The 115,004-nt window shown below is 67.9% G+C and carries 107 protein-coding genes, 1 tRNA gene, 2 pseudogenes and 1 riboswitch (2 of these 111 running past the window's edge); of the genes and pseudogenes, 60 read left to right on the top strand and 50 right to left on the bottom strand.

What is annotated here, in order from left to right; translation table 11 throughout:
• The 4 genes in view from FR943_RS02360 to FR943_RS02345 are tightly spaced (at most 42 nt apart) and all read left to right on the top strand, a layout consistent with a single transcriptional unit that may run on beyond the window.
• Positions 1-982: the 3' portion of a YibE/F family protein gene (locus FR943_RS02360; protein WP_217154661.1), read on the top strand. The gene continues 248 nt to the left of window position 1, outside the view; only the last 982 of its 1,230 coding nucleotides appear in the window; its start codon lies beyond the left edge, outside the window; it ends in the stop codon at positions 980-982.
• Positions 983-1,024: 42 nt separating this feature from the next.
• Positions 1,025-1,552, top strand: a complete 528-nt coding sequence (locus FR943_RS02355; RefSeq protein ID WP_217154660.1) for a 2Fe-2S iron-sulfur cluster-binding protein — start codon at positions 1,025-1,027, stop codon at positions 1,550-1,552.
• Positions 1,549-2,544 (top strand): FAD binding domain-containing protein, encoded by a 996-nt coding sequence (locus FR943_RS02350; RefSeq protein ID WP_217154659.1) that lies wholly within the window; start codon positions 1,549-1,551, stop codon positions 2,542-2,544. The genes FR943_RS02355 and FR943_RS02350 overlap by 4 nt, the downstream gene beginning before the upstream one ends.
• The gene (locus FR943_RS02345; protein WP_217154658.1) at positions 2,541-4,643 is read left to right on the top strand and encodes a xanthine dehydrogenase family protein molybdopterin-binding subunit; all 2,103 of its coding nucleotides are present in this window, start codon (positions 2,541-2,543) and stop codon (positions 4,641-4,643) included. Before FR943_RS02350 ends, FR943_RS02345 begins: the two co-directional genes overlap by 4 nt.
• 7 nt (positions 4,644-4,650) lie before the next feature.
• Here the strand turns inward: FR943_RS02345 and FR943_RS02340 are convergent, their stop codons facing one another.
• The 7 genes from FR943_RS02340 to FR943_RS02310 all read right to left on the bottom strand — a co-directional run bounded on the left by FR943_RS02340 (position 4,651) and on the right by FR943_RS02310 (position 11,875).
• Positions 4,651-5,019, bottom strand: coding sequence for a nuclear transport factor 2 family protein (locus FR943_RS02340; RefSeq protein ID WP_217154657.1), 369 nt, complete (start codon positions 5,017-5,019; stop codon positions 4,651-4,653).
• Positions 5,020-5,037: 18 nt separating this feature from the next.
• A complete protein-coding gene (locus FR943_RS02335) occupies positions 5,038-5,790 on the bottom strand; it encodes a maleylpyruvate isomerase family mycothiol-dependent enzyme (RefSeq protein ID WP_217154656.1) in 753 nt (250 codons plus the stop codon).
• A 1-nt stretch (position 5,791) separates the two neighbouring features.
• Positions 5,792-7,108, bottom strand: a complete 1,317-nt coding sequence (locus tag FR943_RS02330) for a cytochrome P450 (RefSeq protein ID WP_217154655.1) — start codon at positions 7,106-7,108, stop codon at positions 5,792-5,794.
• 39 nt (positions 7,109-7,147) lie between these two features.
• Positions 7,148-8,479, bottom strand: a complete 1,332-nt coding sequence (locus FR943_RS02325; protein WP_217154654.1) for a UDP-glucose dehydrogenase family protein — start codon at positions 8,477-8,479, stop codon at positions 7,148-7,150.
• Between the two features lie 76 nt (positions 8,480-8,555).
• Positions 8,556-10,181 (bottom strand): DUF7159 family protein, encoded by a 1,626-nt coding sequence (locus tag FR943_RS02320; RefSeq protein ID WP_217154653.1) that lies wholly within the window; start codon positions 10,179-10,181, stop codon positions 8,556-8,558.
• Positions 10,182-10,533: 352 nt separating this feature from the next.
• Positions 10,534-11,112 (bottom strand): dCTP deaminase, encoded by a 579-nt coding sequence (gene dcd / locus FR943_RS02315; RefSeq protein ID WP_217154652.1) that lies wholly within the window; start codon positions 11,110-11,112, stop codon positions 10,534-10,536.
• 16 nt (positions 11,113-11,128) lie between these two features.
• Positions 11,129-11,875, bottom strand: a complete 747-nt coding sequence (locus FR943_RS02310; protein ID WP_504970593.1) for a DUF7159 family protein — start codon at positions 11,873-11,875, stop codon at positions 11,129-11,131.
• 363 nt (positions 11,876-12,238) lie between these two features.
• Between FR943_RS02310 and FR943_RS02305 the strand changes: the two genes are divergently transcribed.
• The 5 genes from FR943_RS02305 to FR943_RS02285 all read left to right on the top strand — a co-directional run bounded on the left by FR943_RS02305 (position 12,239) and on the right by FR943_RS02285 (position 17,550).
• Positions 12,239-12,312: transfer RNA gene (locus FR943_RS02305), tRNA-Gly, on the top strand.
• 218 nt (positions 12,313-12,530) lie between these two features.
• Entirely contained in the window at positions 12,531-13,622 is a 1,092-nt protein-coding gene (locus FR943_RS02300) for a TIGR03857 family LLM class F420-dependent oxidoreductase (RefSeq protein WP_217154650.1), read from the top strand.
• 167 nt (positions 13,623-13,789) lie between these two features.
• Entirely contained in the window at positions 13,790-14,275 is a 486-nt protein-coding gene (locus FR943_RS02295; protein WP_217154649.1) for a MarR family winged helix-turn-helix transcriptional regulator, read from the top strand.
• 104 nt (positions 14,276-14,379) lie between these two features.
• A complete protein-coding gene (locus FR943_RS02290; protein WP_217154648.1) occupies positions 14,380-16,896 on the top strand; it encodes an arylsulfatase in 2,517 nt (838 codons plus the stop codon).
• Between the two features lie 36 nt (positions 16,897-16,932).
• Positions 16,933-17,550, top strand: coding sequence for a maleylpyruvate isomerase family mycothiol-dependent enzyme (locus tag FR943_RS02285; RefSeq protein ID WP_217154647.1), 618 nt, complete (start codon positions 16,933-16,935; stop codon positions 17,548-17,550).
• A gap of 1 nt (position 17,551) precedes the next feature.
• On the opposite strand, the gene FR943_RS02280 is transcribed toward FR943_RS02285, so the two are convergent.
• The 4 genes from FR943_RS02280 to FR943_RS02265 form a co-directional block, all read right to left on the bottom strand.
• Positions 17,552-18,580, bottom strand: a complete 1,029-nt coding sequence (locus FR943_RS02280; RefSeq protein WP_217154646.1) for a CopD family protein — start codon at positions 18,578-18,580, stop codon at positions 17,552-17,554.
• 11 nt (positions 18,581-18,591) lie between these two features.
• The gene (locus FR943_RS02275) at positions 18,592-19,476 is read right to left on the bottom strand and encodes a hypothetical protein (protein WP_217154765.1); all 885 of its coding nucleotides are present in this window, start codon (positions 19,474-19,476) and stop codon (positions 18,592-18,594) included.
• Between the two features lie 73 nt (positions 19,477-19,549).
• Positions 19,550-20,230 carry a VldE C-terminal domain-containing protein gene (locus tag FR943_RS02270; protein ID WP_217154645.1) on the bottom strand — a complete coding sequence of 227 codons (681 nt, stop codon included), beginning with the start codon at positions 20,228-20,230 and terminating at the stop codon, positions 19,550-19,552.
• A gap of 157 nt (positions 20,231-20,387) precedes the next feature.
• Positions 20,388-21,113: a GntR family transcriptional regulator gene (locus FR943_RS02265; protein WP_217154644.1), complete on the bottom strand. Its 726-nt coding sequence runs from the start codon at positions 21,111-21,113 to the stop codon at positions 20,388-20,390.
• Between the two features lie 178 nt (positions 21,114-21,291).
• On the opposite strand from FR943_RS02265, the gene FR943_RS02260 reads away from it, so the two are divergent.
• The 4 genes from FR943_RS02260 to FR943_RS02245 are packed head-to-tail and all read left to right on the top strand — an operon-like array spanning position 21,292 to position 25,660.
• On the top strand, positions 21,292-22,263 hold the full coding sequence (locus FR943_RS02260; protein WP_372448058.1) for a phosphate/phosphite/phosphonate ABC transporter substrate-binding protein: 972 nt from the start codon (positions 21,292-21,294) through the stop codon (positions 22,261-22,263).
• A gap of 6 nt (positions 22,264-22,269) precedes the next feature.
• A complete protein-coding gene (gene phnC, locus FR943_RS02255; RefSeq protein WP_217154642.1) occupies positions 22,270-23,082 on the top strand; it encodes a phosphonate ABC transporter ATP-binding protein in 813 nt (270 codons plus the stop codon).
• Positions 23,079-24,671, top strand: coding sequence for a phosphonate ABC transporter, permease protein PhnE (phnE, locus tag FR943_RS02250; protein WP_217154641.1), 1,593 nt, complete (start codon positions 23,079-23,081; stop codon positions 24,669-24,671). Before phnC ends, phnE begins: the two co-directional genes overlap by 4 nt.
• Positions 24,647-25,660 (top strand): zinc-binding dehydrogenase, encoded by a 1,014-nt coding sequence (locus tag FR943_RS02245; RefSeq protein ID WP_217154640.1) that lies wholly within the window; start codon positions 24,647-24,649, stop codon positions 25,658-25,660. Before phnE ends, FR943_RS02245 begins: the two co-directional genes overlap by 25 nt.
• 18 nt (positions 25,661-25,678) lie before the next feature.
• Here FR943_RS02245 and FR943_RS02240 read toward each other — a convergent pair whose 3' ends face one another.
• The 3 genes from FR943_RS02240 to FR943_RS02230 form a co-directional block, all read right to left on the bottom strand.
• Positions 25,679-26,395 carry a hypothetical protein gene (locus tag FR943_RS02240; RefSeq protein ID WP_217154639.1) on the bottom strand — a complete coding sequence of 239 codons (717 nt, stop codon included), beginning with the start codon at positions 26,393-26,395 and terminating at the stop codon, positions 25,679-25,681.
• Between the two features lie 33 nt (positions 26,396-26,428).
• Positions 26,429-27,319 (bottom strand): glycoside hydrolase family 16 protein, encoded by an 891-nt coding sequence (locus FR943_RS02235; RefSeq protein WP_217154764.1) that lies wholly within the window; start codon positions 27,317-27,319, stop codon positions 26,429-26,431.
• A gap of 145 nt (positions 27,320-27,464) precedes the next feature.
• Complete coding sequence (locus tag FR943_RS02230; RefSeq protein ID WP_217154638.1) at positions 27,465-29,318, bottom strand: Hsp70 family protein; 1,854 nt, start codon at positions 29,316-29,318, stop codon at positions 27,465-27,467.
• A gap of 124 nt (positions 29,319-29,442) precedes the next feature.
• Between FR943_RS02230 and FR943_RS02225 the strand changes: the two genes are divergently transcribed.
• Positions 29,443-30,948, top strand: coding sequence for an FAD-dependent oxidoreductase (locus FR943_RS02225; RefSeq protein WP_217154637.1), 1,506 nt, complete (start codon positions 29,443-29,445; stop codon positions 30,946-30,948).
• A gap of 39 nt (positions 30,949-30,987) precedes the next feature.
• On the top strand, positions 30,988-31,446 hold the full coding sequence (locus FR943_RS02220; RefSeq protein ID WP_217154636.1) for a nuclear transport factor 2 family protein: 459 nt from the start codon (positions 30,988-30,990) through the stop codon (positions 31,444-31,446).
• Between the two features lie 3 nt (positions 31,447-31,449).
• Here the strand turns inward: FR943_RS02220 and FR943_RS02215 are convergent, their stop codons facing one another.
• Entirely contained in the window at positions 31,450-32,103 is a 654-nt protein-coding gene (locus tag FR943_RS02215; protein WP_217154635.1) for a L,D-transpeptidase family protein, read from the bottom strand.
• Between the two features lie 78 nt (positions 32,104-32,181).
• Between FR943_RS02215 and FR943_RS02210 the strand changes: the two genes are divergently transcribed.
• A complete protein-coding gene (locus tag FR943_RS02210; protein ID WP_217154634.1) occupies positions 32,182-33,645 on the top strand; it encodes a bifunctional phosphatase PAP2/diacylglycerol kinase family protein in 1,464 nt (487 codons plus the stop codon).
• Here FR943_RS02210 and FR943_RS02205 read toward each other — a convergent pair.
• Positions 33,599-34,276: a phosphatase PAP2 family protein gene (locus tag FR943_RS02205; protein WP_308170422.1), complete on the bottom strand. Its 678-nt coding sequence runs from the start codon at positions 34,274-34,276 to the stop codon at positions 33,599-33,601. The genes FR943_RS02210 and FR943_RS02205 overlap by 47 nt on opposite strands.
• Before the next feature lie 58 nt (positions 34,277-34,334).
• Between FR943_RS02205 and FR943_RS02200 the strand changes: the two genes are divergently transcribed.
• The 3 genes from FR943_RS02200 to stf0 all read left to right on the top strand — a co-directional run bounded on the left by FR943_RS02200 (position 34,335) and on the right by stf0 (position 37,168).
• Entirely contained in the window at positions 34,335-34,817 is a 483-nt protein-coding gene (locus tag FR943_RS02200; protein ID WP_217154632.1) for a hypothetical protein, read from the top strand.
• Between the two features lie 87 nt (positions 34,818-34,904).
• Positions 34,905-36,287 (top strand): sulfatase family protein, encoded by a 1,383-nt coding sequence (locus tag FR943_RS02195; protein ID WP_217154631.1) that lies wholly within the window; start codon positions 34,905-34,907, stop codon positions 36,285-36,287.
• Between the two features lie 77 nt (positions 36,288-36,364).
• Entirely contained in the window at positions 36,365-37,168 is an 804-nt protein-coding gene (stf0, locus tag FR943_RS02190) for a trehalose 2-sulfotransferase (protein ID WP_217154630.1), read from the top strand.
• Between the two features lie 74 nt (positions 37,169-37,242).
• On the opposite strand, the gene FR943_RS02185 is transcribed toward stf0, so the two are convergent.
• A complete protein-coding gene (locus FR943_RS02185; RefSeq protein ID WP_217154629.1) occupies positions 37,243-38,007 on the bottom strand; it encodes a trans-aconitate 2-methyltransferase in 765 nt (254 codons plus the stop codon).
• A gap of 45 nt (positions 38,008-38,052) precedes the next feature.
• On the opposite strand from FR943_RS02185, the gene FR943_RS02180 reads away from it, so the two are divergent.
• A complete protein-coding gene (locus FR943_RS02180) occupies positions 38,053-38,931 on the top strand; it encodes an amidohydrolase family protein (RefSeq protein WP_217154628.1) in 879 nt (292 codons plus the stop codon).
• A 23-nt stretch (positions 38,932-38,954) separates the two neighbouring features.
• Positions 38,955-40,157, top strand: coding sequence for an alpha/beta hydrolase family protein (locus tag FR943_RS02175; RefSeq protein ID WP_217154627.1), 1,203 nt, complete (start codon positions 38,955-38,957; stop codon positions 40,155-40,157).
• On the opposite strand, the gene eccE is transcribed toward FR943_RS02175, so the two are convergent.
• The 12 genes from eccE to FR943_RS02115 form a co-directional block, all read right to left on the bottom strand.
• Positions 40,113-41,036, bottom strand: a complete 924-nt coding sequence (gene eccE / locus FR943_RS02170; RefSeq protein WP_217154626.1) for a type VII secretion protein EccE — start codon at positions 41,034-41,036, stop codon at positions 40,113-40,115. The two genes, FR943_RS02175 and eccE, sit on opposite strands and share 45 nt — an antisense overlap.
• On the bottom strand, positions 41,033-42,409 hold the full coding sequence (gene mycP / locus FR943_RS02165; RefSeq protein WP_217154625.1) for a type VII secretion-associated serine protease mycosin: 1,377 nt from the start codon (positions 42,407-42,409) through the stop codon (positions 41,033-41,035). Before mycP ends, eccE begins: the two co-directional genes overlap by 4 nt.
• 7 nt (positions 42,410-42,416) lie before the next feature.
• Entirely contained in the window at positions 42,417-43,841 is a 1,425-nt protein-coding gene (eccD, locus tag FR943_RS02160) for a type VII secretion integral membrane protein EccD (RefSeq protein ID WP_217154624.1), read from the bottom strand.
• A 2-nt stretch (positions 43,842-43,843) separates the two neighbouring features.
• Positions 43,844-44,785, bottom strand: coding sequence for an ESX secretion-associated protein EspG (locus FR943_RS02155; protein ID WP_217154623.1), 942 nt, complete (start codon positions 44,783-44,785; stop codon positions 43,844-43,846).
• Complete coding sequence (locus FR943_RS02150) at positions 44,757-45,044, bottom strand: WXG100 family type VII secretion target (RefSeq protein ID WP_217154622.1); 288 nt, start codon at positions 45,042-45,044, stop codon at positions 44,757-44,759. Before FR943_RS02150 ends, FR943_RS02155 begins: the two co-directional genes overlap by 29 nt.
• A 30-nt stretch (positions 45,045-45,074) precedes the next feature.
• Entirely contained in the window at positions 45,075-45,368 is a 294-nt protein-coding gene (gene esxG, locus FR943_RS02145) for a type VII secretion system protein EsxG (RefSeq protein WP_217154621.1), read from the bottom strand.
• A gap of 61 nt (positions 45,369-45,429) precedes the next feature.
• Positions 45,430-47,010, bottom strand: a complete 1,581-nt coding sequence (locus FR943_RS02140; RefSeq protein ID WP_217154620.1) for a PPE domain-containing protein — start codon at positions 47,008-47,010, stop codon at positions 45,430-45,432.
• 1 nt (position 47,011) lies between these two features.
• Positions 47,012-47,323 carry a PE family protein gene (locus tag FR943_RS02135; RefSeq protein ID WP_217154619.1) on the bottom strand — a complete coding sequence of 104 codons (312 nt, stop codon included), beginning with the start codon at positions 47,321-47,323 and terminating at the stop codon, positions 47,012-47,014.
• The gene (eccCa, locus tag FR943_RS02130) at positions 47,323-51,300 is read right to left on the bottom strand and encodes a type VII secretion protein EccCa (RefSeq protein ID WP_217154618.1); all 3,978 of its coding nucleotides are present in this window, start codon (positions 51,298-51,300) and stop codon (positions 47,323-47,325) included. The genes FR943_RS02135 and eccCa overlap by 1 nt, the downstream gene beginning before the upstream one ends.
• Positions 51,301-51,331: 31 nt before the next feature.
• The gene (gene eccB / locus FR943_RS02125) at positions 51,332-52,873 is read right to left on the bottom strand and encodes a type VII secretion protein EccB (protein WP_217154617.1); all 1,542 of its coding nucleotides are present in this window, start codon (positions 52,871-52,873) and stop codon (positions 51,332-51,334) included.
• Entirely contained in the window at positions 52,870-54,639 is a 1,770-nt protein-coding gene (eccA, locus tag FR943_RS02120; RefSeq protein WP_308170420.1) for a type VII secretion AAA-ATPase EccA, read from the bottom strand. Before eccA ends, eccB begins: the two co-directional genes overlap by 4 nt.
• 184 nt (positions 54,640-54,823) lie before the next feature.
• Positions 54,824-55,717, bottom strand: coding sequence for a class I SAM-dependent methyltransferase (locus FR943_RS02115; RefSeq protein ID WP_217154615.1), 894 nt, complete (start codon positions 55,715-55,717; stop codon positions 54,824-54,826).
• 92 nt (positions 55,718-55,809) lie between these two features.
• Here FR943_RS02115 and FR943_RS02110 point away from each other — a divergent pair, with 92 nt between their 5' ends.
• The gene (locus FR943_RS02110) at positions 55,810-56,067 is read left to right on the top strand and encodes an antitoxin (RefSeq protein WP_217154614.1); all 258 of its coding nucleotides are present in this window, start codon (positions 55,810-55,812) and stop codon (positions 56,065-56,067) included.
• A gap of 6 nt (positions 56,068-56,073) precedes the next feature.
• A complete protein-coding gene (locus tag FR943_RS02105; protein ID WP_217154613.1) occupies positions 56,074-56,499 on the top strand; it encodes a type II toxin-antitoxin system VapC family toxin in 426 nt (141 codons plus the stop codon).
• Here the strand turns inward: FR943_RS02105 and FR943_RS02100 are convergent.
• A complete protein-coding gene (locus tag FR943_RS02100) occupies positions 56,496-57,398 on the bottom strand; it encodes an oxygenase MpaB family protein (RefSeq protein WP_217154612.1) in 903 nt (300 codons plus the stop codon). The genes FR943_RS02105 and FR943_RS02100 overlap by 4 nt on opposite strands.
• A gap of 76 nt (positions 57,399-57,474) precedes the next feature.
• On the opposite strand from FR943_RS02100, the gene FR943_RS02095 reads away from it, so the two are divergent.
• A complete protein-coding gene (locus FR943_RS02095) occupies positions 57,475-58,089 on the top strand; it encodes a TetR/AcrR family transcriptional regulator (protein WP_308170417.1) in 615 nt (204 codons plus the stop codon).
• Positions 58,090-58,122: 33 nt separating this feature from the next.
• Positions 58,123-58,952, top strand: a pseudogene (locus tag FR943_RS02090) (SAM-dependent methyltransferase).
• A 103-nt stretch (positions 58,953-59,055) separates the two neighbouring features.
• Here the strand turns inward: FR943_RS02090 and FR943_RS02085 are convergent.
• Entirely contained in the window at positions 59,056-59,637 is a 582-nt protein-coding gene (locus tag FR943_RS02085) for a VOC family protein (protein ID WP_217154610.1), read from the bottom strand.
• A 118-nt stretch (positions 59,638-59,755) separates the two neighbouring features.
• Here FR943_RS02085 and FR943_RS02080 point away from each other — a divergent pair, with 118 nt between their 5' ends.
• From FR943_RS02080 to FR943_RS02055, 6 genes are all read left to right on the top strand, one after another.
• Positions 59,756-60,385 carry a TetR/AcrR family transcriptional regulator gene (locus FR943_RS02080; RefSeq protein ID WP_217154609.1) on the top strand — a complete coding sequence of 210 codons (630 nt, stop codon included), beginning with the start codon at positions 59,756-59,758 and terminating at the stop codon, positions 60,383-60,385.
• Positions 60,382-61,506, top strand: a complete 1,125-nt coding sequence (locus FR943_RS02075) for an alpha/beta hydrolase (protein ID WP_217154608.1) — start codon at positions 60,382-60,384, stop codon at positions 61,504-61,506. Before FR943_RS02080 ends, FR943_RS02075 begins: the two co-directional genes overlap by 4 nt.
• Entirely contained in the window at positions 61,485-62,471 is a 987-nt protein-coding gene (locus FR943_RS02070; RefSeq protein WP_217154607.1) for a 2-hydroxyacid dehydrogenase, read from the top strand. Before FR943_RS02075 ends, FR943_RS02070 begins: the two co-directional genes overlap by 22 nt.
• 86 nt (positions 62,472-62,557) lie before the next feature.
• Positions 62,558-64,753, top strand: coding sequence for an acyl-CoA dehydrogenase family protein (locus FR943_RS02065; RefSeq protein ID WP_217154606.1), 2,196 nt, complete (start codon positions 62,558-62,560; stop codon positions 64,751-64,753).
• Positions 64,754-64,881: 128 nt separating this feature from the next.
• Positions 64,882-65,136: a hypothetical protein gene (locus FR943_RS02060; RefSeq protein WP_308170415.1), complete on the top strand. Its 255-nt coding sequence runs from the start codon at positions 64,882-64,884 to the stop codon at positions 65,134-65,136.
• A 17-nt stretch (positions 65,137-65,153) separates the two neighbouring features.
• A complete protein-coding gene (locus tag FR943_RS02055) occupies positions 65,154-65,465 on the top strand; it encodes a hypothetical protein (protein WP_217154604.1) in 312 nt (103 codons plus the stop codon).
• A 32-nt stretch (positions 65,466-65,497) separates the two neighbouring features.
• On the opposite strand, the gene fadD2 is transcribed toward FR943_RS02055, so the two are convergent.
• A complete protein-coding gene (gene fadD2 / locus FR943_RS02050; RefSeq protein WP_217154603.1) occupies positions 65,498-67,171 on the bottom strand; it encodes a long-chain-fatty-acid--CoA ligase FadD2 in 1,674 nt (557 codons plus the stop codon).
• A gap of 54 nt (positions 67,172-67,225) precedes the next feature.
• On the opposite strand from fadD2, the gene ligD reads away from it, so the two are divergent.
• From ligD to FR943_RS02030, 4 genes are all read left to right on the top strand, one after another.
• Entirely contained in the window at positions 67,226-68,455 is a 1,230-nt protein-coding gene (gene ligD / locus FR943_RS02045) for a non-homologous end-joining DNA ligase (RefSeq protein WP_217154602.1), read from the top strand.
• A 177-nt stretch (positions 68,456-68,632) separates the two neighbouring features.
• Entirely contained in the window at positions 68,633-69,082 is a 450-nt protein-coding gene (locus tag FR943_RS02040; RefSeq protein ID WP_217154601.1) for an STAS domain-containing protein, read from the top strand.
• Between the two features lie 326 nt (positions 69,083-69,408).
• Positions 69,409-69,774: a heme-binding protein gene (locus FR943_RS02035; RefSeq protein ID WP_217154763.1), complete on the top strand. Its 366-nt coding sequence runs from the start codon at positions 69,409-69,411 to the stop codon at positions 69,772-69,774.
• Between the two features lie 4 nt (positions 69,775-69,778).
• Entirely contained in the window at positions 69,779-70,105 is a 327-nt protein-coding gene (locus FR943_RS02030) for a hypothetical protein (protein ID WP_217154600.1), read from the top strand.
• A 7-nt stretch (positions 70,106-70,112) separates the two neighbouring features.
• On the opposite strand, the gene FR943_RS02025 is transcribed toward FR943_RS02030, so the two are convergent.
• On the bottom strand, positions 70,113-71,324 hold the full coding sequence (locus tag FR943_RS02025; RefSeq protein WP_217154762.1) for a CaiB/BaiF CoA transferase family protein: 1,212 nt from the start codon (positions 71,322-71,324) through the stop codon (positions 70,113-70,115).
• Positions 71,325-71,467: 143 nt separating this feature from the next.
• On the opposite strand from FR943_RS02025, the gene FR943_RS02020 reads away from it, so the two are divergent.
• Complete coding sequence (locus FR943_RS02020; RefSeq protein WP_217154599.1) at positions 71,468-71,848, top strand: hypothetical protein; 381 nt, start codon at positions 71,468-71,470, stop codon at positions 71,846-71,848.
• Positions 71,849-71,855: 7 nt separating this feature from the next.
• Here the strand turns inward: FR943_RS02020 and FR943_RS02015 are convergent, their stop codons facing one another.
• Positions 71,856-73,310, bottom strand: a complete 1,455-nt coding sequence (locus FR943_RS02015; protein ID WP_217154761.1) for an NAD-dependent succinate-semialdehyde dehydrogenase — start codon at positions 73,308-73,310, stop codon at positions 71,856-71,858.
• A gap of 20 nt (positions 73,311-73,330) precedes the next feature.
• Complete coding sequence (gabT, locus tag FR943_RS02010; protein WP_217154760.1) at positions 73,331-74,677, bottom strand: 4-aminobutyrate--2-oxoglutarate transaminase; 1,347 nt, start codon at positions 74,675-74,677, stop codon at positions 73,331-73,333.
• A gap of 113 nt (positions 74,678-74,790) precedes the next feature.
• Here gabT and FR943_RS02005 point away from each other — a divergent pair, with 113 nt between their 5' ends.
• Positions 74,791-76,269, top strand: a complete 1,479-nt coding sequence (locus FR943_RS02005; protein WP_217154598.1) for a helix-turn-helix domain-containing protein — start codon at positions 74,791-74,793, stop codon at positions 76,267-76,269.
• A gap of 3 nt (positions 76,270-76,272) precedes the next feature.
• On the opposite strand, the gene FR943_RS02000 is transcribed toward FR943_RS02005, so the two are convergent.
• Genes FR943_RS02000 through FR943_RS01990 form a run of 3 tightly spaced genes read right to left on the bottom strand, consistent with a single transcriptional unit; the run spans position 76,273 to position 79,487 of the window.
• Positions 76,273-77,079 (bottom strand): acyl-CoA thioesterase, encoded by an 807-nt coding sequence (locus FR943_RS02000; protein ID WP_217154597.1) that lies wholly within the window; start codon positions 77,077-77,079, stop codon positions 76,273-76,275.
• 27 nt (positions 77,080-77,106) lie between these two features.
• On the bottom strand, positions 77,107-78,264 hold the full coding sequence (locus FR943_RS01995; protein ID WP_217154596.1) for an acyl-CoA dehydrogenase family protein: 1,158 nt from the start codon (positions 78,262-78,264) through the stop codon (positions 77,107-77,109).
• Positions 78,264-79,487, bottom strand: a complete 1,224-nt coding sequence (locus tag FR943_RS01990; RefSeq protein ID WP_217154595.1) for an MFS transporter — start codon at positions 79,485-79,487, stop codon at positions 78,264-78,266. The genes FR943_RS01995 and FR943_RS01990 overlap by 1 nt, the downstream gene beginning before the upstream one ends.
• Positions 79,488-79,568: 81 nt before the next feature.
• A riboswitch (cobalamin riboswitch) is annotated at positions 79,569-79,757 on the top strand.
• Positions 79,758-79,774: 17 nt separating this feature from the next.
• Between FR943_RS01990 and FR943_RS01985 the strand changes: the two genes are divergently transcribed.
• Genes FR943_RS01985 through FR943_RS01965 form a run of 5 tightly spaced genes read left to right on the top strand, consistent with a single transcriptional unit; the run spans position 79,775 to position 85,274 of the window.
• The gene (locus tag FR943_RS01985; protein ID WP_217154594.1) at positions 79,775-81,325 is read left to right on the top strand and encodes an ABC transporter substrate-binding protein; all 1,551 of its coding nucleotides are present in this window, start codon (positions 79,775-79,777) and stop codon (positions 81,323-81,325) included.
• A 17-nt stretch (positions 81,326-81,342) separates the two neighbouring features.
• Positions 81,343-82,101, top strand: a complete 759-nt coding sequence (locus tag FR943_RS01980) for a class I SAM-dependent methyltransferase (protein WP_217154593.1) — start codon at positions 81,343-81,345, stop codon at positions 82,099-82,101.
• A 5-nt stretch (positions 82,102-82,106) separates the two neighbouring features.
• On the top strand, positions 82,107-83,069 hold the full coding sequence (locus FR943_RS01975) for an ABC transporter permease (protein ID WP_217154592.1): 963 nt from the start codon (positions 82,107-82,109) through the stop codon (positions 83,067-83,069).
• 47 nt (positions 83,070-83,116) lie between these two features.
• Positions 83,117-83,896 (top strand): ABC transporter permease, encoded by a 780-nt coding sequence (locus FR943_RS01970; RefSeq protein ID WP_308170414.1) that lies wholly within the window; start codon positions 83,117-83,119, stop codon positions 83,894-83,896.
• Positions 83,889-85,274 carry an ABC transporter ATP-binding protein gene (locus tag FR943_RS01965; RefSeq protein ID WP_217154591.1) on the top strand — a complete coding sequence of 462 codons (1,386 nt, stop codon included), beginning with the start codon at positions 83,889-83,891 and terminating at the stop codon, positions 85,272-85,274. The genes FR943_RS01970 and FR943_RS01965 overlap by 8 nt, the downstream gene beginning before the upstream one ends.
• Here the strand turns inward: FR943_RS01965 and FR943_RS01960 are convergent.
• From FR943_RS01960 to FR943_RS01950, 3 genes are all read right to left on the bottom strand, one after another.
• Entirely contained in the window at positions 85,271-88,162 is a 2,892-nt protein-coding gene (locus tag FR943_RS01960; protein WP_217154590.1) for an MMPL/RND family transporter, read from the bottom strand. The genes FR943_RS01965 and FR943_RS01960 overlap by 4 nt on opposite strands.
• Entirely contained in the window at positions 88,159-88,575 is a 417-nt protein-coding gene (locus FR943_RS01955; protein ID WP_217154589.1) for an MmpS family transport accessory protein, read from the bottom strand. Before FR943_RS01955 ends, FR943_RS01960 begins: the two co-directional genes overlap by 4 nt.
• Positions 88,576-88,799: 224 nt before the next feature.
• The gene (locus FR943_RS01950) at positions 88,800-89,390 is read right to left on the bottom strand and encodes a sigma-70 family RNA polymerase sigma factor (RefSeq protein WP_217154588.1); all 591 of its coding nucleotides are present in this window, start codon (positions 89,388-89,390) and stop codon (positions 88,800-88,802) included.
• Positions 89,391-89,472: 82 nt separating this feature from the next.
• Between FR943_RS01950 and FR943_RS01945 the strand changes: the two genes are divergently transcribed.
• The 5 genes and pseudogenes from FR943_RS01945 (at position 89,473) to FR943_RS01925 (ending at position 94,470) form a co-directional block, all read left to right on the top strand.
• A complete protein-coding gene (locus FR943_RS01945; protein ID WP_217154587.1) occupies positions 89,473-90,885 on the top strand; it encodes an NCS2 family permease in 1,413 nt (470 codons plus the stop codon).
• Between the two features lie 68 nt (positions 90,886-90,953).
• Positions 90,954-91,538 (top strand): annotated as a pseudogene (locus FR943_RS01940) (IS607 family transposase).
• Positions 91,531-92,994: an IS607 family element RNA-guided endonuclease TnpB gene (tnpB, locus tag FR943_RS01935; RefSeq protein WP_217154586.1), complete on the top strand. Its 1,464-nt coding sequence runs from the start codon at positions 91,531-91,533 to the stop codon at positions 92,992-92,994. The pseudogene FR943_RS01940 and the gene tnpB overlap by 8 nt, the downstream one beginning before the upstream one ends.
• 105 nt (positions 92,995-93,099) lie before the next feature.
• Positions 93,100-94,080 carry a DUF808 domain-containing protein gene (locus FR943_RS01930; RefSeq protein ID WP_217154585.1) on the top strand — a complete coding sequence of 327 codons (981 nt, stop codon included), beginning with the start codon at positions 93,100-93,102 and terminating at the stop codon, positions 94,078-94,080.
• Positions 94,081-94,266: 186 nt separating this feature from the next.
• A complete protein-coding gene (locus FR943_RS01925) occupies positions 94,267-94,470 on the top strand; it encodes a cold-shock protein (protein ID WP_217154584.1) in 204 nt (67 codons plus the stop codon).
• Between the two features lie 60 nt (positions 94,471-94,530).
• On the opposite strand, the gene FR943_RS01920 is transcribed toward FR943_RS01925, so the two are convergent.
• Positions 94,531-95,049 carry a DUF5994 family protein gene (locus FR943_RS01920; protein WP_217154758.1) on the bottom strand — a complete coding sequence of 173 codons (519 nt, stop codon included), beginning with the start codon at positions 95,047-95,049 and terminating at the stop codon, positions 94,531-94,533.
• A gap of 514 nt (positions 95,050-95,563) precedes the next feature.
• Here FR943_RS01920 and FR943_RS01915 point away from each other — a divergent pair.
• Complete coding sequence (locus FR943_RS01915; RefSeq protein ID WP_308170413.1) at positions 95,564-96,496, top strand: 2-hydroxyacid dehydrogenase; 933 nt, start codon at positions 95,564-95,566, stop codon at positions 96,494-96,496.
• Between the two features lie 7 nt (positions 96,497-96,503).
• Here FR943_RS01915 and FR943_RS01910 read toward each other — a convergent pair whose 3' ends face one another.
• Genes FR943_RS01910 through FR943_RS01900 form a run of 3 tightly spaced genes read right to left on the bottom strand, consistent with a single transcriptional unit; the run spans position 96,504 to position 100,473 of the window.
• A complete protein-coding gene (locus tag FR943_RS01910; protein ID WP_217154582.1) occupies positions 96,504-97,133 on the bottom strand; it encodes a TetR/AcrR family transcriptional regulator in 630 nt (209 codons plus the stop codon).
• A gap of 5 nt (positions 97,134-97,138) precedes the next feature.
• A complete protein-coding gene (locus FR943_RS01905) occupies positions 97,139-100,045 on the bottom strand; it encodes an MMPL/RND family transporter (protein WP_217154581.1) in 2,907 nt (968 codons plus the stop codon).
• Positions 100,042-100,473 (bottom strand): MmpS family transport accessory protein, encoded by a 432-nt coding sequence (locus tag FR943_RS01900; RefSeq protein WP_372448066.1) that lies wholly within the window; start codon positions 100,471-100,473, stop codon positions 100,042-100,044. The genes FR943_RS01905 and FR943_RS01900 overlap by 4 nt, the downstream gene beginning before the upstream one ends.
• A 164-nt stretch (positions 100,474-100,637) precedes the next feature.
• Here FR943_RS01900 and FR943_RS01895 point away from each other — a divergent pair, with 164 nt between their 5' ends.
• On the top strand, positions 100,638-101,255 hold the full coding sequence (locus tag FR943_RS01895) for an MliC family protein (protein WP_217154580.1): 618 nt from the start codon (positions 100,638-100,640) through the stop codon (positions 101,253-101,255).
• Between the two features lie 10 nt (positions 101,256-101,265).
• Here the strand turns inward: FR943_RS01895 and FR943_RS01890 are convergent, their stop codons facing one another.
• Positions 101,266-101,940 (bottom strand): TetR/AcrR family transcriptional regulator C-terminal domain-containing protein, encoded by a 675-nt coding sequence (locus FR943_RS01890; protein ID WP_217154579.1) that lies wholly within the window; start codon positions 101,938-101,940, stop codon positions 101,266-101,268.
• 100 nt (positions 101,941-102,040) lie between these two features.
• Here FR943_RS01890 and FR943_RS01885 point away from each other — a divergent pair, with 100 nt between their 5' ends.
• Both FR943_RS01885 and FR943_RS01880 read left to right on the top strand, forming a co-directional pair.
• A complete protein-coding gene (locus tag FR943_RS01885; protein ID WP_217154578.1) occupies positions 102,041-103,117 on the top strand; it encodes an NAD(P)H-dependent amine dehydrogenase family protein in 1,077 nt (358 codons plus the stop codon).
• A gap of 79 nt (positions 103,118-103,196) precedes the next feature.
• Positions 103,197-104,840 (top strand): alpha/beta hydrolase, encoded by a 1,644-nt coding sequence (locus FR943_RS01880; protein ID WP_217154577.1) that lies wholly within the window; start codon positions 103,197-103,199, stop codon positions 104,838-104,840.
• Here FR943_RS01880 and FR943_RS01875 read toward each other — a convergent pair.
• The 3 genes from FR943_RS01875 to FR943_RS01865 are packed head-to-tail and all read right to left on the bottom strand — an operon-like array spanning position 104,806 to position 106,818.
• Positions 104,806-105,291, bottom strand: coding sequence for an OsmC family protein (locus tag FR943_RS01875; RefSeq protein WP_217154576.1), 486 nt, complete (start codon positions 105,289-105,291; stop codon positions 104,806-104,808). The two genes, FR943_RS01880 and FR943_RS01875, sit on opposite strands and share 35 nt — an antisense overlap.
• A gap of 6 nt (positions 105,292-105,297) precedes the next feature.
• Positions 105,298-106,155: a LysR family transcriptional regulator ArgP gene (locus FR943_RS01870; RefSeq protein ID WP_217154575.1), complete on the bottom strand. Its 858-nt coding sequence runs from the start codon at positions 106,153-106,155 to the stop codon at positions 105,298-105,300.
• A 9-nt stretch (positions 106,156-106,164) separates the two neighbouring features.
• On the bottom strand, positions 106,165-106,818 hold the full coding sequence (locus FR943_RS01865) for a TetR/AcrR family transcriptional regulator (protein WP_217154574.1): 654 nt from the start codon (positions 106,816-106,818) through the stop codon (positions 106,165-106,167).
• Between the two features lie 126 nt (positions 106,819-106,944).
• Between FR943_RS01865 and FR943_RS01860 the strand changes: the two genes are divergently transcribed.
• From FR943_RS01860 to FR943_RS01825, 8 genes are all read left to right on the top strand, one after another.
• Entirely contained in the window at positions 106,945-107,187 is a 243-nt protein-coding gene (locus FR943_RS01860) for a hypothetical protein (protein ID WP_217154573.1), read from the top strand.
• 94 nt (positions 107,188-107,281) lie between these two features.
• Positions 107,282-108,502 (top strand): sensor histidine kinase, encoded by a 1,221-nt coding sequence (locus tag FR943_RS01855; protein ID WP_217154572.1) that lies wholly within the window; start codon positions 107,282-107,284, stop codon positions 108,500-108,502.
• Positions 108,499-109,161 (top strand): response regulator transcription factor, encoded by a 663-nt coding sequence (locus FR943_RS01850; protein WP_217154756.1) that lies wholly within the window; start codon positions 108,499-108,501, stop codon positions 109,159-109,161. The genes FR943_RS01855 and FR943_RS01850 overlap by 4 nt, the downstream gene beginning before the upstream one ends.
• Before the next feature lie 132 nt (positions 109,162-109,293).
• Positions 109,294-109,968 carry a cAMP-activated global transcriptional regulator CRP gene (gene crp, locus FR943_RS01845; protein ID WP_217154571.1) on the top strand — a complete coding sequence of 225 codons (675 nt, stop codon included), beginning with the start codon at positions 109,294-109,296 and terminating at the stop codon, positions 109,966-109,968.
• A 55-nt stretch (positions 109,969-110,023) separates the two neighbouring features.
• A complete protein-coding gene (locus FR943_RS01840) occupies positions 110,024-110,506 on the top strand; it encodes a MarR family winged helix-turn-helix transcriptional regulator (protein ID WP_217154570.1) in 483 nt (160 codons plus the stop codon).
• Between the two features lie 14 nt (positions 110,507-110,520).
• Positions 110,521-110,949 (top strand): DUF5313 domain-containing protein, encoded by a 429-nt coding sequence (locus FR943_RS01835; RefSeq protein WP_217154569.1) that lies wholly within the window; start codon positions 110,521-110,523, stop codon positions 110,947-110,949.
• A 64-nt stretch (positions 110,950-111,013) separates the two neighbouring features.
• Positions 111,014-111,658 carry a GntR family transcriptional regulator gene (locus FR943_RS01830; RefSeq protein WP_308170412.1) on the top strand — a complete coding sequence of 215 codons (645 nt, stop codon included), beginning with the start codon at positions 111,014-111,016 and terminating at the stop codon, positions 111,656-111,658.
• Positions 111,655-112,923 (top strand): MFS transporter, encoded by a 1,269-nt coding sequence (locus tag FR943_RS01825; protein WP_217154567.1) that lies wholly within the window; start codon positions 111,655-111,657, stop codon positions 112,921-112,923. Before FR943_RS01830 ends, FR943_RS01825 begins: the two co-directional genes overlap by 4 nt.
• 17 nt (positions 112,924-112,940) lie before the next feature.
• Here FR943_RS01825 and FR943_RS01820 read toward each other — a convergent pair whose 3' ends face one another.
• A complete protein-coding gene (locus FR943_RS01820) occupies positions 112,941-113,936 on the bottom strand; it encodes an oxygenase MpaB family protein (protein WP_217154755.1) in 996 nt (331 codons plus the stop codon).
• 226 nt (positions 113,937-114,162) lie between these two features.
• On the opposite strand from FR943_RS01820, the gene FR943_RS01815 reads away from it, so the two are divergent.
• Positions 114,163-115,004 carry the 5' portion of a serine hydrolase gene (locus FR943_RS01815; protein ID WP_218045189.1) on the top strand. Its footprint extends 37 nt past the window's final position, so the window shows 842 of its 879 coding nt (coding positions 1-842); the start codon lies at positions 114,163-114,165; its stop codon lies beyond the right edge, outside the window.

Here is a 115,004-nt window from a genome sequence, read left to right as displayed (position 1 = left end):
AGCGGGCGGCGTGTTGACGGCCGCACCGAGGCCGGCTGAACCGGGCGGGGGCACGTGTGTGCAGAACCTGATATCCATCGATTCCGGCCCGAACAAGGGCGCCAAGACGCTGCTGGAGTTCACCACCGGACCGGGCCAGCCGAATCTCGCTACCGGAGACGACATCCGCATCAGCCGGCAGGTCGATGAGGCCGGGACGACGAGCTACGCCTTCTTCGACTACGAGCGCACCTGGCCGCTGGCTCTGCTCGCGCTCGCGTTCGCGATCGTGATCGTGGCGGTGGCACGCTGGCGCGGGCTGCGAGCACTGGTCGGAATCGTGGTGGCGTTCGCGGTGTTGATGATCTTCCTGCTGCCCGCACTGCGCGACGGCGCCCCGGCGATACCGGTGGCACTGGTGGCCTCGGCGGCAATCCTCTACGCGGTGATCTACCTGGCCCACGGCGTCAGCCTGCGCACCAGCGCCGCCCTGCTGGGCACCCTGACCTCCCTGCTGCTGGCAGCGGTACTGTCCTGGGCGGCAATCGAATTGGCCCATCTGACCGGGCTGTCCGAAGACCAGAACAACGAGGTCGCGGCCTACATGGGCGACGTGTCGATCACCGGGTTGTTGTTGGCCGGGTTCATCATCGGCTCGCTGGGGGTGCTGAACGACGTCACCATCACGCAGGCCTCGACGGTGTTCGAGCTCGCCGAGCACGGCGGGACACGGCGGTCGATCTTCGTCGGCGCCATGCGGGTCGGCAGTGACCACATCGCCAGCACCGTCTACACCCTGGTGTTGGCCTACGCAGGCAGCGCGCTGCCGCTGCTGTTGCTGTTCAGCGTGGCCAACCGGGCCCTGGCCGACGTGCTGACCGGTGAGAGCGTGGCCATCGAGATTGCCCGCTCCGCGGTGGGTGGCATCGCCCTGGCCCTGTCCGTCCCGTTGACGACCGGGATCGCCGCGGTGCTGGCGACCCCGCAAACCAGCAGGCACTGAGCGCGCACGTTTGACCGTCGGCGGCTGGGGTATTCGGCGACGGTGAGCCAACCCGATCACCGGCACCACAGCGAGGTCGCCCTCGAGGTCGACGGAACCCGGCGGTACCTGACCGTCGACAACCGGATGACCCTGCTCGACGCGCTGCGGGAACGGCTCGGCGTCACCGCCCCAAAGAAGGGCTGCGACCACGGCCAGTGCGGTTCGTGCACCGTGCTGCTCGACGGTCGCCGGGTGACCACATGCCTGACGTTCGCCGTCGCCGCCGACGGGGCGCAGATCACCACGGCCACCGGACTGGAGCAGGGCGGTGAGCTGCACCCGGTGGCGCAGGCATTCTGCGACGAGGACGGCTTTCAATGCGGCTACTGCACACCCGGCCAGATCTGTTCGGCGGTAGGGATGTTGGACGAGGCCAAGGCCGGTGCACCCAGCTTCGTCACCGACGACCTCGAGCTGACCCCGGTGCTCACCGACGACGAGATCCGGGAACGGATGAGCGGCAACCTGTGCCGTTGCGCGGCCTATCCGAACATCATCGCCGCGATCGGGCGGGCCGCCACCCGATGAAACCGTTCGACTACCACCGGGCCACCAGCACCGCCGATGCCGTGACGATGCTGACGCAGCATCCGCACGCCGCCTACCTCGCCGGCGGCACCAACCTCGCCGACCATATGAAACTCGGTGTGGCAGAACCGGATCTGCTGGTCGACGTCGGCCATCTGGAGCTGTCCGAGACGGTGCTCACCGGCGACGGGGGCGTGCGGATCGGTGCGAACGTCCGCAACAGCGACCTGGCCGCCGACCCGGTGATCCGCTCGCACTACCCGATGCTGGCCCGGGCCCTGCTGTCCGGCGCGTCCGGCCAGTTGCGCAACGTGGCCACCACAGCCGGAAACCTGCTGCAGCGCACCAGATGTGTGTATTTCCAGGATGTCACCACACCGTGTAACAAACGGACTCCCGGCAGCGGCTGCTCGGCGCTGGGCGGCTATGTCCGCTACCACGCTATCCTCGGGGCATCCCCGCACTGCGTGGCCGTGCACCCGTCGGACATGGCGGTGGCGATGTGCGCCTTGGACGCCCGGGTGGTGGTGCAGGGCCGCGACGGCGAACGCCGGATCCCGGTCGACGAGTTCTATCGGCTCCCCGGCGACACACCGGAGCGCGACACGGTGCTGCAGCACGGCGAGTTGATCACCGCAGTCGAACTCCCCAGGCCACCGGCCGGGGCTGTGTCGGACTACCGCAAGGTACGCGACCGCGAGTCCTACGCGTTCGCCCTGGTGTCGGTGGCCGCCGAGCTCAGCTTCACCTCGACGTTCCAGATCGGCTCGGCGCGAATCGCATTGGGCGGCGTGGCACACAAACCGTGGCGGGCCCGGCGTGCCGAACAGATTCTGACCGGCGACCAACCCTCGACCGAAACCTTCGCCGCGGCGGCCGAGGCCGAGCTCAGGCAGGCCGACCCGCTGCCGGGCAACGAGTTCAAGGTGGAGCTGGCCCGCCGCACCTTGATCGCGCAGTTGCGGATGCTGACCGAACGGAGACGGCCATGACCCTCGTCGAACCGCACGCCATCGGACAACCGATGGCCCGCACCGATGGGCGCGCGAAGGTCACCGGCACAGCCCGCTACGCGTTCGAGCAACAGGTCGAACACCCGGTCTACCTGCACCCGATCCAGGCCACCATCGCCCGTGGCCGGGTGACGGCCATGGACACCACCGCGGCCGTCGCCCTCGACGGGGTGCTCGACGTGCTGACGGTGTTCGACGCCCCGACGCTGGCCGATACGTCTGACGGCGAGCTGACGATCCTCCAGGACGACCAGGTGCATTTTCGCGGGCAGCTCATCGGTGGCGTGGTCGCCGAGACCGCCGAGATCGCCAGGGAGGCAAGTGCGCTGGTGCGGGTCGACTACCACGAGAGACGGTATGACACGGAGCTGACCGCGGATCACCCCGGCCTTTACACCCCCGAATCGGTGAACGCGTCGTTCCCGTCCGACACCGAGGAGGGCGACGTACAGGCGGCGCTGGCCACCGCCGACGTGACCATCGATGCCACCTACCGCACACCGATCGAGCACAACAACCCGATGGAGCCGCACGCGTGCATCGCGCACTGGGCGTGGCGCGACGGCCGGCCCGCGGTGACCCTGTATGACTCGACGCAGGGCGTACATGTCGTCCGCAAGACGCTGGCGCCGCTGTTCGACCTGCAACCCGAACAACTGCGGGTGGTCGCGCCGCATGTCGGCGGCGGGTTCGGCTCCAAGGGCGCACCGCACGCGCACGATGTACTCGCCCTGCTGGCCGCCCAGCGCGCCGACGGCCGGGCGGTGAAACTGGCGCTGACCCGCCAGCAGATGTTCGCCCTCGTCGGGTACCGGACGCCGACCATCCAGCGGCTGCGGCTCGGCGCCGACAAGGACGGCCGATTGCTCGCCCTGGCTCACGACGTGATCGAACAGACCTCTGCCGTCAAGGAATTCGCCGAGCAGACCGCCGTCACCTCCCGCTCGATGTACGCCTGCGCGAACCGGCGCACGTCGCACCGGCTGGCCGCCCTCGATGTGGCCGTCCCGTTCTGGATGCGGGCGCCGGGCGAGTGCCCGGGCACGTTCGCCGCCGAGGTCGCGATGGACGAGCTCGCGGTGGCCTGCAAACTCGACCCGATCGAGCTGCGCACCCGCAACGAACCCGAGGTCGATCCCGAGTCGGGCAAACCGTGGTCCGGGCGGCGCCTCATCGAATGCCTACGGGTCGGCGCGGAGCGCTTCGATTGGTTTCCGCGGGATCCCCGGCCCGCCAAATACCTTGCCGGAAACTGGTTCATCGGCACCGGGGTGGCGGCCGCCACCTATCCGGGTTCGGCGATGAAAGGCAATTCGGCCCGGATCAGCCACACCGGGCAGGGGCGCTACACGGTGCAGATCGGCGCCGCCGACATCGGTACCGGAACCTGGACCGCACTGGCCCAGATAGCCGCCGACGCCCTGGAATGCGATATGGCGGCGGTGGATCTGCAGATCGGTGACAGCGATCTGCCGTCGGCCTCGGTGGCCGGTGGCTCGTCGGGCATTACGTCGTGGGGATCGGCAATCGTGGCCGCTGCCAGGAAGTTTCGTCAGGAGCACGGGGCGCACCCGCACGTCGGTGTGACCACGCTGGCCGAGGCGCCACAGAACCCGGACAAAGAGAAATTCGCCGTGCGCTCGTTCGGCGCCCATTTCGTCGAGGCGCACGTCAACCGCGACACCGCCGAGATCCGGATTCCGCGAATGCTCGGTGTCTTCTCGGTGGGACGTGCCATCAACACCCGCACCCTGCGTTCGCAGCTGATCGGCGGGATGACCATGGGGATGTCGATGGCGCTGCACGAAGAGAGTGTCCGCGACCCACGCTTCGGCCACGTCGTCACCCAGGATCTCGCGTCGTACCACATCAGCACCCACGCCGACGTCCGTCACGTCGACGCGATCTGGCTCGACGACGTCGAGGAACACCTCAACCCCATGGGTTCTCGCGGGGCGGGTGAGATCGGCATCGTCGGCGCCGCCGCCGCAGTGGTCAACGCGATTCACCACGCCACCGGGGTGCGGGTGCGAGAGCTGCCGGTGACCCTCGACAAGGTGCTGGCCGGCTTGCCCTGAGGCCGCGTCAGCCGGCCAGGTCGTCCTCGGTGAGCTCGGTGGCGGCCAGGGCGGCAGCCAGGGTGTCGTGGCGGAACACCGAGGTCACGTGGTCGTGCACCACCCGGAACGCGGCCGCACCGGCGTGCGCGGTCCCGTCGGCGGCCCGGATGGTCTGTTCCACGACCACGACGCCGTCGTGCACGTACATCCGCCCCGGCGTGACGGTGGCCCCGGCGGTGGCCGCCCAATCACGCAGTGCGGTGTGCCCCTGGGCGGCCCCGTTGGCATCGCCCACCTCGATGTCGTCGCTGGACAGCTGGATCAGGGTGTCGATGTCCTTGTCGTTCAGCGCGTCATGCCAGGCCAGAACCGTGGCGATCTCGGATGTGGTCATGAACGAAACGTACGCCACTCAGTACGGTGTGCGGTCCAGCCAGGCGTCCCAGACCGCAGTGTCGCCGAACACCTCAAGACCGACATCGGCTGCGCTGCGCCGCCGGGTGACCGCCAGCAGCAGGTCTTTTGCCGGGCCGCGGAGTGCGACGCTGCCCTTGCCGTGGCTGTGCGACCAGCCAAGGCCATCCTCGTCGTGGGCCACGGTCCATTCCCCCGACGGGCCCAGCCCGTCGTCGGTGGCATGCAGGTGCATGCTGACTCCGGCGGCCAGCGGTTCCGCGTGCCGTTTCTTGGCCATGGCCGTCGCGATCTCAAGCCACTCGCTGACGGCGTCGGCGGCGAGTTCGGCCGGCAGGTCGTAGTCCGCTCCGACGGCGAGTGCCGCGTCCGCGCGGTGCACCGTCGCTTCGTGGAGCCGGCGCCGGACCCACCAGCCCCCGGGCTTGGGGCCGAGGAATGTCCACACCCTGGTGTCGGTCCCGACTTGGTCGACGGACTTGAGAACTTGGGCGGCGCCTTCGTTGAGCCAGGCGAGGGCGGCGTCGGGATCATCGGGCGGCTTGCCGTCGTGCACCTCCCGCGGATCCAGCGGTGAGACCCGGCGCTCGGAGATAATCTGTGCCGCCCAACGGTTTCCACGGCCGACATGGCGGAACAGTTGCTTGAGCGTCCAGTCCGGGCACGTCGGCACCGGCGTCTCGGGATCGTTGGCGGCGATCAGCTCCCCGAAGATTCGGGTCTGGTCGAGCAGTACAGCCCGGAAGTCCACGTCATGAACCTACCGCTGTGCGTGCCTTTCCGAGCGTTATCGGCAGAGTCGACCAGCCGCGCAGGATTCGGGTGTCGCGGCGGCTGCCCGCACCGGCAGCACGCGCGTCGGGGAACCGGTCGAAGAAGGTTTGCAGGCCCACCTGGCCTTCGGCCCGGGCCAGCGCGGCGCCGAGGCAGAAATGCCGGCCCCCGGAAAACGACAGGTGCCGCCCGGCGTTCTCGCGTTCGATGTCGAAGCGGTGCGGATCGGTGAACACCGCGGGGTCACGGTTGGCGCCGGCCAGATGCAGGATCACCAGCTCGCCGGCCTGGACCGGCATGCCGGCCACCTCGGTGTCGATCCGGGCCACCCGTGCGCTCATCAGCACCGGGGAGTCCAGCCGCAGGATCTCCTCCACCGCGTTGGGCCACAGTTCGGGGCGGGCGGACAGGGTGTGCAGGTGATCGGGACGGCCGAGCAGCATCCGAATCCCGTTGCCCAGCAGGTTGACCGTCGTCTCGAACCCGGCCGCCAGCACCAGCCCGGCCAGCGCCCGCAGCTCAGGATCGGTCAGCGGTTCGCCGGCCGCACCGGCATCCGAGGCCGCGATGATCTGGCTGAGCAGGTCGTCGCCGGGAGTGCGGCGCAGCTGACGCAGATGACGGGTCAGCCAGTCCTCGAAACCGGCGATGCCCTCGTTGACCTTGCGGTACTGCCGCCAGGACAGTCCGATGTCCAGGCTGGGCGCACCGAGTTCGCCGAAGCGCAGGATCTGCGACCGGTCGGCGTCCGGCACCCCGAGGATGTCGCTGATCACCGCGACCGGCAGCTGCGCGCAGTACCGGTCCACGATGTCGACGACACCGTCGTCGCTTTCCATCGCGTCCAGCAATTCGTTGGCGGTCTGCTGGACGCGCTCGCGCAGCCGGGCCACCGCGCGGGTGGTGAACACCGAGGAGACCAGCTTGCGGTAGCGGGTGTGATCGGGCGGTTCCACCGCCAGCAGTGAGGGCGGCAGCAGTGGGTGCAGCCCGCCGGTGTCGGTCTTGTCGGCGATCCAGCGCAACGGACGGGGCAGGTTGCCGCCGAGCCGGGACACCCGGAAATCGTCAGAACGCAGCAGGTCGGCGGCCACACCGTAGTCGAAGGTCATGAGCAGGGCGCGGCCGCGGATCACCGGACCTTTGGCCCGCATCTCGTCGGCGAACGGGGCCGGGTCGGCCCGCACCTGTGGGTCCGCGATCAGCCGCGCCTGCACGTCGCCGCGACGCACACCCACCACCGAGATGCCGCGAACCACGCCGTGCAGGGCCAGCCATCGGATGTGTTGGCGCATGACCCGAGCCTACGACCGCGGTTTTTATTCGACAACGCCTCAAACAGTGCTCAGCGGACGGCCCAATGCATAGACGCGCCAGCCGGCCTCTCGCCACCGCTCGGTATCCAGGCAATTACGGCCGTCGACAACAACTTTGACCCGCACCGTGTCGGCCAGCTCGGCCGGGTCGAGGGTGACGAACTCGGCCCACTCGGTGAGTACCAGCACCGCATCCGCCCGATCACAGGCCTCGATGACCGATGTGGAGTAGTTCAGGGTGGGAAAGACCCGCTGCGAGTTGTCCATCGCCTTGGGGTCGTACACGTTGACGGCGGCCCCGTTCAGTTGCAGCATCCCGGCGACGTTGAGCGCCGGGGAATCTCGTACGTCGTCGGATTCGGGTTTGAACGCCGCGCCGAGGACGGCGATGTTGGCGCCCAGCAGCGATCCTCCGCAACTGCGGGTGGTCAGCTCCACCATCGCGGTACGGCGACGCATGTTGATGCTGTCGACCTCGCGCAGGAAGGTCAGTGCGTGGTTGGCGCCGAGTTCACCGGCGCGGGCCATGAACGCCCGGATGTCCTTGGGCAGGCAGCCGCCACCGAAACCCAAGCCCGCGTTGAGGAATCGCCGCCCGATGCGCGGGTCGTAGCCCAGCGCGTCGGCCAGCAGCGTGACGTCGGCACCGGCCGCCTCGCACACCTCGGAGATCGCGTTGATGAACGAGATCTTGGTGGCCAGAAAGGCGTTGGCCGACACCTTGACCAGCTCGGCGGTCTGCAAGTCGGTGACCAGGAACGGCACCCCCTCGGCGATCATCGGGGCGTAGAGTTCGCGCACCGCGGCCTCTGAGCGAGCGGAATCATGCTGCACCCCAATCACAATGCGATCGGGGTGCAAGGTGTCGTGTACGGCGTAGCCCTCGCGCAGGAACTCCGGATTCCAGGCCACCTCGACGTCCACGTCGGCGGGTGCGAGGGCCCGGGCCCGCGCGGCCAGGTCAGCGGCGGTTCCGACCGGGACGGTCGACTTGCCGACGATGACCGCGTTGCGGCGCAGGCGCGGCACCAGGGTGTCGATGACGGCGTGCACGTGGCGCAGGTCGGCGCTGTAGTCGCCCTTCTTCTGCGGGGTGCCGACGCCGAGGAAATGCACGTCGGCGAAGTCGGCGGCCTCGTCATAGTCGGTGGTGAACCGCAGCCGCCCGGCCGACAGGTTGTCGTTGAGCACCTTGCGCAGGCCGGGCTCGTAGAACGGGATGTCGCCGGCGGCCAGTTTGGCCACCTTGCCCGGGTCGATGTCGACCCCGATCACCTCGTGGCCGAGCTCGGCCATCCCCGCGGCATGAGTCGCGCCCAGATAGCCGGTACCGAATACGGTGCATCGCATACTGCCTGGATAGGCGGTGCGGATGAGCTGGCCGCTACGTGACACTGAGCGGCAGGCCAACGGCAGGTGACAGTTGTCAGTGCCCGCCGAAGGGGAACGGGAACAGCGAGCCGCCGTCACCGCCGCCGTGCCCGCCGTGCGAACCACCGGACCGGCCCGGGTTCCAGTCACCGGAGCCACCCGAGCGGCCTGGGTTCCAATCGCCCGAGCCGCCGGAACGGCCGGGGTTCCAGCCCGAGCTGGGCCCCCAGTCGTCGGAGCCGCGGCGAGAATCCGACCCCGGCCAGCGCGGGGTGTCGGGGACATCGCGCGACGGCGGATCCCACGATGGCGCCTGCGGTTCGACGCGTGACGGCCGTTGCGGCTCCCACGGCGGACGGAAGATCGACGGCAGGCGCGGCGCCGGCAGCGTGATCAGCGGCGGGATGTACGGCGCCGGCGGGGTGTAGACCGGTGCCGGAGCCGGGGCCACCGGGACCGGTGCGGGCGGCGGAGCCTCGGGGGCCGGCGCAGGCGCTTCCGGCGCAGGTGGTGGCGCCGCGGCGGGCTGCTCGACGTAGACCGTGCGCGGCGGGGCCTGCGGGGCGGGCGCCGGGGCTTCCTGGACCACCGGGATCGGCGCCTTGATGGTCTCGGGCGGCGGGGCCGGTGGCGGTGCTTCCTGGACCGGCTGAGCTTCGGGCACCGGCGGGGGCGCTGCGGGTGCGGGGAGTTTCGCCGGAGCCGTGGGCATCACCGCTCCCTGGGCCGGGGAGGGTCGCTGATCGACCGTCGGCCGGATGCTCACTGCGAGTGAAATAACCAGCGCCACAACACCAACCACGAATACCGATGTCAGAGCACTACCGACGAGCAGGAATGGTTTGCGTTCCTCCTCCAGCGGCATCTCGTCGGCGGCGAAGTCCAGGGCGTCGATCGGATCCTCGCCCAGCGGAGCCATCTCGGTGGCCAGTCCGGCCAGCGCGTAGGCGCTGCCCGCGGTGGTGCCGTCAGGATCCTGCGAGTAGGCCAGGCCGACGGTGGAAGCCTCGAAGGCGGGCGCGTTGGCCGAGGCCAGCGCGGCGCCGCGGGCCAACGCCATCTCCGGCTCGTCCGGGGCGCTGACCGGAAGCGACACCAGGTGTTCCAGATGCGACTTCACCGAGGCGACATCCACGCCGGCGCCCACCACGAACATGCCCTGGGGCGCCGAGTCGGCGGCGTCGACGGCCGCGGCCATTTCGGTGAGCACGGCCATGGCGTCGGCGCTGTGCAGGGACCGGCCCAGCACCTTGACCACCGAGCCGTCGTCGGTCTGCACCACCGACAGCGTCGCGGCGTCCCGGTCGATGAACAGCAGCGCGGTGGTGTCGTAGCCGACCGCGCGGCCCACCGCTTGGGCCAGCGCCGCGGCGGCATGACCTTCGGAGACCAGCATGACGTCGTCGATGCCGTGCGCGGCCAGCGCGTCGCGCAGCGCGGCGGCGTCGGAATGATCCGTCCACGTGACACCCACGGATTTCAGGTGGTGCCCGCCGGCAGTGGCGCTCTCCTGGGTCCCAAGGATGGCCGCCAGCACCTGGTCGGCGGCAGTTGCCGAACCGTCCTCGGCGGTGACGTCGAAGACGTCGTGATCGACGGTGACCCCGTCGGCTTTCTCCCCCTCGACCAGCACCATGCGGACTGTCGTAGGTGCCATCGTCACACCCAGTACGATGTCCACCAAGCCCTCCAATGTGTTTGCTGCACTGCACTTGTCGCCATTGCGCACACATTCCGCACGAACCGACATCTAGAACCTTCATCGGGGTAACCAGGTCGATCGTTACACCCATGCGCATTAGCTACAGCGCCGAGATTCTGGTCGGACCGCGACGGCATGCTGCGCGCCGGCGCCGGTTAGTTAGACCCTACTCGGTATTACGACAAAGAGAACCGTCCGGTTCATCCCGCGGGTATCCGCGCAGGTGCCCGCGCGGCCTCCCCGCCGGTTTTCGCGCCGCTTTCCACACCAGGGCTGCAGGTCGCGAATTTCCACAACCCACAGGTAGAAAATGGCGACGCGCGACTGGCGCTTAACTACTGATGCTGTTGATGAAGTTGAGGTAGGAGCGCGACGGCGTCGGCCCGCGCTGGCCCTGGTATTTCGAGCCCACCTTGTCGCTGCCGTACGGATGCTCGGCCGGGCTGGTCAGCCGCAGCAGGCACAGCTGACCGATCTTCATCCCCGGCCACAACGTGATGGGCAGGTTCGCGACGTTGGACAGCTCCAGCGTGATGTGGCCGGAAAAGCCCGGGTCGATGAACCCGGCCGTGGAGTGCGTCAACAAGCCAAGACGGCCCAGCGAGGACTTGCCTTCCAGCCGGCCGGCCAGGTCGTCGGGCAGCGTGCACACCTCCAGGGTCGAGCCGAGCACGAACTCGCCGGGGTGCAACACGAACGGCTCCCCCTTGGCGGGCTCGACCAGGGTGGTCAGCTCGTCCTGCTGCTTGGCCGGGTCGATATGGGTGTAGCGGGTGTTGTTGAACACCCGAAACAGCGTGTCCAGGCGGACGTCGACACTCGACGGCTGCACCAGGGCATCGTCGAACGGCTCAATGGCCAGGCGTTTCGCGGAAATTTCGGCCCGGATGTCTCGATCGGAGAGCAGCACCCGACGAGCGTATCGGTTAGCGACGGACCACCCCTGTCGATGGCGGCATCGAGGTGTCGGCGTAGGGCGCCGACAAGGATTGCGCAGCCGCCCGCCCGGCCATCGGCACCACCTTGCGCACGACGGTGTGGATCGGCGGCTCGGCCGGCGCGGCGGGCGGGGCCGGCACCGTGTGTTCCACCGGCGCTGACGCCTGCTGTGGGACGCCGCCGTCGTTCCCGTGCACGGTGATGGCCACGAACACCGAACCCGCCACGATCAGCGCCGCCGTCGTCATGATCTTGGCGAGGGTGCGCCGCACCGGGTCGCGCATGGGCGCCGAGGCGGCCTCGTCCCGAATGTCGGCGCTGGCGAGCAGGGCGCCGCGGGCCAGTAAGGCGGCGTCGTCGTCGCGCACGACCGAACGCGCCTCCACTGAATTCGCCGCCCCGGCATAGCTTTCCGCGTCGGCCGTGGAGACCACGGCCACCTTGTCGACGCCCTGCTCCGCGAGGGCATCGAGTACCAGTTTGGCGTCAGCGTCCACCTCGTCGGTCCAGGTCAATGCGACGCGGGCGACGGTGTATCCGTTCGCGGGCGCGTCGGCGTAGGTGTCGAGCACCGCGTTGACGACGTACTCGCGAAAGCCCGGGTCCTCGACGCCGACGCGGGTGTCCGCGGCAAGCGAGTCATGGTCGATCACCGCGCCGTCACCGTCCGTGCCCTCAACCAGGACAAGCCGGGCGTCACGCGCGGTCATGGCAATACCGATTACGACATCCATTGGTTGAGATCCCTCAGTTGATTCGGCCCGCCGTGCGGGCCCGTTCGCTCCATTCAGCACCGGATGGAGCCCCACAGGAACGACGGTAGAGAGCGCACCTGAGAACTATCGGCCCGAGGTTTTACGGCGCTCTCAGGGGCACGCGTGAACGACAATCATGTTCTGTGGTCGTCAGTTTCGCCACGCCATCGCGGACTCCGGGTCCGCACTGGGCAACGGGGTGTCCACTGGATCGGCGCCCTTCGCCAGTCGGCCGCCGGCGCCGCACGGGTCGGCCGGCGTCAATTTCTTAGACTCGCCGGGACGATATCCGCCCGGCTGAGCCACGAGCCGGGCCGGGTTGCTATCCTTCCTCAGCACCATGCCGATGTAGTTCAATGGCAGAACATCAGCTTCCCAAGCTGAATACGCGGGTTCGATTCCCGTCATCGGCTCCACTATCCGACCTGGTAGATCCACATCGATGCCGAGGCAGAAGCGTTCTACCTGCATTTTGGCTTCTCCCCGGTGAAGAACCGCGAAGGCCGCCTGGTGATGAAGGTTTCGACAGCCGCCGCACCCCTTGGCGTCGCGCCCCACGCCGTCAGCATTCATTGACAAGGCCGTCACGCTGCCCGACAGTGCTAGGCGTCCACGGGGGCACGAAAGGCGCGCATTGAGCACTGACACTCAGCTGAACGAACTCGGCTATTACGCCGTGACCCGTCACCCCGCGGACGTCCGCGTCGTGCTCCCCGAGGCCCGGGCGGCCGAGGCGCTCGGTTTGGGCTCGTGCCACATCGGTGAGCGGTTCACGGTGAAGGACCCGGCGGTGCTGTCCGGCGCGCTGGCCGGTGCCAGCACGACGCTGGGGATCGCGCCGTCGACCAACCACCACACCCGCCACCCCACCGTCACCGCCACGGTGGGATCGACCATGCACGCGTTGACCGAGGGCCGCTTCGCCATGGCCTTCGGTCGCGGGATGGCGGGCTACTGGCAGGCGATGGGCCTGCCGGTGGTGACCGAGGCGCGGCTGCGGGACTTCTTCGGCATCCTGCGCCGACTCTGGGCCGGGGAGATGATCCTGGACCACGACGGCCCGGCTGGGAAATTTCCGTTCCTGCGGCACGCCAACGGCCTGGGTGAGGGACCGCCCATCGGACTGGTGGCGGTCGGCCCCAGGACGATGGCACTCGCCGGAGAGATCGCCGACTTCGTTGTGCTGCATACCTTCTTCTCCGATGAGGCGACGGAGAAGTCGGTTGCCGCGGTGCGCCGGGGTGCGGAACGAGCGGGCCGGGATCCGGACAGCGTGCGCATCTGGGCGTGTCTGGCGACGGTGCCCGACGCGTTGTCGCCCGAGGATCAGCTGCGTCGCGGCGTGGGCCGGCTGGCCACGTACCTGCAGGCGTACGCGGACGTTCTCGTCTCAGCCAACGGCTGGGATCCCGCCGCGTGGGAGCGGATCAAGCAGAGCGACCTGTTCACCGAGGCCGCCGCGGCCGGCCCGATCGACGCCAGTGCATCGGTCGAGACGCTGCAACAGATCGCCGAGCTGATTCCGGCCGACTGGCTGTCCGCCGTAGCCTCGGGATCACGTCGCAGTTGCGCGAAAACGATTGCCCGACAATATGATCTGGGCACTCATTCGGTTATCATGCACGGGGCCAGCCCACAGGAACTGGAGCCCGTCGTGCAGGCATACCGGGCCGACCGGCCGATATTGCGCAGAGCCGTCGCGGCCAACCCTGGGAGATTCGCCTGACCCGCCATCCGGCACTCCGCCGGTGCTGGGACGACGACGTACCAGAATTACTTTGGCGAACAACATTTTTGACCCACGCTCGGCGACGGCGCGACCGCCCACGACCGGAACCTGAGACCTACCTGAGGGTCACAGCACCAGTGCCGTGCGCGTGGAATACTCAATAGATGGTCCGCGCGCGGCAGCACGAGATGACCCGAACTCCGGTCGATGAACTGTCGGCGTTCGAAGTGGCAACCCGAGACCTGGTGGGTGTGGCACTACGCAGTGTGGACCAGTTGGAGATCTCACTGCCCCAGTTCCGGTTGCTGCTGGTGCTGCAGGAGCGCGGCACGTCGACCTCGACGGAATGCGCTCAGGCGCTCGGCGTGGTGGGTTCGACGGTCACCAGGCTGGCTGACCGACTGGATGCCTCCGGCCATCTGGCCCGCGGCTCGGAACCGACCAACCGCAGCATCGTCACCCTGAAGCTGACCGATCGCGGACGCAAGCTGGTGCGGCAGGTGTCGACCCGCCGCCGGCGCGAATTGAGCAAGGTTCTCGATCGTCTCGATCCGGCCGAACGCGCCGCCTGCGCTTCGGTTTTGCGCCGTTTCCATGACCTACTGGCCGACGACGACGCCGACGATCTGAATCGGCCGATCCCGCTGTAGGCGTGCACACCGGAAGCGGTGGCGCGCAGCGAGTCTCAACCGTTGCCAAGCCGTGCCGTGATTTGCCGGGACAGTCGGTCTGAGCTGGCCTAATGTGATCCAGCATGGAATCGAACACCGATGACACGGCCCCGAACGACCATGAGAAGCGCGGCCAACTGTCGAGACGTTCGATGTTGGGTGGCATCGCAGCGGCCGGCGTGGGGGCGACCGCAGTGGGTGCACTGGCCTCCGGTTGTGACGATTCGGGAAAGCCCGGCGCAGCCCCCGACGCCGGGCCACCCGACTACGGAACCGGCATCAACGAGGGCTTCGACGGCAAGATCGAGCTCGATGTTCGTGACTCGAAGCCGGACTGGAAGCCGTTCGAGCTCAAGCACGCCCCGGAGGGCGCGCCCAACGTCCTGGTGGTGCTGTTCGACGACACCGGTATGGCCTCATGGTCGCCCTATGGCGGCCGGATCAACATGCCGACCCTACAAAAGTTGGCCGACAACGGACTGACCTATTCGCAGTGGCACACCACCGCACTGTGCTCGCCCACCCGGTCTTGCCTGTTGACCGGCCGCAACCACCATGTGAACCGGTTCGCGAGCATCACCGAAGGGTCCGATGGCTTCCCGGGCGCGGCGGCCCGGCTGCCCGCGCAATGCGCGACGGTGGGCCAGGTGCTGCAAGACAACGGCTACAGCACCTTCTGGGTCGGCAAGGACCACAACGTCCCCGAAGAAGATGTCTCCAGCGGTGGTAGCAAGTCGGAGTGGCCGCTGCAGAAGGGTTTCGACCGGTTCTACGGCTTCCTCGGCGGCGAGACCAACCAGTGGTATCCCGACCTGTCTGAGGACAACCGGTTCATCGATCAGCCGTATCCTCCGGATCAGGGTTATCACCTGTCGAAAGACCTTGCCGATCAAGCGATTCGGATGCTGCGCGACCAGCGCTCCAGCAACCCGTCCAAGCCCTGGTACATGTGGTTCTGCCCGGGCGCGAACCACGCACCACACCACAGCCCCGAGGAGTACTCGGCAAAGTACAAGGGCAAGTTCGACGACGGCTACGAGGCTTACCGCGAGTGGGTGCTCAAGCGGATGATCGACAAGGGCATCATGCCCAAGGGCACCGAGCTGACCCCGATCAACCCGCTACCGGAGGACGTGGCGTTGGAGGCCGACGCGGTGCGGCCGTGGGCTTCGCTGAGCCCGGACGAGAAGAAGTTGTTCTCCCGGATGGCGGAGGTGTTCGCCGGGTTCTCGGAGTACACCGATGCCCAGGTGGGGCGGGTCGTCGACTACCTGGAACAGACGGGCCAGCTGGACAACACCGTCATCTTCTACTGCGCCGACAACGGCGCCTCCGGCGAGGGATCACCGAACGGGTCGGTCAACGAGAACAAATTCTTCAACGGCTACCCCGATGACTTGGCCGAGAACATGAAGATGCTCGACAAGCTGGGCACTCCCGATACCTACAACCACTATCCGACGGGCTGGGCGGTCGCGTTCTCCACACCGTTCCAGATGTTCAAGCGCTACTCGCAGTTCTCGGGCGGCACCTGCGATCCGATGGTGATCCACTGGCCCAAGGGCATCAAGGCCAAAGGTGAAGTGCGCCATCAGTACCACCACGCCACCGACGTGGTCCCCACGATCCTCGACGTCGCGGGAATCGAGATGCCCGAGGAGTATCGCGGCATCAAGCAGTACCCGCTGAACGGGGTGTCGATGCGATACAGCTTCGACGGCGCCGACGCCGCCACCACCAAGAAGCGCCAGTACTACGCGATGCTCGGCACCCGCGGGATCTGGCAGGACGGTTGGAAGGCGTCGGCGCTGCACGCGCCCATCAGCGGCAAGGGCCATTTCGATCAGGACAAGTGGGAGCTATTCCACGTCGACGAGGATCGCTCCGAGGCCAAGAACGTCGCCGACCAGCATCCGGAGAAGCTCAAGGAGCTGATCGACGCGTGGAACGAGGAGGCGAAGAACAACTACGTTCTGCCCCTCGACGATCGTGTTCCGGTCGAACTACTCACCATCGAGCGGCCGCAGTTCGAACCTCCCCGCACGCGGTACCTCTATTACCCGGACACCGCGCCGGTGCCAGAGGGTGTGGCGGCCAACATCCGCGGCCGGTCCTACAAGATCATCGCCGACGTCGACATGACCAAGGACGCCCAAGGCGTCCTGTTCGCCCACGGTTCACGCTTCGGCGGGCACGCCTTGTTCATCAAGGACAACAAGCTGCACTACGTCTACAACTTCCTGGGCATCAAACCCGAGCAGGTGTTCGCCTCCGGCCCGCTGCCGGAAGGCAAGCATGCGCTGGGTATGGAATTCATCCGGGAGGGCAAGGGCGAACACGGCGAATCAACCGGCACCACAATCCTTTACGTGGACGGCAAGGAGACCGCGCGGGGTCCGATGCGGGCGCAGATCGGCAAGTTCACCCTTGCCGGCGACGGGTTGTGTGTCGGATTCGACAGCGGCGACAACGTGTCGTCGCTCTACCAGAATCCAGGCCGGTTCACCGGAGGCACCATCAGGGGTGTCGCGGTCGACGTGAGCGAGGAGAAATACGTCGACCTCGACAGGGAGGCGCAGGCCGCGTTCGCGACCGACTGAGCGCGACTAGGTTGTCAGGTGACGATGGGAGCGGGCATGGACACCGACACAATCTGGCGCACCGTCGATGAGCAGCGGGCACAGCTCGCCGACCTTCTCGACACCCTTCGGCCCGATCAGTGGTCGACGCCGTCGCTGTGCGCCGGTTGGACGGTGCGCGAGGTCGCGATCCACATCACCCAGGCCCACGCCGGCCTCGGTGAGTTTGTCCGGGCGGCACTCAAATCCGGTTTCCGGTTCAACGCCATGGTCCGCCGGGCGGCACAGGACGACACCGCCGATCCGGCGGCCATCACGACGCGGCTGCGCGCCATGGTGGGGTCACGCAAGCGGCCGCCGATGACCAAGGAACTCGATCCGCTGATGGACATCCTCATCCATACGCAGGACATCTGTGTTCCGCTGGCCATCGACCGCCCGATGCCCACCGATGCCGCCGTCGCGGTGGCACAACACCTGTGGCACATGAAATTTCCGTTCGCCCCACAGCGCGACCTGCCGGGCTACCGCTTCGTGGCCACCGACGCCGATTTCGCCGTCGGCCCGTCCTGGGGCGCAGTCCGTGAGGCACCGATCGGCGACATCGTGATGATGTTCGCGCGACGGCGCGACGTACCGGCCGCCGAACCCGAGGGCGAACCCGAGGACGAGTAGGTCAGCTGCGATCGGGTGTGCGGGTGCCGGCCCACAACGCGAACGCGACCAGCGCGGTCAACAACACCCCGGTGCCGAACACGGTCAGGTCGAACGAGCGGGCACCTGGCCAGCCCGCCTCGGTCCGGGCCGAGCCGCGCAGGAACGGGACCACGACCAGGATTCCGATGGCTACCACCGCCTCGGCGAGGACGACGCGCGGAAAGTGCTTGGCGGCCAGGTGAAATGCATGACCGGTTTCTCCGTCGGCCCGCGCCGCGAGGATCTTCGGGATGAGGATCCGCATGTTGTAGGCGCCGGCGATCAGCAGCGCAATGACAAGGACGAGCTTGATCGCGAGGTAGCGGCCGTAGGCCGTGGTGAACAACTGCCCGAACGTGCCGACGTGTATCCACGACAGCCAGGCGCCGCTGACGATCAGGACGCCCACCGAGTACAACGCCGCCACCCCGAACCGCTCCCAGATCTGAATCCAATCGCGCGTCGCCAAATCCTTGGCCGCGCCGTCGGCGATCCGTGCGCTCGATGCGATCCCGGCCACGGACAACACCACCAGGCCACCCACCCAGACCAGGGCGCCGATCACGTGGCCCGCAGTCGAGACGTTGTGGGCCAACCCGTTGAGCGAGGGGACGGACCGCGGAATGTTCGGCAGCACGGCCGTCAGCACGGCCACCGCGACGACGCCACCGGCGAGCCGCCGCGACGATCTGCCGTGCAGCAGCACCAGTCCGAGCGCCACCACCAACGCACCACCGAGCTGGATCAGCGGCAGCACATGCACCGCGAATCCGTCCCCGCGTCCTGGTGGGGCAACGAAATACTGCGCGAGCGCGGCGAGCGCGACGAACACCGCCGCCGGAACCGACAAGGCCCGAACCTTCTCGGCCACCACCCCGCCCCGGTCCGGCGGGATGGCGAGCACGGCAATCGTCAGCCCGATCCCCACCGGCACCGAAAGACTCGCCCAGTGCAGGGCTTCGGTGACAACTGCGACCAAATTCGGTGCGGGCGGTGCCGATCCGGCCATGGTGCGTCCTCTCAGCCCGGCGCGGCGGCGGGCGCATCGTCGGAAAAGAACGTCCGGATGGCGACGAACCCGCCACGCCGGTACGCCTCATAGGCCCAGATCGCCGCGATGATCGGCAGCGGGCCGAACGCCACCCACCATCGCGCCGACGGAGGGACCAACTCGGCGATCACCTGCGAGCTGGGCTGACCGTCGACGATGGCGGGTAGCCATTCGTGCAACAGGATAGTCAGCATCCGGGTCGCCTCGAACGGGCCCGCGACGGTGGCCAGTACCCAGCTCACCCACGCGATGACCAGCGCCCAGGGCCAGGCCAACAGCAGTGACTGGTCGTCGACGATGTCGGCGGACGAGCGGATCGACTCGGCGATGAACGCGAAACCCAGCGCCACCAGCAGCACCCCGATCTGCGCGGCCAGCAGGTCGTCGAGCACCGAGTTCGCCAGCTCGTCCCCGGTCCGCGTCGGCAGACCGAACGCCAGTGACAGCAGACCGGCCAGCAGGGCCAGCAGCATCAGCGCCGAGGTTGAGTCGTCGATGCGCATGAACGAGTCGGTGAGGATGCGCATCACCAGACGTGAGGAGGACGACGGCCGGGTCCGGTAGAGGATCATCACCACCAGCCCGGAGATGACGATAGAGATCAGCCAGGCCACCACGGCCGCACAGATGATCACCAGGGCGAGCGACCCGATGACGGGTACCAGCTGTTCGTTCGCGGTGTCGCCGTTGCGGACCACCAGTAGGGGCACCACGCCGATGGCCACCACGCCGAGCGCACGCAGCAGGATCGGCAGGGTGAAGCCGGCCAGGTCGCCGGCGTCGAGTTCGGGATCGCTGCGGCGGATCGCGGCGATCTCGGCGCTCATCACCGACCGTGCCCGGCGGAATGACATTTTGCGCGCCACGCTGCGAATCTAAGCGGCGCGGCCAGTCCGGATCATGGGACACGCTGGGCGGACGTCGGCCTCAGCGCAGGTACAGTTCGCCGCCGGTCGGGTAGCCGCCACCTTTGGTGGTCAGGTGCACGTGGTCGTAGTGGCCGTAGCTGCCGGATTTCGCGCCGCCGTCGGGTGTGTAATAGGTGCCCCGCCAGATGGCGTCCTGCAGGGCGAACCGCTCGGCGTTCTTCAGTGCGTAGGCGACGATCCGGTTGCCGAGCGCGATGCCGCCCGAGCTACTGGCGTTGGGGATCATCACGTCGATGGCCAGACCGTCGGGGTGCCAGCGCAGGGCGTCCGGACGGACACCGCCGATGTCCTGGATCTCGGGGAACGCGGCGCTGACGGCGCGGGCGGCCAGGATGGTCTTGACTTGCAGGCCGCGCTCCGGCGCGTCGCCGACGGGCAGCAGTTGCGGGATGTTGATGACGCGCCACCGGGAGGCGGTAGACGGTTGCGCCTGGGCCGCGCTCAGGCCGACGGTCTGGATGGCGGCGGTCGAGCCGCCGCCGGGCGCTGCCACGATCTCCATGCAGCACGGCGGTCCCTGCTCGGCCGGGGGCTCCGCGGCGGGTTTGGCGGTTTCCTCAGCGGGGTATGGATGGAAATCACCACCGACCGCGAAGAACACAGCGGCCGGAGCGATGAGGCCAGCCGCTACCGCCGGCAGTTTGCGCCGGCGGGGGCTGGCTAATGCGTGTCGGCCCACACGGGCACCATACGGATAGTTCCCCGAGGTCGCAGCAACCGCTCCCCGGTTCTGCGAGTTTCCTCAGAAACGTGTCAAGCACATTTTCGGCGTGTTTTCCGAGGTCAAAGGTCACAAATTGGTCACGGGAATAAGAGATTCCTAAGGGAGGCTCCCGCTATCCCGTCACCGGTGCGGTCATCACCGCGGTGAACGTCATCCGGTCCCCCCGATACAGCGAGCGTCGCTGTTCGATCGGGATCCCGTCCTGGTCGTAGGACACCCGGTTGAGCAGGAACATCGGGGTGCGACTGTCCACGGTGAGCAGCGCGGATTCGCGCGAGTCCGGTAACGCGGTGTCGATGGTGTCGACGGTGCGTGCGAAATGAATCCCGCGGCTGCGGATCTCGGCGTACAGCGAATCGCGGTAATCGAAGACCTCGCGCAGTCCCGGATATCGTGCCGCGGGCAGCTTCGTGGTCTCCAGGCCGACACGGATGCCGTCGGTGGTCAGCACCCGCTCCAACTGCAGGACCGGCGCGCCCACCTCGATCTCCAGACGCCCGGCCAAAATGTCGTCGGCAATCAGGTCGCTCCAGCCGACCAGAATGCGCCCGCCGCTGCGGCCCTGCTCTTTGGCCGCCTCGGTATACGAGCCCATCGACAGGGGCTGCAGGATCTTTGGCTTGGCGACGACGGTGGCGCGGCCCCGGCGCTCGATCCGCCCGGCCAGCAACAACTCTCGCAATGCCTGACGCACAGTTTCGCGAGCGACGTCGAAACGTTCGGCGATCTCCCGCTCGGCCGGAAACGAGTCGCCGACCTCGAGATCCTCGAGCAGTCGCTCCAGTTGCGCGCGAACGACCTGGTGCTTGAGCACCCGGGGTTCTGCGGTGGCGGACACCCGACCACCGTAGCAAGTCTTGGTATAGACCAAAGACGTCCAGAGTTGTTAACCTCCCCGTCTCCTCGCATGCACCCGCTGGTATAGACCAACCCACAGGGTGTGGGGCATGGCAGTCGCGGGCTCCCGTCGGCGCGCTGCCCGTCAACCGCTCCGTCCCCGAAAGGTTCAGCGCGCCATGAAGTTCGGTACTCTTTGCACCGCCGCTGCGATGGCAGCCGCCAGCGCCGCCCTGGTATTGTCCGGCTGTTCGAGCTCCGGCTCGGACTCCGATGCGCTGACCGCCCAGGGCTTTCCGCAGACCCTCACCCTGGCCGCCATCCCGGCCGAGAACTCCACCGACCTGAAGGCCAGCTACGAGCCGCTGATCAAGCTGCTGGAAAAGGAGACCGGCGCCAAGGTCGAGTTCGTCCAGGCCTCCGACTACGCCGGGGTGGTCGAAGGCATCATCGCCAACAACGTCGACCTCGCATTCTTCGGACCGTTCGCCTATGTGGTCGCCGGTGTCAACGGCGCCAAGATCACCCCGGTGGGTGCGGTGATCCAGGACCAGGGCGCTCAGCCCGGCTACCAGTCCTACGGCCTGGCCCGCGCCGACGAGGCGAACATCAACGGGCTCAACGACTTTGCCGGCAAGAAGGTGTGCTTCGTCGACCCCAGCTCGACATCGGGTTTCCTCTACCCGACCGCCGGGCTGATCGAGGCCGGCGTGATCAAATCCGGCGCCGAAGGTGACATCTCGGCGGCGATGTCACCGATCTACGCCGGTGGCCACGATTCCTCGGCCCTGGCCATCGCCAACGGCGACTGTGACGCCGGCTTCGCGTTCGACACCATGGTCGACAAGACCATGATCGCCAAGGGCGATCTCAAACCCGGTCAGCTCAAGACGGTATGGAAGTCCGAGATGATCGCCGGGTCGGTGTTCGCCGCCAACGACGCCCTGGGCGAGGACGCCGTGGGCAAGCTCAAGACCATCTTCGCCGACAAGGTCAACGTGCCCAACCTCGAGGCCGAGGGCTTCTGCCAGGGCGACGCCTGCCGGGTCACGGACGAACGCGCCTGGGGATTCGTCCCCGTCGACGATTCCGACTACAGCGGGGTGCGCCATGTCTGCGACGTCACCGGTTCCGAGAAGTGCAAGGGCTGAAACCCGATGAGCGCAGCCGGACCTCACCATCCCGTCGCGGGCGACGACCTCGTCGTCATCGCCCGCGACGTCACCAAACGTTTCGGTGACACCCTGGCCCTGGACCAGGTCAGCCTCGACGTCCGGCGCAGCGAGATGCTGGTGCTGCTCGGCCTGTCCGGTTCGGGCAAGTCCACCCTGCTGCGCTGTCTCAACGGGTTGCACCGGGTCACCTCCGGCACCGTCGAGGTCGGCGGCACCCACGTCGACCGGGCCGCACCCAAACAGCTACGCGCCCTGCGCCGCAACGTCGGCTTCGTGTTCCAGCACTTCAATCTGGTCGGGCGGTTGAGCTGCCTGGAAAATGTGCTGATCGGTGGGCTCGGGCAGCTCCGGTTGCCCCGCTACGGTGCGCTGACCTACCCGAAGATCATGCGCGCGGAAGCCCTGGCCTATCTGGACCGGGTCGGCCTGGCCGGTTACGCGGACCGGCGGGCCGACACGCTTTCCGGCGGACAGCAGCAGCGGGTCGCGATCGCGCGCACCCTGATGCAGAAGCCCGGCCTGCTGCTGGCCGACGAGCCCGTGGCCTCACTCGATCCCGAAAACGCCGGTGTGGTCATGGATCTGCTGTTCCGAGTGTGCATCGAGGAGAAACTGACCGTGGTGTGCACACTGCACCAGGTGGACCTCGCGCTGGGCTGGGCACACCGGCTGGTCGGCCTGCGCAACGGCCAGAAGATCCTGGACCGGCCCGCGGTCGGGATGACCCGCGACGACGTCATGGAGATCTACCAGCGCGTCGACCCCGCCGCCCGTTCGGTGGCTCACCCCTCGTGAGCACCGACCTCGCCGAACGCCCCACCCCGTCCGCGCCGGCGCCCGAGCGCAGACCGCTGCCCGGCCTCGTGCATCTGGTCGGCGTGGGGGCGATCCTGGCCACCGTCGTCGCGGCCTGGTCGATCGACTTCGCCCCGGGCACCCTGCTGAACGGAGTCGACGAAGTCGTCGCGCTGCTGGAGCGGATGATCCCGCCCCGGCTGGACGATCCGGGCCGCATCGCGCACCTAGCCGTCGAGACGCTGTTGATGGCAGTGCTGGGCACGGTGCTCGCCGCGATCGCCTCTGTGCCATTGGCTTTCCTGGCCGCCCGCAACACCACCCCGCATCCGGCGGTACAGGCCGTGGCCCGGGCGGTCATCACGTGCTGCCGGGCCATGCCCGATCTGCTGTTCGCGGTGCTGTTCGTCCGCGCCCTCGGCATCGGGGTACTCCCGGGCATCCTCGCGTTGGCGCTGCACTCCATCGGCATGCTCGGCAAGGTGTTCGCCGATGCCATCGAGCAGACGGACCCCGGCCCTCGGGAAGCGGTGCGCAGCACCGGCGTCGGCTACTTCCGCGAGATGCTCAACGCCGTCGTCCCCCAGGCGGTGCCGTCCTGGATCGCCACCTTCATCTACCGCATCGACATCAACCTGCGCATGTCGGTGGTGCTCGGCTTCGTGGGCGCCGGCGGCATCGGCTTTGCCCTGCAGGATGCCCTGCGCGGCCTGATCTATCCGCGGGCTCTGGGCATCGCTTGCGTGATCCTGGCGATCATCGCGGCGATGGAACTGCTGTCCATCGTGATCCGGCGGATGCTGCTGGAATCCGCACAGTCGAACCCGGCCCGGGAGCGCGCCGCCCGGTTCGTCTTCGGTGGAGCGCTGGTGGCGGTGTGCCTGGCGGCGTTGGCGATGTTGCAGCTCAATCCGCTGTCGCTGGTCACCTGGGTCGGTCCGGCCATCGATGTGTTCACCCGGATGATCCCGCCCAACTTCTCGGCGCTGGGTACCGAATTGTTCGCCGCCGCAGCACAAACCGTTGCGATCGGCGTGGTGTCCACCGCCATCGGCATCGTGTTGTCGATCCCGGTCGGCATCCTGGCGGCCCGCAACGTCACTCCGCATCCGGTGGTCTACTGGCTGGCGCGGGGCTGGATTCTGGTGGTACGCGCGGTCCCTGAGCTGATTCTGGCCGTGGTGTTCGTCGCGGCACTCGGGCTCGGGCCGATCGCCGGCACCTGCGCGCTGGCCATCGGATCGATCGGCTTTCTGGCCAAACTGGTGGCTGATGCGGTCGAAGAGATCGCGCCGGGGCCGCTGGAGGCGGTGCGCTCGGTGGGTGGCGGCTGGTGGAAGACGTTGTTCTCCGCGGTGATTCCGCAAGCCATGCCGGCGATGGTCGGATCCAGCCTGTACCTGTTCGACGTCAATGTGCGGACCTCGACCATCCTGGGCATCGTCGGCGCGGGCGGCGTCGGCTATCTGCTGTTCGAGTCGATCCGCACGCTGAACTTCGACGTGGCCGGCGCCATCGTGATCGTCATCTTCGTCATCGTCTACGCCATCGAGAGATTGTCCGGATGGATCCGCTCCCGCCTCGCGTGACAACGGCCGCGGTCTGGACCGGCACCGGGGTCGACCTGCAGGCGGTACCAATACCCGCACTCGGTGACGGTGATGCGCTGGTAGGGGTGCGGTTGGCCACGGTGTGCGGCAGTGACCTGCACACCGTCACGGGCCGGCGCCCCTCGGCCTGCCCGTCGGTCCTCGGCCACGAGGCCGTAGGCGAGGTCGTGGCCACCGGCCCGGGCGCCGACGTGCGGGTGGGCCAACGCGTCATCTGGTCGGTGACGGTGGCCTGTGGCCGGTGTGGGCGCTGCCGGTCGGGGCGCAGCGCCAAGTGCGTCGCGGTACGCAAGGTCGGTCACGAGCCGTTCGACGGGGACTGGCCGTTGTCGGGTTCCTATGCCGCACATGTGGTTCTGCCGCGCGGGACGGCGATCGCCGTGGTCCCCGAGACGCTGCCGGATGCCGTCGCCGCACCGGCGGCGTGCGCGACAGCCACCGTGATGGCCACCCTGGAGGCCGCGGGAGACGTGGCGGGCCGGCGGGTACTGATCGGCGGTGCCGGCATGCTGGGTCTCACGGCAGTGGCGGCGTGCGCCGAGGCCGGCGCCGATGTCCAGGTTGTCGACCTCGACGCCCACCGGATGGCGTTGGTGCCGGGCTTCGGCGGCCGCGCGTCCAGCGGATGCCCGGTCGATGTGGCGATCGACTACACCGGTTCTTCCGTAGCCGTCGCAGATGCGTTGGGCCGCATCGACATCGGTGGCATCCTGGTACTTGCCGGATCGGTGACGCCCGGTCCGCCACTGGCGATCGATCCGGAACGCATTGTGCGGCAATGGCTCACCATCACCGGGGTGCACAACTACGAACCCCGCCACCTGCACCGGGCGGTGGAATTCCTCGACCGCACCCGGGACCGCTATCCGTGGGAAACCCTCGTCACAGCTCCGGTCGCACTCGAAGACCTGGCGTCGGCGCTGCGCCCGCCGCCACCGGGAAAACTGCGCGCGGCTGTCGTTCCATGACGGCGCAACTCCGCGAGATCACTGTGCACGCAGCCCGGTGACGGCGAAGCGTTCGACGTTCGCGACGTGCCCACCCGTCGACACCACCAGCGTGAGAGCGCCCGGTTGCGGTGGCGTCGTCATCGTCACCCGCGCCGACCACGGCCGCGCCTGCCCGCCCGCGGGCAGACAACAATCCTCACCCAACACCTCGGGCTGGGTGAGCTGCCGGACCTGCAGGTGCAGGCTTTCGTCCACGCCCGTGATGGTGCCGCCGGCGTCGATCACCGGGCCCACGGTGCTGCCATATGGCGGGGCGTCGAGGGTGAGCACCGCATCGCGGGTGCCGACGACCTCCCATGGCGCCTCCGGCCGCGGGCCGAAACGTGCGAGGTGGATCGTTGCGGCGGTCGCCGAGTTGACCTCGGGTATCGAGTATCCGACCCCGATCCAGGCCTCGCGGGCCTGCTCGTCGACAGTGGTGGCCTGGTCGATCTCCGCGAAACCCAGGTAGTTCTGGGTGAAGAACAACGCGGTCGCCTTGGCGTCGGCGTGCCAAGGCGAATGTCCCGCTGGGGCACCGTCGTTCAGCCAATCGTCGGCCTCGTGCTGAGCGGCAAACGGCCACAGCGGCTGGAACGCAAAGGCTTCGGAGGCCGGCGGCGGTGAGGACACCGGAACCGCGGCGGTCGATCCGCAGCCGGTGAGCATCACCGCAGTCACGGCTGCGGCCGCTCGGCGCCACCAGGCCCACATGGGCCCGAGTCTACTGAAACGCGCCGAGAAAACTCAGCCCTGGAAGACCCGGATCCAGTCGACCAGCATCTCGGCGGGATAGTTGCCCCCGCTCGGATCGCGGCCGCCCGAACCGCCGACGGCGATGTTGAACACCGGCACCATCGTGTAGCCCGGATCGTTGAAAGGCCAGTCCTGCAACGAGTTTGCCGGAACCTCGAAGAAAGGTTCCATGCCCGGGGCGTAGTCCTTCCAGAAGTACATGCCCTGCGGCGTCCACGACATCCGCCAGGTGTGCCACCCGCTGTCGATCGGGTGCGGGTCGGTGGCGAACGATTCCCCGTCCAGCCGGGCGTGCACCGTGGTGCCCGACGGCCAGTCCCGGTTGCCGTACCACTCCACCAAGTCGACCTCGCCACCGCGGACGGGATCGTCATTGAGGAGCCAGAACGCCGGCCAGGCACCGTCGGTCAGGCAGTTGAGCTTGACCCGGGCCTCCCAGGTGGTACCGATGCCGCCCCGCCAGTTGCCCACCACCTTGGCGCTGGCGTACTTCTCCTGGACGGTGGTTCCCGGGCCACGCGTCGCGCGGATCACCAGGTTGCCCTTGCCGTCCTGGAAAGCGTGGTCGGTGTCGGTGACGTAGCGGCCCATGTTGAACGGCTTGTCCCACTCGACCGGGTTCTTGATGGTTTCGCGCTCCGGCACGAGATGCCACCAGGCCGGGTCCGGCGGAGCCCCGGCCGGGCCGTTGAACTCATCCTGGAACAGGAAGCTCGGTGTGGGCGCGGCGGCGGCCGGCGTGGGCGTCCCGGGCGCCGGGGCAGACGGCCCCGGACCAGGCGGGTTGTCACCAATGGCCGGGTCGGCGTTGGCCATCCCGGCCGGCAGCGCAGCGGCTGCCACCCCCAGACCCATCATGAACATCACACTGCGACGATCCATCTCAGGCACAGCAGAACCTTAACCGAACTCTTACCCACATTTCCCACGCCTACCCAAAGTTTCGCGGCACCAGGCACATTTCCCCAGTTGGTGGCGCCGCGACCGGCACTCGGCACGACCGCGCGTCGATACGCGGCGCAACCCGTCACGGATAGGGCTGAAAAGGATTCTGCGGCTGCTGCTGGTACGGGTACTGCGGTTGCTGCGGGTAGGGGTTCTGCGTCTCACCGCGGTTGGGCACCTGGATCGGGATGGGCACCGGCACGAACGGCACCGTGACGTACGTCGTCGTCATCGGGTTGGTGGTCGTCGTCGTAGTGGTGGGCACCGTGGTCGTGGTCGTGGGCGGCGTCGTGGTGGTGGTGGTGGTGGGCGGTGTCGTTGTCGTCGTCGTTGTGGTGGTCGTGGGCGGCGGCGTGGTCGTCTGTGTCACGACATGCGTTTCCGTCACCGGCGGCGGCGGAGCCTGCGTGACCGTGACCGGCGGCGGCGGGGGCGTCTCGATCACCGGTTCAGGTGCCGGCGGCGGTTCCACCGGGGGCGGCGCGATGGCACTGGGGGCCGGCTCCTGCGGCAACGGCTTGGGTTCGGCGGTCTTGACCGGCGAACTGGGCACCGTGCCCGTCGCGCTGGTCAATGCGTACGTCACCCCACCGATGGCGACCACGACCAGCGCCGCGGCCACCGCGAACACCGCGAACGGCAACCGTTGCCAGCCACTGGCGGGCTGCTCGATCGGCCCGGTCGGCGGTACGTACTGCACGGCCGGGCGTGCCGCCGTCTCACTGCCGTAGGAGTCCACCAGGTCCGGCCCGGTGTAGGGCACCACGTCGTCGTCGGATTCGTCTTCGGACCAGGCCAATGCCCGGAACGTCGACGACCCCTCGCCGGCGGGACCTGCTGGCGCAGAAGGGATTCCCGCAGTCGGCACCGCCGCGGCCACACCCAGGGTCGGCGCCATGCCGGTTTGGGCATCGGCCTCGGCGACATAGGCGGCCGCCAGCGCGGCGCCGATCGCCGCATCCAGCGCGGGTTGCGGCGTGGTCACCACGGCTGCCTGCGAATGCTCCGAAAGCTGTTGGGTGACAAGAGGAATGTTCGCACCGCCACCGATGGTCACCACCGCCGAGATGGCCGGCCACCCGATCCCGTTGCGTTCCAACGCGGTTTCCAGCGCCTCCAGCACACCGGCCAGCGGTGCGTGCATCAGGGCTTCCAGTTCCGGTCGGGTCACCCGGACGGTGGCCGAATATCCGGGCAGCTCGACGGCCAGATCGGTTGCCGTGTCGGCCGACAACCGTTCCTTGGCCTGTCGGCATTCCTCCCGCAACCGGGCCAGTGACCCGACCGCGGCGGTGCCGGCGGGATCCAGGCCACCGGACTGGGCCGCCCCGTCGAGGATGTGGGTCAGCAGCGCCTGGTCGATCTGGTCGCCGGAGAAATCCGGATGGCGGGTGGTCTCATCGAGCGGTTCGAAGGCGGCCGCGGCGTCGGCCAGCGTGATGCTGGTGCCGCCACCGCCGAAGTCCAGCAACGCCACCACACCCTGGGTCGGCAGACCCGGATTGGCCCGCAGGGCGGTCAGGGAAGCCACCGAATCCGGGACGAGCCGGGCCGGCAACCCGCCGCGGGACAGGCTGGGATTGGTGCGCAGCGCGTTGCGCAGCGCGCGCATGGTGGGCGCTGTCCAGTGCGCGGGCACGGCGATGGCCAGCTGCTCAGAAGGGCCGCCGGCGAGCTCCACCATTGCATCGAGGGCTTCGACCAGCAGGGTGTCCGCGGGGTACGACGCACCGTCGGGCGCCACCAGCGGCACCGGGTCACCGACCCGCTCCACGAACCCGCTCAAGGTGACACCGTGGCCGGATTCGTGCAGGCCGACCTGCGGCGTCCGGTCGGTCGACAGGGTCAACACCGAACGCCGGCTGACAGGTTGGTTGCCGACGCGCACCGCAACCAAGTTGGTGGTCCCGATCGACAACCCCAACGGGCCGCTCATAACGCCCGCCACCTTAGCCGCCGTGCCCTGTAGACAGCTGTCCGACACTCCGCCGCGACGCTCGCAGCCCGGTCACGGGCCGAAAACGCGTTTGAATTCGAGGTCCGCGGGTACTGCGAGAGCCATGACCTCGCTGTGGCTTGCGGACCGGCCGCACCACTTGATGGCGCCCACGCTCGCCGACGAATCTTCGCGCAGCGCCGACGTCGTCGTGGTCGGGGCCGGGATCACCGGCCTGGTCACCGCGGTACTGCTGGCCCGGGCCGGCAAGGACGTCCTGGTGCTGGAGGCCCGTACCGCCGGCGCCGGGGCGACCGGCAACACCACCGCCAAGATCAGCCTGCTGCAGGGCACCCGGATGGCCGATATCGTCGCCAAACACTCGGTCGCAGTGGCCCGGCAGTACGCCGAGGGAAACCGTGCGGCCCAACAGTGGTTGATCGATTACTGCGCGGCCCGCGGGATCGGCGTGCAACGCGAAGATGCCTACACCTATGCGCAATCGCCCGACGGTGTGGCGCGGGCCGAGGCCGAGCTGGCGGCCGGTCAGAGCGCCGGCCTCGAGGTCGAGTGGGTCGACGACGCCGATGTGCCGTTTCCGTTCCACGGCGGTGTGCGATTGGCCGATCAAGCCCAGTTCGATCCGATGCCGTTGCTGGACAACCTGATCGCCGAGCTGAGCGAGCACGACGGACGCCTGGCCGAGGGTGCCAGGGTGCAGCGGGTCAGCCACTGCGGCACCGGGCTGAAGCTGCACGTGCAGACCCACACCGGTCTGCAGGTCGACGTGCACGCCGCCCGGTGTGTGCTGGCCACCGGCATCCCGATCCTCGATCGGGGCGGGTTCTTCGCCCGGCTCACGCCGCACCGCTCGTACTGCATGGCCTTCCGAGTGCCCGGCAACATCACCCCCGGGATGTACATATCGGCCGACTCCCCCACCCGCTCAACACGTTCGGCGCCCACCGCGGCCGGGGACCTGCTGCTCGTCGGCGGCGCGGGACACCCGGTGGGCCGCAGCAGCGACCCCGACGCGGCGGTCCAGGAGCTGGCCGGCTGGGCCCGGGTGCACTGGCCCGGTGCAGTCCAGACACATTTCTGGTCGGCGCAGGACTACACGCCGATCGGCGCGCTGCCCTACGTCGGCCCCATCCTGCCGGGCCACGACAAGATCCAGGTGGCAACGGGTTTCGACAAGTGGGGCATGACCAATGGGGTCGCGGCAGCGCTGGTGCTGGCCGGCCGGATCCTCGGCGACCCGATCGACTGGGCCGACGCCTTCGCCAGCTGGAGCCCGCACGACCTGTCCGGCCTCGCCACCGCGGTCCAGGCCAACCTGACGGTCGGATTCAACCTGGCCAAGGGCTGGGTCACGCCGGCGACCCGCATCGGCGCCGTCCCCGGCGAGGACTGCGGCGTCGTCAGCGGTCCACCCTGGCGCCTGGCGGCCCACAGTGTGGTCGACGGGGTCCACCGCACGGTGTCACCGGTGTGCCCGCACCTCGGCGGCATCGTCGCTTGGAACGACGCCGACAAGGCCTGGGAGTGCCCGCTGCACGGATCGCGCTTCGCTCCCGACGGCACGTTGCTCGAAGGGCCGGCCACCCGCGGCCTCACACCTGCCGGATAGCCCGTCGCCGGCCACGGTGCGTGTGCTCCAATGTCGGGCATGGGTGACATCGACGACATCAAGCAGGTCAAATACCGGTACCTCCGCGCGCTGGACACCAAGCACTGGGACGACTTCGCCGCCACCCTGACCGAGGATGTCGTGGGCGATTACGGGCAGTCGATGGGCCAGAAGCTGCACTTCACCGAGCGTGGCGCCCTGGTCGACTACATGAAGAGCTCGCTCGGCGCGGAGGTCATCACCGAGCACCGCGTCGCGCACCCGGAGATCGAGGTCGACGGCGACGAGGCCACCGGCACCTGGTACCTGCAGGACCGGGTGATCGTGCCCAGCCTCAACTTCATGTTGTTCGGGTCGGCTTTCTACCACGACCGCTACCGCCGCACCGCGGACGGCTGGAAGATCAGCGGCACCGGCTATGACCGCACCTACGATGCCACCCTCTCGTTGGAGGGATTGAACTTCAAGCTGGAACCTGGTGCCGCCCTGAACATCTGAGGGCTACTTCGCGACCGCGATCACTGCCCCCGGCCGCAGCCACTGCATGATCTTGACCAGGGTGGCATCGTCGATCGCCACGCAGCCGGCCGTGGGCCCGCCGTCGGTGGTGTGCACGAAGAACGCGCCACCGTTGCCGGGCACCCGGGCCTTGTTGACCCCCATCACCACGGCGTGTTTGTACTGCGGAATCTGCAGGTTCTCGGTCCCGCTGCTCGGGTCGGTGTCGAACGGGCACTGCGCCTTCTTGCACACCTGCATGGTGTTGTAGGTCGGGCTCTTCATGTCGCCGTCCCACCAGTGATCGGGGCCGACCTGGACGTACTGCAGCCCGCCGCCCGGGTTCGGGGCGGTGCCGAAGGCGAAGTCCAGCGAGAACACCCCCATCGGCGTCTTCATCTCGCCGTCATGGGTTTGCGGGGCCATTCCGTTGGCGCCGACATTGGCGTCGATCCCCGCCGCGACCGGCTGCCACCCGGCCGGTCCGCGCTGCCACACGTCCATCTTGGCTTTCGAACCGCCCACTCCGACAACCGAAATCACCTGGGTCGCCGATCCCACCGAGGACGCGAACCAGGGCGGACCGTCGGCCGCAGCGGTGGGCGCGCACACCAGCGCCAGCACCCCGGCGCAGCACAGGGCGAGGAGTCGGCGCATCCGTCCATCGTCGTCGGCCGCGCTTTCGGCCGGATAAAGCTTGGAGCACGATCAGGTCGCGACCGTTACGTTGGCGGCATGGATGTGCGCGCGATCGGCAAGGGCCTGGGCACGCTCGACCGTGAAGTCTTCGACGCGGTGGCGGAATCACCGAGCCCGCTGCTGGACACCGTGATGCCCGGGCTGACCAGGGCCGCAGACCATTCCAAGCTGTGGCTGGCCATCGCGGTTGCCATGGGTGCGCTGGGCGGCACGTCGTTGCGCCGCGGCGCGGCCCGCGGGGTGGTCAGCCTGGCCGTCACCAGCCTGGTGACCAATCAGGTGGCCAAGCGGATCTGGCGGCGCCCCCGGCCGGACCGCAGCCGGATACCGCTGGCGCGGCGTACCCGGCGGGTGCCGACGTCGCCGTCGCTGCCGTCGGGCCACTCCGCGAGCGCCGCGGCGTTCGCGGTGGGTGTCGGCCTGGAGTCGGCCCCGGCCGGGCTGCCGCTGGCCCTGCTGGCCGGTCTGGTCGGGCTGTCGCGGGTGGCCACGGGTGCGCACTATCCCGGCGACGTGTTCGCCGGGTTCGGGATCGGCGCGGCGATCGCGATCCTGGGTGCCCGCGTCGTGCCCACCATCCCGGCCGCTGCGCTGCCCGGTTCCGATCCGTTGCGATTCCACACCGAGCCCCGGCCCGACGGCGCCGGGGTGACACTGGTGATCAACCCGGCCTCCGGCGACGGGACCGGTGCGCGGATCGTCGACGAGGTGCGAAAGGCCCTGCCGCGCACCGAGATCGTCGAGCTGGGTGACGACGACGACATCGAGCAGGTACTGCAGCAGGCCGCGGCCCGAACCGAGGTGCTTGCCATCGGCGGCGGCGACGGCACCGTGGCCTGCGCGGCCGGCGTCGCCGTCGAGGCGGCCGTTCCCCTCGCCGTGTTTCCCGGCGGCACGTTCAATCATTTCGCCAAGGACATCGGCTGCGATTCGGTGGGCCGGACCGTCACGGCGATCAAGGAGGGCACCGCCGCCTACGTCGACCTGGTACGCCTCAACGAGGAGCGCCTGGTGATCAACACCGCCAGCATCGGCGCCTACCCGAAGTACGTGCGGACCCGCGAGCGGCTCGAGCACCGGATGGGCAAGCGGCTGGCCGGGATCTACGCGCTGTACCTGACGTTGCGCCGGGAAGCCCCGGTGCGGATCCGCTACGACGACAAAACCCTGGAGACCGAGTTGTTCTTCCTCGGCAACTCGACGTACTTCCCGTCGGGGTTCGCCCCGTCGCACCGCCCACGCCTGGACGACGGCCTGATCGATGTGCGGATCCTGGAGACCGGGCGGCGGTTCGGCCGGCTGCGCATCGCGGTGGCGGTGGCGCTGGGCCGGCTGGAACGCAGCCCGCTCTACCACGAGTTGCAGGTGCCGGAGTTCCGGTTCGTCGCGGTCGACGGGCCCACCACCCTGGCACACGACGGTGAAGTCGGCGAGGCGCTGAGCGAGGCCAGTTTCAGCGTGCAGTACCGGGCGCTACCGGTGTTTCGTCCGCTGCCCTGACCACCGGGTACGGCGGGTACAGCAGGAACACCGCCACGAACCAGGCGTAGCCCAACGCCCAGCCGGCCACCACGTCGGAGGGATGGTGGACGTTGAGCACCACCCGCCCCACCCCGATCGCGACCACCAGCAGCACCCCGGCGGCCACCCACCAACTCCGCGCCCGTGGTGACAGCGTCGGTGCGACCACCGCGAGCAGCGCCAGCACCGCGACCAGCACGCCCAACGCGTGGCCGGACGGGAACGACGTGCCCATCGCGTGCACCAGTGCGGTGGCCGGGCGTGGACGGTCGGCCAGAAACTTGGCGAACTCGGTCGTCAGCGCACTGAGCTCGACCGTCAACACCAGGAACAACGCGATCCGACCGCTTCCGCGGCGTCGGATCGCCGCCACCACGATCAGCACCAGGACCAGCAACCGGAAGGCGAACGATCCGAACACCGTGCAGAACACGTCCCACCCGGTCACCCACCCCGGATGCGCCGCGCCGTAGCGGTACGGACCGGCCAGCCCGGCGGCGTCGAGATCGGCCAGCCAGACCCAGCCCGCGCCGTAGCCGATCCACAGCGCCGCATAGACCGCGAGAGCCGCCACTGCGGTGCCGAGCAGCCATGTCGTCCGGGTTCCCACCAGACAATCTCTACCAGCTCCAATGGTTTTGCCATCTTTGCGCGCTACCGTCGAACGTATGGCGGTAATCCTGCGAAAGCTGATGCACATCGGCGGACTGCCGGACGGTCTGCGGGCCGAAGCCGAGGCCGAAGGCATCCTGTTCTTGGCCGAGTATGTCCCGGTGACCAGGCGATTCGCCGGATCGATCCCGGGGACGCGATCGGCCGGCAGCATCGCCAGCTACGCCGGTTCGGTGGTTCTGACGAACTACCGCGCGTTGGCCACCATGTCGACCCTGCCCAAGCTTGCCGGCCGCTGCGTCGACCAGCCGTGGTCCGCGCCGCAACTGGGTGCGGCGCAGGCCGAGTTCAGCGCGACCGGACTGACCGTGCAGGCCGATCTGGCGGGAATCGATCGGCGCTGTCACGGGCAGCTGTCGCTGCACTACAAGACGTCGATACCGGCCGAGGTGCTGATGCGGCTGCCGCGCCGGACCCTGGCCTTCGACGTCGGGCTGGACTACGTGTCCCGCGCGGTCGGCGTGCCGTATCACCCGTAGCAAATCACGGACTCGTGGTGAGCCGAACGGTTGCCAGCTTGCGGTTCAGGCAGTTCGGTCGTCGTGTGGACAGAAGGGACTTATGACGTGACCGGGGACGGGACCGAACCGCAACGGCAGAACCTGCTGATCGTGCACTGGCATGATCTCGGGCGGTATCTGGGTGCCTACGGGCACACGGATGTGGACAGCCCGCACCTCGATGCGCTCGCCGCCGAGGGGATCGTGTTCACCCGTGCGCACGCCACCGCGCCGCTGTGCTCACCGTCGCGCGGTTCGCTGTTCACCGGACGGTACCCGCAGAGCAACGGCCTGGTCGGCCTGGCCCACCACGGCTGGGAGTACCGCGCCGGCGTCCGCACCCTGCCCCATCTGCTGGCCGAATCAGGTTGGCACACCGCGCTGTTCGGCATGCAGCACGAGACGTCCTATCCGGCCAAATTGGGCTACGACGTGTACGACGTGTCGAACTCGTTCTGCGAGTATGTCGTCGAGCAGGCCGCCGCTTGGCTGGCCGATGCACCGCGGCAACCGTTCCTGCTGACTGCCGGGTTCTTCGAAACCCACCGGCCCTACCCGCGTGAGCGATACGAACCGGCCGACTCCGACGACGTCGCCGTGCCCGATTACCTTCCCGACACCGAGCAGGTGCGCGACGATCTCGCCGAGTTCTACGGTTCGATCGCGGTGGCCGACGCGAAGGTCGGCGAGCTGCTCGACGCCCTGACCGCGGCCGGTCTCGATGAGAACACCTGGGTGGTCTTCCTGACCGATCACGGGCCGGCGCTGCCCCGGGCCAAATCGACCCTGTACGACGCGGGCACCGGCATCGCGCTGATCGTCCGCCCGCCCCGGGGGTCGGGCATCCCGCCCTGCCGCTACGACGAACTGTTCAGCGGCGTCGATCTGCTGCCCACCTTGTTGGACCTTCTCGGCGTGGAGATCCCCGGCGACGTCGACGGGCTGTCGCATGCCGGCAACCTGTCTGCCGGGACGCCGGAGCCCAAAGAGATTCGCTCGGAGGTGTACACCACGAAGACGTATCACGATTCTTTCGATCCCATTCGCGCCATTCGCACAAAGGAATACAGCTACATCGAGAACTACGCGGCGCGGCCATTGTTGGACCTGCCGTGGGATATCGCCGACAGCCCGTCCGGCCGCGCACTCGGCGACGACATTCTCGACGCCAGGCCCAGCCGCGAGTTGTACGACCTCGTCGCCGACCCGACCGAACGCAACAACCTGCTCGGCGCGGAGCCGACCGACAAGGCCGAGGCGATCGCCGCCGATCTGGCGCTGCTACTGAACGATTGGCGAGAAAAGACGCTCGACGTCATCCCATCCGATTTCGCCGGAACCAGAATATCGGAGCGCTACACCGAAACATATCTGCGCATCCTCGGCCGTCCGGCGAGCAGCAGATCCGCCATCGCCGACGAGCGTGGCATCACCGATACCCATCAATAGTTTTCCTCACGATGAACGAAAACTCTTGACGGTCAGTTGAATAGGCGCCGCAAACCAATCATGGTTAGAGTCTCGCCATGCCCGATCATCCGACCGCCTACCTGGTGCTCGCATCCCAGCGCAGTGGCAGCACGTTGCTGGTGGAATCCCTGCGCGCCACCGGCATGGCCGGCGAGCCCCAGGAGTTCTTCCAGTACCTGCCGACCACCAGCATGTCGCCGCAACCGCGGCAATGGTTCGCCGGCGTGGAGGACGAGTCGATCCTGCGCCTGCTCGACCCGCTCGATGAGGGCAAGCCGGACCTGGCCCCGTCGGAGATCTGGCGCGACTACATCCGCACCGTCGGCCGCACCCCCAACGGGGTCTGGGGCGGCAAACTGATGTGGAACCAGACACCGCTGCTGTTGGATCGGGTAGAAGGCCTGCCCGAACGCTCCGGGCCCGGCCTGCTCGCCGCGATCCGCGACGTCACCGGGACCGACCCGGTACTGATCCACGTCTACCGGCCCGACGTTGTGTCCCAGGCGGTTTCGTTCTGGCGGGCGGTGCAGACCAGGGTATGGCGCGGGCGGGCCGACCCGGTGCGCGACGCCCGCGCCGAATACCACGCCGGCGCGATTGCCCATGTGGTCAGGATCCTGCGGGCCCAGGAGGAGGGCTGGCGGACCTGGTTTGGCGAGGAGAACGTCTCCCCCATCGACGTGTCCTACCCGTACTTGTGGCGCAACCTCACGACCGTGGTGGCCACCGTGCTGGAGGCGCTCGGCCTGGACCCGCGACTGGCACCGCAGCCGGTTCTGGAGCGTCAGGCTGATCAGCGATCCGACGAGTGGGTGGACCGCTATCGCCGCGATGCCGAGAAAGAGGGGTGGCCGCAATGACGCCGCCGATAGTCGGTGATTTGTGCACCTCTGGCGGCGGCAAGCGCCGGTGAAGGTGCACAAATCGCGGCGACTCAACCGACTTGGGCCACCACGAACACCCGGCGGAACGGAAAGAACGTCGTACCGTCAGCGCGGCGGGGGTAGGCCTCGGCCAGCATCGGGATGATCGCCTGGCGGTATCGCTGCCACAGCTCTTCGGTCAGCCGCGCTTTCACCTGGGTCAACGCCGTCCCGGTGATCCAGTCCAGAACCGGTGTCTCACCGGTCAATTGATGTATATACGTGGTCTCCCACGCGTCCACCGCACAGCCCGCGTCGGTCAACAGCTCGGCGTATTGCGCCGGGTCGTCCACCTGCCCGACATCACGCCAGGGCATATCCCGCAGCGGCTCGACGAACGGCTCACGACGCGCCAACGCCCGCACCGCGTGGTGCGACGGGGCGTCGAAGTTGCCCGGAACCTGGAACGCGATCCAGGCACCGGCCGGCAGTTGCCCGGCCCAGCGCACCACGAGCTCACGATGAGTGGGCACCCACTGCAACGCCGCGTTGGAGAGCACCACGTCGGTGTCGGGTTGCGGTGTCCAGTCCTCGATCGCGCCGACGTGTGCCGGCAACCCCCTGCGCTGCGCGGCCGCCACCATCTCCGGCGAAAAGTCCCAGGCCTCCAGTACCGCACCCGGCCAGCGCTGCGTGAGCGTCCCGGTCAGATTGCCCGGCCCACAACCCAGGTCGACCACGCGGCGCGGCGCGTCGGGCGCCACCCGCGACAGCAGGTCAAAGAACGGGCGCCCGCGGTGATCGGCAAAGCTGAGATAGGTGTCCGGGTTCCACATACCCAGATCATGCCCGGTATCGAGGGCCGATATCGTCTGGGAACGATGGACGAACCCGAGAAGGTACGTGCGATCTGGACGCAGCTCGGACTGCCCGGCATCATCGACGTGCACACCCACTTCATGCCCAAGAACGTGATGGACAAGGTGTGGCAGTACTTCGACAGTCAGGGTCCGCTGATCGGCCGGGAGTGGCCCATCACCTACCGCGCCGACGAGGCCCAGCGCGTGGCCACCCTGCGCGAGTTCGGTGTGCGCAGGTTCTCCTCCCTGGTCTACGCGCACAAGCCGGACATGGCGGCCTGGCTGAACCAGTGGGCACGAGGCTTCGCCAACGACACCCCCGACTGCCTGGCCACCGCCACCTTCTTCCCCGAACCCTCAGCCGCCGGTTACGTCGCCGAGGCGATCGCCACCGGTACCCAGGTGTTCAAAGCACACATCCAGGTGGGCAACTACGATCCGAACGATCCGTTGCTGGACGAGGTCTGGGGGCTGATCGAGGACGCCGGCGTCCCGGTGGTCATCCACTGCGGATCCGGCCCGGTACCCGGCCCCCACACCGGCCCGGACCCGATCGCCCGACTGTTGGGCCGCTATCCGCGCCTGGCCCTGATCGTCGCGCACATGGGCATGCCCGAGTACGCCCCGTTCCTGGACCTCGCCGAACGCTACGAGCAGGTCCGGCTGGACACCACAATGGCGTTCACCCCGTTCGTCGAAGCCTTGATGCCGTTCCCGGCCGCCGAGATCGACCGGCTGAAAGCGATGGGGGAACGCATCCTGTTCGGCAGCGACTTCCCCAACATCCCCTACACCTACGCCGAGGCGGTGCATCATCTCATCGACCTGCCCGGCGTCGACGACACCTGGCGCCGCAACGTCCTGCACGACAACGCCGCGCGGCTGTTCGGCCTGAGCTGAGCGGTTGGTTAGCATCGGGAATCGTGGACCCGGACCCGGTCGATCCCCCGATCCCAGTTCCCGACGTCCCCGGCGGTGACGCCGGTGCGCGCGGGTTGCCGCGCCGCGACGACCTGACGCTGCGGCAGCGGGCCATCGTCGACGCGTCGGCCGCCGCCGACGTCGTCCTGCGTACCGGGGTCGCGTCGATCGTGGCCACCTCGATGGTCCCCACCACGCTGGCCTCGATGCTGGCGTCGGTTCGGGACCCGTCCACCTCCCGGACCGAGCACGACCACATGCGGTTCTACGCTGATCTGGCCGGCGCCCACGATCCCGCGGTCTCGTTTCCGGCGCCCACCGAGCCGCCGCGAGTTTCGACCCGGCAGGCCAACCCGGTGGCCGAGATCATCGCGCACGGGCGGGTGGAGAACCTGCGGTTCGAGAGTGGCTTCACCGCGGTGAACCCGGCCATGCGTGCCCTGTGCGGCGGATTCACCCGCAACAACGTTGTGCGGGCCCAGCATTGGCGGCACGACGACGGTCCGCACCCCACGCTGTGCGTGATCCACGGCTTCATGGGTTCGCCGTACCTGGCGAACGGACTGTTCCTGTCGCTGCCGTGGTTCTACCGGTCCGGCTACGACGTGTTGTTGTACACCTTGCCGTTTCACGGCCGCCGGGCCGAACGCTTCTCGCCGTTCAGCGGATACGGCTTCTTCGCGCACGGATTCGCCGGGTTCTGCGAGGGCATGGCCCAGGCGGTGTACGACTTCCGTTCGGTGCTCGACTATTTGGAGTTCACCGGGGTGGACCGGATCGCCCTGACCGGCATCTCTCTGGGCGGGTTCACCTCGGCACTACTGGCCAGTGTGGAGGACCGGATCCAGGCCGTGGTACCGAATGTGCCGGTGGTGACCCCGGATCGCACGGTCGACGAGTGGTTCCCGGCCAACAAGCTGGTGGCGCTGCAGCGCCGGTTCGCCCGAACCGATCCGGCGTTGACCGAGGCGGCGGCCCGGTATGCCTCGCCGCTGAACTACCAACCCCTGGTACCCAAGCAACGCCGGTTGATCATCACGGGTCTCGGTGACCGGCTGGCCCCGCCGCAGCAGGCCGAGATGCTGTGGGAACACTGGGATCGCTGTGCGTTCCACTGGTTCCCCGGCAATCATCTGCTGCACGTGAGCCAGCCGGACTACCTACGCCGGATGACCCGCTTCCTGCGGGAGTTCATGTTCGACTGACCGCTGCTTGAGCACCACCTGTGGCACGAGCGCCGGAGCGCCGTCCAACCGGTTCGTGGACAACGGGTTCAGTGCCGCCAGCGCGGGACGCTGCCGGCCACCCACCAGGTTCAGGCCGGCCAGCGGAGCCTTGCGGGACGGGCGGTCCGGCGTCCGGATGGCAGCCGCCACCGTCAGCAGCGGCTCGGCGGGCGATCCGGTGAACTCCAGCGCGGTCCAGGTTTCCTGGGCCGGCAGCGCACCGACACCGGCCAGCACGGCCTCCACCTTGTCGTTGACGTTGACCCGGTACGCCGCAACGTATCCGGAGTCGTCCTTCACGCCACGCCAGGTTTCCTTTCCGGGATCAGGCAGCGGAGAATCCACCCCGTCGACGATGGTCACCGTCCAACCCTGTTCGCGGAGATGGTCGGCGAGTCGGCGCCCGACGATTTCGGTGGTGTCCCGCAACGGGATTCGCGACGACCGGGCCCGCAGGGCATCGAGGTTGTCGGTAGCGGCCACCGTCAGGCTGATCCAGCTGCGCCGGGCGCCACCGGCGTCGCGATGGGTGATGCGCACCTTGTCGCAGCGGATGCCGTAGCGGTCCAGGTAGCCGATCACGACCGGCAGCTGGGCCGGGTCCGCCGGATCGACGCGCAGCACCACGGTTTCCGCGTCAGTCGGTGCGGCCGGCCCACTCTTGGCCAGGTTGCGCCGCAGCAGGGCGAAACGCCGGGCCACCCGGGTCGTCAGGAACAGCCCACCCCACCAGGCCAGCAGCACGACGACCGCCGCGACGGAGACGCCGAGCACCCAACGCTCGGTGGTGGTCTGCCACGGCCGGGCCAGCACCGCCGCGACGATGAACAGTGACGCCAGCGCGAGTCGGGCGGTCATGAGGTGAGGTCCTTCCGTCGGTATGCGCTGAACGCGACCGCGATGGCCGCCAGCGCAAGTACTCCGGTGCCGGCGAACGCGACGATGCGGCCGGTGTTGTCACGCGGAGCGGGTTCTGGTGGTGCAGCGATCGGTTTGCCTTCCGGCGCGGTCGGCCCGTCCAGCGGCAGGTCGGCGACGTCCCAAGTGAGGGCGGCCACCGGATCCACGCCGCCGGCGCCGTTGATGTTGGACGGTGAGCGGGCGGCGCCTCGGGCCGTCGCGGTCAGCCGGTGCACCACCTGGCGGGCGTTCAGATCGGGAAATTTGCTGCGTACCAGTGCAGCGACGCCGGACACGTAGGCCGTGGCGTAGCTGGTGCCGTTGAGCGGCACGATCTTGCCCTGGTCGGTGGGCAGCCCGTTGGCCAGCCCGCCGCCGGGTGCGTTGCTCAGCGAGGAGATGTTCTCGCCCGGTGCGGAGATTCCGACCCACGGACCGGCCATGCTGAATCGCGACGGCTGGCCGGTGGCGTTCAGTGCGCCGACCGACAGCACGTACGGCTGCCACCACGACGGGATGGAGACCGAGGAGACCCCACCCCAGTTCCGCGGATCGTCGGGGGTGCCCGACAGCGGGTTGGATTCGCACGCCGAACCGGTGCTGACACCGCCCTGGGTGTTGCCGGCCGCCGCGATGATGACCGCGTCCTTCTCGACGGCGGCATAGCGCAGCGCCGCACCGAGTTCGGACTGGTCGATCTGTTTGTCGGCGGGCAGGCAGGTCACCACGGAGATGTTGATGACGCGCGCGCCCATGTCGGCGGCGCGCACCACCGCCCGGGCCAGGCTGGCCACGTCGGCCGCGGCGCGGGCTTCCGGAGCGTTGGCGTTGGGGACGCGCGGTGCGAATCGCGGCGAGTTCTGCCGGATGGAGATCAGCTGGGCTTCCGGCGCCACCCCGGAGAACCCGTCGGGCCCCGGTTGGCCGGCGATCAGCCCGGCCACCGACGTGCCGTGCCCATCGCAGTCGGTCAGGCCGTCACTGGACTCGATGAAGTCACCGCCGCCCTGCAGATTGGGCAGCCGCGGCCCCGGCTGGACACCGGTGTCGATGACCGCGACGGTCTGGCCCTGTCCGCGGCTCTGCTTCCAGGCATCGGACAGGTTGAGCGCCACCTGGTTCGGGTTCACCGCACCGGGATCGGTGCCCGGCATCGCCGTGGTGGTGACGCACTCCGAGCGTTTCGCCATCGCCTCCACCGGGCCGGCACTGCCGGCCGGTGGCGCGATCTGCGGGTCGACCTCGGGCGGGACGACGGCGCCCGCCTGCGGGGAGCCGACCAACAGCACCAGACCGGCGGTGGCCAGAACTCCCAGGCTCTTGTGGATCACCGATTCATCACCTGTCGAGAACGAGGCTGAACAGCCCGACGAGGAAGGCCATCACCGGGATCAGCGAAGCGTCGAGTCCGGTGGCCAGGAAGCCCACCAGCCGCCGCATGGGCAGCGAGTAGGTGTCCGGGGAGGCCATCCGCGGGTTCAGTGCGGCCACTGCCCACACCACGACCAGGCCGGCCAGCGCGGCCAGCGCCCACCACGCCGCCTGGTAGCGGCCGTCGATCGCGAACGCCACCAGCAGCACCACCGTCAGCAGGTAGGGATGCCCCAGCAGCCACGCCTTGCACGAGGCCGAGTCCCACACCCGGGCCCGCAGCGCGGCACCGAGCGCGGCGGCCACCACCACGTACCAGGCCCACGGCGACGCGGTCGACGAGGCGACCAAGGCCAGCGACCCGGCCACACCGAGCACCACGCCCGCGGCGATCACGCCGGTCTGGTGCGACTGGCTCACCCGGACCCGGCGCGGCAGGTCGGCCAACACCGACAGCGGGTGGGCCGACGGGGACGGGTCTCCCGGCGCCGGGATGACCGGCAGCGGGAAGCGGGCCCACATCGCCGACAGCTGAGCTGCCTGCACCGTGACCACCAGGGCGATCAGGATCAACGCACAGCCGATCACCGTCGCGGAGATCTGCCACAGCGCGGCGGCGCCGGCGACCAGCAGCACACCGACACCGGTGACGGTGGTCGCGGTGAACACCGCGATACCGCGGTCGTCAGGCGAACTGGCCATGCTGATCAGGGACCAGGCGGCCACGCCGGCGGCGGCCAACAGCACACTGGGCGCACCGAACTCGCCCGGGACGCCGAGGGCGAACACCGCGGCCACGGGCGCCAGCGCGGTGACGGCCAGCGCGGTGGCCAGCGCCGGGGAACGGCCCCGGGTGGACAGCGCGGCCAATACCGAAGCGATGGCGATGCCGCCGACGACGAACAGGCCGAGGAGTTCGCCGGTGATCACCCGGTGTGCCACGGCCAGGCCGGTGCCCACCAGGATCAGTCCGATCAGGGCCAGCGCCGCGGCCCGCGCGACATGTGCAGCGCCCCAGGGCCGCCGGCGGGCGGCCGAGAAGATCACGGCGGCGTCGGCAATGTCCTCGACGATGCGCGGGGCGGCCGGACCGGCGGGGACGGCTTGCAGCGCAAGCAGGTCTCCGTCCACGACACCGACCGTGTCGAGGGTGGCGTCCAGGCTGAAGGGCGCTCCCCCGACCGGGGCCAGGCTGAGCCGCACCGGGTCGCCGGCGCCGTTGTCGCCGCTATCGGCACCGCCCCCGGAGGGAACGACGATGCGCTGAACCGCGGGCAGTATCTCGCGCAGCGGCAACTCGGACGGCAGGGCCATTTCGGTCAGCCGGCCACCGTCGTCTCCAGCGGCCAGTACGGCCACCCGGACGATCGGCATCACAGTGTTGTCGGACATTCCTATGCTTTCTGGGTTCTTCTCATGGGGCGTGGATCTCGATGGGATACAGCGGCATCCGCGGCCGTCTCGAAGTCGCGGATGAGCGGTTGGTCGGGGAACCAGGAGCCGCTGGGCAAAGAAGCGGTGAGCCGTTCGACCGCCATGGCGATCGCGTCGGCCGTGCCCGCCGTGAAGGTCGAAACCCATTCCCCGTCAAAAGCTTTTGACGGGGAGACCAGAATTCTTCCCTCGGGGGTGTCGATGATGCTGACACCGACTTGGGTGGTGACCCGGTGGCCGTCGCGATGTTCACCGGCGACGATCTCCACGTAGGTGCGGCGTCCTTCGAACGCCGATTCCACGATGGGTCGGGCCGAGGCCGGGATTCCGAGGAATCCCAGCACCTCGACCAGCGGGGTGCCGTTGCGGATCTGTTCGTCCGCCCGGGCCCCGGCCGCGGCCGGTAGGGCGAACTCCTCGAACCGGGCCGGCCGCCGTTGCGACAGACCGGCGGTCAGCACCGGTACCAGCGCGTGGGGATGGTCGATGTCCATCTCGGTGAACGTCACCAACTGCGCGTTGCGCAGCACCACAACCGTCCGGTCCTTGGCCCGGGCCACGATCCCGCGCAACAGGTCGCCCGGACCCGAGACAAACCGCAGGTCCAACCATTGGTTTGCCCGACAGGCCAGTCGAATCCATTGCGCGACACGCGGATTGACCACACCACTGGCATCGAGCACACCCAGCCTGGTCAGGGCAGCGGCCTGTTCGGCGATGAAGCCGGGCCGCTGCGCCGGATCGCTGTAGGCCGGCGTGATGGCCAGCACCCACGGAAACGCCCCGGCCTCCAGTACCTCGGCGAGGTACCAGGCCTGATCGGTGGTCAGCTCGACAGCGTTGGCTCCGGTGCTCAATTCGGAGCCTCCGGCATCAGCCCCACTTGGCCCCTTCGGCGGCATCGCGCGCGCTCATCGACATGGTGTTCATCTCGTGCGTGGACGCCATCGCGCGGTAGGCCCGGACCAGCTCTTCCATGGCCTGGTTCCACTGGGCCTGCCACGCCTGGTAGGTCATACCGGTGTCACCTTGCCAGGCGCTGCTCAAAGCGGCCTGCTCGGCGGCGATGTCGGCACCGACCGCGTGCAGGGCACCCGAGTAGGTGGTCATCTCACCGGCGTGCGCCAGCATGGCCGGGTAGTTGTACATGATCTGAGACATGAAAACTCCTGTATCCCTAGATGGTTCCGGTTAGACCGAGGTGTAGGTGCTGGCGGCGGCGGCATCCTGGGCGACGTAGGTGCTCGCGGCGTCGCCGAGGTTGACCTGCGCGATGTCCAGCAGCGCGTTGACCTTGGCCGACACCTCGACGAATCGGGCGTGCGCGGCCTGGAACGCGGCCGAGGCCTCACCCATGTGGAAGGCCTGCGAGGACATGGCGGCCTGCTCGGCCTGCGAGATGGTGCTGCGCATCAGCGCGGCCTTGGCGCTGAAGGCGGCCTCGGAGGCGATCAGCTGCGGGATGTGAGCGTCCAACATGCTCATGGTTTTTCCTTTCGGGTCGTTGTCGATCGGTCATGCAATCCAGAAGTACGAAGTGATCTGGTCAGCTGCGCGAACCCCCTCCCGAATCGCTGGGTCCCTCATGGGGATCCCACGTTCCCGGAAGCATCGGTGATACCGGTTGCTCGTCGAAACTCTCCCCGGCCAAGGTGGTGAGCCCGGCCGCGGTGGTATCGGATTTGGTTGTGGTGCCGGTGAACCCCATGTCGCCGGCGCCCTGCTCGGAGGCTCGCACCCGCGGTTCCGGCTGCGGCGCCGGATCCGGATCGGGCTCTTCGTAGTCCATGTAGGCATCGGCGTAGGCGTGGTCCTGCAGTTCGGCACCGCGCTTGCGCCGGCGCTTGCGCCGCGCCGCCAGGGAAGCGGCCACACCCGAAGCCGCCGCGGGGATTCCGGACGCCGGGGCCGACGCACTGGACTTGCCGCCGACGGTCGGGCTGAAACCCTCGTCGGGGTCACTACCCATCGCCGCGTACGGTGCGAACGCGGCCGGTGCCGCCGGGGCGGCCGGCGCCGCCGCTCCCGAGGCGGGTGCTCCGGCGGGCGCCGGTGCGGCTGCCGCGCCGCCGCCCACACCGGCCGGCGCCAGACCTGCCAGGGGCAGGCCCTGGTCGGACCGCACGGGCGCCACCGCAGCGTCGCCTTCGGCGGGCACTTCCGCCGGCGCATCAGTGGGCAGCAACCCGAGGAAGCCCAGGCCGGCGAGGCCGATGCCGAGCAGCGGTATCAGGAACGGCGAGAGCGCGATACCGATCCAGGTGCCCCAGCCCACCGGCTGGAAGATCGCCTGGTAGAGGACGCCGGCCAGGAACGGGCCCCACTCCGTCAGGAACCCGGCCGGGTTCGTGAGCAGCGAGGTGAGCATGTTCTGGATGGTGCCGACGGGGTCACGCAACAGCTGGGCCACGTACTCCCCGCCGATCAGGTTGTTGTTCGGATCGGCAAAATAGTCCGCCAGCGATTTGATCAGCTGGTTCTCCGACCACCAGTCCGGGGTGCTCAGCGCCTGCCCTGATTCCGCGGCCTGCGTCTGGGCACCGGCCTGCATCAGGTTCGCCGAAGCGGCTCCCGCCTCCCCGGTACCGGGCTGGAGCAGCAGCGGCGCCGGGGTGGACTGCGGCGCCGCCATCACCGCTGCCCCCGAGACCGCCTGGTAGGTGGACATCGTGGTGGCGGCCTGGATCCACATCCGGACGTAGTCGGCCTCGTTGACCGCGATCGGGATCGTGTTGAGGCCGAAGAAGTTCGTCGCCAACAGCACGCCGTGCACCACGTGGTTGAGCGCCAGTTCGGGCAGGGTCGGCATGGCGGCCAACGCGCTGGTGTAGGCCGCGGCCGCGGTCTCGTGCTGTGCTGCCACCGCGGCGCTGTTGGCCGACTGCTGGGCCAGCCAGGTCAGATACGGCCCGTGGGCGGCGACGTACTGCTCGGAGCTGGGCCCCTCCCACGATCCGGCCTGTACCTGCCCGAGCACCCCGGTGAGTTCGGCTGCCGCCGAGGCATATTCGGTGCTCAGCGACTGCCACGCCCCCGCGGCGGCCAACAACGGCCCGGGGCCCGGGCCGCTGGACAGCAGCGTCGAGTGCACCTCGGGTGGTAGGGCCATCCAGATGGGGGCAGTCATCTCAGACGCCGCGCGCAGTCATGTAGGACGAGGCGGCCATCGCGTCACCGGTGACGTAGCTGGCACCCGACTCGCCGACGCCGACGCCGGACCGGCCGAGCTCCTCGACACCCTGCGCGGCCACGGCCGAGTGCTGGGCGCCGTGGGCGCTGAAGCCGGTGGCGGTCTGCAACGACACCGCGTCGGCCGCAGGTGGGATCACCGCCGTGACCAGGGGTGCCGCGGCGGCGTGCGCGGCGGCCAGACGTGCGGTGAGCGCCTCGACAGCCGCGCTGGCGGCGGTCAGTCCTTCCGGAACTACTCGCAATGTCATCAGAATTCCTTTCTCCCGTTGTTCACGGACAGAGCCGCGTCATCGATGAGTGGGTTGACGAGTTGAACGAACTCGGGCGCGTCGCCGTCGCCGAGCAACATGCCGCGTCCCGCCGGGAATCGGGCGAACCGATGCCCGCGGAGCTTGCCACTGTCTGCCGGGTTGCCCGACAGCATCAACGTGGTCGCCTGCAGATCGTTGAGGCGGCGCAGCAGCGGCGCCGTCATCACCGCATGTGCCGATCCGGTGGCCCGGGCCGTCACGATGACCCGCAGCCCCAGATCGCCCGCCTCGGCCAGCAGACCCACGATGTTGGTCCACGGGCGCTGCCCGGCGAACGGTCCGCTCACCGCGGGGCCGTCGGGGATCTGGTCGACGTCGTCGATGATCAGGTAGTGCGTGTGGCCGCCGGTGCCGGACTGCTGACGCCAGGCGCTGAGCTCCTGCGGGCTCAAACCGGCGGGCGGACGACGCTTCTCGATGAGTGCCGAGAGGCCCAGCATGGCCGGCAGCACCCGGTCGATGTTGGCGGTGTACTCGTTGTCCGGGAACAACGGCTCCTCGACCAGGTGCAACCGCCGGTCGATCACCGTGAAGGCCACCTCGTCCGGCCGGGAGTTCTCCCGGACGGTGCGGATGATGTGCCGCAGCAACGTGGTCTTGCCCGAGCGCGCATCGCCGAACACCGCCAGCAGCGGGTTGTCCTTGAAGTCGAGCACCACCGGTGCCAGATCCTCTTCGCGCTGGCCGATGACCACCTGCTCCGGCGCCGGGTACAGCGGCGCCAGCGCGGCCGGGGCCAACGCGGTGGGCAGCAGCCGTACCGGCGGTGCGGACTGTCCCGGGTAGCGGGTGTTGATGACCTCGATGTCGCTCAGCTGCGGCTCGGCGAACAGGAAGTGCTCGGCGGCCATGGTCAAGCCGCGCCCCGGCTGGTCGGCAGGCACGGACTCGGCGGGGCGACGCAACGCGCCCACCACCCGCACGATGCTGTCGTGACTGTCGTGGAGCTTGAGCTCCAACCGCAGCCCCAGCCCGTCACGCATGGCCAGCGGCACCTCCAGCCAGTTCGGCGTGGTGATCACGACGTGGATGCCGTAGGCCAGGCCACTGTTGGCCAGCTCGGTCACCTTGGCCAGCAACGGGTTACGGGTGTTGAACGTGTCGGTGTTGTCCCGGCTGAATGCGTACAGGTTGTCGATGACCAGGAAAACCTGGCCGTACCCGTCGTCGAACCTGCCGGCGGACACCGCATCCCGGTTCACCGCGCCCTGCTGCTGGCGAGCCCGCAGCAGCTGCTCGAGTTCACCGAAGGTGCGCCGGATGCGTTCGGGTTCCAGCGGGGTGGCCACGCTACCGACGTGCGCCAGGTCCGCCAGGCCGGCCAGCTTTCCGCCGCCGTAGTCCAGGCAGTAGAAGCTCACTTCGCCCGGGGCGTGCAGCGCGGCCGCCGACAGGATGAACGTCTGCAGCGCGGTGGACTTGCCCGAGCGCGGACCACCGTGGATCAACACGTTGGCCGCCGACGAGTTCGCGTCGAACACCAAGGCGTCACGGCGCATTTCGAACGGCTTGTCGATCTCGCCCAGCGGCCAGCGCAGCTGACCGGGCTCCACCGCGGTGCGGGCCAGCACGTCGTCGAGCGCGATGGCCTCGTCCAGCGGCGGCAACCACAGCTTCGGGGCCTGCGGGCCGTAGGCGGTCAACTGGTCGCCGATGGTGGCGATCAGCTTGCGCGGCGGCGCCGCCGGGATCTCCGGTTCGCCGGTGACGATCACGGTGTCGGGCTCGGGCTCGACCCGCGAGGCGGTGAACAGCTGCGGCTGCGGCAGGGCCCGCACCACGATCGACTTCTCGGCCCGCGGCGGGTCGTAGATGCCGTCGACGTAGGTGCTGCGGAACTTGATCGGCACCGCGCCCGGGGCGGGCACCAGAAAGCCCTCGCCCTTGTGCTCGCGGCCCGATTCGATGTGGTAGGCGTCCTCCACCCCGATGATCTGACGAGAGATGCTGGGGCTGGCCACTTTCAGGCCGATCCGGTACGACGTGTTCTTGTCGATGTCCTTGATCCGGCCGACATCCAGTGTCTGCGATGCGAACAGGATGTGGATCCGGAACGAACGACCCTTGCGGGCAACGTAATCGAACAGATCCGCGTACTCGGGGTACTCGGCGAGCATCAGGGTGAACTCGTCGGCGACCACGAACAGCGTCGGCATCGGTGGCAGGTCGTGGCCTGCGGCCCTGGCTGCCTCGTATTCGGTGACCGAGTTGAACGCACTGCCCTGCACGCGGCGGCCGGCCTCCTTGAGAAGTTGCTCGCGGCGGGCCACCTCACCGCGCAGGGTGTCGGCGAACCGATCGGCCAGCGATTTCTTCTCGGCCATGTTCGAGATGACCGCGACCACCTGGGGGAAGTTGCGGAAGATGTCGGCTCCGGCCTCACCCTTGAAGTCCGCGTAGATCACGATGAGCCGCTCGGCGGAGTGCGTGGTCAACAGCGACAACAGGATCGACATCAGGGTCTGGGATTTACCCGAGCCGGTCATACCGATCATCAGACCGTGCGGACCCATGCCGCCCTCGGCCTCGTCCTTCAGGTCGAAGTACAGCGGCTCGCCGGTGGCGGTGACGCCGATCGGCACGCGCAGTTCGTCGTCACGGTTACGCGGCGCCCACAGGCCGGCCACATCGAGTGCCGCGGCGTCGGGGATGTCGAGCAGCGTGGTGAAGGTGGCCCCGCCGGTGGCGGTGGACCGCACGTAGCCCGGGTTGGAGTCCCAGCGCGACAGCCGGCGCGCGATGTGGGCGGCCTCGGCGGCCGACATCGCGTCGGCCTGATCGACATAGGGCTGCCAGCCGCTGCTCTGCCACCGCTCGATCCGGCCGTCGACCACCCGCAGGATGGGGCGCTCGGGGTCGGGGTATTGCTCACGGTTGGGCAGCGCGTCGCTGCGGTGGATCACGGTCACCCCGGTCAGTCCGGGCTTGCGCGCGATGTCGTCGGGGTCGGCCTGCGGGTCGTCGAGAACCACCAGCAGGTGCTTGAGCGCCTGGTCCGGTTCGGCGGGGAACGCCGGACGACCGGCCAGCGCCGAATCCAGTTGGGCACGCAGCTCGTTCACACCGGAGGTCAGGTACCGGGCCGGGCCGACACCGTCGGCCTGTGCCGGAATGTCCACGTGCGGCAGCCATTTCAGCCACGACCAGGCATCGGCGTCGACGTCGGGCGAGGCCAGGGCCACCCCGAGCATGGTCGGGTCGTGCCAGGTGACCGCCTGGGCGATCCAGGCCCGCACTGCGTCGCGCACCTCGTCGGCCTCACCGATCACGGTGATCCGGGCGAGCTTGGTGACGTCGATGCCGGTGGGGGCGTCGCGCACGGTGCGCTGTACATCGAGCAGACCGCGAAGGGTGCTGTGCGACACCGGTTCCAGATCGATCTCGTCGGCGGTGTCCTTGACCTTGAGTGCGGCGTCCAGCGGCACATCGTGCAGACCGGCCCGCAGCACCAGGAAGTCACGGTCGCGCGGGTCGCGTTCCCACTGCCTGCGGGTGCCCGGAATCGTGGCCAGCACTTCGGGTTCCGGGTGGGACCACTCCAGCGCCTTGCGCTGCTCGGCGGCGTGGGCCCGGACGTTGTCGCGGACCACCGACAGGTAGCGCAGGTAGTCGGCGCGCTCGGCGTCCACCTCCTCGGTGCGCATCTTGTTACCGCCGCGGTAGAGCGCGGTGGCCGCCAACAGCAACACGAACGGGAAGAACAGCATGGTCGGCGAGATCATCCGCATGCCGGTGGCGAACAGCGCCACGATCATGCCCACGATCAGAATGACGATCAGGTACGGCAGCACCCGGCGCAGCAGCGACGGCGGGACGATCCGCTCCAACTGCGGCGGGGGTTCGATCGTGATGGTGCCCTTGCGGGTGGTCGGCGGAGCCAGCCTGCGCTGGTGCTCGAAAATCAGCCGGCTCATCGTTGTTCTCTCCTCTTCGCGCAAGCACTCATCAGCGAGTCGCCTCTACGCGGGCAGCATTTACGTTCGGCGACAAGGCGTCATGCGCGATGAGTGCGTCGCCGCGGGACAGGGTCGGGCCGGCCGCGAACTGGCTCAGGATCGACCACGGGATGGGCAGGGCCGGCGCGGTGAGACCGAGGGCACTCACCACTTTGTCGTCGCCGGCGGTCTCGATGCCGTAGCGCACACCGGTGTCGCTCACCCAGAACAACGAACCGGCGACCGGCGATCCGGGCTCGGCCCCCACGGTCTGGACGAAGTATCCGCTGCCCGGGGTCAGCGCCACCCGGTTGGCGGCGCCGTTGCTGCCCGCGCCGACCAGGTCCACGGTGTGCACACCGTCGGCCACCGGCAGCGCGGCACCCGAGAGCACCGACAGCTTGCTCTCGGTGGCCCCTTCTGGCTTGATCCACTGGGCACAGGTCACCGGGGCCGCCGACGGCGCGACGAGCGTGACGGGAGCGTTCGGGTAGGCGGAGGTGTCGATGGCCCGCGACACGGGCATCCGCGACACCTCGTCGGGACCGATCTGCGGAGCCTGGTCCAGGCCATAGGAGTTGGTGTTGCGCAGGATCGAGGCCAGCACCGGCGAGACCGGCTGCAGACCGTCGGCGAGCACCGCGTAATGGTGAGCGGTGTTGTCCGCGTCGTGGGCGGTCACCACGCCACCGACCGGCACCGGCGTCGACAGTTCGTAGCTCGTCGGCGCGCCGGCCTCGGCGATGGGCGGTGCGGTCAGGGCCGGAGCCTCCGGGATGGCGTTGAACAACCCGGCCGCGATCGGCCGCGGCGACGGGATCTGCGCCCCGAGCCCAAGCGCATCGGTGACGGCACGGTTGGCCAGATCGATCGGGCTGCGCTTGCCGTCCCACAGCAGCCAGTCGCCCGGGGTGGGGCCGGCGCTGTTGTGCACCAGCACGGCGCGGTCCGACGTCAGCGGCAGCGCCCGCTCACCGCCGGACGCGGGCGCCCCGGCGATCAGGGTCACTCCGGCATTGGTACCCGAAACCGCTTCGCACACAGTCCAATCCGCGTCGTGCGCGGCGCTCTGCACCATGCGCTCGGGCGCACCGGGGATCCCCAGCAGGTTGCCGCGCGGGAACTTGTCGATCTCGCTGGTCTTCACGGTGCTCGGGTTGTCCGGCTTGCCGCTGATCAGCCGGGCCGAGGTCAGGTTGAGCACCGGATGCACCTGCTCCCCGACCCGCACATACAGCGCCGCGGTCGACCGATCGGCGAGGATCGCGTCGTTGCCCGCCGACCCACCCGGCCGGAACAGCGAGAACAGGAAGCAACCGATCAGACCGGTGACGAGGATGAGCGCACCGGTCAGCACCGCCCGGCTCTGCGTGCGCAACGGGTCGACCAGCATCCGGGTGTCGTGCAATGCCACGCCGGAAGCGATGCGGCGCATGACGAATCGCCAGCCGGTGACCTGGTTCTTGGTGACAAAGCCGCGCCGGTACTGCACACCGTCGGGGTTCTCGTTCGCCGGGGTGCGGGAGGAAAAGGAACGACGCTCGTCGGTCATGCCGGCACCGTCAATCCCAGGCCACGCAGCAGCGGGGCAGCCGAGTTGTTCACGTCACCGGCGGTGATCGTCATCATCTCCTCGTCGGTGAAGTCGTCGTTGTCGGAATGGTCGAGGCGGTACTCACGCTCCTCTTCGGAACGCTCGACCAGGTTGCGGACGAAGCGGCCGTTACCAGCGATGTCCAGGCTGCGCCGCGACACCCCGTTGGCGTCCGGCATGGTCGCCTCGGCCAGGTAGCCGAACAGCCGCTCCATCTCGTCGTGGGCAGCCTTCTCGAATGTGCTGTCCCGTTTTTCGGCCATCCGCTCGGCGATCTCGACGAGTTCGGAGGACGAGTAGGACGGGAAGTCGATGCTGCGGGTGAAGCGCGAACGCAGACCTTCGTTGGTGTCCAGGAACATGTCCAGGTCCTTGCGGTAGCCCGCGACGATCACCACGAGCCGGTCACGGTCGTTCTCCATCCGGGCCAGCAGCGTGTCGATGGCGACCAGACCGAAGTCGTTCTTGGCGCCGGTGGACACCAGCGCGTAGGCCTCGTCGAGGAACAGCACGCCGTCCAGTGCGCTGTCGATGATGGCGTTGGTCTTGGCCTCGGTCTCGCCGATGTGCTGGCCGATCAGGTCGGCGCGGTGCACCTCGCGCACGGTCTCCTTCTTGAGGAGCCCGAGGCCGCAGTAGATCTTGGCGACGACGCGGGCGATGGTGGTCTTACCCGTTCCGGGCGGACCGGCGAACACCAGGTGGTTGGTGCGCTGCGCGACGGCCAGGCCACGTTCCTGACGGCGGATCGACATGGCCACCGAGCTCTTGAGCCGGGCGACCTGGTACTTCACTTCCTCCAAGCCGATGAACTCGGCCAGTTCGGCTTCGGCCTGAACGAGCAGGTGCGCCTTGCGTTCCTTGGCGCCCGGGTCGACGAAGTCCTCTTCCGTGGGCTCGCTGTCGGGGTCCCACGGATCGGACCTGGCCTCGATGCGTGCGGCCGTGGTGGTGAGCAGGCCGAACGTCGGGTCCGACAGTGCCTCCTCGACCTGCTTGTTCTCCGGGTGCGCGGCGAACAGGTCTTGCAGCACCTCGTTGGCGTCTTCCTCCTCACCCTGACCGCGCAGGGTGAGCGCCTTGGCCAGGCCGCCGTCGAGAGCTGCGACCGTGATCGGGCCCGACGGATCTTCCAGGTAGGACAGCGCCGGCGCGAACATGCCGAGCCGGGCCAGGGCGATGCCCAGGGAGATCCGGGCGGCGTGCGAACTGACCTCGTCCAACGCCGGGTTGGTGACGACCGGGGTGAGCAACCGCACCACATCCGACCAGCGCTGGGCCCGGTGGTTGAGCGCGACGCGCAGCCAGGTGGCGTTCAGCCAGCCGGGACGACGCTCCAGGAGCTCGGCCACCAGGGCATCGGCTTCGGCGAGCTTCCCCTCGGCCCCCAGCCGCGCGGCGTAGGCGAGCTGGAAATCGTCCACATCGGCGGCCCGGAACTGCAGGTACAACCCGCTGTCGTAGGTGAAACCGAGCTGACCGGCGGCCAGATCGATTTCGCGCTGCAGCAGACCGGCGCTGGCGCGGGTCCGCCACACGGCGTCGATCACCGGACCCGACACGTCACCCGCGGCGGCCAGACCGGTCCAGGCGTCGCAGTGGTCATGCGCGATGTGTGCCAATCCAGCAAAGCCAGACCGGGCTGCGGCGAGATCGGCCGGGCGTTGCCGGTCGTTCACCGTCAGGCCCAGCGCACGGCAGCATGTGGCGAAACGGCTGATCACATCTCGATCCAGCCGGGGCGCTCCCTGTGTCGGAGCCGCGAGCGTGTCACTACCCATATGCGTGCACGGGAGCAAGAGCCCCCGATTCTCTCCCTAATGTATGGCTAAGCTAACTTTTGCTGAAGTTAGCATTGCATAACTTTAGTGTCGAGAGGCACGTGCCCCCGGCCGAACGTGAATCAAGTCACCCTTTGATGGCGGACACCAGAGTGATAGTGGACGTCATCAGCGCAGCTTCGGAGTCCGGCGGGGGCACAGACCGTCCCGCACCGGCCAAATAGTCGTGCAGCGGGGTGGCTTCCGCAGCCCAGTTGCGCGAGCCGAACCACTGCGCGGCGGGAGCGTGCTGCTCGTTGTACACCAGGTTGAAGAACGCGTTCTCGTCACCGGAGGCGGCGGCCTCGGCCCGCTTGGCCTCGAACGCCTCGGCGGGGATCGGGCGGGCTTCCTCGATGCCGACAAAGCTTCCGGATGCGGCCAGCTCGTCGATTCCAGCAAACAGCCGTTCCTGTGCTGCGGCCGGCAGATAGATCAACAGCCCCTCGACGATCCAGGCCGACGGCTGCGCGGGATCGAAGCCGGCGGCACGCAAGGCCTGCGGCCAGTCCTCCCGGAGATCGATGGGCACCTCGCACCGCCGGGCCGTCGGCGCCTGGGCCAGCCGCTCCATGGTCTCGCGTTTGAACTCCAGCACCCGCGGCTGGTCCAGCTCGTAGACCACGGTGCCGTCGGCCCACGGCAACCGATAGGCCCGCGAGTCCAGCCCCGCCGCCAACATCACGATCTGCCGCACCCCGGCGTCGATCGCCCGGGCGAAGTACTCGTCGAAATACTTGGTCCTGGCGCCCTGGAAGCTGACGAAGTCACGGCCGAACTCGGTGTGCAGCGCATGCTCGGGGTCGGTGTCTTCGACAACGGCCGTCCACTCGTCGCCGGCGGCGCGACAGAACGCCTCGGCATGCTGGTCGACAGCCAGCGGATCGGGCTTGCGGGCTTCCAAAGCCCTTGACGCCGCGACGAACAACGCCGTCTGTCCCACACTCGTGGTGATGTCCCAGGTGTCTTTGTCTGTTCGCACGGCCGCGAGAATACGCCGCGATTCTGACAGTTCTGCGCGGTGAGAGCTGGAATCGCACCCAGTGATGCGCGTGATGCGCGTAGGGTGACATCATGCGCACCACCATCGCGATCGCCGACGAACTGCTGGCCGCAGCCAAGCGCCACGCCCAGCAGCGGGGGCAGACGCTCGGCTCACTCGTCGAGGACGCCCTGCGCCGCGAACTGGCAGCAGATTCCCACACCGCACCACGGCTCGCCGTCCCGGTGTTCACCGGCGGTAGTGGGCCACGCCCAGGCGTCGACCTGCGGTCTAACCGGGCATTGCACGAGGCCCTCGACGAAGGCGTCGACCTCGACGCGCGGCGGTAACAGCGCATGCTTCTGCTCGACGTCAATGTGGTGCTCGCCGTGCATCGCGGAGATCACCCCGACCACGCATCCGTCCGAGCGTGGTTCGACCACATGCTCGACGCCGCAGAACGTTTCGCGGTGCCGCCCATGGTGTGGGGATCGTTTCTGCGGCTGGCTACCAATCGCCAGATCTTCGAGATCCCGTCGCCGCGTAGCGAGGCGTTCGCGTTCATCACCGCGGTAGACGCGCAGCCCAACCACCTACGGGTCGGGCCCGGCCCGCGCCATCTCGCCCTACTGCAAGAGTTGTGCGATGAAGCCGACGCGGCGGGCGATCTGATTCCCGACGCCGTCCTTGCCGCGATCGCAGCCGAACACCACTGCGACGTGGTCACGCTCGATCGGGATTTCGCCCGGTTCACCTCGGTGCGGCACCTGCGGCCGCTCTAAACGAGCGGGCGGCCGGTGCGGATCCGCCGGTCGAGGTCCTTGAGCAGCAGGTTGAACGGAAACTGCCGGACGACCGAGGGCAGCAGGTCGTTGATCGTGCGCAGCACCGTGATCAACCGGTCGAACCGCTTCTGACTCTTGGCATCCCAGGGCAGCCGCATCTCGTCGCGGAACCGCTGCGGCAGGAACCCGGTGGTGATCAGCAGCGCGATGGCGTCGAACCGGCGCTGCACCACCCTGGGCAGTTTCGGATTCTTGGGCCGGCCCGCGGCGATCGGGTACAGGTAGCCCCGCACCGTGTCATCGATGTGCAGTTGTTCCAGCGACTGCTCCCAGTACCGGTCGAACGCGGCCCGGTCGGCCGGCCACATGTCCTCGGGCACCTGCAGCGTCGTGCCCATGGTGACGCTGTCGCGGTAGTGCCGGTCGGCGGTCTCGTCGTCGAGTTCCCCGACGAACATCCGGAACACGTCCACGCCGCCCTTGTAGAGGCAGGCGGCCACCCACAGCTGCAGGTTCTTGTCGAAGGCGTTGTACTTCACCGGGCTGTCCTCGGTGGAGTACACCTGGGCGTGGGCCTTGTTGACCGCGCGACGGAAGGCGGCCTTCTGGGCGTCGGAGCCGCGGGTGGCCACCGCCAGGTAGGTGAAGGTGGTCCTGGCCCGCTTGATGGGATGCAGGTCGGTGCGGCCACTGTCGACGCGGCTCTCCACGACGCCGTAGCCGACGCCCGGGTTTGCCAGCTGCATGATCACATTGGCCGGGCCGGCCAGCAGCGCCACACCCATCAGCCCGTCGTCGAAACTGGCGCCACGACGGCGACGCCTCGGCGCGGGGACGGCTCCCGACGACTCACTCATTGCCCGCTCGACGTGCGGTACCGGATCACTGACCGTCATGGTCGCCCCTTCTGAAACTGAGAACCCTTGTTTCCTGATACTGGCCTGTCGGCCTGACAGGTGTCAAGATGGGTGGGTGAAGCAGGTCCGCCCGTACCGCGGCATCGAGGCAGCCGACCGCGTTGCCCAGCGCCGCAGCCAGTTGCTCGAGGCCGGACTGGACCTGCTGGGCGCCGAGGACGCCGAAGTGACCGTGCGCGCCGTCTGCCGCAGCGCCGGGTTGGCCGCGCGGTATTTCTACGAGAGCTTCACCGACAAGGACGAGTTCATCGGTGCGGTGTACGACTGGGTGATCACCGAGATCGCCACCTCGACGCAAGCCGCCGTCGCCGAGGTCCCGCTGGCCGAACAGACCGCGGCGGGGATGGCCAACATCGTGCACCTGATCGCCAAGGATCCACGGATCGGCCGGCTGTTGTTCAGCGTCAAACTGTCCAACGAGGTGCTCGCCCGCAAGCGCGTCGAGTCCACCGCCCTGTTCGCCGGCCTGCTCGGACAGCATGCCGAAGACGCCCTCCACCTGCAGGAGAACGATTACCTGCGAGCCACATCGTATTTCGCTGTCGGCGGGGTGACCCAGACGATCAGCGCCTGGCTCTCGGGCGATGTGGCGCTGTCCCCCGAACAGCTCATCAACCAGTTGCGTTCGATGCTCGACGCGGTGGCCGGCCTGCGGCAACCGGGAAGCTGACGCGGTCGATCCGGCGACGCGCATGATGGCGGTATGACTTCCGGACAGACTCCCGGTCAGGCGGTGGCCGACACCGGCGTCCTGGTGGCAGCGATTCGAGCCGAGGAACCCGCCGTCCCGACCGGCTTTTCGACGATCCGTTCGCGACGAAACTGGCCGGCGAGGCAGGACGGCGGATGCTGGCCGAATCCGTTGCCGCCACCGGCGACAAATCCACGCTGCAGATCGTGGTGCGCACCCGGTTCTGGGACGAGGCGTTGCTGCGTGCGGTCCCCCCGCTCCGACAGGTGGTTCTCCTTGCCGCGGGGCTCGATGCGCGGGCTTACCGGCTGGCGTGGCCTGACGGCACCACGGTGTACGAACTGGACCAGCCCGCCGTGATCGCCGCCAAGGCGGACGTGCTGGCCGAGGACGAACCCCGCTGCCGGCGGGTGGCCATCGGTGTCGACCTCACCGAAGACTGGACTGATGCCTTGCGGTCCAACGGCTTTGACCCTGATCAGCCGGCCGTCTGGCTGATGGAAGGGCTGCTTCAGTACCTCGACGAGCGTGCTGTCCACACGCTGTTCGAGCGGGTCGACACGCTCTGTGCACCCGGCTCGGTGCTGCTCTACGACATCGTCGGCAAGACCCTGTTGGACAACGTGATGCTGGCCGCGGTCCGCGAGCAGATGGAGCGCAACGGCGCGCCGTGGCTGTTCGGCACCGACGCCCCCGGGCAGTTGTGTGAACGGTTGGGCTGGTCGGCCAGCGTCACCGATGTGGCCGAACCCGGCAACAAGTGGGGCCGCTGGTTCGCCCCGGCAGTGCCGCTGGATGTCCCGGGCGTGCCGCGTGGGTATTTCGTCGTCGCCACCAAGTAGCCCGGGTCCGTCGGCGGCGCGGTGCCGGGCTTTCGCCGAGACTGCACTGAGGGACGAGAATGCGCCCACTTTTGTCCCTGGCTTCAGTTTCGATGCGACCGGGCTATCCCCCGGCGACCACCCGCGGCCGGCGATCGGCCGCGGTCTTGGGTGGCGTCTGCGCGTCGTCGTCGGTGAATTCCTTGGTCCAGCAAGCGAATTCCAGGGTGATCCCGTCGGGGTCGAGGAAGTAGAACGACCGCACGTAGACGCCGGGGTGCACGGTGGCCGACGCCTGCATCGGACTGTCGTCGTGGTTGAGCACCGGGCCGACCCGCACACCCTTGGCCTTGAGCTTCTGCCGGTACTCGTCGAACTTCTCGGCGGGCACATGCAGCGCGATGTGGTTCAGCGAGCCGGTGGCACTGACGAATTCACCGACGCCGGGGATGGCGGCCGGCGCCGACACCCCGGGCACGCCGTCCGGGGCGTCGCGGAACCAGAAGAACGCGATGCAGTCCCCGTTTCCGGCGTCGAAGAAGAAGTGCTGCCCCATGTCGCCGGGCAGGTCCAGCGATTTGATCAGCGACATGCCGAGCACATTGGTGTAGAAGTCGACCGTGCGCGCCATGTCCGCGCAGACCAGGGCCACATGGTTGATGCCGCCGAACTCGAACTCCGAGTTGGGGTTGTCGGGCTTGATCACGTCGATGCACCTCCGGGGGCGGACGCACCAGGGGCTGGCGCAGCTGCGTATCTGAATCTAACATCAGATTCAGATACGATCAATGCCCGTCACCCGGCCCGTCGGGAGTGAGGAACCTGTGACCGTCAGCCCCCGCACCCCGCTGCCCACCGCGCGCGGCCGCCGCACCCAGGCAGCCATCGACAGCGCGGCCCGAGCGGTGGTGGCCCGCAAAGGCATCCTGGCCACGACCATCGCCGACATCGCGTCGGAGGCCGGCCGTTCGACCGCGTCGTTCTACAACTACTACGCCTCGAAAGAGGCCATGGTGCGCGAATGGGCGCTGCGCTTCCGCAATGAGGCCCGCGAACGCGCGCTGCCTGCGACCGGACCCAACCTGGGCAACTGGGAACGCAGCTACCAGGCCGCCGCCGCGCACTGGACGACCTACCGGCACCGCCTGGCCGAGATCATCAGCGTGTCCCAGATGGCGATGATCGATGACGACTTCGCCGAATATTGGGACGAGATCTGCCAGCTGCCGATCGCGATGATCACCGAGATGATCAAACATGCTCAGCAGCAAGGGTTCTGCCCCGACGACGACCCGCACCTGAGCGCGGTCGCCCTGGTGTCGATGCTCAACCAGTTCTGCTACACCCAGCTGTCGGGCGGCCGCGACGCCACCGCCGACGACACCGCCTGCATCACCGCCCTGGCCAACGTGTTCTACCGGACCATCTACCACGAGGAGAAGCCCCGCACATGAACCAAGCGTCACCGGAAGTGGTCCGCGAGTTCATCGGGCTGGAATCGCCGACGGCCCAGCGGGCCGGTGCCGGCGGATACCCGTGCCAGGGGCTCTATTACCGCCGCGCCGGCCACGAGCCGAAGGTCGCGGTGATCGCCACGCACTACCAGATCGACTTCTCCGAGCACTACATCGCCGAGCACCTGGCCGCCCGGGGGGTGGGCTTTCTCGGCTGGAACACCCGCTTCCGCGGATTCGAGAGCAGCTTCCTGCTCGATCACGCCCTGGTCGACATCGGCGTCGGGGTGCGCTGGCTGCGCGACACCCAGAACATCGAAACCATTGTGCTGCTGGGCAACTCCGGTGGTGGTTCGTTGATGGCGGCCTACCAGTCCCAAGCCGTCGAGCCGAATGTGCGGCCGCTGGACGGGATGCGCCCGGCGGCCGGACTGACCGACCTGCCGGCCGCCGACGGCTACGTGGCCAGCGCCGCACATCCGGGCCGCCCGGAGGTGCTGACCGCCTGGATGGACGCCTCGGTCGTCGACGAGGGGGACGCCGTGGCCACCGACCCCGCGCTGGATCTGTTCGACGAACGCAACGGCCCGCCCTATTCGGCCGAGTTCGTGACGCGGTACCGCGCGGCCCAGATCGCCCGCAACGAGAAGATCACCGACTGGGCCGAGGACGAGCTCAAAAGGGTTCGGGCCGCCGGGTACTCGGACCGGCCGTTCACGGTCATGCGCACCTGGGCCGACCCGAGGATGGTCGACCCCACGATCGAGCCGACCGGCAGGCAGCCCAACCTGTGCTACGCCGGGGTGCCGGTCAAGGCGAACCGCTCGGCGCGCGGTATCGCCGCGGCCACCACGCTGCGGAACTGGATCGGGATGTGGAGCCTGCGCCATGCCCAGACCCGGGCCGAGCCGCATCTGGCCCGGATCACCTGCCCGGCTCTGGTGATCAACGCCGACCAGGACACCGGGGTGTATCCGTCTGACGCCCAACGCATTTACGACGCCTTGGCGAGCACCGACAAGACCCGGTGCGCCATCGACACCGATCACTACTTCACCACCCCGGGCGCCCGCGGCGAACAGGCCGATACCATCGCCGAATGGATCGCGAAGCGGTGGTGAGCCCCGGGCGGATCAAGGTCCTGGCCCACTTCACTCCCGGTGACCGGGTATTGGATTTCCTTGCATCCCATCATGACTGGCTGGACGTGACGTTCTGCGCCGAGGACGACGACGTCACGTTCTACCGGGAGCTCCCGTCGGCCGAGGTGCTCTGGCATGTGCTGCGCCCGGTCTCCGGCGACGATCTGCACCGCGGGCTACGGCTCCGGCTGGTGCACAAACTGGGCGCCGGGGTGAACACCATCGACGTCGACACCGCCACCCGGCTGGGCATCGTGGTGGCCAACATGCCCGGCGCCAACGCGCCGTCGGTGGCCGAGGGCACCGTGCTGCTGATGCTGGCCGCGCTGCGCCGACTGCCCGAGCTCGACCGCGCCACCCGCGAGGGCCGGGGCTGGCCGTCAGATCCCAGCCTGGGTGAGACGGTCCGCGACATCAGCGGATGCACCCTGGGCCTGATCGGATACGGCAACGTCGCCAAGCGGGTCGAGAAGATCGCCGTCGCGATGGGCGCCGAGCCCGCCCAGGTGCTGCACACCAGTACCCGCGACACCGGTCACCCCCGGTGGCGCAGCCTGCCAGAGCTGTTGTCCGCCAGCGATATCGTCTCGCTGCACCTGCCGCTGACCGAGGCCACCAGGGGCCTGCTCGACCATGCGGCCCTGGCGGCGATGAAGCCCGGCGCCGTCGTCGTCAACACCGCCCGCGGGCCGATCATCGACGAGCCCGCCCTCGTGCAGGCCCTGCGCACCGGCCGGCTGGCGGCCGCCGGGCTGGACGTGTTCGCCGAGGAACCGGTGCCACCCGGCAGTCCGTTGCTGGAGTTGCCCAACGTGGTGCTCACCCCGCACGTCACCTGGTACACCGTCGACACCATGCGGCGCTATCTGACGATGGCGGTGGAGAACTGCCGTCGCATCCGTGACGGCGAACCGCTGGCCCACGTAGTAAACGGAGTTAAATAGGGCCGTGGAGTGGCGCCGGTCACGCCGGGGTACCCTCGGCCCAACCGACCGGTTATTGGAGAAATACCCCCGGATGGAGGTTCCACATGCCCCTTGCCATCACGTCTGAACATCGCGACCTGGCCGATTCGGTTCGGTCCCTGGTGGCCCGGGTGGCGCCATCGGAGGTACTGCACGAAGCGCTCGAAACCCCGGTCCCCAACCCTCCGCCGTACTGGAAAGCCGCGGCCGAACAGGGCCTGCAAGGTGTTCACCTGGCGGAATCCGTTGGCGGGCAAGGCTTCGGCATCCTCGAGCTGGCGATCACGCTGGCCGAGTTCGGCTACGGCGCGGTGCCCGGCCCCTTCGTTCCATCCGCGATCGCCGGTGCCCTGATCGCGGCCGACGACCCAGACGCCAAGGTGCTGAACGGGCTGGCCTCGGGCGAGGCCATCGCGGCATACGCCATCGACTCCGACCTGACCGCGACCCGGCACGGCACCGGCCTGATCGTCCGAGGCGAGGCGCGGGCCGTGCCCGCCGCCGCGCAGGCCTCGGTGCTGGTGCTGCCGGTCGCCATCGACTCCGGCCAGGAATGGGTGGTCCTCGACGCCGAGCACCTGGAGATCGAACCGGTCCAGAGTGTCGATCCGCTGCGACCGTTGGCCCACGTGCGCGCCAACGCGGTCGAAGTGGCCTCGGACCGCCTGCTGTCTCGCCTCAGCCGGCCCCTGGCCCGCGCCCTGGTGACCACCCTGTTGTCGGCCGAGGCGATCGGTGTCGCCCGCTGGGCCACCGACACCGCCACCGACTACGCCAAGATCCGCGAACAGTTCGGCAGGCCGATCGGGCAGTTCCAAGCGATCAAGCACAAGTGCGCCGGGATGATCGCCGAGACCGAACGGGCCACCGCGGCGGTCTGGGATGCCGCCCGTGCGCTGGACGAGGTGCGTGAAAAGGGCGCCGAGGAAACACATTTCGAGTTCGCCGCCGCAGTGGCCGCCACCCTGGCGCCGGCCGCCGCACAACACACCACCCAGGACTGCATCCAGGTGCACGGCGGTATCGGGTTCACCTGGGAACACGACACCAACGTGTACTACCGGCGGGCCCTGGTGCTGGCGGCCGGCTTCGGCCGGGCCTCGGACCACCCCCAACTGGTGGTCGATACCGCGACCAGCACCGGCATGCGTGCGGTCGACATCGATCTGGATCCCGACACCGAGAGACTGCGCGCCGAGATCCGAGCGGAAGTCGCTGCTCTGAAAGAGATTCCGAAGGGCGGCGAGCGCAACACCGCGATCGCCGAGGGCGGCTGGGTGCAGCCGCACCTGCCCAGGCCGTGGGGGCGCGCCGCAGAGCCGATCGAACAGATCCTCATCGCCCAGGAATTCAGCACCGGTCGGGTGAAGCGGCCGCAGATGGGCATTGCCTCCTGGATCATCCCGTCGATCGTGGCCTTCGGCACCGACGACCAGAAACAACGGTTCCTGCCGCCGACGTTCCGCGGCGAGATGATCTGGTGCCAGCTGTTTTCCGAGCCCGGTGCGGGCTCCGACCTGGCCGGCCTGACCACCAAGGCCACGAAGGTCGACGGCGGCTGGCGGATCACCGGACAGAAGATCTGGACGACGGGCGCGCAGTACTCGGCCTGGGGTGCACTGCTGGCGCGAACCGACCCCAGCGCCCCGAAACATCAAGGCATTACCTACTTCCTGCTGGACATGACGGCGCCGGGCGTCGAGGTGAAGCCGCTGCGTGAGCTGACCGGCAACGCGATGTTCAACACCGTGTTCATCGACGACGTGTTCGTGCCCGACGACATGGTGCTCGGTGAGGTGAACCGCGGCTGGGAGGTCAGCCGCAACACGCTGACCAACGAGCGGGTGTCGATCGGCAGCAGTGAACCGCCGTTTTTGGCCAACCTCGATCAGTTCGTGGCGTTCGTCGGCGAAGGCCAGTTCAACCAGATCGAGCAGAACCATGCCGGCCAGCTCATCGCCGAGGGCCATGCCGCCAAGGTGCTCAACCTGCGGTCCACCCTGCTGACCCTGGCCGGCGGGGACGCGATGCCGGCCGCGGCGATCTCCAAACTGCTGTCGATGAAAACCGGCCAGGGATATGCGGAGTTCGCGGTGGCTTCGTTCGGCACCGACGGGGCCATCGGCGACCCGGAGCAGGAGTACGGCCGCTGGGCCGAGTACCTGCTGGCCAGCCGGGCCACCACGATTTACGGCGGCACCACCGAGGTTCAGCTCAACATCATCGCCGAACGCCTGCTGGGCCTGCCGCGCGATCCGTAACTCCCGCTGCGCCAATTTTCCCTGCGCGCTCGAGTGCTACCGTCGAAATAGGCGGCCAGAAATGGTCGACCACCTCAAGCGGTTGGCACTCGATGATGAGAACGTCGCGACAACGCATTGTGCGCCCGGTGGTGCTGGGCGTAGCGATACTGTCGATCGTTGTCGCACCGACGGCCGGGTGGGGGCAGACGGCCCCGACGCCCACCGGTATCCAGGCCGAACCATGTGTCAACGGCGTCATTCCGTGGAACCCCTATGTGGTGAACTGCAATCTGCAGCCCAGGCCACCCAGGGTGCGGGGGTCCGCTCCCGACGCCGGCGCCATCATCGCGTGCCGGGACCGGCCGGGCTGCCTGGCCTGGTACATCAACGGGCCGCCGTGACGACGTGAGTGGGCGATATGGGCAGTGATGAAGACGATGTCGAAAAGCGTTGGCACAACCCGCAGATGTTCCGATCCGCGGTGGGCTATGTGGTCGCCGTCGTCGTGGTCGCCGGGGTGGCGCTGACGTTCTACGCGTTCGACCACTCCGTGCTCTCGGCCGCCCTGGTCCCCACGATCACCTTCCTCGGCGGGGTGGGCGCGTTCATCCGGACCTATCAGGTGTGGCGAGCCGAAGGCACCTGGCCGATCTGGCAGGGGGCGGGCTGGTTTCTGCTGGCACTGTCGTTGGTCTGCCTGGCCGTTCCCGGCGCCGCGATGATGTCCTGACCTGCGCCCAGCGGCCGGTCGGCACCGAAGGTCTATTCCAGGTCGCGAAGTTCGCGCTTGAGGATCTTGCCGGTCGGATTGCGCGGCAGCTCGTCGAGGAAGACGACGTCGCGCGGCACCTTGTAGCGGGCCAGGTGCTCTTTGACGTAGGCCTTGACCGCGTCCTCGTCGAGGCCGGCCCCTTCGGTCTTCACCACGAACGCCCGCAGCCGGGCACCCCATTCCTTGTCCTCGACTCCCAGTGCGGTGGCCTCGACGACCTCGGGATGCCCGCTGATCAAGTCCTCCACCTCGGCCGGGAAGACGTTCTCGCCGCCCGAGACGATCATCTCGTCGTCACGGCCGCTGACGTAGAGCAGCCCGTGCTCGTCGAAGTAGCCGACATCACCGGAGGACAGCATGCCGTCGATGATCTCCTTGCCACCGCCGCCGGTATATCCCTTGAACGGGAAGGTGTTTCGCACGAAAATGCGGCCCACCTCACCGGCCGGGAGTTCCTTGCCGTTGTCGTCCAGGATCTTGACGGTGATGCCCTTGACCACCGGGCCGACCGTGGCCGGATTGATCGACAGATCTTTGGGCCGGGCGATGCTGGCGAAGGCGATCTCGGTCGACCCGTAGAGGTTGTAGATGATCGGCCCGAGGTCTTTTAGTGCCCGCGAAGCCAGCTCGGCACCCAGCTGGGAGCCGGAGACGAACACGATCCGCAGGGTGGACAGATTGGGTTTGGGCTGCATCTTCTCGAGGTGGTCGAGCATGCGTGAGAGCATCACCGGGACCACCACCATGCCGGTGACCCCGTGTTTCTCGACGTCGTCGAAGACGGTGGCGGGCTTGAACCGGCGGCGCAGCACCAAGGTGCTGCCCAGCATCATCGCGATGGTGGCATGCAGGAACCCGAGCGCGTGGAACATCGGCGCCGGCAGCGCGGTAACCTCGCCGGCCTTGAACGGGACGTGCGAGAGCACTCCCCCGACCGGCGCCAGCGACGGTGGCGCGGCCCGGTTGGCGCCCTTGGGCGTGCCGGTGGTGCCGCTGGTCAGGATGATGATGGCGGGATGCTTGCTGGCCTTGGGCGCGGGCCGGCCGTTGCTTCGGGCGATGACGTCGGCCAGGGTCTCGTCGGTGCTGCCCGACGGCGTCTCGGAATCGGGGTTGACCCCCAGCGCACGCAGTTTGCCCAGCTCCGGTTCGGCGTGGGAGACCGCGGCGGTGTACTCGTCGTCGTAGATGATCACCTTGGCGGCCTCCCGCTCGGCGACCTCCTTGATCTGCGGCCCGGAGAACTCGGAGTTGAGCATGATGATGCGGGCGCCCACCCGCGCTGCCCCGTATTGCGCGACGAGGAACCAGCGGTGGTTGCGGCACAGGATGGCCACGCCGTCCCCGCCCCGAACACCCATCGTGAGCAGTTCGTTGGCCACCGCGTGTGCGGCGGCATCGAGTTCACCGAACGTCAGCTCGCCCTCGTCGTCGATGACCGCGACCCGGTGGGGGTGCCGCCTCGCGTTGAGTGCCGGGATCATCCCGATCTCACCCCAGGTCCGGATGTCGGCCAGCATCGCCACGATGTTCTGTGGCGGCTCCAACCGCAGCGCGCCCGCCTCGAACATCTTGCGCGCGTAGTGCAATTCGGCCGCGCCGCGCTCGGCGTACTGCTTGGCCTTCGCCGAGAGGTGCGCGGGCAGGTCAGACAAACTAGGCATGCCGCCACAATATGTGACAGCTGTCGCACCACGGGTGGTAACTACCATGTGGTGATGGCCGGTGCACTGTCGCTGGAGTTGGACGGCCTGAGCGTAGCCGTCACCCATCCTGACAAGGTGGTTTTCCCTGACGCGGGGGTCACCAAGCTGGATCTGATCAACTACTACCGTTCGGTGGCCGACGGCGCCCTGCGCGGGGTGTACGGACGGCCGATGATCCTCAAACGGTTCGTCAAGGGCATCGCCACCGAGGCGATCTTCCAGAAACGGGCGCCGGAGAAGCGCCCGGACTATGTGGAGGTCGCCGAGCTCAAGTACCGGTCCGGCACCTCGGCCAAGGAGGCCGTGCTGCGCAACGCGGCGGGCCTGGCCTGGGCGGTGAACCTGGGATGCGTCGACCTCAATCCGCATCCGGTGCGGGCGGAGGATCTCGACCACCCCGACGAGCTGCGGGTCGACCTGGACCCGATGCCGGGCGTGGATTGGCCGCAGATCGTCGCGGTCGCCCAGATCACCCGCGAGGTGCTGGAGGATCACGGCCTGACCGCGTGGCCCAAGACGTCGGGGTCCCGCGGCTTTCACATCTATGCCCGCATCCATCCCCGCTGGCCGTTCACCAAGGTGCGGCTGGCCGCCGAGACGGTGGCCCGCGCGGTCGAGCACCGCGCGCCGGAGCTCGCGACGGCCCGGTGGTGGAAGGAGGAGCGGGGTTCGCGAGTGTTCGTCGACTTCAACCAGAACGCCAAGGACCGCACCGTGGCCTCGGCCTATTCGGTGCGGGCCACCCCTGATGCCCGGGTGTCGACCCCGCTGCGCTGGGAAGAGGTCGAGGGCTGCCGCCCCGAAGCTTTCACGATCGCCACGGTTCCCGCGCGGTTCGCCGAGATGGGAGATCCGTGGGAGGGCATGGACACCACGGTCGGCGGGCTCGACGCGTTACTGTCCCTGGCCGCTGAGCTCGGGCCCGCCGAGAAAGCGCCCAAGGGCGCCTCGCGGGACGGCAGGCGGGTGTCGTCGATGCCGCTCATCGAAATCGCCCGCACCAAAACCAAGGACGAGGCCACCGCGGCCCTGGACGTGTGGCGCGAACGTCATCCCGAGGCGGCCGCACAGCTGCAGCCGGTCGACGTTCTGCTCGACGGCATGCGCGGCCCGAGTTCGATCTGGTACCGGGTGCGGGTCAACCTGCAGCACGTCCCCGAGGCCGAGCGGCCGGCGTCCGAAGAGCTGCTCGCCGACTACAACCCGTGGGAGCACTACCGCGGTGCGCAATGGCGCCGCTGAACCTGCCGTTCGCAGCGCGCTGATCTCGGCGAACCTTACTGACCGGTAGGGCAGTGATGTTCTTAGCAAAGCATTAACCCTGGCTCCCTGCCGCCTTATTTTGCCCGCATAGCGTGAGGAACAGGTTGACGCGACGGAGCTCAGCCCGAGCTCAGGAACGACGGCGGGAGGCTGGTCATGACTTTCACGAACAACACCCCGGCATCGAATCGGCATTTTCGGTACGGGAACCCGGCAGTGGTCTGCGACGGCGCCTCGATGCGTGCGCACTGCCGCCAGCTGGCGACAGTGGTGACCGTCAAGGGAGATGTCGGCACCGACAACATCGAACAGATTGCGTCCTACGTGAATCGGTTCATCCTTCCGGAGAAGCCGCTGGCACTCGATCTGAGCGGGGTGAACAGCTTTGCAGCGCAAGCCATCTCGCTGTTCTACGACATCGACGACCGGTGCGGCGCCCTCGGTGTGGACTGGACGGTGATCGCCAGCGCCTCGGTGGCCGGCGAGATCCGGCACCAGGAGGTGGCGGTACCGCAGAGCGCCTCGGTGCCCGAAGCACTGCATCACTTCGACGAAGGCAACACGGCCCGCCGCCGGTTGCTGCCCCTACTCACCAAGAGCGCCTGAGAGAAAGGCCACCACATGTTGATCGATGTTCGCTGGTTGAACCGGCTGTTGCGGCACCGCCGTCGGGCGGTGACCCCGCACCTGGCCGCCCACTAGAGACGCCACAAACAGCGAGATGGCTGCCCGGACCGATGGTCTGGGCAGCCATCTCGCTTTTTCGTCGGCGAACTTTTCGAAATCAACAGCACGCCAAACTGATCCGAGCCACCGGCGCCGGTGTCATTCGGCCCACCGGACCCGGCGCCACCTGCTACAGTTCGGCCCGGGCAAAGCATTCGCCCCCGCTCGCTCGGGGAAGGAGTCCCGCTGTGTTCCGCATACTGGCCATGCGCCCGGGAACCGCACCGACCCTCACGGTCGGCGCCGCCGCGGTGGTCATCGGCTTGTTCACCACCCCGGCGGCAACTGCCGAGCCGCCACCACGCCCACCCAACTGCACGGCAGCCGACTTGGCCGGCATCGCCTCGGGCGTCGCCGCCGCAACATCGACCTACTTGTGGACCCATCCGGACGTCAACGATTTCTATACGGGTCTGCGCGGCCGGCCGCACGAAGAGCTGCCCGACGCCACCAAGGCGTACTTCGACGGCAACCCGCAGGCCCACGCGGACCTGGCCGGGATTCGTCAACCGCTCATCGATTTCCGTGCCCGGTGCGGTATCGCGCCACCGGATCAGCCGCCAGGACAGTGATGTGATGTCGCGCCAACACTCTCGATCCTCGTGGTCACGCGCGGTGACCGCGGCACTCGCCTTCACAGCGCTGCCCGGCGCCATCGTCCTGGCCGCACCCGCCGGCACGGCCGGTGCCGACGTGTGTGCGAACGTCGGCCGCCGGATCTCGGTGGGCGGGTGTGTCAACGTCGCCGACGCCGTAGCCCCCTACGTGCCACCGCCGACGTACTACGCACCGCTTCCCGAGGACGCGCCACCACCACCGCCGCCGCCCCCACCACCGGGCTCGAACGTCAGTGGCTGCATCGGCTACAACGGCCGGTGGGTGCACGCCGGCGGGTGCAACTGACGCCGGCTCAGGCGATGGCCCCGGAATCCTTGAGCTCGCTGATCCGGTCCCAGTCGATACCGAGTTCCATCAGCACGATCTCGGTGTGCTCGGAGGCCTGCGGGGCGCGGGTGGTCTCCAGCGGTTCGTGGTTGAACTGCACCGGCCCGCGCACCACCTTGAACGGTTCGCCGCCGTCGGTGGCCTCCACTTCGACGATCATGTCGTTGGCGATGGCCTGATCGTCGGTAGCCAGGTCGACCAGGCTCTGGAACGGCGCCCACTGGCCCTTCATGGTCTTGAGGTGCTGACGCCAGTATTCAAACGGCTTGCCACCGATCGCCTTGGCGATCAGTTCGACACCGGCTTCGGCGTTCTGGATCAACGGCATCACGTCGGAGAACCGGGGATCGTCGGCGAGCTCGGGCAGACCGAGATGCTCGAACGTGTCGCGGATATAGCCGGTGGGGCTGACGATGCACAGGTTGATGGTGCCGCCGTCGGAAGTCAGGTAGTTCGCCATGAACGGGTTGACCGACGCGGTGGTGCCCGGCATCAGCGAACGCATCGTCTCGCCGGTCTCCATGCCCTGCGTGACGCTGGCTCCGGCCGCCCACCACGCGGTGCTCAGCAGCGAGACGTCGACTTCGAGCGCCTCACCGGTGCGATCACGGTGGAACAGCGCCGCCGAGATACCGCCGGCGATGTTCATGCCGCCGATCGAATCGCCGAACGCCGGAATGCCTTGTGGCAGCGCCCCACCCAGCTCTTCGGGGGTCAATGCATGACCGACACCGCTTCGGGTCCAGAACGCGGTGCCGTCGAATCCGCCGACCAGTCGTTCCGGTCCCTTGTCGCCGTAGGCGCTGCCGCGGGCGTAGATGATGTTCGGGTTCACCGCGCGGATGTGCTCGACATCGAACTTGTTCTTCTGCCGCGCCTGCGGCATGTAGTTGGTCAGGAAGACGTCGGCGGTCTTCGCGATCTCGTACAGCACCTCCTGGCCGTCGGGAGTCGAGACATCGATGCCGACGCTGCGCTTCCCCCGGTTGGGATGCTCGATCAGCGGATGCCGGTTGGGGTCGAGTTCGAACCCGCCCATGTTGATGAATCCGCGCTGGGTGTCCCCGCGCACCGGGTGCTCCACCTTGATGACATCGGCGCCCCAGTCGGCGAGAATGGCGCCGGCCGCGGGCACGAAGGTGAACTGCGCGACCTCCAGCACCCGGATACCCTGCATGACCTTGATCAACACGACCCCTCACTGTTGCACTTACGGTAAGTGTAGCGAGACCTTCCCTCCCGCCGAAATGGCATTCCGGCCGGAGAAGTTCGAGTGCACGCCTGCTGGAATGCCGTTTCGGCGGCTAAAATCAGAAATTTATGACGATCCCGTCAAACGAGCAGGGCGGCGGGTGCGGACAGTGGCCACACTCGACGCCTGCGCTCGACCACCGGCTCTCCCGGCGGCAGGCACGCCGGATGAGCCGGCGTTTCGCCGGGGTCGGCGTCGGCATCGCCGCGGCTCGCCTGCGCGAGATCTCAGCCGGCGCGCCGGCCGCCGAGTCCGAGCTGACCGACGTCGAATTCGCGTTTGTGGCAGGCGAATTCATGGACGACGAGCGTCACGCCAAGCACAAGCGCGGCAAGCAGCGTTTCACTTCATGGTTCGTGGTCGCCGCCATGACCCTGGTCGTCCTCGGCTCGCTGCTGTGCACGGTGGTGCTGCTGCTCAGCCTGATGCTGCGCACCTCACCGATATGAACCCGGCTCAGTCGAACGCCACGCTGAAGTACTGCGTCTCCTGGAACTCGTGCAAACCGTCACGGGCTCCCTCACGGCCGAGCCCGCTCTGCTTGACCCCGCCGAACGGGGCCGCCGGGTCGGACACGATGCCCCGGTTGATGCCGACCATGCCGACGTCGAACGACTCCGCGAGCCGCACCGCATCCTGCAGACGGCCCGCGTAAACGTATGCGGCTAAGCCGTATTCGGTGTCGTTGACCCATCGCAGCAGATCGTCCTCGTTCTCCCACACCACCACCGGCGCGACCGGGCCGAAGATCTCGTCGGTCAGGATCTCGGCGTCCGGAGCGACGCCGGTCAGCAGCGTCGGGGCGACGAACCAGCCCTCGGCCGGGGTATCTGCCTGCGCGGCGATCACCGCACCGTCGGCGACCGCGGCGTCGATCGCGGCGGCGACGCGGCTCGCGGCACGCTCGGTGATGAGCGGGCCGATCTGCGAGGCCGGGTCGGCGGCCGGGCCCACCCGCAGCGCCGCGACCTCCGCGGCGAATCCGGCGACGAACTCGTCGACCACCGAGGCGTGCACGTAGAACCGGTTGGCCGCGGTGCACACCTGCCCACCGCCGCGGAACTTGGCCACCATCGCACCCGCGATGGCCGCCTCGATGTCCGCGTCGGAGGTGACGACGAACGGTGCGTTCCCGCCAAGCTCCATGCTGGCGTTGACAATCCGATCGGCGGCCTGCTTGAGCAGCACCCGGCCGACGGCGGTTGATCCGGTGAACGACACCTTGCGGACCCGCTCGTCGGCCAGCCAGGTGGAGACCACCGCGCCGGCATCCGATGTCGGCACCACGTTGACCACACCGTCGGGGACCCCGGCGTCGGAGAGGATCTTGGCGATGGCCAACGTGGTCAGCGGCGTCTCGGCGGCCGGTTTGAGCACCACAGTGCAGCCCGCGGCCAGGGCGGGGGCGATCTTGCGGGTCGCCATCGCCGCCGGGAAGTTCCACGGGGTGACCAGCGCGGCCACCCCGACCGGCTTGTGGGTCACCAGGGTGCGGGTGCCGCCGGCCGGGCTGATGCCGTAGCCGCCGTCGGTGCGCACCGCCTCCTCGGCGAACCACCGGAAGAACTCCGCCGCATAGGCGGCCTCGGCCCGTGCGTCGTGTTGGGATTTGCCGTTCTCCGCGCAGACCAGGGCGGCGAGCCGGTCGATGTCGGCGATCATCAACTCGTAAGCGCGATGCAGGATGTCGCTGCGTTGCCGGGGGCTGGTCCGGGCCCAGCCGGCGAAGGCCCGGTGCGCGGCGTCGACTGCCGACCGGGCGTCGGCCACCGTGCCGTCGGCGACCTCGGCGATGGTCAATCCGGTGGCCGGGTCCTGCACCTCGAAGGTCGCGACGGCACCGCCGGCGGCCCCGTCTATCAGGATGCCGTGCTTGGCGTCGAGCTCGGCGATCGCGGTGGCGGTGTTCACCCGGGTGGGGTTGGTGGCGGTCATGCGTTCTCCCTGAGTACGGCGGCGAGGATGTCCAGGCCCTCGTCGAGCAGGTGGTCGGGCATGGTCAACGGTGGCAGGAACCGCAGCACATTTCCATAGGTTCCGCATGTCAGGACTACCAGACCCCGGGCATGCGCGGCGGCGGCGACGCGCTTGGCGAACTCGGCGTCCGGTTCGGTGGTGCCCGGCTTGACCAGTTCGACCGCGATCATCGCGCCGCGGCCGCGGACATCACCGATGCGGGGGTCCCCGGCGGCCAATGTGGTGAGCCGGTCGATCATGGTCCACTCGATCTGCACGGCCCGGGCCAGCAGTCCGTCACGCTCGATGGTGTCGATGACGGCGAGCGCGGCCGCGCAGGCCAGCGGGTTGCCTCCGTAGGTTCCGCCGAGCCCACCGGCCCCCGGGGCGTCCATGATCTCGGCGCGGCCGGTGACCGCCGACAGCGGCAGCCCACCGGCGATGCCCTTGGCCGTCACGATGAGATCCGGCACCACGCCGTCGTGCTCGCAGGCGAACATCGCGCCGGTGCGGGCGAAGCCCGACTGCACCTCGTCGGCGACGAACACCGCGCCGTTGTCGGTACACCAATTCTGCAGTGCGCGCAGGAATCCCGGTGCGGGGACGATGAATCCGCCCTCGCCGTGGATGGGTTCGATCACCATGGCGGCGACGTTGTCGCCGCCGACCTGCTTGTCGACGAGATCGAGGGCGCGGGCGGCCGCCACCGCGCCGTCGGTCTCGCCGTCGCGGAACGGGAATGACGTCGGCACCCGGTAGATCTCACCGGCGAACGGCCCGAACCCGGACTTGTAGGGCTGGTTCTTGGCGGTCATCGCCATCGTGAGGTTGGTGCGGCCGTGATAGGCGTGGTCGAACACCACGACGGCCTGCCTGCGGGTGTGGGCCCGGGCGATCTTGACGGCATTCTCCACCGCTTCGGCGCCGGAGTTGAACAGCACGCTGCGCTTGTCGTGGTCGCCGGGGGTGAGCCGGTTGAGTTCCTCGGCCACCCGCACGTATCCCTCGTACGGCGTGACCATGAAGCACGTGTGGGTGAACGCGCTGACCTGCTCGGTGACGGCCGCCACGACGGCCGGCGCGCTGTTGCCCACGGTGGTCACCGCGATACCGGAGCCGAAGTCGATGAGCTGGTTGCCGTCGGCGTCCACCAGGATGCCGCCGCCGGCGGCCACCACGTAGACGGGCAGGGTGGTGCCGACCCCGCCGGACACCGCGGCGGTCTTGCGGGCCTGCAGTTGCTGTGAGACCGGGCCGGGAATCGCGGTGACGAGCCGGCGTTCCTGGGTGACGGGCGTAGCGGCGATGTCGGCGACGGTCACGTTGTTCCTCCTGGTGCTCACGCGTGTTCGCCTCACGCTAGGGATCACCGGGGGACCGACGGAAGGGCACGACCGCACAGTTCACCGCCGGCTAATTGTGCAAAACTGTCATCATGGTCGAGGTCGCCGATCTCCTGTCGGTGCGGGCACTCGGATTGCGCGGGGTGCACCTCTGCCGCCCCGAGGCTGCCGTGCGCTGGGTGGCCACCAGCGAGCTCGCCGACCCGACGCCGTATCTGGAGGGCGGCGAGGTGCTGCTCACCACCGGCCTGGACACCGGCCGCCGGCCCGACGAATGGGACGGTTATCTCGCCCGGCTGGCTGCGGCGGGCGTGGCCGCGGTGGGCTTCGGGGTGGGGCTCACGCACGCCGACGTGCCGGCGGCGCTCGCCGAGGCCTGCCGTCGCCACCAGGTGAATCTGTTCGTGGTGCCGCGCCGCACCACCTTCGTCGCGATCAGCCGACACGTCGCGCACCTGCTGGAGGAACAGGAATCCGTGGCCGCCCGTGCCGCTCTCACGACGCAACGCGCGCTGATCTCGGCCGCGGCCAAACCAGGTCCGGTCGACGCGGTGGTCACCGCGCTCGCCGCGGCGCTGGACGGCTCGGCCTGCCTGTTGAATCCCGACGGCCGGGTCCTCACCGGGCCGGTCGGAGCCGGCCGGGCGGAGTTTCCGCTCGACGAAGTGCTCACCGATGTCAGACGGTTGCGCTCACACGGGTTACGTTCGGCAGCAGCACAATCCAAACCGGCGCAGTCGGTGTCGGTCCATCCCATCGGCTTGCGCGGGCGTCCGTCGGCCTATCTGGCCGCGGTGACGCCGGCACAGACGTCGGAAGCACAGCGCCAGGCCATCACCACCGCGGTCGCATTGCTCGGCCTGATCGACGAACAGGACCGCAGCCGCGCCAGCACCCGGCGCCACCTGCACGACCGCGCCCTCGAGCTGCTGGCCGAAAGTGATTCGCGGACCGCGCAGTTGGTGTTGGAGATCGACCAGCCCGCCACCGAGTTGCCGAAGCGCATTCGCTTTCTGCGGGCCATGGGGGACGAACCCACCGTCGAGAACGCCGCAGCTGCGCTGGAGCGTCGCGGCGTACTGGCCGGGGTGCTGGCCGGGGAACTGTGCGTGGTCACCGAACCGGCACGGGCCGCGGCCACCGCCGCCCAGTTGGCCGACGACGGGTTGCTGGTCGGCATCGGCAACTCGGTCCTGCCGACCGATGGCGCGACCGGCTATCGCACCGCCGGGCTGGCACTGGCCCAGGCCACGGCGGTTTCCGGGGCGGTGGCCTGGGACCGGGTGGTCGATGACGGCCCGCTCGGCCTGATCGATCCCGACAAGGTCGCGGCGTTCGCCGAATACTGGTTGGGCGGCCTGGATTCCGAACAGCTGGAGACGCTGCGCTGCTTTCTGCGCCATCACGGTTCCCGGCTCAAGGTCGCCGAGGAACTCGGGCTGCACCGCAACACCGTGCGCAACCGGCTGGCCGCCATCGAAGCGCTGCTGCCCGGCAAGCTTGACGACCCGCAGGCCCGGGTGAGCGCCTGGATCGCCCTGCAGTCGGTCCCGGAGACGCTCAGGCCTTGAGGCTCACGCCTTGAAGTAGACGAACTGGTGGCTGGTGGCCAGCAGGGTGCCGGTCCGGCCGAACAGGTGGGCACTCTGATCGAAGTAGCCGCCGGAGAAGTGGTGTGCGCGTGCCGTGCCGAGCACGAAATCCGCACCCTGGGCCGCCAATTGCGGCTCGTCAGCGTGGAAATAGACGGTCATCGTCACCGTGCCGGCCGGCACGAACTCACCGCGACGCAGGAACACCCGTGGATAGAAGATGTCGCTCACGGCGGCCAATGCCGCGAAATCCATTGGCCGCGGCGGGTTGTTGCGCACCCACAGGGTGGTGGTGGAACTGGCCGAGGGTGTCGGGTCCTCGCCGGTCGCGGGCATCGCCCCGTCGACGAAGCGCATGTCGTAGTTGTCGAACCACACCACACCGAACGGCGGCACGGACGACGCGATGCCGGCCGGATCGGCGGCCTGCGGGGCGGTGATCTCCGACTCCGTCCAGCCGTCGCGGCGCAGCCCGAACACCGCGGTGGCTGTCGTCTTCACCTCGTCGCCCTGCCAGAGTTCGACGATCCAGTGCTGATTGGACCGGTTGGTCTTGACCGCCCGGGTCACGATGTCGAACTCGCCGTCGGCCACCGGCGCCACATAGTTGACCGTCAGGGCGATGGGCTGACCGTGCCGCTGCGGGTGCCGTTCCACCGCGCGCAGCAGCGTCGCCGCGGTGATACCCCCGAACGGGCCGACCATGTTGGCCCACTCGGGCAGGGTGCGGCCGCGCCACCGGCCGTCACCGGATGCTTCGAGCTCAAGAGCCTTGTCAAACGGATGCACCCGGCCACACTACCGACGGGCGGTGGCTCACTTGGCCGGTGCGTAATTCGGCCGGCCCAGGCCCAGCGCCTGCTGGGCGATCATGTTGCGGAACACCTCCAGGGTGCCGCCGTAGATGCCGGTGGGGCCGGCCAACCGGAAGATGTACTCGGCGCCGCCGTCGCCGGCCGCCCCGGCCGCGTCGGTCGGCAAGGCCCCGGCCGGTCCGAGGATGTCCATCAGGTCCGGGGCCACGTCACGCATGGTCTGGGCGATCGCCACCCGGCCGTACATGTCCGGGCTGCTCATGGCGGCTTCCACCCGGGCGACCGCCCGGCCCAGCCGGTGGCGCGACGCCGCATCGTCGGGCGCCGCCGCCGCCACCCGGTCGACCGCCTCGGCGGTCAGCGTGATGTGCTCGGTCATCGTGGCCAGCTTCTGCAGACCGCGCGTCTCGCGTTCGAAGGTGCCGTGCTCGAGTTCGAGCGCACCCCGCAGCACGGTCCAGCCGCCGTTGACGTCACCGACGCGGTAGCGATCGTCGACCCGGACATCGCTGTAGAAGGTGATGTTGGTGCGGTCGCCGTCGACGGTCCGGATCGGTTGGATCTCCACCCCGGCCGAGTCCAGCGGCACCAGGAACATGGTCAGGCTCTTGTGCTTGGGCGCGGACGGGTCGGTGTTGGTCAGCAGGAACACGTACTGCGCATTGTGTGCGTTGGAGGTGAACATCTTGGAGCCATTGACAACCCAAGTTGATCCGTCCGCTTCCCGTACCGCGCGCGTCTTGCAGGTCGCGACGTCGGAGCCGCCCTCGGGTTCGGTGTAGCCCAGGCACAGCCGCAGCCGCCCGTCCAGGACACCGGGCAGCACCTCGTCGAGAAGCTCGGGCGAGGCGAACTTCTCCACGGTGTGGGCGACCATCGCCGTCGTCCCCCAGTGGAACCACGGGGTGTGGGCCCGGCCGACCTCCAGCTCCCAGATCCGGCGTCGGACCGCGCTGAACCCGCCGTCGGCCTCGGACCGGTAGTCGCCGGCCAGGTATCCCGCCTTGCCCAGGGCCAGATGTACTGTCTCGTCGAAGTTCTCGCCAGTCTCGCGATCGCGCTGGATCACCTCTTCGGTGACCACCTCGGCCAGGAATGCCCGCAGCTCAGCGCGGAAGGCCTGATCTTCCTCGGAGAGCTCGACGTGGGAGAAATCCATCAGGACACCGTGACACTTATCTCGTCATTTGTAAAGACGCCGTCGCGCCGGCGCAACAGCAGCAGCAGGGCTCCGCCGATGATCGCGCCACCACCGGCGAGGACCAGGAAGCCGTCAAAGCTGTTACTGGCGGCCAGCATCCGGCTCAGCACCACCGCACCGAGGGCCGATGACACGCCGATGGCGGCGGACAGGATGGACAGCACCGTGCTGTAGACACCCAGCGGGAAGTGGCGTGCCACCAGGTAGGCGATCACATCGCCCTCGGCTCCCCACGCGGCGCCCAGACAACAGACCGCGACGGTGAGCACCGCGATGTGGTTCCACGGCGATGCCACCAGCAGGCAGCCGAGACCCGGCAGCGCCATCGCCACCGCGGCCACCAGCTGGGCCGGCAACCGGTCGAGCGCCACCCCACAGACGAAGCGGCCCACGATGACGGCGGCGGCGAACACCGTGATGAGCACCGCGACGTCGCCACCGACCCCGGCGTCGCCCAGCATGATCCCGAGCTGGGTGGTGGTCACCGAGTGGTAGAGGTTGCACAGCAGCACGCCGGCCAACAGGAGCCAGAACACCCGGCTGCGGCCGATCGCTCGGTAATCCCTGCCCGCCTTACGTTCTCCCGCCGTGGGCAGATCGTCGCCGTTGCGCCTGGGAACGAGCAGCAGCGCGATGACGCCGACGATCGCGATGGTGACCGCGATGGCCAGGCAGCCGGCGCGCCAGCCGTAGCTGCGGTTGACCACGTCGAGGGCCGGGGCGCCGAGCGCGCCGAGCAACGGCGGCCCCGAGATCGCGATGGCCAGGGCCAGGCCGCGGGCAGCGTGGAAGCGGGTCGCGACCAGCCGGCTGTAGATCGCCGGTGTCGTCGTCACCCCGAGCCCGATGAGGACCACGTTGATCGCGAAGTACTGCCAGATCGGCCCGGACATCGTCGCGTAGCCGACCCAGCACAGCGGCAGGCCGACGACGCCGATGACCGCGACCCGGCGCACCCCGACCACGTCGGCGAGCCGCCCGTAGAACGGCAGGAACACGAAGGTGAGCAGCGTGATCGCCCCGGTCAGGGCAAAGTCCGAGCGGCTCCAGCCGAACGCGGCGAGGAACTGCGGGCCCATCGCGGCGTTCGTATAGGCGCTCAGGCTCAAGCCGGCACTGAGACCGGCCGTCGCGGCCGCCAGCGGTTGCCAGTTTGTCCGCAGCTCGCCGAGATAGCTCATGGCCCTCAGTGTGGTGTGGGATACACCCGTCCCGACAACTGGGCCGTCTGAAGCGAACGAGCACGGCCGAGGTGTCGTCTGTAAACTCCGGAGCGCCGTGGTGAACGGGAAGCCGGTCTGATGCCGGCGCGGCCCTCGCCACTGTAGCCGCCGAGTGCGGCGCCCCTCGGGCAGCGAAACACCGCTGCACGGCCACTGGGAGACCGGGAAGGTCGGGCGCTCGTGCGCTGACGCGGAAGCCAGGAGACCGGCCACGGCGCGCTATGTCCACGAGGGCTTGGAGAAGCATGACGCACGCTGCTGCCGTAATACCGGCTGCCGGGGTGGTGACCCGACGGCGATTCCTGGGCGCCGCCGCCGGGCTGAGCGGGGCGATCGCGCTCGGCGCGTGCGCACCGGCGGCGCCGGCGCGCTCGACGTTCACCGCGCTCTACGAAGGCGCCGGTTCCACGGAGTCCATCGATCCCGGCGTCGCGACCATGTTCGTCGACGAGGCCCGCATCAAACACGTCTACGACGGCTTGTTCGAGCCCGACTCGACCATGACGCCCGTGCCCAGGTTGGCCACCTCAGCCGAGCCCAACGCCGACGGCACCCGATGGCGGATCACGTTGCGTGAGGCCCGCTGGCATGACGGCAGCCCGCTGACCGCCGAGGACGTGTTGTTCACGTTCGCGCGCATTCTGGGCCGGCAGGCCGGCCCGTCCCCCTACATCGCCGCGTCGACACTGTCTCAGATCGATACCGGCGGCTGCCGGGCAATCGATCGTCGCACTGTCGAGATCGCGCTTGCCACACCGTCATTCGACTTGTCGACGCTCCTGGCCTCCTACGGCACCCGCATCGTCAAGAACGGCACCACCGATTTCTCCCACCCGATCGGCACCGGGGCGTTTCGTTTCGAGACATTCCGTCCCGGACGGGAATTCGTGGCCGCACGGTTCGACGACCACTGGGGCGAACCTCCACGCATCGAGGAACTGCGCGTTCTCAGTGCCGGCTCCGACGCCCGGGTGGCGGCATTGCGTGCCGGCCAGGCCGACTTCGCCGACAACCTGTCCCCCGGCGCGGTACGCACCCTGAACGACGCCGCTGACATCACGGTGGATGCGGCCCCCAACTCCGGCATCCTCTACTTCGCCATGAAGACAGACCGGGCGCCGTTCGCCCATCCCGACGTCCGACGCGCCTTGATGCACCTCGTCGATCGCCGACAACTCGTCACGGTCGCCCTCGAAGGCGCCGGGGAGGTGTCCGACGATGTCTTCGGCCGGGGATACCGTTATTACGCAGACGATTTGGCGCCGCACCGGCACGATCCCGGAAAGGCCCGCGATCTCCTCCGCCGCGCCGGCAGTTCTGACCTCGGCTTCGAACTCTTCGTCGCCCCGGTGGCGCACGGATTCGTCGAAGCCGCACACCTGTTCCGCGAGCAGGCTGCCGAGGCCGGCGTGACGGTTCGGGTCGTGGTGGGTTCCAAGGACACCTACTACACCGAGGCGCTGACCCGAGGCGACATGACGATGGGACAGTCCGGACCGTTGCCGATCCCCTACCATTTCGGGTCTCGGCTCTTGAGCAATGCCCCCAAGAGCTACACCCGATGGGCCGACCCGGAATTCGACGGACTATATCACCGGGCGCAGCTGACCCGGTCCGACGAACGGCGGGCCGCGCTCTACCACACCATGCACGAGATCCTGCACGACCGTGGCGGTTTCATCTTCTGGGCCACCACCCCCTGGCACACCGCCCACCGCGCCGGCTGGCAGGGCACACCGGCCGGGGTGCCGAACTCATTGGATTGGGCCCGTTTCGACGGCGTCGCGCCGGTATGACGATTCGAAGGAGTGACATGACCCTGACACCCGCTGTGGCCCGAGAGTGGTTGGACCGCTGGGACCGGCAGCAGGAGTATTACATGCCGGACCGTGAGGACCGCTTCGATGTCGTGATCGACATCGTGGAAGAGGTTGTCATGCGCCGTGATCCGCTGATCGTCGACCTCGGGATCGGCCCGGGATCGCTGGCGCACCGGCTCGTCGAGCGAATTCCCGGTGCCCGTGTCGTCGGGGTCGACGCCGATCCGCTGCTGATCGGCCTGGGCGTCGCGGCGCGGACCGACGACCGGATCCGCACGGTGCTGACCGATCTGCGGGAGCCGGGGTGGTTCGATCTTCTCGGCCTCGACCGTGCGCCCGATGCCTACGTCAGCTCGACGGCGCTGCACTGGATGAACCGTGAGCCGCTGCGCACCGTTCTGCATCAATGCGGTGAAACCATCGCCGCCGGCGGCGTTTTCGTCGATGCCGACCATTTGTACGAGGGCGAACGCGGGCCGAGGCTCGACGAGGTGGCCCGGGCCCTGACGGTCCGTCGGGCCGAGCGGCGCGCGAGCCGCCGTGGGGAGGATTGGGAGCAGTGGTGGGCTGCGGTCGAATCCGCTCCCGAGCTCACCGAGCTGGTGCGCGAGCGCAACGGCGGTTTCGTGCACGTGGTCGACGACCGGCCGTCGGTGCACGACTACCTCGAGTTCCTGCGCACCGGTGGCTTCCGTGAAGCCGGAATACTGTGGCAGATGGGCGATGACCGAGTGATCGCCGGGCTCGCGTAGCCCGGATGACACGGTGGCCAGGGATCTGGCGTTTCACGGTTCGACGGCTGCTGATCGGCCTCGGGCAGGTGGCGATCCTGCTCGGCCTGATCTTCGCACTGTCCCTCCTGATGCCGGGCGACGCCGCCGACGTGCAGAGCACCGATCTGACCACAGACGCGCAGCGTGACCGGACCAGGGCGGCGCTCGGTCTGGATGTCGCCCCGGTGCAACGGTTTCTCGGTTGGGCCGGACGTGCCTTGACCGGTGACCTCGGCACCTCCTATGCGCGCGGAGAACCGGTCAGCTCGGTGATCGCGGAGCCGCTTCTGGTATCGACCGTGTTGGCGATCCTCACCACGCTGTTGCTGATCCCGGTCGGATTCGGCGCCGGTTTCGCCGCGGGCCTGCGGCCGGGTTCGATGCGCGACCGCATCATCACCACGGTCAGCATCGGCCTGGACTCGATCCCCGATTTCGTGCTGGCGGTGGTGTTGATCGCGTACCTGGCAATCGGATGGCGGTTGTTTCCCGCCACATTCGTCGGTGTGGACGCGGCGAAGATGATGCTGCATCCCACGCACCTGGTGTTGCCGTTGACGGTGATGGTCGCCCGGGTCGGCGCACCGCTGGTCCGATTGGTGCGGGCCGGGGTGATCGACACCATGACGGCGCCGTACATCGTCCAGGCCCGCCGGCACGGCGTGCCCCGGCGCTCGCTGCTGTTACGCCACGTCGCGCCCAACGCACTCGCCCCGGCGATGCAGGACCTCGGCCGCACCGGCGACAGCCTGCTCTCGGGTGTGCTCGTGGTGGAGGCCATCTTCGTCATGCCCGGGGTGGCGACGACTCTGCTGGACGCCATCGGCAACCGCGACCAACCCGTGATACTCGCCGTCCTGCTGATCACCGGCCTGGCCGCCATCGCTGTCAACGGCCTCATCGACCTTGCCGGCGCCCGCATGGTGCCCAGCCGGGCCGGGACATGATGCGGCGCAGGCCCACTCGGTTCACCCGTCCGCTGGCAAGCGCACTGGTGGCGATCCCGGTCGCGACGGCACTCCTCGGGCCGTTCGTCGCCCGGTATGCACCCGCGGCACCCCAGGCCCCGTTCGGGCCCTCGGACTGGTCATGCTTCGGCACCGACCGGCTGGGCCGTGACGTGCTGGCCGCCGTGTTGACCGGCGGCAGACCCATGCTGCTGACCGTCGTGCTCACCGTCGCCGCCGCGTACGCGGCCGGGTTCGTCCTCGGCATCGTCGCGGCGGCGGCACGCCGCCCGTGGATGGAGGACGCGATCATGCGGCCGATCGACGTGTTGCTGTGCCTGCCCGTCCTCCTGGTCGTCATGGTGGCCGCGCTGCGGTCGGACGGTTCGGGCCTGGCGATTGCCGTGGCGGTCGGCTTCATGTTGGTCGCGCCGATCACCCGCTTCGTTCGGATGGCTGCCCGCAGGGTCGTGCAGAGCCCGGCGATGGAAGCCCTGCGGATGCAGGGCGCGACGGCCGGCGAACGCTACATCGGCTATGCCTTACGGCATCTCGCCAGGCCGGTGGTGGCCGACGTGGGCGTCCGGTTGATGGCGGCCATCTATGTGCTGGCATCGGCGAACTTCCTGGGTATCGGCTTCGACACCACCTCGACCGACTGGGCGGTGTCGGTGGCGGCCAACAAGGATGGCTTGTCCACCGCGCCATGGTCGGTGTATCTGCCCGCGACGCTGATCGTGTCTCTGGTGCTCGGGCTCAACCTGTTCTGCGATGCGATCCTGGCCGATCCCACCCGGCGTGACCTGCTCAGGACGCACCGTGACTGAACAGCAGGCGCTGGTGGTCCGCGACCTTCGGGTGACCGTGGGCCCGCATCGCCTGGTCGAGGCGGTGGATCTCGACGTACCCGCGGGCACCATCACCACCCTCGTCGGCCCATCTGGCGCGGGTAAATCGACGATCGCCGCCGCCATCGCCGGGACCTCACCTCCGACACACCGCGTCGACGGTTTCATCGCATGTCCCGGCACAATCGGCTATCTGCCACAGGACGCGGCGGCGACACTGAATCCAGCTCGCCGGATTGGCTCGGCGCTCGGCGAACTCGCTGTCCTGCACGGTGATCCGCCCGCACTCGGGTCCGGGCGGGCCCGGTGGAAACGGGAGCGGGTGGCCGAGCTGTTGCGGCAGGCCGCTTTTCCGGCCGGACTTGCGTGCCATCGCCGCTACCCGTTCGAGTTTTCCGGTGGCCAGCGGGTGCGCCTGGCACTTGCCGCGGTGCTGGCCGTCGAGCCGCAGGTGCTTGTGCTCGACGAACCTACCGCCGGCCTCGACCCGGCGAGCCGCGATGCGTTGGTGGCCGTGCTGGACGAATTGCGCCGCCGCGGGCGCACGATCCTGCTCGTCACCCATGACGATGCGGTGGCCACCGACCTGTCCGATCGCGTCGTGGGTGTCCACGAGGGGCGGCTCCGGGCCACCGGGGCCGCGCCCGCCCCGCCGCGGCCGCTCGCCGAGAAGGGTCGGCATGGCGATCTGCTGCTGGAGGTCAGGGGCGTCGCGGTGCGGCGTGACGGCTCCGATCTCCTGCGCGACACAACGTTTCACGCCCGGGCCGGTGAACTCATCGCCGTGGTCGGCGCATCGGGTGCGGGCAAGACGACGTTGACCCGCGCCATCGCCGGCCTGGAGCGGCCCACATCCGGCGCGGTCGTGGTCGACGGTGAGCACTATCCGCCGCTGCGGTCACGTAGCTGTCGACAGTTGGCCGCGGTCCAGTACGTGTGGCAGGAGACCCGGGAGACCTTCGACCGCACCCGGCCGGTACTGGACCAGGTGGCGCGCACCGCCGTACGGTTGCGCGGCCTACCGCGTCACCAGGCCCGCAGCGAGGCCCGCACCGAACTGCGTTCCCTCGGACTCACCGCCGAACAGGCCCTGCGGGTTCCCGACGACCTCTCCGGCGGCCAGCTCCGCAGGGCGGCCCTGGCCCGGGCGTTGCTCGCCCATCCCACGGTGCTGCTGTGCGACGAACCGACCACGGGACTGGATCCGGGCACCGCGGAGCGGATACTCGAACGTCTCGACACACACCGCCGCACACACCGCGCCGCGGTGTTGCTGTGCACCCACGACCTTCCCGCGGTCGCTGCCCGTGCCGACCGGGTCTTCACCATCGAGAACCCGCCGCCCACAGTGGGCTAACCGGTGGTCACCGGGATGGCAGCCGTGTCGTCGTCCGACCGGGGTGGGCGTCGCGACACCGGCTTGCGAAAGTGGTTGTCCCCACGGGGGTAAACCACCTGTGGCCACCAGAACCACCGGCCCAACAGGGTGGCGATCGACGGCATCAGCAGCGATCGCACGATCAGGGTGTCCAGCAGCAGGCCGATGGCGATCGTCGAGCCCATCTGGGCCAGCACGATCAGGTCGCTGCCCAGCATCGCGGCCATGGTCGCCGCGAACACCATGCCCGCCGACGTCACCACCCCACCGGTGCCACCCATCGAGCGGATGATGCCGGTCTTGAGGCCCGCGTGGATCTCCTCCTTGAAGCGTGAGACCAGCAGCAGGTTGTAGTCCGAGCCGACGGCCAACAGGATGATCACCGACATCAACATGACGAGCCAGTGCACGTGGACGCCGAACAGGTCCTGCCACAACAGCACCGAGATCCCGAACGATGCCGCGATCGAACTGGCCGCGGTGCCGACGATGACCAGAGCGGCCACCGCGCTGCGGGTCAGGATGAGCATGATCATGAAGATCAGGGTCAGCGCCGACACCACCGCGATCATCAGGTCGTAACGGGCGCCGTCGCTCATGTCCTTGTAGGTGGCCGCGACACCGCCGAGATAGATCTTGGCGTTCGACAGCGAGGACATCTTCAGGCCCTCCTGCGCGGCGAGGCGCTCGTCATCGACCCGCGCGATCCCCTCCGGTGTCGCCGGGTCGGTCTGATGGGTGATGAACATTCGCGCCGACTTGCCGTCGGGCGAGAGGAACATCTTCAGACCGCGCTCGAAATCGGGGTTCGTGAATGCTTCGGGCGGCAGGTAGAACAGGTCGTCGTTCTTGGCCTCGTCGAAGCTCTGCCCCATCGCCAGGGCGGTGTCGTTCATCGCCTCCATCTGGTCGAGCAAGGCCTTCTGCGAGTTGTACGACGCCAGCGACAGATCCCGGCTGGTCTTCATCGAGGCGATCGTCTGCGGCAGCAGTTCGGTCAATTTCGGTGCCAGATCAGCCAATTCGTTGGTGTTGACCTGAACCGAGGCGGTTTTGTCGGTCAGCTCATCGATCACGTCGAGCGAATCGAAGACCGACCTCGTCGCGGCGCACATCGGGATGTCGAAGCAGTGCGGCTCCCAGTACAGGTAGTTGCGCAGCGGCCGGAACTGGTCGTCGAAGTCGGCGATGTTGTCCCGCATCTTCTTGGTGACCTCGAGCAGCTCCTGCGACTTGGCCGCGGAGTCCTCGGTGAGTTGGGTCTGCTGCAGCGACAGCTGGTACTGCTGCTCCAGGATGCTGATCGATTCGTTGGTCGCGTCGACCATCCTGAGCTGGTCGGCCAGTTGCTCGCGCTGGAACGGCAGGTTCAGGTTGCTGGTCTGTCCCTGGATCGCGGTCTGGAACGGAATGGAGCTGTGCTGGATGGGAATTCCCAGCGGACGGGTGATGCTCTGCACCATCGCGATGCCATGCGTCCGCAACACGTTCTTGGCCACCCGGTCCAGCACCAGCATGTCGGCCGGATTGCGCATGTCGTGGTCGGCCTCGACCATGAGGATGTCCGGATTCATCCGGGCCTGGGTGAAATGCCGGTCGGCTGCGGCGAATCCGACGTTCACCGGTGCCTCGGTCGGCAGATACCAGCGGTCGTTGTAGGCGGGCTTGTAGCCGGGGACGGCGACCACGCCGATGAGGACCACGAACGAGCTGGCCACCAGGATCGGGGCCGGCCAGCGCACCACGGCGGTCCCGACCTTGTACCAGAACCGGCCCTTGGCAGGCCTTTTCGCCTCGTACAGGCCGACCTTGCTGCCCAGGAACAGCACTGCCGGGCCCATGGTGACCGCGGACGCGATGACCACCAGCATGCCGATCGCCACCGGTGCACCCATGGTGCTGAAGTACGGCAGCCGGGCGAAGCTCAGGCAGTAGGTCGCGCCGGCGATCGTCAGCCCCGAGCCGATGATGACCGGCGACACCGACGTGAACGTGGTGTAGTAGGCGGTTTCGCGGTCCTCGCCTGCACCGCGCGCCTCGCGATAGCGGCCGAACAGGAAGATGCCGTAATCGGTGGCGGCCGCGATGGCCAGCATGGTGAGGATGTTGCCGGCAAAGGTCGTCAGGCCGAACACATCATGGACGGCCAGCACCGAGACCACGCCCCGCGAGGCCAGCAGGCCGACGCCGGTGAGCACCAACTGGATCAGGGTGGTACGGATCGATCGGTAGACGATCAGCAACATCACGGCGATGGCGATGAGGGTGAACAGCGTGATCTTGCCCAGGCTCGCGTTGCCGATGACGTGCATGTCGTTGGTCAGTGCGGCCGGGCCCGCGACGTAGGCCTTCACCCCGGCCGGCGCCGGCGTCTCCTCGATGACCTTGCGTACCGCCTCGACGCCTTCGTTGGCCAGCGTCTGGCCCTGTTCACCGGCCAGGTTGATCATCACGTAGGAGGCTTTGCCGTCGGCGCTCTGCGCTCCCGCGGCGGTCAGCGTGTCACCCCAGAAGTCCTGGATGTGCTGGATGTGCGCGGGGTCGTCGCGCAGCTTGCGGATCAGCTCGTCGTAGTAGTGGTGCGCGTCAGGGCCGAGCGCCCGGTCGCCCTCGACGACGATCATCACGGTGCTGTTGGAATCGAACTCCGTGAAGTTCGCCCCCATGCGTTTCATCGCGATCATCGACGGCGCGTCGGCCGGCGCCATCGGCGCGGAGTGCAACTCACCGACGATCTCGAGTTGTGGCGCGATCACGTTGACCACGACGGCGAAGGCGATCCAGAACAGGATCACCGGCACCGCGAGGATGCGCAGACTGTGGGCGAACAACGGGCGTTTGGGATGTGCGGGTGCGGAATTCGTCATGCGGACTTCACCAGGCAGTACGTCTGGGGTTTGGCCCCGTTGGCGGTTTTCTCCTCACGGACAATGTCGTTCACCGTGACGCGGCAGCCGATCTGATCTCCGTCGCCGAGTGCCATGAGATTGGCGCTGACGGTCGGCAGGGTGGTTTCCAGCCGGATCGACCACGGCAGGGTGGCGTCGACGTGGTGCACCTTGGCGTCCGGATCGAAATAGCTGATCTGGGCGGTGCTCCCGGGCGGACCGTACACGTCGTACACCAGGATTTTCGGGTTGAACTGGACGATCTCGATGCCGGCGCCGGCGTTGGCGTTGAGGTCTTCGGAGGCGAACATTCGATGCAGCCGGGAGACCACGAGGCCCGACACCGCCAAGACCACCACCAGAACCAACGGAATCCAGGCATGTTTCAGCACCCGAGCACCCCGACCAGGACTCACCGAATACCTCCAGGCGTTCACCCTGGACCCGCCACAAGGGACAACACTCCGGGCGACCGACGAATTAGTTCGAATAACTATGTACAGCGGGACAGAACCTTACACCCGCCGGTCGAGGTGCGCATTGTGGGCCTCGAAACTGTGATGCTGCTGTGAATTGCCGCAGAATCCAGCCTGACTCCCGACCTGTCCCCGGACCGCTACGCCGCCGTGCCGTTGCGCGGTGGACGATCGAGATAGCCTCGGGCAACTGCCATTTCGACGAGCCGGGACCGCAGGGCACGGCGGCCACGATGCAGCCGCGACATCACCGTGCCCACCGGGATCTGCAGAATCTCGGCGATCTCCCGGTACCGGAACTCCGCGACATCGGCGTAGTACACGACGATGCCCTGCGATTCCGGCAGTGCCCGCATCGCCTGGCGCACCTCGTCGTCACCCAACGCCTCGAGCGCGGCCAACTCGGCGGAGACCACCCCCAGCGGGAAGCGCGCGGCCACGTCGGCCAGCTGCGCGTCCGAGAGTGCGTCGGCGAACACCTCCTGCGGGCGACGCTGCGCCGTGCGGTAGGTGTTGATCCAGGTGTTGCTCAAAATCCGGAACAGCCAGGCCCGGATGTTCGTGCCGTCCTGGTACGTGTGAAAACTGCTGTACGCCTTGGTCATTGTCTCTTGCACGAGATCCTCGGCGTCGGCCGTGTTGCGCGCGTACCGACGCGCGGCCGCGTAGAGCTGGTCCACCAAGGGAAGCGCATCGCGCTCGAACCGAGCCGCCCGTCCGTCGTCGTTCATACCTGCAGCATCACATCTGAACATAACTTGAGGTCAAGCGATTTTCGGACACCTGGCCGCCGTCACCTTAGGCTCATCGGTTATGAACCGGCTCGATCGCTTCTTCGAGATCTCGGCCCGTGGCTCGTCCGTCTCCTCCGAGATCCGCGGTGGCGTAGTCACCTTCATCGCGATGGCCTACATCATCGTGCTGAATCCGGTTGTGCTGTCGGCCTCGGCCGACGTCGACGGCAACAAGCTCGAGTTCGCCCAGGTCTCGGCCACCACCTGTCTGGCCGCCGGCGCGATGACAATCCTGTTCGGGGTCATCGCGCGTCTGCCGTTTGCGTTCGCCGCGGGGCTGGGCATCAACTCGTTTCTGGCCACCACCGTGGTGGGCACCCTCACCTGGCCCGAGGCCATGGGCCTGGTGGTCATCGACGGCCTGATCATCGTGGCACTGGCGGCCAGCGGATTTCGCCGCCTGGTGTTCGACGCCGTGCCGATGCAACTCAAGCTGGCGATCACCGCGGGCATCGGGCTGTTCATTCTGTTCATCGGCCTGATCGACGCGGGATTCGTCGGCTCGACCGGCTTGCCCTCGCCTCCGGTCGGGCTCGGCACCGGCGGTGTCGGCTCGATCAACACCGTGCCCACCGTCGTCTTCGTCTTCACCCTGCTGCTCACCGGGATCCTGGTGGCCCGAAAAGTGCGCGGCGGCATCCTCATCGGGCTGGTGGCCGGCAGCGTCGTCGCGGTGATCGTCGAGGCCATCTGGCACCTCGGGTCCGCACAGGACAAGCCCGGCGGGTGGGGCCTGTCGGTGCCGACACTGTCGGGCTCGCCGTTCGCGCTGCCCGATCTGTCGCTGGTCGGCGAGGTCAGCATGGGCAGCTTCAGCCGGATCGGGGTGCTGGCCGCCATCATGCTGGTCTTCACCCTGGTGTTCGCCAACTTCTTCGACGCCATGGGCACCATGACCGGGCTGTCACGGGAGGCCGGGTTGTCCGATGCCCAGGGCAACTTCCCCCGCCTGAAATCAGCCCTGATCGTCGAAGGTGCCGGCGCGGTCGTCGGCGGATCGTCGTCGGCGTCGTCGAACACGGTCTTCATCGAATCCGGCGCCGGTATCGAGGAAGGTGCACGCACCGGGTTCGCCAACCTGATCACCGGGCTGCTGTTCCTGGCCGCGATGTTCGTCGCGCCGCTAGCCTCGATCGTGCCCACCGAGGTGGCTGCCGCGGCGTTGGTGATCGTCGGCGCGATGATGGTCTCGCAGCTACGCCACATCGACCTCTCGGAGTTCTCGGTGGCCCTGCCCGTGGTGCTTACCGTGGCCACCATGGCCTTCAGCTACTCCATCGCCAACGGCATCGGCGTCGGCTTCGTGGCCTGGGCCGTGCTGCGCTCGGCCGCCGGGAAGGCCCGCGAAGTCAGTCCGCTGCTGTGGATCGTGGCCGCCGGCTTCATCCTGTACTTCGCGCGCGGCTGGATCGAGTCGCTCATCGGCATGTGAATTGCGGGGTTGCGAACTGTTCGGTGTGGTGTGAGCAAATGTGATCGAATGTGTGTTTGATTGAGTGTGTGAAGTTGTCTGAGTGGGCGCGTGCGAATGGTGTGCGTCCGCAGACGGCGTACCGGTGGTTTCGTGAGGACCGGATGCCGGTGCCTGCTCGCCGCTTGGAGTTGGGGACGATCTGGGTCGATGCGCCAGAGTCTGGGCAATCTGGTCGCACAGTTGTCTATGCGCGGGTGTCCTCACATGATTAACGGCAGGATCTGGACCGGCGGGTTGCACGGTTGGCGGACTGGGCTACCTCGAATGGACATGTGGTCGGCGAAGTCGTAACCGAGGTCGGGTCAGGCTTGAACGGCAAGCGGCCGAAGTTGCGCAGGATTTTGTCGGACCCGTCTGCTTGGGTGGTGGTCGTGGAGCATCGGGGCCGGTTGGCGTGCTTGGGAGTGGGGCATCTCGAAGCCGTGTTGTGCGCCCAGGGCCGCAGGATCATCGTTGCCGATGCGGGCGAGACTGTCGATGATCTGGTGCGCGACATGATCGGGGTGCTGATCTCGATGTGTGCGCGCCTGTATGGGCGCGGTGGTGCGCGCAACCGGGCGATGCGAGCAGTGACCGCCACCAAACAGGCCGAGGTGGTTGCTGGTGGCTAGGTTCGAGATTCCGGCGGGTTGGACGGCGCAGGCGTATCGGTTTGCGTTGGATCCGACACCAACACAGTTGCGCGGGTTGGTGTCTCATGCTGGTGCGGCGCGTTTCGCGCACAATCACATGTTGGCGTTGGTGAAGGCGGTGGCCGATCAGCGGGCCGCCGAGCGCAGCTACGGTGTGCCTGAAGCAGAGTTGACGCCGGTGTTGGGGTGGTCGTTGCCGGCGCTGCGCAAGGTGTGGAATCAGCGCAAGCACACCGCGGCGCCGTGGTGGGCCGAGAATTCCAAGGAGGCCTACAACACCGGCCTGGACGGGCTGGCCCGCGGGTTGGACGCCTGGTCGTCGTCGCGGCAGGGTCGGCGTGCCGGTCAGGCGGTCGGGTTTCCCCGGTTCAAGTCCGCCCGCACACCCAAAGCGGTGCGGTTCACCACCGGGGTGATCCGGATCGAGGCGGACCGTCGCCACATCACCTTGCCGCGGCTGGGTGCGGTCCGCACGCATGAATCGACCCGTAAGTTGGCTCGCCGCATCGAGGCCGGGTCGGCACGGATCTTGTCGGCCACCGTGCGCCAAGACAGTGCCGGGCGCTGGCACTGCGCCCTGCAGGTCATCGTCGAAGCCAAGGCGCGGCCCGCGCACGCGCGCCGGTCAGCGCATCCGGTGGTGGGTGTCGATGTCGGGGTCAAAGCCGACAGCTTGTTGGTGGTGGCCACCCCCGATGGGCGTGAGCTCGCCCGGGTCCCGGCACCGAAGTCATTGACAGCGGCCCAATCCCGGTTGCGGGTACTGCAGCGGCGCGCGGCCCGCCAGCACGGCCCGTATGATCCGGCCACCAAGACCAGGCGAACACCGTCGAAGCGGTGGCGGGCCACCCAGGCCCGGATCGGCCGCACCCATGCTCATGCCGCGGCGGTGCGCCGTGACGTGCTGCACAAGGCCACCACCGTCCTAGCCCAGTCCCACGATGTGGTGGTAGTCGAAACCTTGAATGCCGCGGGGATGCGCGCCAAGGGAGGCGCCCGCAAGCGGGGTCTGAATCGCGCGCTGGCTGATGCTGCTCTGGCCGAGATCCGTCGCATGCTCGGTTACAAAACACGGTGGTACAGTTCTCATTTGGTGGCGGCCGACCGATTTTTTCCGTCATCGAAGACATGCACGGCCTGTGGGAGGCGAAAGTCAAACCTCACCCTGGCCGACCGGATCTTCGAATGCGACGGCTGCGGTATGCGCATCGATCGTGATCTGGGTGCTGCGATCAATCTCGCCCGACTCGGCGAACCCACACCAACTGTGGGTGAACAGAGTCCCGCCGGGAGTGGCCCGGCGCCAGGACGTGGAGCCACGCGTGAGACCGACCCCGCGTCAGCGGGGGACGCAGCCGGCGATGAAACGTCAACCCCGCACCACCACACGGTGGATCAGACGGGGACCGCCTCACCGCAAGGCGAGGCTGCCTGATGAACACGCGAACTCACATTCGCTCACCAAAGGGCAACGGCCGGTAGCCTTCACGACCATGGGGATGATTGCGCCGATGAGCCGCTTGCGCGAAGAGAGACTGCCATGAGCGCAGGCCTGTTCGGCTTGCTCGACGACGTCGCCGCGCTGGCGCGACTGGCGGCGGCCTCGATCGACGACATCGGCGCGGCCACCGGGAAGGCGACCGCCAAGGCCGCCGGCGTGGTGATCGATGACACCGCGGTGACCCCGCAGTACGTGCACGGCATCACCGCCGACCGCGAACTTCCGGTCATCAAGCGCATCGCCATCGGATCGCTGCGCAACAAGATCGTGTTCATCCTGCCCGCGGCGTTGCTGCTGAGCCAGTTCGCGCCATGGCTGCTGACCCCGATCCTGATGCTGGGCGCCACGTACCTGTGCTACGAGGGCGCCGAGAAGGTCTGGGGCCGTTTCACCGGCCACGGCGGGCACAGCGCGGGCCATGACGAGCCCACCACCGCAGTGGGGGGCGACGCCGAGAAATTCATGGTGACCGGGGCGATCCGGACCGATTTCATCCTGTCCGCCGAGATCATGGTGATCGCCCTCAACGAAGTCGCCAACCAGTCGTTTTTGCCCCGGCTCATCATCCTGGTGATCGTCGCGCTGGTGATCACCGCCGTGGTGTACGGCGTGGTCGCCGGCATCGTGAAGATGGACGACATCGGGTTGCTGCTGGCGCAACGCACGTCGACGGTGGCACAGAAGATCGGCCGTGCCCTGGTGGCCGGCATGCCCAAGCTGCTCTCGGCGCTGTCGACGATCGGCACGGTCGCGATGCTCTGGGTCGGTGGCCACATCCTGTTGGTCGGCACCGACACCCTGGGCTGGCACACGGTCTACGGCGCGGTCCATCACGCCGAAGAGTGGGTGCACCACGGCGTGGGCGATGCCCTCGGCGGGGTGCTGGGCTGGCTGACCAACACCGCCGCGTCAGCCGTCATCGGCCTGTTGGTCGGCACCGTGGTCGTGGGCATCATGCACCTGCTGCCCTTCGGTAAGACGGCCAAGCACGACGAGAACGAGCACGACGCCGCCGCGTGACGATTTCTGCTTCGCTGCGCCCCGATTTCTGCTGCGGGGCGGTGAATCTCGCCCGGCGGGCGGCCGTTGAGGGGCAAACGGCAACAATCAGAGGCAAGTATTTTTTAGGTCAACGCGTTTCGACGTGCCATACTGGGCCCCGGACGTTTTTCGTACGTCCAGTTTGAACAATGAGAGAAGCAAAATATGGCACAGGGAACTGTGAAATGGTTCAACGGCGAAAAGGGCTTCGGCTTCATCGCCCCTGACGGCGGCGCAGCCGACGTCTTCGTTCACTACTCCGAGATCACCGGCAGCGGTTTTCGCTCGTTAGAAGAAAACCAGCGTGTCGAGTTCGAGATCACCCAGGGCGCCAAGGGCCCCCAGGCAACAGGAGTCACCGCGGTCTGACCGCCCCAAATCCTGAAGGTGGGCTGGTACGGATTTTTCCGTACCAGCCCATTCTTGCGTTTAGCCGGATACTCCGGCCGTCTCTGGGGTGGCCGTCGTGGCAGCTGCCTCCGCCAGCCATCTTGCCGATTCGGTCTGCGCGATGCGTAGTACGCGGTCCGCGGTGTCGAATATCGGGGTACCGCGCACCATGGCGTCCACCGGCATCCCGGCTGCGCAACGCATGACAAGTGCACCGAGGTTGAGCGACGTCCGGCACGGCACGACGAGCAGTTTCACACTTCGTTCCCGGCCTGCCACCAGCATCAGACGCGGCCGGCCAACCTTCGTTCCCGGCACCGCCCGGCCGCCGGTCAGTATCGAGTCCAAGTCCAGCTGACCTTCGGCAGGCGACCAGTTGACGCGAATATCCACGACCTCGCCCAATGTCCGGTGCAGAACCTCGACCAGTTCGGGCAGTTCACTGGCCACCGAGCCGGTGTGCGGCCACCAGGCCCCGTCGATGTGCACACCCGATTGTCTGGCCAGGGCCAGCCGCACCGGGCTGGCCAGCCGCCGCGTACCGGTCAGGCCGTTCACGGCGACCACGGCGCATCGGCACGGGGCCGTGTCGTGGGCCGATCCGAGAAAATCAACCGTGGCGCCGGAGTGCCCGGGTTCTCGATGCGCGGCACCGGCTGTTGGCGTTCAGGGTGTGAAAAAAGTTCGGACGATTCCATAAAGTGTCCTTGAGCGTGTGGTATTACCGCACTGATAGAGGAGAGCAGGTGACAAACGATCACCGGCTGACCGTTCAACACCCGATTGATGTATCTGGTCCACCCCTGAATCTACACCCCCGAAGAATCCGCTGGGCGCTACGCCCCATATCGGGCTGAGCGAAATCCTTGGGTTCGCGCCCGAACCGTTCGACAATCGTCAGGTGCGGTGTCCGACGCTGCCATCGACCGGACACCGTACCGACCCCACTACGGGCGAAAAGCCCAGTGCGGCTGAGGGATTGCACGTTATGGGCTCAGGGCGGTCTGCGCGGCACCCCGGGCGCTGGAAGGATTGCGGTGCGGCCGATGGCCGCCCAGGACAGGAGGAGACGGTGCCACATCCCGTGTTGAAGGTTCTCGTTCCCGACGACCTCGGTGTGAAGATTCTGGATTCCGCACCGGGGCTGGACGCGGTTCGCTACCAAGCCGGTGAGCCGTGGCCGGTCACCCACCGCGACGCGCCGGTGGTCGTGGTCGGGCCCGGCGGCGCGGGACGGGTCGGCACGCGGCTCGCCGAGCTCCCCGAGTTACGCCTGGTGCAGACCCTCAGCGCCGGCTACGAGCAGTGGGTGCCGCATCTGCCGGACGGCGTCGCATTGGCCAATGCACGTGGGGCACACGGCGGTTCGTCTGCGGAATGGGTGGTGGCCGTGCTGCTGACCATCTACCGCGACCTGTGGCGGTTCAAAGACCTGCAGTCCCAAGGAATCTGGTCTGCCAAGGAGACCGACACCCTGATCGGCAAGCGCGTGCTGATCCTGGGTGCGGGGGATCTGGCTGTCAATCTCGCAGCCCGGCTGGCGCCGTTCGAGGTCGACGTGACGCTCGTCGGACGCCACGCCCGGGCAGGTGTGCACGCGATGAGTGAAATCGAGGACCTGCTGCCGAGCGCCGACGCTGTCGTCGCGATGCTGCCCGCCGACGAATCGACCTACCACATCATCGATTCCGGCTTCCTGGCCCAATTGCGGGACGGCACAGTGGTGGTCAACGTCGGCCGAGGTCCGGCAGTGGACCCCGACGCGTTGCTGGCCGAGCTGAGCTCGGGCCGGCTGCGCGCCGCTCTCGACGTCACCGAACCCGAACCGCTACCGGCCGGGCATCCGCTGTGGTCGGCACCGGGGCTGCTGCTCACCCCGCACGTCGCGGGCAGCACCAGCGGCGCATCCGAACGGGCCTGGCAGGTGGCACGTGATCAGATCACCGCCTACGCCGCGGGCCAGCGGCCACCGAATCTGGTGGTCGAGCCGGAACGCGGGACCTGACCCGGCGCTACTGCGCGCGGATCGCAGGCAGGATCAGGGTGTCGAGGACCTCCCTGACGAACTTCGCGTCGACGCGCTGCCCGCTGATCACCCGCATCAGGCCCATGCCGGTCAGCACGTCGGCGATCAGCGACCAGTTGCGGTCGGCCGAGATCTCCCCGCGGGCCGAGGCCCGCTGCAGGATCGTCGTCATCACCCGCCGGCCCTTGAGCAACGTCAACTCGTCGAGCGCCGAGCCGAGGTGTGGATCGTGGGTGGCCTCGACTGCCACGCGCAACACCAGGTCGTACGAGAAGACTTCCTCGTCGTCGTTGCGGGCGGCCAGCCGCACGATCTCGTCGAAATCGCCTTCCAGGGTGCCGGTGTCGGGTACGTCGTCGGTCATCAGGTCCGGCCGCCAGTACACGAGGGCGTCGGTGATCAACGCGGCCTTCGACGACCAGCGCCGGTAGATCGCCGCCTTGCCGACACCGGCGCGGGCGGCGATGTCGTTCATCGTGGTGTCGACATAACCGTTCTCGACCAGTGCGGCCAAGGCCGCATTGAGGATCGCCGGGTCACGTGTCCGGTCCAGCCGTCCATCGGTGCGCCGGCGCAGTTTCGACTCCGCGTCCACCGGATTCTCTTGGTCGCTCACCGTGATCACGCCGGAGACGTCGGGATCGGCGCGGTTTTGTCGTCCGTGTCGCCGCCATCGCCGCGCGCTGCGGCCTTCTTGCGCGCACGCTCTTCGCGACCCTGACGGGTGATCTCAAAGGTGTTGAGCGGCCACCAGAACCAGCGGCCGAGCGCTGCGGCGATCGATGGCGTCATGAACGAGCGCACGATCAGGGTGTCGACCACCAGGCCGATGCCGATCGTCATCCCGAGTTGGCCGACCACCCGCAGATCGCTGACGATCATCGACATCATGGTGAAGGCGAACACCAGGCCGGCCGCGGTGACGACACGTCCGGTCGCCCCGATCCCACGGATGATCCCGGTATTGAGCCCGGCGTGTATCTCTTCCCTGAACCGCGAGACCACCAGCAGGTTGTAGTCCGAACCCACTGCCAGCAGGATCACCATCGACAGCGGGATCACGATCCACTGCACGCCCAGGCCCAGGATGTCCTGCCAGAGCAGCACCGACAAGCCACACGCCGTACCCAGGGACGCGGCCACGGTGCCCACGATCACCAAGGCGGCCACCACGCTTCGGGTGATGATCAACATGATGCTGAAAATGAGGATCAACGCCGCGATCACCACAATCATGAGATCGGTTTTCACACCGTCCTGCATATCGCTGTAGAGCGACGCCGTACCGGCGAGCGAAACCTTCGCACTGGCCAGCGGAGTGCCCTTGAGAGCGTCGGCGACAGCACCTTTGATCCCTCGGACATGTTCGATGCCGTCCACCGAGGCGGGGTCACCCTGATGGGTGACGATCATCCTGACCGCCTTGCCATCGGGGGACATGAACATCTTGACCGCCCGGTTGAAGTCAGGGTTGTCGAACACATCCGGCGGCAGGTAGAACATGTCGTCGTTCTTGGCCTGATCGAAGTACAGGCCGATCTCCGTCGCGCCCTTGGCCGCTTCCTGTTGTGCGGCCTGGGTGCCGGCCATGGTGCTGTGGGTCGCGATCATGAAATCGCGCATCCGTGACATCGAATCGATGGTCGAGCGCAACACGGGCAGCATCTGCGGCATGAGCTCATCCATGCGATCCATGTCGATGGTCAGGCCCTGCATTTCGTCGGTGAGCGCGTCGATACCGTCGAGGGTGTCGAAGATCGACCGCAGCGACTGGCACATCGGGATGTCGAAGCAGTGCGGTTCCCAATACAGGTAGTTACGCAGCGGCCGGAAGAAATCGTCGAAATCGGCCAGGTTGTCGCGCATCTCCTTGGTGGCTTCGACCATGTCGTGGGTGCGCCCCACCATGCTGTGTGTGGTGGCGGTGAGCTCGGTCATGAGGCTGTACATCCGCTCCATACTGGCGACGGTCCGGCTCATCTCGTCGGCCTGTTCGAGCATCTGCGCCGAGTTGTCGTTGTTGAACTTGGCGGACTGCAGCGTGCTGGCGTTCTGCGCACCGAGCAGGAACGGGATCGAGCTGTGCTCGATCGGCGCACCCAAGGGGCGGGTGATGGTCTGCACTCGTTCGATGCCCCGCATGTGCATCACGTTCTTGGCCACCTTTTCGATGACGAGCATGTCCGACGGGGTGCGCAGGTCGTGATCGGCCTCGAGCATCAGTAGCTCGGGGTTCATCCGGGCTTGGGAGAAGTGCCGATCAGCAACGCCCATGGCGAGGTTCGCCGGCATATCGGCGGGGGTGAACTGCTTGTCGTTGTACTGCGGCACATAGGTCATCAGGGCGACGAAGCCGATGACGGCGATTACGCTGGTGACGAAGACGATGGGGATGGGCCAGCGCACCACCGACGTGCCGACCTTGCGCCAACCCGGCGACGCGATCTTGTGCTTGGGATCGAGTAGACCGAACTTCGACGCGACGGTCAGGACCGCAGGCGCCAACGTCAGTCCGGCAATGATGATCACCAGAACTGAGATGGCGCAGGGCAGACCCATGGTCTGGAAGTAGGGCAGCGTGGTCATGGTGAGGCACAGGCAGGCCCCGACGATCGTCAACCCGGAGCCCAGGATGACGTGCGATACGCCGCTGTAGGCCACATAGAACGCGTCTTCTCGATCCAGCCCCTTCGATCGTTCCTCGTGATATCGGCCGAGCAGGAAAATCACATAATCTGTGCCGGCGGCCAGGGCCAGCATGGTCACCATGCTCACCGCGTACGGGGTCAGGCCGATGATGTTCAGGTGGCCGGCGGCAGCCGTAACGCCCTGTGCAGCAAATAGTTCCAGAAGAATGACAACCATCGACACGAGCAGCGTTACGACGGAGCGGTACACCGCGAGCAGCATCACGATGATGACGCCGACCGACACCAACTCCATTTTCGCCATACTTTGATGGCCTGCCACGCTGGTATCAGCGTTGAGCACGCTGTTTCCGGCGACGTGGGCCGTGATGCCTGGCGGGGCGGGTACCGAGGCCACGATGTCACGCACCGCGGCGACGGACTCGTGGCTCTTGCTGGTGCCCTGATCCCCGGCCAGGAAGATCTGCACATAGGCCGACTTGCCGTCCACACTCTGCGAGCCCGCCGCGGTCATCGGATCGCTCCAGAAGTCCTGGACGTTCTGGACGTGGTCGGTATCGGCGTTCAGTTTGGCGACGATCTCGTCGTAGTACTTGTGCGCGGCCGCACCGACCGGTTCGTCGCTCTCCAGCACGACCATCGCCGAGGAGTCCGAATCGTACTGCTGAAACACCTTGCCGATGTTCAGCATCGACTTGTACGCCGGTGCATCGGTGGGGCTCAGTGGGACCGATCGAGATGCCGCGACCTCGTCAAGTGAGGGCACAAGAGTTCCCAGGGCAACCGTGAGGAGCACCCAGAACACGATGATCGGCAGTGAAAAGATCCGGACCATCCGGCCCAGAAACGGGCGATGGGACTTCGTGTGCGCGTTGCTCATACGGATTTCACCAAGCAGTAGATGAACGGTTTGAAGGTGTCGGTGCTCGTCCGGTCGTCGCGCACGTCGCCATCGACAGTCACCCGGCACCCGAGATCCGTGACGTTGCGTTCACCCTGGGCCATGATGTTGGCCGACATGGACGGCAGCGTCGTCACGATCGTGAATGACCAAGGCAACGGGGCATTTTCAATGAGGTTGGGTTGACCGTATTCATCTAGATAGTTGATGTTCACAGTGCCCCCGGACCCGGTGATCTCGTACTTGATGTGCTTCGGATTGAAGTTCTCGGTAATTCCGGAGCCCTCCGCCAAGTTCGGTTCCTGCTGCCCGGTACCGCGAATTCGTAGGACCGCGTAGGCGCCCAGGGCGACAACCACCACCAGCACCAGCGGGATCCAAAACCGCTTCAACACCCGGAACAGCATGTTCCTCCCGCTTTTCATCCAACCCACAACGCCGGCGCCGCCCGGCGGCGACGGCGCCTTGTCCGGAAAATCCAAGACGGAACCCCGGTTCCGCCTGGCCGCCGGACGGTACTGTACCGCATGGCGTCGGGGGCTGCTGACGCAGCGCACCTAGGATGCCGACCATGAGGCACCTTTCCCTGCTGCCGATCCTGGTGACGTCGGTACTGACGGTCGCGGCCTGCGGCAGCACCACCGACGACGGTGACAAGTCGGAAACCGCAGCCCCCACCGCGTCCGCAATCGACTGCGCCCAGCCCGCCGGCGACGTCGAGACACAGGTGTGCGCCGATCCCGCTCTGGCCGACCTGGACCAACGCCTGGCCCGGACCTATCAGCAGTCTGTCGGCGAAACCGGGCTCGACTCTTACCAATTGAGAAGAACTCAACGCGAATGGGTGTCCGGACGCGACAAGTGTGTCGACAGCACCGACGCGCATCGCTGCTTACTGGAGGCCTACCAGACCAGGCTCGTAGAGTTGCAGGTCGCGGCGAAGGACGACACCGCCCCCACACCGGTCGAATACCGTTGCGACAGCGACAAACCCGTGTCGGGCGTGTTCTACACCGACATCGATCCCTCGGCCATGGTGCTGACCGTCGGCGCCGACAAGGCCATCCTGATCCAACAGGTGGTGGCCAGCGGTATCCACTACGCCCGCGAAGGTGTCGACTATCGAGAACACCACGGCGACATCACCATTGACTTCCACGGCAGCAAGATGAGCTGCCGGGCGAGCTGATCGGGGCCGATCACGCCGGGGAGGCCAGAAACTGCTCGAGCCCGGCGATCACGATGTCGAGGTTGAAGCTGAAGTCCTGCTCGGCCGTCGCATCGACGCCACGATCGGTCACCACGCCGCTCAGCAGCGGGAAATCCCCGGACGACAGGTCACTGAGGGCACGGATCACCTCGGGCGTCTGGTGGTGCAGCCGCGATTCCGCCGAGCCCAGCACGTCGTGTGCCGACGACATCGCCAGCCCGGACACCAGCGTCAGCACCCGCCCGGCATCGGCGGTGTCGAAACCGCCCGCGGTCAGGGCGCGCAGCACCTGTTCGGCGAGCGCGAGGCTGGCCGCGCCGCCGCTGCCGCTCAGCCGGAAACTGGTCGCCGTCACCCCGAGTTTGAGCACGCCCTGGCGGATGGCGCTGCCGTAGGCCCGCAGGACCTCCTGCCAACTCGCGTTCTCCGGCAACTTGATCGAGCGCAGTTCGGTCTCGAACAGGTCGGCCACCACCAACTCCAGCAGACCGTCACGGTCTCCGACGTAGTAGTGCAGCGTGGTGCGATCCACGCCGAGCGCATCGGCCACCGCCTGCATCGTCAACGCACCGGGCGCGATGGCGCGCGCCGCCGCCACGATCTGGCTCTGATCGATGCGCGGTGGCCGGCCGCGCCCGCGTCGCGGCGCGTTTTCGGTGGTCACACCGGCAATCCTAGCCGCTCACCCGGTCCCGGACGGCGTGCTCTTCCTTTTTTCTCACGGGCGTGGAAAACTGCCCGAAACCGAGGAAGGGAATACGGCGGTGGCACACACTTCTCCATACCGGGTGGTCCAGTGGACGACCGGGAACGTCGGCAAGAGTTCGGTGGCGGCCATCGCCGGAAACCCGAACCTGGAGTTGGTCGGCTGCTTTGCCTGGTCTGCGGACAAAGCCGGGAAGGATGTCGGTGAACTCGCCGGGATCGAGCCCCTCGGCGTCACCGCCACCAATGACGTCCGGGCCCTGCTGGACCTCAAACCGGACGTGGTGGTCTACAACCCGATGTGGATCAACGTCGACGAGCTCGTTGAAATCCTGTCCGCCGGCGTCAATGTCGTGGCGACGGCGTCGTTCATCACCGGACACAACCAGGGCGAGGGCCGCGAACGGATCGCCGAGGCCTGCCGCAAGGGCGGTTCCACGATGTTCGGCTCGGGCATCAGCCCCGGCTACGTCAACCAGCTGGCCATCGTGGCGGCCGGCATCTGCGACCGGGTGGACAAGGTGACGGTGAACGAGGCCGCCGACACCACGTTCTACGACTCACCGGAAACCGAGAAGCCGGTCGGTTTCGGTCAGCCCATCGACCATCCCGATCTTGCGGCCATGACAGCCCACGGCACCGGGGTCTTCGGCGAGGCGGTGCGGATGATCGGTGACGCCCTGGGAGTCGAGTTCGACGAAGTACGTTGTGACGCCGAGTATGCACAGACCACCGCGGATCTGGATCTCGGTTCGTGGACGATCCCGGCCGGCTGCGTGGCCGGGGTGTTCGTCAGCTGGAAGGGCCTGGTCAACGATGCGGCCGGCGGACGGCGCACCGTCGTCGAACTCACTCTGCGGTGGCGCAAAGGCCAGACCCTGCAACCGGATTGGCAGATCGATCAGGATGGCTGGGTGATCGAGGTTGCCGGCCGGCCGACGGTGACGATGAAGGTGGGCTTCCTGCCACCGCCCGACTTCGAGGCCACCACCTTGGAGGAGTTCATGGTGTTGGGACACATCATGACCGCCACTCCCCCGATCAACGCGATCCCCGCGGTGGTCAACGCCGCGCCCGGCATCGTCACGTACAACGACCTGCCGCTGATCCTTCCGCGTGGTGTGGTGCCGGCCTGACAGTCGGCCGAAAACCGGGTCCCGACGCCGAGTCGGCGGTTAACATCCAGCCAATCGTGGATCGACGGGCGGGGTACCGATGGTGCAGTGGACAGGGTGGCTCGGGGCCGGTGTACTGACCGCCGGGGTGACGGCGGCCGCGCTCGCCGGCGCGGGCGCCGCCGGCGCCGACAGCGATGGCGCGTCGGATTCCGGGCCGGCCAAGACGTCGTCGGCCGCCAACGCAAAGCCGGGGAAGGCCACGTCCAGCGGTCGCCACCACGACAAGTCCCGTCTCAAACGCGTTGACCGCCCGAGCCGCCTTGCCGCACAGCCGAAGTCCGCCACCGGGGCCACTTCGCCGCACCGGTTGGCCGCGCACCGAGATGACGTCAGCGGCGAGCTGCGCGAGAAACTCGCGCCGGCGACCGCAGTGTCGCAACGGACAAAGCCGGCCACCGCGGCGAAGGCAGTCACCACCGAAAAGACGGTCACCACCGAAAAGACGCTCACCACCGAAAAGACGGTGACGACCGAACAGACAACCCCGGTGTCCGAGGCGACCGCCGCCGACGCGACGTCCGACGTTCCGCCGGTGATCAAGGCCGTCGGCTCGGCCGTGTTCGATGCCATCGGCGGCTTGATCCGGACGCTCGACGGGCCGCCGGTGGTGCCGCCGGCCCTGCGCGATGCGGTCGAGGTGAGTAGTTCGACCCTCGTCGTCTCCCCGGGCAACGAGGTCCCTGCCGACTGGTATTTCCCGACGCACGGGAACCCCGACCGGCTGATCTACCTCCAGCACGGGTTCATCGCCACCGGGCCGATGTACAGCTACACCGCGTCGTTTCTGGCCGAGCGCACCAACAGCGTTGTCGTGGTCACCACGGTGACCTCCAACCCGTTCGCCGAGGGCGGTATGTGGCTCGGCGGGGACCCCATGCACCAGGCTGTCGCCCAGCTTTTCCTCGACCCGGACCGAAAAGCGCTGAACACCAGCATGTCGACGGCGTCGTTGAAGGCGGGCCACGAAATCGCGACCGTGCCACAGCAGTTCGTGCTGGTCGGGCACTCACTTGGCGGCGGGTTCGCCCCCGGAGTCGCGGGCCATTACGCCGAAGGGTTGGTGGCCCGGCGGGCCGACGGCCACGATGCCCCCAATGATCTGGCCGGCGTGATCCTGTTGGATGGGGTTCCCCCGTCCGGCACGTTGCCCAGCGCGATGGATCGTCTCGAACAGCTCGAGGACAGCAACGGTCACGATCCCGCCGACTACGTTCCGGTCTACGAGATCGGGGCGCCGTGGAACCTTTTCAATTCGGTGAGCACCGTCAACGATGACCTCTCGGCGGCACGGCCCGGGAAGTTCAACGGGGTCGTGGTCGACGGCGGAGTCCACATGGACAGCATGCTGGGCGGCAACCCACTGATCCAGGGTGCCGCCTACCTGATCGCCGGTATCCCGCAGCCGCAAAACCCTTCGGCCGTGCAGTGGTTGATGGCCGGCTGGGTCAACGACATGTTCGACGACAACATCGATCCCGTCACCGGCCGGTGCCTGACTGATTGCCACGGCGTATATGGCGATCCGGGAGAGACACTCGACATCGATGCCGATCGGGGTGCGGCCACCGCCGTGGTGATCGACTCCGGAGCTGCCCCGGATGAATCGGACCGCGACGGCGTGCGGTTCAGCCCGATCGATGCCGCGTTCATCCCCCGTTCGGTGCTGTCACGGTTGGCGTAGCGGTCACCGGAAAGTTCACCGAGTTGGCGATGAAACACATCCGGTGCGCCTCGTGATGTAGGTCGGTGGCGTCGCCGATGCGCGTCGGATCGGTGATGGTCACCTGCGGCCGCAGCGTGACGTCGGTGAAAACCCCACTGCCCTCGGCGCTCTCGCTCATCGTTCCCTCCGGCCGATCGGTGTAGGCGGTCACGACGATGCCCGCCTTGGCGCACAGCGCCAAGTACCACAGCAGGTGGCACTGCGACAGGCTCACCACGAGCAACTCTTCGGGGTTCCAGCGCCGCGGGTCTCCCCGGAAGGCCGGGTCGGCGCTGCCGAGGATCGTCGGCTTCCCCGCCTCGATGCCGGTCACGTCATGGTCGCGGGCGTAGTCGCGGTAGCCGCTGGTTCCCGTCCCGGTGTTGCCGGTCCAGGTCACCTCGACCTCGTAGCGATGGGTGCGGTTCATCGGCTCCTACCTTCGCAGTGACTCCGCTGCGACGCGCACCGCGGCGGTGATGGCTTCCACCATCGGGCTGTCCAGTTTCCAGCACTGCCAGTACAGCGGCACGTCCAGGTGTTGCCCGACGATCTGCACGAACGCATCGTCAACCAGTTCCTCGGGGAACATCCCCCACCCCAGACCGGCCCGCACCGCGGCGCCGAAGCCCTCCGCGGTCGGAATGTAATGAATCGGGCGGACCACATCTTTGCGAAACACCTTGCGCACCAGCTGGTCCTGTAGCGCGTCGTCACGGTTCCACGACAGCGACGGTGCCGATTGCGCAGCCTCACGGGTGAACCCGTCGGGCAGGTGGTGCCGGACGTAGTCCGTGCTGGCCACCGGAACGTACCGCATGGCCCCCAGCGGATGCACCCGGCAGCCCGGCACCGGACGCCGCTCCGTGGTCACCGCGCCCATCACCACGCCTTCGCGTAACAGCCGCGCCGACAGGTCCTGATCCTCGATTCTGATGTCGAACAAGAAATCAGAGGCCGCCGTGAAGACCCCGGTGAACCAGGTTGTCATCGAATCGGCGTTGACGGCCAGCGCGATCCGGGTGCGCTGCGCACCTGCGCCGCTCAGCTCCGCCAGCGTCTCGGATTCCAGCAGCGCCGTCTGCGCCGCCAGCCGCAGCAGCGGAACCCCGGCCACTGTTGCCGTACAGGGCTTTTCGCGGACGACGAGCACTTTGCCGATACGTTGTTCGAGCGCTTTGATGCGTTGGCTGACGGCCGACGGAGTCACCTGCAATCGCTGCGCGGCGGCATCGAAACTTCCCAGCTCGACCACCGCGGCGAAGGCAGCGAGTTGCTGGCCGTCGATCCGCACGTCACGATCCTAACCGGCACCGCGCAGTCCGCCGCTGGTGAACTGCACCAGCTGGTCAACCCAGCCGCGGTCCAGACCGGCGGACCCGAGCGGCCGCCCGTACAGCGCGAGGTCAGAACTGGCCAGCGCACCGATCATGGCCAGGATGGCCACGGTGCTGCGCTGCCGGCCCGCACCGGTGCGGATATCGGGCACCGCGCGTGACGCCGCGGCGAAGAACAGCTCAGCCAGGCTCGGGGTACGCGCCAGTTGGTCGAGCCAGATCTGATCCTCCTCCAGGGCAAGCTGATTCATCACCTTGAGCCAACGCAGGCCGCCGACCGGATCCTCGTCGAGCAGCAGGACGTAGGGAGCGATCAACGCCTCGACCACGTCGCGCACCCCGATCTCGTGCCCGGCCGCGCCGACCCGGCCGAGTTCGTGTGCGGCGGAGTCGAACACCGCAGTGGAGCGCCGCCGGGCCACTGCCGCGACCAGATCCCGCTTGGCCGGAAAGTGATAGGCCACAGCGCGACTGGCCACACCGGCCTCACGGGCGACCGCACGCGCCGCCACCGCACCGATCGACATCTCGGCGAACATTCGCTCGGCGGTGTCGACAATCAACGCCCGGGTGTCGACATCGCGCCGGGGACCGCGTCTGCGGGTCGGGCTCGGGACCACCGCCCGAGCCTAACCACTTCACGCGTTCTCGTGCTGTAGTCGGTGCAGTTCTCCTACTACGGTCGTAGATCAAGATCGGACGCTGGCGCGATGTGGGTTGACCTGCATTCTTCATAGCGTCGAGCCATGACACGAGCACAGCGTTCCCCAGCTATCGCGATAGCGAATTCAGTGACCGACGTGGCCCGTGGTTGGGCCGCGAAAGACGCCCTGGCGCACCAGCCGGGCCTGTGGCAGCGCACCGTGGCGGCGGCGCGCGCGGCGCTGGCCGCCGTGCCGCGCCCCCAGCTGAAGCAGCCGTACTACCCACCGCCGCGGGAGGGTTTCGTCGAAGACGCCGCAATGGCGCGTGAGATGTGGCGCCTGTGAATTGCTGACGTCAGAAAATCGGCAAATCCGGCCCCAGAAAAAATCCGACCGCGGTAGGAGGCTCAGCAGCACGCTGACCTTCTACGATCACACCATGCTCGGTGATATCGCGCGCGGTATACGGGCGCACGCACGCCGGCGAGGCTATGCCCTGCCGGTGGGCTACAACTGGGCCATCGTGTTGTCCTTCGATGCCACGGTGGTCGGCGCCGGGCTCATCGCCATGTTGCAGCGGCCCGCGGTGGACGTCCCGGCGGGTCTGCTCGCCATCGTCGTGTGCGTCGCCCCGTTCGCGTTGTTCTACATCTCCGGCATCGAGTTCAAGGCTCCGATCGTCTGGGCCACCTGGACCGCGGCGGCCGCGGTGTTGTTGTTCGCCACGTCCACCCCGATCGCCAATGACTTCGCGCCGCTCATCGCCGTGCTGATGGTCGGCGAGGTGGCCGCGCTGGTCGGGGTGTGGGGCGGTTTCCTGGCGTTCCTGTCGGCGGCCACGCTGCTGCTCACCGCCGGCGCCCAGCACCGGCTCGACGCCATTCCGCTCTACTTCGGGATTCTCGGAATGGGCTGGTTGGTCGGCTATCTCGTGCACACGCAACAGCGCCTGATGCGCCAGCAGCAGGAGGCGCAGGCCGCGTTGGCCCAGCACGCCGCCACCGATGAGCGGCGGCGCATCGCCCGCGAGGTGCACGACGTCATCGCGCATTCGTTGAGCGTGACGCTGCTGCACGTGACCGGGGCGCGCCGGGGGTTGCAGCAGGACCGCGATGTGGATGACGCAGTCGAAGCGTTGGAACAGGCCGAACGCCTGGGCCGTCAGGCGATGGCCGACATCCGGCGCACGGTCGGATTGCTCGACAACGCGCCGATGGGCACCGCCCCTGAGCCGGGGGTGGACGACATCGGCTGCCTGGTGGACGATTTCGTGCGGGCCGGCCTCGACGTGCGGTTCGATGGCACCGGCCGCACCGATACGGTCTCGGCGACGGTGGGACTGGCCCTCTACCGGATCGCCCAGGAGTCCTTGGCCAACATCGCCAAGCACGCACCGGATGCAGAATCCACGGTGTTACTGAGGATTTCACGAACCTCCGCGGCATTGACCGTCCTGAACCGCCTCCCGGTGGCCGCGCTGGCCGGCCAGAGCGGCCAGGGCATCGACGGCCGCGGGGTGCGCGGGATGCGCCAACGAGTCGAGCTACTCGGCGGGATCATCAGCGTCGGCCCGGCCGACGACGGATGGTCGGTGCGCACCAACATTCCCTTGGACGACACCGATCAGGTACCCCGCGGCGGGTGCCCGTTGCGATCATGACGGATCCGGTGGCGGAGGTCGCGGTGCTCCTGGTCGACGATCAGGATCTGGTGCGCTCCGGACTGCGGCGCATCCTGCGGCGCAAGGACGGGTTCCTGATCTCCGCCGAATGTGCCGACGGGGACGAGGTGCCCGAGGCGGTTGCCCAGTACCGACCTGACGTCGTGGTGATGGATCTGCGGATGAAGCGGGTCGACGGGATCGAGGCCACCCGCCGGCTGACCGCGAGCGACGGTCCCCCGGTGCTGGCGTTGACCACGTTCAACGACGACGAGTTGCTGTCGGGCGCCCTGCGCGCCGGAGCCAGCGGGTTCGTGCTCAAGGATTCCTCCGCCGAGGAGTTGATCCGGGCGGTGCGCGCGGTGGCCAACGGTGACAGCTATCTCGATCCGGCGGTGACCTCCCGGGTGCTCACCACCTACCGCAGGTCTGCCGAACCACGTCGCGCCGCCGAGGTCGGCGACCTCACGGCGCGGGAGCTCGACGTGCTGACGTTGATCGCCAAGGGCCATTCCAACGCCGAGATCGCCGACAAACTGAGCATCTCCGGGCTGACCGTGAAGAGCCACATCGGCCACATCTTCATCAAGCTCGATCTGCGCGATCGCGCCGCCGCGATCATCCACGCCTACGACGCCGGGCTGGTCACGCCGCAGTGACACCGGTGCAGCCAGGCCCCGCCATTACGAATCCGGCGGTCCTTGTAAAGTGAAATGGCAACCGCACATTTGCTTGCGACCTGCACAATCAGTCTGGACAGCCAGATTCGGCACAGCTATCGAGGGGGATCCATGAATGAAGTGCTGGCGCGCGCCGGCATCTTCCAAGGGGTGTCGCCCGATGCCGTGGCCGCGCTCGTCCGGCAGCTCGAACCGGTGACCTTCCGGCGCGGCGAGGTGGTGTTCGTCGAGGGTGAGCCCGGCGACACCCTGTACATCATCACGGCGGGCAAGGTGAAAATCGGCCGCAAGTCAGCAGATGGACGCGACAGCCTGATCACCCTGATGGGCCCCTCGGACATGTTCGGCGAGCTCGCCATCTTCGACCCGGGCCCGCGGACCTCCTCGGTGACCGCGCTGACCGAGGTCAAGGCGGTCGTGATGACCCGCACCGTGCTGCGGAGCTGGATTGCCGATCGGCCCGAGATCGCCGAACAGTTGCTGCGTGTGCTGGCCCGCCGGCTGCGCCGCACCAACGACAACCTGTCCGACCTGATTTTCACCGACGTGCCGGGCCGGGTGGCCAAGCAGTTGCTCTATCTCGCGCAGCGATTCGGCACCCGCGACGGCAACGCGCTGCGGGTCGACCATGAGCTCACCCAGGAAGAGATCGCCCAGCTCGTCGGGTCGTCACGGGAAACCGTCAACAAGGCGCTGTCGGATTTCGCGCAGCGCGGCTGGATCAGAGTTCAGGGGCGCAGCATCCTGATCGACAACGCCGAGCGATTGGCCAAACGCGCGCACTGACCATGTGACCGCAGAGACATTGTTAGTGCCCTAACTATTAGGGTACTTTCGAGGTATGACCGCCGTGTCCGCCGATCCGCTCGCCCTGGAGCGCCAGGTGTGTTTCGCCCTGGCCGTGAGCAACCGCGCGGTGCTCGCGGTGTACCGCCCCCTGCTGGAACCCCTGGGCCTGACCCATCCGCAGTATCTGGTGATGCTGGCGCTGTGGGATCACCAACGGTCCGCCGCGGGCGGCACCCCGCCGTTGTCGGTCAAGCAGATCGCCTCGGCGCTGCAACTCGATTCGGCGACGCTCTCACCGATGCTCAAACGGCTGGAATCGCTCGGGCTGTTGACGCGGCGCCGCCGGGCCGGCGACGAGCGCGCGACCGACGTCCAGCTCACCGAGGCCGGGATCACGCTGCGCGAGCGCGCACTGTCCATCCCGGCCACGGTCGTCGAGCGCCTCGGCGTCGACCTCGCCGAACTCGAAGAACTGCATCGTGTGCTGACCCGCATCAACGCGGCCGCACTGGCGGCCAATTCACTCACCGATTGACTCCAGGAGCCCTCATGGCCGACCAGAAAACCAAGGACCGCCCCAACGTCCTTCAGTACCTCGCCTACTGCTACGGCAAGCGGCTGCCCGATTCGATGCGCGACTGGGTGGCTCACGACCTGGCCGACCACGGCGCGGTGCGCCGCCACCTGATCCGGATGGCGATCCCGCCGCTGTTCGTGCTGGCGCCGCTGTGGTTGCTGCCCGCGTCGCTGTACGTGCACGTCGAGATGACCGTGCCGATCTACATCTGGGCCATCTTGATGGCGCTGGCGTTGAACAAGATCTGGCGCCGGCACCGGCTGGCGCAGCACGGCCTGGATCCCAACCTGGTCGACGAGATCAAGTTCAAGAAGGACCAGCGGATGCACGAGGACTACATCCGCCGGTTCGGTCCGCGCCCGGAATCCTCCAAATACCAGGCCAACAGCAGCCCGTTCTAGCCTTTCCGCTGGATAGACCCCTTGCATGCAAGGTTGCATGCAAGGGGTAGGCTGGCTTCCCGTGGTGACCGACGAGAAATCGAGCAACAGCCAACGCGTCTACCGGATGACCAAGGACCAGATCCTCTCCGGCGAGGTCCGCGGCGGGCAGCTTCTCAGCGAAGTCGAGGTGGCCACCCAACTCGGCGTCAGCCGCACCCCCGTCCATGAGGCCTTCCTGCGTCTGGCCGCCGAGGACTTCCTCGATCTGGTGCCGAGGCGCGGTGCCGTCGTCGTCCCCATCTCCGCGCAGGAAGCCACCGATCTGCTGGAGATGCGGCTGGCGCTCGAGACCGCAGCGGTGCGCCGGTTGTGCCGGTCCGCCGAAGCGGTCGACACGTTGTTCGGCGAGCTGACCGAACTGGTGGAGCGACAGCGCCACGGCGCCGCCATCGGCGACGCGGACCAGTTCGCCGCCGCCGACGACGCCTTTCACCGCCGGATCGTCGAGGTGGCGGGCAACTCGATCGCCGGACGCTTCTACGGGTCGCTCAGCGACCGGCAGCGTCGGATGATGGCCGACGCCGCCCGCTCGGACGCGGCCCGCCTGACCGAGTTGATCGGTGAGCACGCGGAGCTGGCCGACACGATTGGGCGACGCGATGTGGCCGGGTTCGAAGCCGCGCTGCTGGCACACCTGGAGGCGACGTACCGGGTGGTGCTGGCATGACCGCTGTGGCAACCGAATTCGCCACCGCTGCACCCGCCCGACGCCGGTTGTCGCCGTGGCTCGCGGTGGCGATCGCCGTCTTCTGCATCGGGTGGGGCGGAAACCAGTTCACCCCGCTGCTGATCGCCTACGCCGAGCACTCCGGCTACACCCGGGTGGACGTGGACATCCTGTTGGGTGCCTACGTGCTCGGTCTGATTCCCGGGCTGTTGATCGCCTCCACGCTGTCGGACCGGCACGGCCGGCGCGGCGTGATGGCGGCCGGGGTGATCAGCTCGGCGCTGGGCAGCCTGGTCCTGGCGGTCGGGGATTACACCGGCTTCGGGGCGCTGTTCGTCGGCCGGTTGTTCAGCGGGGTGGCCGTCGGGATCGCGATGGCAGTGGGCTCAGCCTGGATCGCCGAATTGTCCCGGCCGCCGTTCGACGCGGCCCCCGCCGGTGCCGGTGCCCGACGCGCCTCGATCTGCCTGTCGCTGGGTTTCGGGGCGGGGCCACTGTGCGCCGGCCTGCTCACCGTGTACGCGCCGCTGCCGCTGGTGCTGACCTACCTGGTGCACGCCGCGCTGTGCGTGCCGGTGGGATGGGCGGTGTGGACCCGCACCGTCGAGACCCGCGAACCCACCTCTCGCCCCTTCCTCGATGGTCTCAAGGTGCCGGCCGCCGGGCACCGCCGCTTCCTGCGCGTCGTTGTTCCCATGGCGCCGTGGATCTTTGGCTCCGCGGCGATCGCGTATGCGGTCGTGCCGTCCCTGGTCGCCGATCGGCTCGGGCACTGGGCGCTGCTCTACACCGTGGGCCTGACCGTGCTGACGCTGGCCTGCGGGGTGCTGATCCAACCGGTGGCGCGGCGCCTGGACGACGTGTCCAGCTCGCGGGCCGTGGTGGTGTCGATGGCCTTGATGGCATTGGGCATCTTCGCCGCGGTGGCCACCGCCGTCACCCGATCGGTGCTGCTCGCACCGTTGGTGGCCATGCTGCTGGGCAGCGCCTACGGCATCGCGATCGTGTCAGGTCTGCTTGAGATCCAACGCATCTCGCCGCCCGACGAGCTCGCCGGGATTTCCGGGGTGTACTACTCGCTGGCCTACCTCGGGTTCCTGTTGCCCGCGGCGCTGGCGGCGCTGGCGCGCTGGTTCAGCTATCCGGTGATGCTGACCGCAGTGGGGCTGTTGGCGGTCGCCTGCACCGCGCTGTGCGCATCGGGGTGGGCCAAGCATCTGGAGCCACGGACGCATGCGGTACCCACAGGCCTCGTCAGGCACTAAGCGCCGGAGTTGCCAACTCAATCGACCTTCGGGCAGTAGAACTGGGGCATGCCGCGGTACTGACGCGGCGGCAGGTTGCGCGCCGGGGTCTGCACCAGCGGCGCGTCCACCGGAAGCCGCCCCGAGGCACGATCGAGCGCCGAGCGCTTGCGCGGATGCATCAAGGCGCGCTTGGGCCCGTACTTCGTGACGAGCGTGATCACGTTGCACAGCCGGTCGTGCCACCACTGTTGGCGCTGCGACCAGCTGTAGCCCATCAGCTCGCGCACCGGCGGATCGTAGAGGGCCACCGTCATGAACGTCAGGAAGCGCTGCATCACCTTGAGGTTCAACGCCCACAACCGGTCCGGAATCCATTGCAGCGAGGGATGTTTGGGCATGGTCGACAGGTCCATCACCTCGCGGGCCGCCCAGTTGTTCTCCAAGACGTTGCGGCACATGTGATCCCAGTACTGCTCGAACTCTTCCCAGGTCTTCGGCACTGGGCGCATGCTCATCCCGTACATCCGGTACCAGCTGATGTGCTCGTCGAACAGTTGGCGCTTGTCGGCCTCGGTCAGCCCGCCGGCGAACTTCTCGGCGGCCAGCAGGGTCGATTTGAAGAACGTCGCATGCGCCCAGTAGAAGACCTCGGGGTTCAGCGCGCTGTACCGCCGGCCCTGTTCGTCGACGCCCTTGATCCCGATGTGATAGTCGCGGACCTCGGCACCGGTCTGCGGGGCGCGGTGGCCGTCGAACACCACCCCGCCGATCGGGTAGATCGACCGCATCAACCGGGGAATGCGCTCCATGAAGAAGATCGAGTGTTCCTTGACCGCGGCGCCCAGCTGCGGGTGCATGTTCTGCATCGAGCCGGCCCAGGTGCCCTGGAACAGACCGGTCCACTGACCGAAGTACTTCCAGGTCAGCGAGTCGGGGCCGAGCGGAACCGGTGGCGCGTCATAGCCGCCGCCGCTCACCGGGCAGCCCGAGGCCGGCATTGCATCGCTGGACGCCGGGCAGGTCTCCGACATTTCTTGTGTCACGGGCGCCCACTCCAGTCACGGTCAACATTTGGACAACATACGTTGTCAGTGAGGAGTCTAGGAGCATCCGGCACTGCGGTCAACGCACCTCTGAAGACAACCCGGACGGCCGGTTAGGCTGGTGCCACCGGTGGGCGCCAAGTCCATCCCCGGCTCACCTGGCTCTTCGGGAGGACTTGTGCGGCAGCAGCTGTCGAAATGGGCGGCGACGAGCATGGCGGCCCTCGGTGTCGCCGCCCTCGTCACCGGGTGCGAGGCCCAGGTGTGGGGCATGCCGGCCGACAACGTCGCCCAGGCTCCCGTCGTCACCCCGCAGGCCACGGTTCCCGCGCCACCGCAGGCTCCCCCGGTGGCGTCGCTGGACGGACTCGACGCCCGCACCCGTCAGGCCACCGCCGACGCGGCCAAGTCCGGCGCCGACATCGAGGTCGTGGTGCTGGACCGCAGCACCGGTCAGATCGTCTCGAACGGCGCCAACCACCCCTTCCCGATCGCCTCGGTGGTGAAGCTGTTCATCGCCGACGACCTGCTGCTGCAGGAATCTCAGGGTGCGACGAAACTGTCTGCCGCCGACCGCAAGTCACTCGACATCATGCTGCGCTCCTCCGACGACAGCGCGGCCCAGAACTTCTGGGACCGCAGCGGCGGGAACGCCATCGTCGCGCGCGTGGTGGCACGGTACGGATTGGCCGGCACGATTGCGCCCTACAACGGGCACTGGGACGTCGCGCAGAGCACTGCCAGCGATCTCGTCCACTACTACAGCAAGCTGTTGGACGGCAGCGGCGGGCTGCCGGCCGAGCAGGCCGAGGTCATCCTGGGCAACCTCGCACAATCCACCCCCACCGGAACCGACGGGTACCCGCAGCGGTTCGGCATCCCCGAGGGGCTCTACGCCGAGCCGGTCGCGGTCAAACAGGGCTGGTTCTGCTGCTGGGGCCGCTCCAACCAGGTTCACGTGTCCACCGGCGTGATCGGACCCGAACGCCGCTACGTGATGGCGATCAGCTCGCTGCAACCGGTGGATGCCGCCACCGCGCGCAACACCATCACCCA

The organism is [Mycobacterium] fortunisiensis (assembly GCF_019050325.1).
GTDB classification, from domain to species: domain Bacteria; phylum Actinomycetota; class Actinomycetes; order Mycobacteriales; family Mycobacteriaceae; genus Mycobacterium; species Mycobacterium fortunisiensis.
Note: the sequence above shows the minus strand (reverse complement) of the source record. Positions and strands in the feature narration are given on the sequence as shown.

Excerpts from the sequence above, each read along its gene's own strand:
- FR943_RS02350 (WP_217154659.1), top strand. The coding sequence starts at position 1,549 with ATGAAACCGTTCGACTACCACCGGGCCACCAGCACCGCCGATGCCGTG.
- FR943_RS02345 (WP_217154658.1), top strand. The coding sequence starts at position 2,541 with ATGACCCTCGTCGAACCGCACGCCATCGGACAACCGATGGCCCGCACC.
- FR943_RS02340 (WP_217154657.1), bottom strand. The coding sequence starts at position 5,019 with ATGACCACATCCGAGATCGCCACGGTTCTGGCCTGGCATGACGCGCTG.
- FR943_RS02330 (WP_217154655.1), bottom strand. The coding sequence starts at position 7,108 with ATGCGCCAACACATCCGATGGCTGGCCCTGCACGGCGTGGTTCGCGGC.
- FR943_RS02325 (WP_217154654.1), bottom strand. The coding sequence starts at position 8,479 with ATGCGATGCACCGTATTCGGTACCGGCTATCTGGGCGCGACTCATGCC.
- FR943_RS02310 (WP_504970593.1), bottom strand. The coding sequence starts at position 11,875 with ATGGATGTCGTAATCGGTATTGCCATGACCGCGCGTGACGCCCGGCTT.
- FR943_RS02295 (WP_217154649.1), top strand. The coding sequence starts at position 13,790 with ATGGTCCGCGCGCGGCAGCACGAGATGACCCGAACTCCGGTCGATGAA.
- FR943_RS02290 (WP_217154648.1), top strand. The coding sequence starts at position 14,380 with ATGGAATCGAACACCGATGACACGGCCCCGAACGACCATGAGAAGCGC.
- FR943_RS02285 (WP_217154647.1), top strand. The coding sequence starts at position 16,933 with ATGGACACCGACACAATCTGGCGCACCGTCGATGAGCAGCGGGCACAG.
- FR943_RS02280 (WP_217154646.1), bottom strand. The coding sequence starts at position 18,580 with ATGGCCGGATCGGCACCGCCCGCACCGAATTTGGTCGCAGTTGTCACC.
- FR943_RS02275 (WP_217154765.1), bottom strand. The coding sequence starts at position 19,476 with ATGTCATTCCGCCGGGCACGGTCGGTGATGAGCGCCGAGATCGCCGCG.
- FR943_RS02260 (WP_372448058.1), top strand. The coding sequence starts at position 21,292 with ATGAAGTTCGGTACTCTTTGCACCGCCGCTGCGATGGCAGCCGCCAGC.
- phnC (WP_217154642.1), top strand. The coding sequence starts at position 22,270 with ATGAGCGCAGCCGGACCTCACCATCCCGTCGCGGGCGACGACCTCGTC.
- FR943_RS02245 (WP_217154640.1), top strand. The coding sequence starts at position 24,647 with ATGGATCCGCTCCCGCCTCGCGTGACAACGGCCGCGGTCTGGACCGGC.
- FR943_RS02240 (WP_217154639.1), bottom strand. The coding sequence starts at position 26,395 with ATGTGGGCCTGGTGGCGCCGAGCGGCCGCAGCCGTGACTGCGGTGATG.
- FR943_RS02235 (WP_217154764.1), bottom strand. The coding sequence starts at position 27,319 with ATGGATCGTCGCAGTGTGATGTTCATGATGGGTCTGGGGGTGGCAGCC.
- FR943_RS02230 (WP_217154638.1), bottom strand. The coding sequence starts at position 29,318 with ATGAGCGGCCCGTTGGGGTTGTCGATCGGGACCACCAACTTGGTTGCG.
- FR943_RS02225 (WP_217154637.1), top strand. The coding sequence starts at position 29,443 with ATGACCTCGCTGTGGCTTGCGGACCGGCCGCACCACTTGATGGCGCCC.
- FR943_RS02220 (WP_217154636.1), top strand. The coding sequence starts at position 30,988 with ATGGGTGACATCGACGACATCAAGCAGGTCAAATACCGGTACCTCCGC.
- FR943_RS02215 (WP_217154635.1), bottom strand. The coding sequence starts at position 32,103 with ATGCGCCGACTCCTCGCCCTGTGCTGCGCCGGGGTGCTGGCGCTGGTG.
- FR943_RS02210 (WP_217154634.1), top strand. The coding sequence starts at position 32,182 with ATGGATGTGCGCGCGATCGGCAAGGGCCTGGGCACGCTCGACCGTGAA.
- FR943_RS02200 (WP_217154632.1), top strand. The coding sequence starts at position 34,335 with ATGGCGGTAATCCTGCGAAAGCTGATGCACATCGGCGGACTGCCGGAC.
- stf0 (WP_217154630.1), top strand. The coding sequence starts at position 36,365 with ATGCCCGATCATCCGACCGCCTACCTGGTGCTCGCATCCCAGCGCAGT.
- FR943_RS02185 (WP_217154629.1), bottom strand. The coding sequence starts at position 38,007 with ATGTGGAACCCGGACACCTATCTCAGCTTTGCCGATCACCGCGGGCGC.
- FR943_RS02180 (WP_217154628.1), top strand. The coding sequence starts at position 38,053 with ATGGACGAACCCGAGAAGGTACGTGCGATCTGGACGCAGCTCGGACTG.
- eccE (WP_217154626.1), bottom strand. The coding sequence starts at position 41,036 with ATGACCGCCCGACTCGCGCTGGCGTCACTGTTCATCGTCGCGGCGGTG.
- eccD (WP_217154624.1), bottom strand. The coding sequence starts at position 43,841 with ATGTCCGACAACACTGTGATGCCGATCGTCCGGGTGGCCGTACTGGCC.
- FR943_RS02155 (WP_217154623.1), bottom strand. The coding sequence starts at position 44,785 with ATGCCGCCGAAGGGGCCAAGTGGGGCTGATGCCGGAGGCTCCGAATTG.
- FR943_RS02150 (WP_217154622.1), bottom strand. The coding sequence starts at position 45,044 with ATGTCTCAGATCATGTACAACTACCCGGCCATGCTGGCGCACGCCGGT.
- esxG (WP_217154621.1), bottom strand. The coding sequence starts at position 45,368 with ATGAGCATGTTGGACGCTCACATCCCGCAGCTGATCGCCTCCGAGGCC.
- FR943_RS02140 (WP_217154620.1), bottom strand. The coding sequence starts at position 47,010 with ATGACTGCCCCCATCTGGATGGCCCTACCACCCGAGGTGCACTCGACG.
- FR943_RS02135 (WP_217154619.1), bottom strand. The coding sequence starts at position 47,323 with ATGACATTGCGAGTAGTTCCGGAAGGACTGACCGCCGCCAGCGCGGCT.
- eccCa (WP_217154618.1), bottom strand. The coding sequence starts at position 51,300 with ATGAGCCGGCTGATTTTCGAGCACCAGCGCAGGCTGGCTCCGCCGACC.
- eccB (WP_217154617.1), bottom strand. The coding sequence starts at position 52,873 with ATGACCGACGAGCGTCGTTCCTTTTCCTCCCGCACCCCGGCGAACGAG.
- FR943_RS02110 (WP_217154614.1), top strand. The coding sequence starts at position 55,810 with ATGCGCACCACCATCGCGATCGCCGACGAACTGCTGGCCGCAGCCAAG.
- FR943_RS02105 (WP_217154613.1), top strand. The coding sequence starts at position 56,074 with ATGCTTCTGCTCGACGTCAATGTGGTGCTCGCCGTGCATCGCGGAGAT.
- FR943_RS02100 (WP_217154612.1), bottom strand. The coding sequence starts at position 57,398 with ATGACGGTCAGTGATCCGGTACCGCACGTCGAGCGGGCAATGAGTGAG.
- FR943_RS02075 (WP_217154608.1), top strand. The coding sequence starts at position 60,382 with ATGAACCAAGCGTCACCGGAAGTGGTCCGCGAGTTCATCGGGCTGGAA.
- FR943_RS02070 (WP_217154607.1), top strand. The coding sequence starts at position 61,485 with ATGGATCGCGAAGCGGTGGTGAGCCCCGGGCGGATCAAGGTCCTGGCC.
- FR943_RS02065 (WP_217154606.1), top strand. The coding sequence starts at position 62,558 with ATGCCCCTTGCCATCACGTCTGAACATCGCGACCTGGCCGATTCGGTT.
- FR943_RS02055 (WP_217154604.1), top strand. The coding sequence starts at position 65,154 with ATGGGCAGTGATGAAGACGATGTCGAAAAGCGTTGGCACAACCCGCAG.
- fadD2 (WP_217154603.1), bottom strand. The coding sequence starts at position 67,171 with ATGCCTAGTTTGTCTGACCTGCCCGCGCACCTCTCGGCGAAGGCCAAG.
- ligD (WP_217154602.1), top strand. The coding sequence starts at position 67,226 with ATGGCCGGTGCACTGTCGCTGGAGTTGGACGGCCTGAGCGTAGCCGTC.
- FR943_RS02040 (WP_217154601.1), top strand. The coding sequence starts at position 68,633 with ATGACTTTCACGAACAACACCCCGGCATCGAATCGGCATTTTCGGTAC.
- FR943_RS02035 (WP_217154763.1), top strand. The coding sequence starts at position 69,409 with ATGCGCCCGGGAACCGCACCGACCCTCACGGTCGGCGCCGCCGCGGTG.
- FR943_RS02030 (WP_217154600.1), top strand. The coding sequence starts at position 69,779 with ATGTCGCGCCAACACTCTCGATCCTCGTGGTCACGCGCGGTGACCGCG.
- FR943_RS02025 (WP_217154762.1), bottom strand. The coding sequence starts at position 71,324 with ATGCAGGGTATCCGGGTGCTGGAGGTCGCGCAGTTCACCTTCGTGCCC.
- FR943_RS02020 (WP_217154599.1), top strand. The coding sequence starts at position 71,468 with ATGACGATCCCGTCAAACGAGCAGGGCGGCGGGTGCGGACAGTGGCCA.
- FR943_RS02005 (WP_217154598.1), top strand. The coding sequence starts at position 74,791 with ATGGTCGAGGTCGCCGATCTCCTGTCGGTGCGGGCACTCGGATTGCGC.
- FR943_RS01995 (WP_217154596.1), bottom strand. The coding sequence starts at position 78,264 with ATGGATTTCTCCCACGTCGAGCTCTCCGAGGAAGATCAGGCCTTCCGC.
- FR943_RS01990 (WP_217154595.1), bottom strand. The coding sequence starts at position 79,487 with ATGAGCTATCTCGGCGAGCTGCGGACAAACTGGCAACCGCTGGCGGCC.
- FR943_RS01985 (WP_217154594.1), top strand. The coding sequence starts at position 79,775 with ATGACGCACGCTGCTGCCGTAATACCGGCTGCCGGGGTGGTGACCCGA.
- FR943_RS01980 (WP_217154593.1), top strand. The coding sequence starts at position 81,343 with ATGACCCTGACACCCGCTGTGGCCCGAGAGTGGTTGGACCGCTGGGAC.
- FR943_RS01975 (WP_217154592.1), top strand. The coding sequence starts at position 82,107 with ATGACACGGTGGCCAGGGATCTGGCGTTTCACGGTTCGACGGCTGCTG.
- FR943_RS01960 (WP_217154590.1), bottom strand. The coding sequence starts at position 88,162 with ATGACGAATTCCGCACCCGCACATCCCAAACGCCCGTTGTTCGCCCAC.
- FR943_RS01950 (WP_217154588.1), bottom strand. The coding sequence starts at position 89,390 with ATGAACGACGACGGACGGGCGGCTCGGTTCGAGCGCGATGCGCTTCCC.
- FR943_RS01945 (WP_217154587.1), top strand. The coding sequence starts at position 89,473 with ATGAACCGGCTCGATCGCTTCTTCGAGATCTCGGCCCGTGGCTCGTCC.
- FR943_RS01930 (WP_217154585.1), top strand. The coding sequence starts at position 93,100 with ATGAGCGCAGGCCTGTTCGGCTTGCTCGACGACGTCGCCGCGCTGGCG.
- FR943_RS01925 (WP_217154584.1), top strand. The coding sequence starts at position 94,267 with ATGGCACAGGGAACTGTGAAATGGTTCAACGGCGAAAAGGGCTTCGGC.
- FR943_RS01905 (WP_217154581.1), bottom strand. The coding sequence starts at position 100,045 with ATGAGCAACGCGCACACGAAGTCCCATCGCCCGTTTCTGGGCCGGATG.
- FR943_RS01900 (WP_372448066.1), bottom strand. The coding sequence starts at position 100,473 with ATGCTGTTCCGGGTGTTGAAGCGGTTTTGGATCCCGCTGGTGCTGGTG.
- FR943_RS01895 (WP_217154580.1), top strand. The coding sequence starts at position 100,638 with ATGAGGCACCTTTCCCTGCTGCCGATCCTGGTGACGTCGGTACTGACG.
- FR943_RS01880 (WP_217154577.1), top strand. The coding sequence starts at position 103,197 with ATGGTGCAGTGGACAGGGTGGCTCGGGGCCGGTGTACTGACCGCCGGG.
- FR943_RS01875 (WP_217154576.1), bottom strand. The coding sequence starts at position 105,291 with ATGAACCGCACCCATCGCTACGAGGTCGAGGTGACCTGGACCGGCAAC.
- FR943_RS01860 (WP_217154573.1), top strand. The coding sequence starts at position 106,945 with ATGACACGAGCACAGCGTTCCCCAGCTATCGCGATAGCGAATTCAGTG.
- FR943_RS01855 (WP_217154572.1), top strand. The coding sequence starts at position 107,282 with ATGCTCGGTGATATCGCGCGCGGTATACGGGCGCACGCACGCCGGCGA.
- FR943_RS01850 (WP_217154756.1), top strand. The coding sequence starts at position 108,499 with ATGACGGATCCGGTGGCGGAGGTCGCGGTGCTCCTGGTCGACGATCAG.
- crp (WP_217154571.1), top strand. The coding sequence starts at position 109,294 with ATGAATGAAGTGCTGGCGCGCGCCGGCATCTTCCAAGGGGTGTCGCCC.
- FR943_RS01840 (WP_217154570.1), top strand. The coding sequence starts at position 110,024 with ATGACCGCCGTGTCCGCCGATCCGCTCGCCCTGGAGCGCCAGGTGTGT.
- FR943_RS01835 (WP_217154569.1), top strand. The coding sequence starts at position 110,521 with ATGGCCGACCAGAAAACCAAGGACCGCCCCAACGTCCTTCAGTACCTC.
- FR943_RS01825 (WP_217154567.1), top strand. The coding sequence starts at position 111,655 with ATGACCGCTGTGGCAACCGAATTCGCCACCGCTGCACCCGCCCGACGC.
- FR943_RS01820 (WP_217154755.1), bottom strand. The coding sequence starts at position 113,936 with ATGTCGGAGACCTGCCCGGCGTCCAGCGATGCAATGCCGGCCTCGGGC.